Raw genomic sequence first — 115,343 nt, 5'->3', positions numbered from 1 at the left:
TCATACACGATCCGGTGTTCGTTATGCTGCTTGACGAACTGATGCAGTTTGTCGGCCAGGGTCGGTGCCTGATCGGCGAGGTAGAGAAAATGACGCAGGGCATGGTCGTCCCATTTCGGCACGCTGACCGCATAGCGGTGCCAAAGCAGGGCGAACGCCAGCACCGGCAGGGCCAGCAGAAGCCACGCCCATAGCCGGGAATAATACGTCTCAATCGATTTACGCATGCCCCGCTTTAGTTCGTCAGGGCGTTTAGTTGCTGGGCAATGTTGGCGGGGTCGAGGCCGGACTGTTGCTGGTGGTATTTCTGGTCGCCGTAGCGGCCGCTGGGGTAGCCCTGCGCCGTCAGGCTCACAAACCGGCTGGGCGCGTTGCCGTTGCTCAGGAGCTGCGCCGAAAGCTGCTGCCCCAACCCACCGATGGCGATGTGCTCTTCAACCACCAGCATCGGCTTGCCCGCCCATTGGCCAGCCAGCTCGGCGGGCAGATCGAGAGGCAGGTTCATAGCCGTAAACACGTCGAACTGTCCCGCCAGCGATTTATCCTGCAAAGCCGTCATGACGTTGGCCGTCACGGGTCCCAGCGAAACGATGGTGCCTTTCGACTCGGTGCTGTGTACGACGTGTTTGAACGTGCCGCTGATCTCGGCTCCATCGGGCGTCTTCGGGCCAACGCCCAGCCGTAGGTAAGCCGGTCCGGCTTCGGCCACGATCTGATCGAGCATCGACGGCACTTCGTCGGCAAACGCAGGAATGTACGTTTTCACGTTCTGCAAGCCGCTCAGGCAGGCCAGGTCTTCGATGGCGTGGTGGGTGCTGCCCATGATGCCATAGCCGTAGCCTCCGCCGTTACCGACGATGAAGACGGGCATGTTGTGCAGGCAGGCATCGTTGCGAAACTGCTCCAGACAACGATACACGGCAAAGGGCGCAATGCTGTAGCAAAACACCTTGTAGCCCCGATACGCCAGTCCGGCTGCCATCCCGACCATGTTCTGTTCGGCCACACCCGCGTTGATGAAGCGGGGACCCAACGCGCTGGCAACGCTTTCGAGGGCATTATACCCCAGGTCGCCGGTCAGGAATACGATTTTTTCATCTTCCCGCCCGATTCGTTCAATGGCGGCTGCAAATTCATTACGCATAGCGCGATGCTGTTAGTTGATATTGACTAGCACTACGATAGAATACTAGCTCACTTCTGAAGCCATATCGTGTAGCCCAGCGGGTCGTCTGATGATCCCCAGCCAAAGGCGAGGGCTAAATGACCCCAGAGTACCAGTAACCCAATTACGGGAGCAAACACAAGTAGTAATAACACCTTGACTGGAAGCCAGAGCACTGACTCGGTCAGGGTCGACACGTTACCGAAATACAGTACAATGCTTTTGTTAACGATGGCATTGATGTCGGTTCCCCGATTCTGAACGCGAACACTGGCGAACTGGTTAAATAACGCTTCCAGCGTAGATGGCGTGTACCGGTGGTAATCATATGGCTTGTAATGGAAACGAGCCGACCAGGGTATGGTAATAATACCCGTGCCGCCAGGCTTCAGTACCCGATACATGTCGGCAATCAGGTCGTGCGGTTCTGGTACATGTTCCAGTACCTCCGTGCAGATCAGATGATCGACGGATGCAGCGGCAAAGGGAATATTTTTTCCGTCATAAGTCACGATTTTGCTATTGGTATAGTCCCATTTCTGTGCATCAGCGACGTCGATACCAATGTATCGCGCCTTGTTAGTGTCGACCAGGTGTTCAAACGGACAGTTTCCACAGCCGATATCAATGACGGTTCCGCTGTACTGCGGCATGGCGCGCTGTAGCGTAGAAAAAATTGTGTTGAACTGAAAGTCAAGTACCCGACGCAGGAAAAAGAGTGCTTTACTTTTTAAGCCGTCGGGGGCAACATGGGAGGGTGGTCTGAAGCGTTCTGTGGTGGACATTACGGTTGTGCAAACAAGAGATCATTTGTTGCTTCTTTGCTGCACCAATGTATTGATTTCTGCCGATGTTGTATACACCTGTCTCCCTTTCCGTACCATCGTTCGAATGAATTTGGGACGTTTCTTCGTTTCCTCGAAGATCTTGCTGATGTACTCGCCCAGGAAGGAGAGGCCAAGCAGGTTGATTCCACCAAAAAACAAGGTAAGTACGATGATCGTGGGTATGCCGTGCGGAATGTCGGGGTTTAGAATGCGACCGATGATCTGCGCTAAGGCGGCTATGAACGACAACCCAGTTAGCACAAAACCGCTATAGGTCATCAGTTCGAGCGGGGCGAAGCTGAACGAGAAAATGGCTTTTTTCGCCCACCAGATGTTCTTCGTCCAGTTGTTGGTCGAGACGCCGAACATTCGCTCGGGCCGGACGTAGTCGACGCCGGTTTGCCGGAAACCAACCCAGGCCCGCAGCCCCCGCAGAAACTGTTCAGTTTCGGGCAGGTTCACCAGTTCGCGCACTACCTTCCGATCGATCATCGAAAAATCGCCCGCGTCGACCGGGATGTTGATGTACGCCGTTTTGCGGAACAGGCGGTAAAACTGCTTGTAAAAGAAGTGGACGTGCGGAGCCATTTCCCGCTGTACGCGTACGCCGTAGGTGACGTCGAAACCCTGCTGCCACTTTTCGTAGAACTTCGGAATGATTTCGGGCGGGTCCTGCAAGTCGCCGTCCATCAGCACCACAGCGTCGCCGGTCGAAATTTCCATGCCGCTCAAAAAAGCCGACTGCGAGCCGAAGTTGCGCGAGTGCTTGATGGCGATTACGTTGGGGTCTTTGGCGCAGATTTCGTTCAGCACCTCGTCGGTATTGTCGGGCGAGTTGTCATTGACGAAGATGATTTCGTACCGCACCTTCATCTCGTTGAAGGTTTTCACCAGCCGCTCGTACATGTACGGAATGGCCTGCGCATCCTTGTAACAGGCGATGATGGGCGAGATGACGGGGTTGAGCGTGGGCGTCTGGAACGCGGGAATGACGCGCTCGGTATACTGGTGCGATGTTTGCCAGTTGGCGGTTTGCCGCAGGCCATCGCTCAGCGACGTGGTGGCTTTCCAGCCCAGATCGGCTTCGGCCGCTGCCGGGTCGCCGTACCAGTCGGCGAGGTCCCAGGCGCGGTTGCCCATGCTGCCCCAAACCGGCTCCTTCGTAACGCCGAACGCTTGCCGGGCCGCTTCGACCAGTTCGCGCATGGTCGTTTTCTGGCCCGTTGCAATGTTGTATGACCGCCCCCGAATCGCGGGGTTGACGCGCAGCGCGGCCTGCACAAACGCCCCAACGCAATCGTCGACGTACACAAAATCGCGGCTGATATCGGGCGAAACCAGCGGGGGCAGGCTGTGCTGACGGGCTTCTTCCACCAGCCGGGGAATCAGCCGGTCGGGTTCTTCCCAGCCGCCGTAGATGGAATACAGCCGCAGGTTGAGCGTATTCAGCCCACGCAGCCGGGCGTAATATTCAAGGGTATAAGCCGCCGACACTTTCGAGACGGCGTAATGGCTGTTGGGCTCAACGGGGTCGGTTTCTTTGGGCGCCGTGCAGTTGAAACCATATTCCGAACTACTACCCGCGTGGATATACACCATGCTCTCGGTGCAGTTTTCCAGGATATTGACCGTGCCGAGCACGTTGGTCTCGTAGGTCAGCCCAACGTTTTTCTGCTTACTGTAAGCGCCATAGGCGGCCAGGTTAAATACCGTCCGGGGATGAATTTTGCCGAACACATCCTTGATCGACGTATCAGACAGAATATCGCAGTGAATAATGTTTTCGGCGGGTACGTCGAGCAGCTTAAGCCGCCAGGCTTTGGTAGCGTCGTGCGTGAGCGCGAAAACGTCCTTGCGAACGCGGAACAGTTGTTCGAACAGGTTGGCGCCTATAAAGCCGCTGGCCCCGAAAATGACGATGGGGCCGTTAAGTTGACCGATCGAGTCAGCGAGCGTAGTCGTTTGATTCATTCAGGAAGTTGTAGGATGGTAGAAAGCATGGCAAGCGGCCCGACAAGTCGGGTCAGCTCCCGCACATCAGAAATACCGTTCTCTGACGTCGGCCTGGGCCTGGTCGTACTGCTCCGCTTTCATGGGCAGGTAGTGCCATTCCAGCCGGTTTTCCATGTATGATACACCACGGCCTTTCACGGTTTTGGCTACGATCAGTTTGGGCTTGCCGTTGGGGCGGGCCGTCAGCTCATCGATGACCGCTGTCAGTTCGTCAATGTTGTGGCCGTCAGCTTCCATCACGTCGAAGCCCATCGCCGACCACACTGCTACATCGGCCGTGTCGCCCAGCACATTAGCTGTGGCGTTGAACCCCTGTAGTCCATTTTTGTCGACCAGAATGATCAGGTTATCGAGCTGATTCTGAATCGCGAAGTAAGCGGCCTCCCAGGTGGTACCTTCGTTGGTTTCCCCGTCAGACATAAGCACGAACACCCGCGAATCGTCGCCCAGCATCTTACCCGCCTGGGCAATACCAGTGCCAATGGGCAGGCCGTGCCCGAGCGATCCCGTGGCAAACGGAATGCCTTTGTGCTTGTTGGGGGCCGGATGGGCGGGCAGGGTGGTGTCGTTCTGATAAAACGTAGCCAGATCGTCGTCGGTCAGTTCGCCGAGGTGATGCAGGCAAATGTACAGGGCCGCAGCCGCGTGTCCTTTCGATAGCAGAAACGTATCCTGAGGCCGCTTCCGCAGGATCAGCGTAGCTATCATAAGGTCGACGCAGCTTAGCGAGCAGCCTATGTGACCGGCATGTGCCCGGTTATACATTTCCAGAATGTTCAGCCGGAGCTGACCCTGTAATTGGCGGGTTTCGGTCAGTGCTTCTGTAGCTTGCATAGTTGTAATGTATTGATGGTCAGTCGCCATAGCGATATGTAGACCCTTTGAAATCAAATATAGTAATTCTCGCTCCGGTCCGTCCGTTGACCAGTACGATCCGGTCAGGTTCGGCTGGGTCAATGCGCTGAATATAAGTCGCCGATGGCGGTAAGTAAACGTTCATCAGCTGCGCGTCGAGCAGCGACAGGGGGGTGTAGGTTTTGTCGATGGCCTGCGAATAGATGACCCGTTTTTTGTTCGGATACAGGATCGTGTCGCCCGGCTGGTAGGTGCTGATAAGTTGCTGAGCCGCCTGCCAATACGGGTTGGCGATGCGGGGTCGGTCGAAGTAGGTGTACTTGGGTGCTTCGTCGGCGTAGATCGAGCCCAGCAATTTTCCGATATGCACCAGCTGAAGCACCAGCACGGCGGCAATTGGAGCAGCCAGCCACCACCGGGCCGACGCCAGTTGCTGCACGCCCATCGCCACCAGGATGCAAACGTACGGAAACGAAAAACCGGAGTACCGCTGCGTGATGCCGAAGGTGTGGCCCGAGCGCCAGGCCATAAACAGCAGAAACAGGGTAGGCACGAAGGCAAGCAGCAGCAGCAGCGTAATCAGGGGTCGCTGCGCCCGGTCGAAGCGGTCGTACACGTACCGGCCAATCAGGTAAACGAAGGGTACGGCTCCCGACAGTACCAGCAGCCGCTCCGGTACAACGCTGTAGATCGGCAGACCCGCCAGCAGCAGCACCGGTATGACCGCATAAGCCCAGACCGGCACGACCCGCGCCGACCAGTACCGATGCAGCACCGCCGTAGCACCCAGCCCCAGGGTCAGGGCGAGGGCCGAATTACGAATACCCGTCATGGCCTGCCCGATGCCATTGGTGGGCATGAACAGGTCAGCAAAAATAGGGATGCCCCTCACCGAAATATTGGCAAACGTAGCGGGCAGGATCAGGCCAAACGGGCTACCCGTCGGGTTGGTCAGGGCAATGTTTCGGTAGAACTGCGCCTGGTAATTCAGCGTGAAAAACGTGTACTGCCCACCGCCGAACAAAAACCAGAGCGACACGATGCCCAGCCCCAGCCCGGCCGTCAGGCCCAGCGATAGCCACGCCCGCCCATTGCGCAGAAACAGCAGCGCGTACAGCCCGTGGCACAGAAACACGGTCACGGTCAGGTAGTGCGAGAATACCGACGTGACAAAAACGAGTCCGTAGGCGACGTACAGACCCACCGGCCCCGCCGATGCCGACGCCAGTGACGGCTGGCGGACGCGTTCCATGATGAGCAGAAACAGGTGCGTAGCCAGCAGCGTCAGGAAAAACGTCATCGGGTAGTTCCGGGCGATGTGACTGTAAGCCACGAAAAACGGTTCGATCGTCGCGATAAAGGCACTGAGCAGGGCCAGCGCATTCACCCGCGCTTCACCCAGAAACCGGAAGTGTCGCCTGACGAAAAAAAACAGCAGCCCGATCAGCAGCGTGCTGAAGATAACCGACGGCATCCGGAGGGAGGTGTCGCTCATGCCGAACACCTTCAGCCAGGCCCAGACAACGGCGTAATAGGCGGGGCTGTTGCCGATGTCGCTGCGCGTATCGGCTTCCATGAAATCATTGAATGTCTTGGGCTTCCAGAACTCAGCGGGGGTGAAGTACGGCTTGTCGAACACGTCGCGCTGATTGAAGCCTTCCATGACAATACCCTGGCTGACGAGCAGCGTTGCTTTTTCGTCAAAGTAGATGCCGTACGTGCCAACCCGGTACAATCGTAAACCGAGCGCCAACACCAGAAGCAAACCAAGTAACAGGTAAGTAAAGCGGGATGATAAGGCAATCATTGGCCAAAACTACGGCAAATTCAGCGGACCTACATTTTCAGGATGGTGAATTCTACCCGCCGGTTCAGTTTCCGCTTCTCTTCGGTCTCGTTGCTGGCGACGGGTCGGCTGGGGCCCCAGGCCTTGGTTTGAATGCGCGTATCGGGTACGCCTTTGGCAATCAGGTAGTCTTTGACGGTCTGTACGCGGTCGGCGGAGAGTTTCATGTTGGGTTCCCACTCGCCCTGATTGTCGGAGTGGCCCTCGACAAGAATTTCCATTGTCGAATACTTATTCAGCATATCCACGACCCGGTCGAGTTCGGCGTCGGCACCCACCATCAAATCGAAGTGGCCCTGCTCGAACAGAATCTCGCGCATCGTAATCACCTGCCCCGGCTCGATTTTGAGCAGATACAGGTTACGCTTGATGTCGCGGAAGCGCTTGTCTTTGCTCAGGTCGAGAATATCTGTCGGGGCAAAATAACCTTCCTTGATAGCCTTGAGCGTGTACCGGTTCTGAGTCGGTAAAATCAGCCGGTACTCACCCGTTTCGGGGTCATAATCGACTTTAGTGATCTCTTTCCGTTCGCCAAACATATCCGAAACGACCTGCGCGGCTACGGGCTTTTTCGTCTGGGCGTCGAGCACCTGCCCCGACACGATGGCCACAGGATTAGGCTTGATCGTCGGGAAGAGTTTGAGCCGGAAAATGTCGTCTTCCCCCATCGAGTTCGAGCGGGAACTCAGGTACGCGAAATCCCCGGCGGCCGGGATGGTGAAATAACCGTCCCATTCGGGCGTGTTGATGCCCGGTCCCAGATTTTCGGGTTCGCTCCAGTTGGTCCACGACTCGTCGAGCCGACGCGACACGTAGATATCGCCGTTGCCGTAGCCCGGATGCCCCCGCGAGGTGAAATAGAGTGTTTTATTGTCCGACGCCAGAAAGGGGGCGCTTTCGGTATCGGCGGTATTGATCGTGTTGCCCATATGAACCGGCTCGCTCCAGGTCTTGTCGGGCAGCAGGTGGGTGGCGTACAGGTCGCGGTCGCCACGGGTATCGCGTCGACGCACCGACAGAATCAGTGTTCGTTCGTCGGGAGCAACGGCGAGTTCGGTTTCGACGGAGTTGTCGGTTTCGCGTTCGGGCAGGTTGTAGTTGTTTTTAATCGTCAACCCGGCCGGAAACGACCAGCCCGCTTTCGTACGAATCGATTTGGAAATGCCGTAGGTGGTGCTGCCGTTGGGCTGGTAGATATTCAGGAGATAGGCGGTCTTGCCGTCGGCCGAAATACCACTGATCGCGTTGTCGCTGGCGTTGTTGATAGGTGGGCCAATATTAACGGCATCGCTCCAGCCAGCCGGTGTACCGTTGCTGCCCGACGACAGGGTCGAGTACCAGACATCCTGCCGGTCGGGCGAGCCGATGTTGGCTTTGTTGTAGTTGCGGGTAAAGTATAAGGTCCGACCGTCGGGCGAAATCACCGGGGCTACTTCCTGACCCGCCGAGTTGACCCCCTTGCCCAGATTCTCCTTGACAATGTCTTTGGGCGTGTCTTTCGCCAGCCGAATGCCAATTGTTGGGGGATTGGCCGAAGCCGACAGCCCGATAGCGTCGATCTGATTGACACCCCGAATGGCTCCGCTGTTGATGCTTACTTTCACCCTGGCAACCGTCAGTCCGTTGCCGGGTAGCGCCACAAGCAGGAGCGGGTCGGGGCGGGGTTGCGGCTTGGGGTTGGTATACACCGTGTGGTCGGTGCCGGTTTCGTCGGTAACGACGACGCGTACAATGGCACCGGGATTGACGTTTTCGGCGACGATGACCTGCCGGGCGAGGGCAGGCTTGGGAAAACCAACCTGAATCCAGTCTTCAGCGGGGTTTTCGGCCTGCTGCGGTGCCCATGCCGTCGGGCTTTCGCCCAACTGCGGGAGTTTGCTGGGGAACCCCAACGCCTGCGACGCTTTGTACTGCTCGCCGTATTGCTCACCCCGCTTCTCCGATGAAACGCCCACTACGCTGCCCGCCCACTGTACCGGCGCGTCGGTTGCCGCCTGCGCGTACACACCGGCAGTCGGGGTAAGGATACCGAACGAAATAATGGTGAGAAGGCGTAGAGCGCGGCTACTAGGCATCAGGACTGGCAATGAAATGGGCAAACGGCGGTGGTGGACTGGATGCTCGTTTAGGCTGCCTTTGCTTACTAACGGTCGAACAATAGGCCGTAAGTCGCCACTGAACAGACTGGCAAAGTATGTATGTCCGGTACCGGCCAACAGGCAGATGATTTATTACTTGGGCGGTGTGTACCGAACGGGTTGCAGGTTCGTATCAAGTACATACATACGGCCTTTGCCGTCAATGAAGTAATCACCGGGTTCGACGGCCGAGCGTTTCTTGGAGGAGCTGGATGTACTCTTCGTATCGGTCGAGGTATTTTCTTTCGTTTGTGGCATAGCAGGTAACGATGAAGGCAAACATTGTATCAGAGTCCGGTCTTTTAGCAACGTGAAAACAGGTAAAATAGTGGCGACCCCGGTAAAAAGAAACGGCTTCGATCTGGCCTTCCTTTCCAGGGATTACTTTCATACTTACGTTACCTCTCAGGAGCTGATCGATATCGGAAAAGACCAGATCGTGGTGCCGTTTGGCTGGATTGATCTGGAGGTCTTTCTGATAGTTTTCCACCAGATGGTCGGCAAAAACGGTCTGATAATATAATTCGGCCCGCCCCAACGGTGTTTTGATCGTCGTATTTTTTTTGACAAGGAGTTTCTTCATAGGCTTTTACGACTGCCTTAGTTGGTGAAGACCCGATACCCCCAGGGTTGCAGTGTCATCGAACTATATGGGCGCAGTTCGAGCGATTGGTGGCTGAATACATCGGTGTACATGCCTTCGTAGCCTTCGCCCATGAGCCGAAACGTCTGGGGCTTGTCGCTCAGGTTGACGACCACTGTGACCCAGTCGTTGTCGCGCTGCCGGTGAAACGCATACACCGCGTCGTCATGATCGGTCGTGATTTTCTGCGCCCGGCCCCCGCCAGCCCGTTCCAGAGCGCCCGGTTGCGGTGTTTGAGCGTCAGCAGTGCCTTGAGAAAAGGCGCTTTCTCGTAGGTGCCCCAGCTGATACTGTCTTTCTCGAAAAAGGCCAGCCGCTTGTCCAGGTTCGATTCCATACCGTTGTAAACCAGGGGCATGCCTTCCAGCGTACTGCTTAGCACGACCATAGCGTCGGCGGCCGGGCCAAACGATTCGGTCAGTGTGCCGTTCCAGCTGTTCTCGTCGTGATTCTGCGTAAACAGCATCTGATAATACCAGGCCGGGAATCGCTTCTGGTTGGCGCTCCGCAGCGAGTCAAGGCTGGAGGTGTGACGGGCTCCTTTGGCGATAGCCTTCATCATGGTGTGCATGCTCCAGCCGTAGTTCATGTTGAAGCATTTGTCGAACTGTTTCGGCTCGTCTTCCCACTCCGACAACATAAACACCGTCTTGATCGAGTCGAGTTTGGGCCGTAACTGCGCCCAGAAGTCGACCGGTACGAACCCGGCGACGTCGCAGCGGTAACCGTCGACATCAAACTCGCGAACCCAGTATTGCATGGCGTCGATCATGCCGCTGCGCAGGGCCGGGTTGTCGTAGTTCAGGTCGATCACGTCGGTCCAGTCAGTGGGTTTGCCCGTGTTGGGGTCGATGGGGGCAATCATCTGCCCGTTGACGAGCGTGTACCAGTCGGGGTGTTCGCGAATCCAGACGTGATCACGGCCGGTATGGTTGGCCACCCAGTCGAGGATAACGTGCATACCCAGCGCGTGCGCCCGGTTGACGAGGGCTTTCAGATCAGCCGCCGTACCGTAATTCTGGTTGATGGCTTTGTAGTCGGCAATGGCATAGGGGCTGCCCAGCGTGCCTTTTTTCGCCGTCTGGCTGATGGGGTAGATGGGCATCAGCCACAGAATATCGACGCCCATTTCTTTCAGGCGGGGCAGCTGTTTTTCCACGGCCTTAAACGTGCCTTCAGCCGAAAACTGCCGGATATTTACTTCGTAGATCGTCGCGTTCTTCGCCCACTCCGGAGCTGGTGGACCGGCTAGTACGGCCGTATCGGTAGGGGTGTTTGCCAGCGTTGCGTTGTGCTCGGTGGATTTCTGGTCCCCGCAACCCGCTAGCAATAGACTGATACTGAGTAGCGTGAGGATATAAGTTCGGATCATACCGGATCTGGATCGTACAAGTCGAGTAGATAAAAAAATCAGGCGGGTACCGTCGTGCTGACGTGTTTCAGTTCCCGGATAGCGGCTTCTGGGTCAGCGGCTTTGAAGACCGAACTGCCTGCCACCAGTGTGTCGGCACCGGCCCGCAGCAGGTCGGCCGCGTTGGCCAGGCTCACTCCGCCGTCGACCTCGATCCGGGCCGACGAGCCATTCGCCAGCAGCAACTGCTTCAGTTGCGCCACTTTCCGAATCGTGTGCGGGATAAACGATTGCCCGCCGAAACCGGGGTTGACCGACATAATCAGCACAACGTCGATCTCGGCCAGCACGTCTTTCAGCAGTTCAACGGGCGTGTGCGGGTTCAGGGCTACCCCAGCTTCGCAGCCCAGCTCGCGGATGTGCGCCAGCGTACGGTGCAGGTGGGGGCAGGCTTCGTAATGTACCTGAATGACGGCGGCCCCACCTTTGGCAAAATCAGCGAGGTAACGGTCGGGCTGGGTAATCATCAGGTGAACGTCCAGCGGTTTTTTGCACAGGTTGTGGGCGACTTCCAGCAGTGGAAAGCCAAACGAGATATTCGGAACAAACTCCCCGTCCATCACATCGAAATGCAGATAATCGGCCTCGCTGCGGTTAATCATGTCCATTTCCCGATCGAGGTGGGCAAAATTGGCAGCGAGGAGGGAGGGGGCAATAGCGGGAAGCGACATAGCAGTTCTGAACCAACCGACCCTGAAAACCAGCCGCCATAAAATCATTCGGTAAAAGGGAATGGTTCTGGCTGTAATCGGTTGGATCGTACTAATTTTTATTCGGTAAAACTAGCTAATTTTTTCACTCGGTCACCGAAATACGGTCAATATTGCCAGTAAGATCCTACCCTTGTTTTTCGTCGTAGCGTACTGCGTTTTTACCCGGTATCCGACTTATTTTGTACCATGAATCCTCAACAGCGTATTAATGAACTGACCGATAAACTGATCTGGTACAATCAGCAGTATTACCAGAACAGCATTTCGGAAGTCGACGATTTTACCTTCGATCAGCAACTTCAGGAGTTAACCCTTCTCGAAAAACAATACCCCGAACTACGCCGGCCCGACAGCCCCACGCAGCGCGTCGGCGGTACGATTAGCAAGGAATTTGCCACGGTGTACCACCGCTTCCCGATGCTGTCGCTCGGCAACACCTACTCCGAAACAGACCTGATCGAGTTCGACAACCGGGTACGGAAAGGGCTGCGCGACGAACCCTACGAGTATATCTGCGAACTGAAATTCGACGGCGTCGCGCTGAGCATGACCTACGAAAACGGGGTGCTGGTACAGGGCGCAACGCGTGGCGACGGCGTTCGCGGTGACGATATCACGGCCAACATCCGCACGATCCGCACGATGCCGCTGACCGTACGCGCCCAGGACGATCTGCCCGCGCTGTTTGAGGTGCGGGGCGAAGGATTTCTGCCGCTGGCCGAATTTGAGCGGATAAACAAAGAGCGCGAAGACATTGGCGAACCACTGCTGGCTAACCCGCGCAATGCCGCGTCGGGAACGTTTAAGCAGCAGGATTCGGGGGCGGTCGCCAAACGCCGGCTCGACTGCTACCTGTACTCGTTTTTGTCGGAACCCAACCCCGACGGAACCGAGCGGTTTCAGACCCACGAAGAAAGTCTGGTGGGGCTGGCGCACTGGGGCTTTAACGTGTCGCCGACCTGGCGGAAGTGCGCTACGATCAGCGAGGTGATGGCCTACATCAACGAGTGGGAAACCCGGCGCTTCGACCTGCCGCTGGGCACCGACGGTATCGTGATCAAAGTCAACCGCTACGATCAGCAGCGCGAGCTGGGCTACACGGCCAAAAGTCCGCGCTGGGCCATTGCGTTCAAGTACAAAGCGATGGCCGCGAGCACCACGCTCAACGCCATCAACTACCAGGTGGGCCGAACCGGTGCCGTGACGCCTGTGGCCATGCTGACGCCGGTGCTGCTGGCGGGGACCGTCGTAAAACGGGCATCGCTGCACAATGCCAACGAGATTCAGCGGCTGGGCGTCGAACTGCACGACACGGTGTTTGTCGAGAAAGGCGGGGAGATCATTCCCAAAGTCACGGGTGTTGACCTGACGAAACGACACGGGCAGACCGAACCGATCATCTACCCAACCCATTGCCCCGCCTGCGACACCCCGCTGATCCGGCGCGAAGGGGAAGCGCATTTCTATTGCCCAAACGAAAAAGGGTGCCCTCCGCAGCGGCAGGCCCGATTTGAGCACTTTATTCAGCGCCGGGCCATGAATATCGAAAGCCTGGGCGAAGGCAAGATTCAGCTGCTCATCGACCGCAATCTGGTGCAGACCCCCGCCGATCTCTACGACCTGACGAACGAGCAATTGCTGGGGCTGGAGAAAGCGTACCCGGCCGACGATACCGGCAAGGTGCGGGTGGTGAAGTTTGGGCAGAAAACTGTCGATAATATTCTGACGGCCATCGAACGGTCGAAAACCCAGCCATTCGCCAATGTCGTTTTTGCGCTCGGTATCCGCTACGTGGGCAACACCACCGCCGAGCGCCTGACCGATTATTTCGGCTCGATGGACGCGCTGATGGCGGCTTCGCTCGAAACGCTGTCTGGCGTGCCCGACGTCGGGCCGCGCATCGCGCAGAGCGTAGCTGAGTGGTTCGGCGAGGCCGATAACCAACACTATGTACAGCGGCTGAAGGCCGCCGGGTTGCAGATGGTGGGCGAGCGCAAAGTGGTCGAAGCGGTGAGCGATACCCTGACGGGAAAGACGTTTCTCTACAGTGGTACCTTCACCAACTACACCCGCGAAGAAATCGAAACGCAGATTGCGGCCCACGGCGGCCGGTTGTTGAGTGGCGTTTCGAAGAAGCTGAATTACCTGATCGTAGGTGAAAATGCCGGACCGTCGAAAGTTGCCAAAGCCCAGCAGTTGAACGTACCGATGATCGGCGAAGACGAATTCACGGCCATGCTGGGCGAGTAAACGCCCGAACCAACGCTTTCCCAATCAATTCCCGTAACTTTGTCATAACATTTCGGCTTGCAGCAACATGAATACTCGTTTTCACGGCGTCGGCGTCGCCATCGTAACGCCGTTTACCGCCGACCACGCCATTGATTTTGATGGCTTCGGGCGCGTCGTTCGTCACATTTCCGAGGGGGGCGTTCGCTATATCGTTCTTCAGGGTACCACCGGTGAGTCGCCCACGGTGACGAAAGCCGAGAAGAAACAGCTGCTGCAATACCTGAAAGAAAACAATCCGAAAAACCTGCCTATCGTTTACGGCGTTGGTGGCAACGTGACGAGCGAGGTTGTGGCGGGTATGAGCGACATCGATTTCGAAGGCGTCGACGCCATTCTGTCGGTGTGTCCGTACTATAACAAGCCGGGAAAACGGGGCGTTATCGAGCATTTTACCCGTATCGCCGATGCCTGTCCGGTGCCGGTTATTCTGTACAACATCCCGTTCCGTACCGGCATCAACATGTCGGCCGAAACGATCTGCGAACTGGCGCAGCATCCCAACATTATCGGGGTGAAAGAAGCGTCCTGCGTGATCGAGCAGTGCATGGAAATCGCCCGCGACAAACCCGACGATTTTCTGCTTATCTCCGGCGACGATGTGCAGGCGGTGCCCATCATCAGCATCGGGGGCGTGGGCGTAATGTCGGTGATAGCCAATGCATTCCCTGCTAAGTTCTCGGCTATGATCGACGCGGCTCTGGCCGGCGATTTTGCCTTTGCCCAGAAAGAACTAAGTCAGTTTCTGCGCATCGACCCGCTGCTGTACGAAGAAGGAAACCCCGTTGGCGTAAAGAGTCTGATGCACACGATGGGTCTGATTTCAAACGAAGTTCGGCTACCGCTTATGAAAGCTTCCGACGATCTGGCCGAGCGTCAGCGTGTTGTCCTGCAACGCGACGGGCTGCTCGAACTGGTCGCTCAGTAAGCAGAACGATACCAAACGAAACGAGCCCGATTTCTGAAGAAATCGGGCTCGTTTCGTTGTGGAGCAGATACGACTAACGCGTTCCACCACCACCGCCACCGAACATCTTGGACACCAGCCAGATGACAACGGCAATACCAACGACGACAAGGATTACCCCTGTCCAGACACCAGTTTTGAAAATGTCGCCAATAGCTGCACAACTGGTCATCATAACCAGCAGCAGGGTGAAGATGGCTGCGGTAGGAGCGAAGCGAAGAATCGATTTCATAAAGCCAGAGCGTTAAAATCAGTGAGTGAATGGCCACCAGTGTGATGGGATGCATTCTAAACCGACTCTCCTTTGCTTTGTTTGCCCCTGAAGCTATGTAGCGGGCCGTATGAGGACTTTTTGCCGGGATTTCCCCGCTTTTTTAATCCAAAATAAATACAAACGCCGTACCCCGCCAGCCTATAAAGGCGTGAACGTGAATAGTATGGTGGTTGAGTACGAACCGGCGGGTTTCAGAAACGCACTACCGCCAACGGTGCGGTAGCGAATCGGTAACGCGGTACTCAACAGCGACGTAGCCACCCCCGACGCCAGCGTTTGGTTGGTGGTCGTTAGCAATAACTCCGGCCGCGCCCCCAGCCCCGCCGACTGCATGCCGATCGCTGAGGCCGGAATTGAGTACGACTGGTAGCGAAGGTCGTCGAGTGCGCGTACCTGTAACGACCACGTCAGGCCCAGCGACAGGTTCAGTTGCAGCGTGTTGTGGTTGACCGTTACGCCATTCGTGAAGCCATCGACGCTCGACACCGTCAGCGACGGATTCCCCAGAACGGTAATGCCGATCAGCGACGCGGCATAGGCGGACTCGTCGGGCGGGGCGGGCTGGGCGATTCCCGCCGGGGCAACCGGCAGCAGAAACAGGGCGAATAAAACGGTGCGCCAGTTCATTTAAGGACGGTTTCGAGTTCGGCCACTTTCAGCGCCTGCCCCGGTCCGCTATCCAGCACGGCCACGATCAGGTATTTCCCCGCCGACAGATTAGCCGGTACGCTGGCTGCCACCTGAAACGAATCGTCGGGCATGGTATTGACGGGTATGGCCTCCGTCTTTACTTCTTCCATCGTCGTCATGTTCAGGTATTCCAGGCGCAACTGGCTTTCCAGCAACGCCTTACCCGTGTTATGTACCTTTACATTGACCTGATACGGCCGTGCCGACTGCCCGACCGTCATGCCCACGATCGCAATATCGGGCTCGGTATGTCCGTCGGGCAACACATACACATGAACGCCGATCTGAGCTTTGATGACAAACTGCGAGGCCCCTTTCTGACGGGCCACTTCCTGCTCATTTGATTGCGTCAGAAACAGCATCCCGTTCCTGATGCCGGTTGCTTTATCGGCCCGGTTCGCCGTCAGCGACACCAGAACATCCCGCTGCTCGCCGGGTGCCAGCTCGATTACGTCCGGTATGACTTTGACCAGCGGGCAACCAGACGTTGGCAGCGTACCTGGCGGGTAGTACACTTTCTCGCCCAACGAATCGCGTCGCCAGTCGGCGCAGGTGGCCTGTAGCACCAGCCGGGTATCCATCGGGTTCGTTAGTCGCAGCGTACGCGTCTGCTCGTCGCCAGTGGTCTGGTTAAAATAAAGTTTGGCTGGCGATGCCTGAAAACCAATCTGTGCCTGACAGAACAAGGGTTCTATCAGGCACAGTATCAGCAGCAGCCGCCACCCCGTCGATCGGGAAAACTGAGTCATGCCGTCGGTGTTAGCGGGCGGTGATGGAATAGGTCAGCGTGGCTGTATAAGCACCGCCTTTAACGAAGAAAGCCGCATTATTGGCCGCCGTCGAATACTTCACGTCGTAGACTTTGGCCATCGCGCCGGGCGCATTGGAAATTAGTACCTGGTCGGCAGCCGACAGGTTCAGCGGGGACGTGTAAGTCGCCGTAAGCGTTGGGGCAGCCTGCACAACGATATTACTGATCGGGATGCTGCTGCCCGTGGCGGTCAGTTGCCCCTGCAAGTCGCCATCCGACTTCACCTTGATATCATACGGGCGGTTGCTGCTGGCAACCAGTTGCGCAGGGGCTGTAAAGCTGGAGCCGTTTTGAAAGTCGTTTAGTGTACCCATCGCAATCGGTACTGCCGGTACCGCGACCACCAGCGACAGAACATCAACGACTGTGACGGTGACGACGGCGTTCCCGCTGGTGAGTAATTGGGCGTGGGCTGGCGTAGCCTGTAGAGCAATGCCTGCTAACGCGATTGACAGAGCAGAAATCAGCGATTTATAGATGCGTGAATTAGTCTGTGAAGAAGGCAATCTCCTTCTTTCGAAAGAAACAACGAATACGATTTCGATCTGCTTGCAAATAATCAACTTCATTCATCACGGCGGCTTGAAGCGATTCCAGAGTTGTGAAGACTCGGTTCTTCAAGGATCGCTTCAACTGGCTCCAGACTAATTCCACCGGATTGAGTGCGGGACTGTAGGCTGGTAAACGCTCCAGATGGACCCGCCCCGGTCGGCTTTGGAGCCAGTTCCGAACGGTTTGCGACCGGTGGATGGCCGCCCCATCCCAAACAACCACCATGTTTTGACGGCGATACTGCCAGCAAAGCTTGCTCAAGAACCAACAGATATCGTCACTAGTAAAGGGCTGATCCTGCCCCGCTAGATACAAACGGCCTGTTGGCGAAATGGCAGCAATCAGGCTGAGATGTGCGCGGCCAGCCTGTTCCAGAAGCAACGGTGTTTGACCACGGGGTGCCCAGCTGTGGGCCACAAAAGGCAACAAATAGCACGCTGATTCATCCACGTATAGAATCGTACGCCCCTCAATCTGCGCTTTTTTTGAGCGCAGGCAGTCGCTCGGCTTGCCAGTTGGCCACGGCCTGCGGGTCCTGCTGGCGAGCTTGCCGAGCCGGTTTCTGCCGACTCCAGCCTACTTTCTTAAGCAGCCGTCCAATTTGAGAGGGGTCATAGCTAACACCAAAAAGCTTGTTAATCACATCATTAATACGGGGCCGGGTCCACACTTGGCCTGAAAAACCGTGTTGCTCAGCCCCCTTGGCCAGTTCTTTTGTCAGTTGGTCGAGTTGATCCGCCGTCAGCCGGGACGGGGCTCCGGTGCGTTTACCGGTCATTAGGCCTGCTTCGCCTTGCTCACGGTAGGTTTTCAGTGTTTGGCTGACCCAGCCCTGTGTCAAGCCAAAGGCCCGAGCAATATCGGCCTGTTTCCAGCCTGCCTGTTTAAGTTCGACGCACCGCCGACGCAGCGCTTCGTAATCCGCTTGTTTATAGATAGCCATCAAGAGCTAAAGCATAAACCTTTATGGACTTACTCACGCATCAATAAAAGAGGTTTTCATGCGGTATAAGATTTAATAAAATGAAATATAAAATGTACTTAAAATTGAATCTTGGTGAACAATTTTTTTGCCAGAAATACTACTAATAATTACGAAAAAATACATTGTTAGTAAGCGATAAATTGATTTTGTAGAAAACAGTTTTTGGGCGTTATCTGCTGATAATTTATGCTTAGATAAAGTTAGAAAAATAAGCTAAGTAACTGTAAATAAATGATTTGTAGACAATTGATTGGTGCAAAACTTGTAGTCTGATTTTCTCCTGTGCGTCAGCGGTATGAAGAAAAATAAGGCTGTATTATGATAAACATAAATAGGATTTTCGTATACATAGTAGTGCTATTATTTTGGTCAATTAGAAGTAATGCTCAGTCTGTATCGATCTCGATTTTGCGCGATTCTATTACCATCGTAACCGGCAGTACATTTACCAATCAACTCACGTTAACAAATACAGGTACGAAGCCGCAGGATGTGCGGTTGGCCATCGATTCGCCCGAAGCCGTGACCATGTTGGCCAGCGTACCCGATAAGCTACAACTGGCACCTGGCGAAAAGCGGCTGATCCCGATCAAAGGGCTGTTGCATCGGCAGATAATCTCGGCAAATGCACCCGTTCGTGTCCGGATGAGCGACGCTGCCGGTAATCCGATTCAGTTCGTCGCGTGTCAGCTAATCGCGAAGGGGTCCGTGACGGCGGCCGTCAGTTTATACACTCCGCAGGAAACAATGCTGCTGTATGCCGCCAATGACGCAGCTCGGTTGCCCCTGCATTTGACGCACAACCGGGCCGACGCAGAAACATACACGATCGAAATATCGGCACTGCCGCAGGGGATGGCCCCCGCTTCGTTTCCCACGACGATTGCCCTGAAACCGCGTCAGGATACCATACTGACTGTTACCGCCGTCCCGCTGCGGCAATGGTCGGCCAATACGCCCTACCAGCTGATCGTCACGGTCAGAGATCGTCAGAAGGCGATTGTTGGTAGTGTGGTCTATAAAATGGTGGTTGCCGTGGCCGATAAAGTGTATCAGGATGCGCTGCCAACGACCGGGTCTGGCTACGGAGCCAGTGTGGCGCTTACGCGGTTTAGCACCAACCAGTGGGCGCGCGAAACACGCGTCTGGGGAACAGACTCCGTTGGTAAGGCCCGGCTTGAGATGAATCTACATTATCTCGATTACGGAACCGATCACTTTCGCCAGCTGCAAAATTCGTACATCGCCCTCACGACAGCGCAGACGGCCGTTCGGCTGGGAAGTGTCTACGATTTTCACGAACTGCCGCTTTTTGGTCGTGGGTTAAAAATAAGCACCGGGCCTACCGACCGGCAATGGACATTCTGGGCGGTCAACGCCAATCATAACTGGCTCAGTAGCGACCGAAATGCCTGGCGGGGCAATGTGTACTCGGCCCGGTACGACCGACAGCTGGCGAAACTGCCGGGGGCGGCTTTGTCGCTGAGCACGAGCCATTACACGCTGGCCGATGTTCAGCGGGCGGGCTACCTTACGTTCGCGTCGTTTCGATACAACCATAGCGACCGGCATTCGATGCAAATCATGGCCGGGCAAAGCGTGGAATTTGCCCCGCATCGTGCTTCGTCGGCGCAGGTGACTGGCTGGGCGGGGCAACTGGAGTACGCGTATCAGCGGGAGAGGTTTAGCTGGCAACTGCGTTCGTACAAAAGCAGTCCGGCCTATGCTGGCCTGCAACGGGGCGCGACACTGCTGTATAGCCAGCTTTTCTGGCAACCGGCGCCCGTTACCACCGTGCTGGCCCGGCTCAATTACCTGTCGTATGACCGCGTTGCCTACACGTCGCCGACTGACTTTGCGCGGCATCGATTTGGTAATGCAGTCGCCGAAGTAAGTATGAGTCACCGTATTGGCTCGCTGACGATGAGTGCCCGACCGTACTGGTTCTCGCAGCGCGACGAAGAAAATCCAGTCAGTCAGCGCGCCGATGCATTCCGGCTTGCCCCGGTCATTGCGTACCGACGCCGATCCGATCAGTATCTTGAGTTGACGTACGACGTCGGCCGATTTTATGGTCGTACCGATCAGGGGCCGTCGGCAGGAATCCTTAGTCAGCGGGTCGTATCGTCGCTCGGCATTGGCCGGTTCAACGTGTGGGGGTACTGGCAGAAAGGGCCTTACTATCTGTTTGACCTGCGAACGACTTACCCCGGCCTGATTACGACGACGTCGCTGACGCCAACGGTTTCCTTCGCGCTGCTCAACAGGCGGCTCAGCGGGTCGGTCGGGCTGAATTACTTGTACAACGCCACCACGACAGATGCCCGGTACACCGCCGTTGGCCGGGTGCAGTACGACGCTACGCCCAATCTGTCGGTCTACCTGTCGGGTAACGGGACGCCGTATAGCGAGCAGCCGGAGTTTGCCTACAGCCAGTACCGGATGGAGATTGTGCAGCGGTTCAACCGCTTGCAGGCCAAACGGCACGGTAAACTACAGCTCGCTTTCTTTGAGGATGCCAACGGCAACGGCAGCCGCGATGCCGACGAGCGATGGATGGACAGCCTGCTCGTTCGGGTCAATGACAACACGTTGCTGACCAACGCCAGCGGCCGCGTCGTCTACCGCCACATACCACCGGGGACGTACGCTGTTTCGGCGATCAGTACCGGTCGGATCGGTGATCCAGTATTGTACCAGGAGCAACTAACCATCGTCCGGTCCGTCAGCAAAGAGGTGCCCCTGTCGAGAACGTTTCGTATTGCCGGGCGGCTGCAATGCCAGACCAGTGCATACGACCACCAGCCCTGTCAGTTCAGCCGGTTCAGCCTCGACGTCCGGCAAAATCAGCAATCGATTGCTACCGTTGCGCCCCTGCCCGACGGTACGTTTTCGGTACACCTGTCGCCGGGGACGTACACACTGCTGCTCCACGACTACGGTCGCCAGCCGCACACGACCGTCAAAGCACTTTCCCTGACGGTGAGCAACACCGGCCAGTACCCCGCCATCGACTGGACCGTTGACGGATCAACCCGGCCGGTCGAGATAAAACGGTTCTCAACCAGCAAATAACCCCGATCGTACCGCGTTGACAAACGGTACAATCGGGGTTGTCTGATCTGTTTCGACTGGTTAGTTGACCATGAATATCGCGTTGCCAAACAGCAGCTTGCCGCCGTACCAGAAGCCCCGGAACAGCGGATCATCGGCCAGGTAAACGACGTTGCCCCGACCGAAGCTCTGTACGCCCATCAGCAGCGTATTTTTCAGCTTGTTTTTGGCATTGCGACCGGCAAAACCAGCCACGTAGTTGTCGTTTTTGAGGTAGCCGACGTTCCAGCCTTCCTTCAGAAAATCGAAGTTGTAGGCGTTCTGAACGAGCGTGTAGTACCCATTGTCGAGGCCAAAGCCCAGCGGGTGCGTCGTGTCGATGTTGACCCGGTAGATGCTGCCCGGCGTTTCGTCGGAGATAGCGACGCGCTCCCGGTCGCCGTAAATCTTCAGCGAGTCGGTTGCCACGGCTTTGCGGTCTTTGGCGCTATCGGTACTGCCCGCCTTTTCTTTCAGGTCGAACCCGTCTTTACCCGCGAAAAAAGCCGCTGCCCGTTCCATCGCGATCAGCTTACCACCGGCCCGAATCCAGTCTTTCACCTGCGTCAGTACGCGGTCGTTGAGAAAGCGGCCGTAGTTGTAGTTCGTCGGCAGAACCAGCACGTCGAACTTACCCCAGTCGACGGTACCCAGGCCGTTGCCGTCCAGCATCGTGACCGGGTAGTTCAGTTCCTGATCGAAGAAGTGCCAGACCTCACCAACGGCGGGCGGCTGACTGCCTTCACCCGATACTACCGCTACGCGGGGTGCTTTCAGGCCCGTAACAAAGTCAGAACCGAAGTCTGATCCTTTGGCCACGAAGCCGGTCTGTACGGGCGTCATATCGGCTCCCGTGCGGGTGGCTTCGGCGCGGATAATGGTGTCCAGTCGCGGGCCGAACTGCTCGTTGTTGCCGCGTGTCACGATCAGCGTACCGGTCGGGTAGGTTTTGTTTTCCAGCTCAAACGCTTTCTCGGCAACCCGCACCCGCACTTTCTGTTTCAGCAGGCCCGCCAGCATCTGCACCGACGGCATCGATTGCCACCGAATTACGTAGCCGTACGGGGAACCGCTACCCGCACTTGCCGGGGTTGCTGAGGCCGCTGCCGGAGCAGTACCGGGTGTCAGGCGGGTTGTCAGACCGTACGTTTGCAGGCCGAATGCGTAGGGCAGCGACCAGGCCGTGATGTCGTAGGTCGCTGAGTCTTCCAGCGTTGAATTGGGTTCAAACAGAATCTTCAGGAGCGTCGATTTTGGCTGGTAAGCACTGATGACCAGATCGCCCGCACCCACCGATACGCTTTTCTCCGTCTTCCGGTTCATGTAATTAAACCCACCCACCGACATCGACTTCCCGGCGTAGCCGTAACTGATTTTGTTGTTATCGAGCAACTGTTGCAGGGCCTTCAACCGGCTGGGGTCGTTATTGGCTTTGACGATATAGCTTTTGTAGGAGCCAACCGGCGAATTACGGGCCTTGTCGAAAAACTGCCCAAACTCCTTTACCACATCGGCCGAGCGGTCGGCGACGGATTCGAGCGTAGCAATGCTGGATGCGACGTGGTGATCAATGCGCTGCCGCAGCGTCAGCGTGTCGCCGTCAGCCCGTTGGATGGCCAGTCCGGCCCGGCCGCTGCCGCCCTGCTCGTAGGTCATACCGATAGCCCCGTTGTAGGTTGGGTAGGTGTCGCCGTAACTGGGGTAGAACAGGTCGAAGCGTTCGCGGGTGTAGTACAGCCAGCCGTTTTTGTCGAAATAACGGCTGCAATACTGCCCGATGATTTGCTGAAACTGCCGCTGGAAGGGCGTGATGTCTTCGTGGTACGGCTTGGCCGAGGGCGCAAAATAGTACGGGCTCTCGACCCCCATTTCGTGAAAGTCACCGTGCAGGTGCGGCATCCACTGCTGGTACAGGGCCATGCGCTGCCGGGTCGTTTCCTGCGTTTGCCACGCCCAGTCGCGGTTCGGGTCAAACAGGTAGTGGGTATAGCGGCCACCAGGCCAGGGCTCGTTGTGTTCGCGGGCCGAGGGCGTCGGGTCAGGCGTTTGGCCTACCATCTGATTGTACCAGTTCACGTAGCGGTCGTGGCCGTCGGGGTTTAGACCGGGATCGAGCAGTACAACGGCATTGTTCATGACCTTCTGCGTCACCGCGTCCGACAGATTCGTCATGCGGTACAGCACGTCCATAAACGCTTCCGAACTGACGGCTTCGTTGCCGTGAACGTTGTAGCTGAGCCAGGCAATAGCGGGTGTCGAACCAGCGGTTGGCTGCCCGTCCATCATCCCGATGCGTTTGAGGTTGTTTGTGCGAATGTCGTCGAGCCGGTTCAGGTTGGCTTCCGAGGCAATAGCCACCACCACCAGCGGACGGCCTTCGTAGGTTTTTCCGTACGGAATCAACCGGACGCGTTTGGGCAGTTGCCGGGCTACCTGTTCGGCGTAAGCAACAACTTCGCGGTGGGTTGTAAAATGTTGTCCGACCTTATAGCCCAGAAATTGCTCAGGCGATTGAACGCCGGTTGTCTGTTGGGTAGGTGGCTGGCCGGTGGGTGATGATGAAGTGGTCTGAGCCTGGCAAACGGTAAACAGACCGAGCAGACTAAGCGCGAGGAAAAATTTTTTCATGAAGAGGGGAAAAGCTAACTCACTCAAAAATAGGCTTAAAACAACTGAGAACGCTTTTTTTGAAAAAATTTTGGGGGGTATAGTTGCATTATCAGAACATCGCCCTACCTTTGCACCACGATTCGCCACCACGGCAGCTGAAACAGCAACCGGGTGGGTCTTTTAACAAAGACGGCCGATTCGTCTAGCGGTTAGGACATCGCCCTTTCACGGCGGTAACACGGGTTCGATTCCCGTATCGGTCACCTAACGATCAAGCCAAAGCCCACCCTCACCGGTGGGCTTTTTGCGTTTTATGTGCCCGAAATCATAATTTTTTAACTCCAATTTGGGCGGTGTAGTATAGTCAGGCATGGGAGTTGGTAGGAGTTATGAAAATAAACTCCCTAACGTCATGACGAACGTCTATTTCTTCGCGATCCGGCCCGTCTGCTGGCTACTCTTAGTGGTCGGTTGCCTGTTCCAGCCAGATTGTCTTGCCCAACTGCGTATTGGTGCTCCGTCGAGAGATACCCTGAACACGGCGGCTGCCCTCGAAGTCAAATCTGGCCCTTACACCGATAATTCCTACAAAGGGCTATTGTTGCCCACCGTCGCGCTGACATCTTACACCGTCTGGACGCTTGCCGGAAAGCCGACCGACGGAATGATGGTGTTCAATACGGCTACCACAACCGGTACCTATGCCGTGACGCCGGGTTTGTACTACTGGTCCAATTTTCAGTGGACACGGCTCAGCCCCGTCGTCGGACCGACGGTTATCAACGCGCTCGACTGCCAGTCGACCACGGCCGCTACCGGGATTTACATTGCAACAAACAGCCTGACGACCGACAATACCAAACAGGTTTCGATCACGCCTGGGTCAGCGGGTCCTTACACCGTCGCGACAAACACCGCCAATGGGTACAGTTTTAAAACGTCGGGTACGTTCACGGCGGCTCAGGTTGGTAAGCCGCAGTCCGTGACGCTGGTAGGCGATGGGACGCCACAAACGGCGGGCGTCAGTTCGTTTACGACGACGGTTGAAAACCGGGTGTGCAGTTTCACCGTCGCAGCTTACAACTACATCGACTGTAGCGCCCCGCTTTCGGGCACCTACAAAGTCAATCAGCCGCTCGACAATACGAACAAGAAGCCAATCACGATTACGCCGAAGGTAGCTGGCACGTATGATTTTGTTGGCATCGTTTACGCACCCGATGCTGACAACACGTTTTCGATGGTCAACCGGAGCGTGACGTTTACAGCCGCGCAGGTCGGCAAGCCGCAGACGGTTGTCCTGCTGGGAACGGGAACGCCCAAAGTGGCCGGTACACACAACGGGTTGTTACAGGTGTCGTCGGACGGAGGGCAGAATTATACGCTAGCTTGTAGCTTCTCCGTTACAGTCGTGCCCTGATGACAATTGGGGCATTTTGGCACTGTAGATTTATAGCATTACCGAAACGATAGGGTGTAGAAAAATAGATACACTTTTTGTGATGGATCGGGCGTAATAAACTGATAGTCAGTAGATGGATTGGTATTTGCTAGCTATATATGAAGAATACCCTGATTGTATAAAACTGAAACTGATTATGGCATCGCTAACCGATCAAATAACGGCCTTCTTCGGCGGCAATGACTCGGCTGCTGACGAGGGACTACGCGATTTGTTCATCACTGAACTGAAGAGCGTTTATTATGTAGAGAAAAAGATCGTCGACTCATTAGGTAAGCAGGTCAGTGCCGCCACGAGCGATGAGGTGCGGGACGCATTCCTGCACCACCAGGAAGAAACCCGCACCCAGATCACCCGGCTCGAAGATATATTTCGTATTCTGAGCATTGCCGCCGGACAGCATACAAACAAAGCCGTCGATGGGTTGATTGACGATGCCCAATTTTTTGTCGATGATACGGAAAACGGTTCGCTGACGCGTGATGCCGCCCTGATCATCGCGGCTCAGAAAATCGAGCACCTCGAAATTGCCTCGTACGGGTCGCTGCTGACGCTGGCGCGTGTGCTAGGCTTCGATCAGTCGGCGGAGTTGCTGACACTGACGCTGGAAGAAGAAAAAGCGGCTGATAAAAAATTGACCGTGCTGGCGGAGTCGTTCGTCAATCAGCAGGCGAAGGAAGAGGAGACGCCCGGTAGCCATCATCAGAGCCGGGCCCCGCAGATCGACCCCGATGACCCGAATCAAAACGTCACGCTGGGCGGTACGCTGGGTATATAGCTATCATCCGCAAAAAAGAAGGTCGCACTGAACACAAGTTCAGTGCGACCTTCTTTTTTATGGAGATATGACTTAGTTGGCTGGTGTGAAGTTGGCTGACGAACAGGTCGTACCCGCGTCGTTAATCACGCAGATTTGCCCGGTTACGGTGCCGGTCGGGATCGTGATAATCAGGCTGGTACCCGATATCCGGAACGGCGCGTTCAGGGTGCCGCCGTTAACGCGTACGGCTGTTGTGCTGGCAAGGTTCTGCCCCGACACGATCAGTTCACCGCCAATTTTGGTCGATTTAGGCGTAAAGTCAGTGACCGTAACCGGGCGGATAACGGTAAATACGTCGGTTTGTGCCCCTTCGCCAGTGGCGTTGGTGACCCGGATAGAACCGCTTTGCGCGTCTGTCGGAACCAGAATCCAGTGTTCGTTATCTTCGTTGCGACCCCCTTCGGCGGCTGGGGTGCTGGAATTGAAGAAATAAAACTGGGCGTTCTGTAGATATGTACCCCGCACGACGATGCGCTCGCCGGGCCGCGCTTTCTGCGGAATGATGTCGGTAACGGTTGGTCGCTGCACGATCACGAGCGGACTGCTGGTGGTAGCCTGCCCGGCCCGGTTGACAACCGTAACCAGCCCACCGGCGATACCGGTCGGGATGCTGACCTGCACAGATGAGCCTTCCGTACGCCCGATGATGGGTACCGTCTGAGTACCGATTCGTACATCCGTAATGCGGTACACGCTGTTGCCCGTAATCGACAGGTTGGCGTTGTTGACAATACGAGCCGGGCTGAGCGACAGGTTGCTGGGCGCGACGTAGTAGACGAACGGCTGCGAAAACTGGGCTGTACCGCCAACGCTGCTAACGCCGAGGGTGTAATTTCCGGCCTGCCCCAGCGCGGGCAATGTGGTCTCCAGCAGCGACGACGACAGCACCCGGAAGGGTGCCGGTACGCTGTTGAACGTCAGCGCAGTTACGTCGCCGAGGTTGACACCCGCCAATTGAATACGGTCGCCCGCGATGCCGTCGAGGGTGCTGACAGAAGTAATGGCCGGTGGCCGGATGATTTTCAGACTGTCGGCGCTGGTCGCAACCAGTTTTTCAAAAACCGTCACCGTCACCTTACCCGACGTCGCATTGTCGGGAATGATTGTTTTGATCTGATTATCCTGAATCGTGGTCTGATCACGGTTGGTTGCGAGTCCGTTGATGCTGACGACACCATCGCTGAGATTTACGCCCTGCACGATGAGTTCGGTCCCCGGCCGGGCCTGCCGGGTCGACAGGCTCGTGATTTGCGGAGTACCCGCCACAATGAACGGCACGGTGAAGGAGCCGCCTTTCGTCTCCACAACAATAAATGTCTGGCCGCGCGGAATCCCCGACGGTACCCGCAGTGTCAGCTTCGTATCGGTACTGTCCTGAATGACGGCCGACAGCTGATTAAACCGAACCGTATTGATCTGGTTGAGGTACGCCCCCGTAAGCACGATTACTGAGTTGGGCAGCCCATTCGCCGGGTCGATTGTGGTCAGGGTAGGGGCGGGCTGGAGAATTGTGACTGGAAGCGGGTCGGACGTGCCCTGACTATTGCTCACCCGTACGGTTGTTTGCCCCGGCGCAATCAGTGGTACGGTTACCTGAATTGTATTGTCGGTAGCGTTGACAACCCGCCCGGCGCTTGTCGATCCGTCTTTGCTGGTCGAAAACGTAACGGATGGCTGGGAGCCGAACTGATTACCCGACAGGGCGATCGACTGCCCAACGAACACCGAATCCGGGGTGGCCCGCAGTAATTCGGGCGGAGCCATCTGAATGCGGCAGGCAGCGAGCAGCGCGCCGAAGAACAGGATGAATAAGCGGGGTAAACTTGATTTCATAAACAGCAACGGACGGTTTTGCCCCGCGCATGAGTAGTAAAAGTAGCCAATTTCAGTGTCCAAAAACCATTTACAGATAAAGCCTGTTAGCTTTTATACAGGATGAGTACCGGACGCAGGCTCACGACGGCGCTTACACAGACACCCGTTTAGTCCGGAAAATCAACTGCCTATCTGCCTTACATCCAATGAACTACAGAAGCCTGAAAGCCTCAAATTTAGTAAAGATCACTACGCTTGGCGAGCTGAAAGCCGCTGGTTACCAGTCGCGAAGCATCAAACAGGAACTGCGCGACAACCTGATTGAACGCATCCGGGCCAAAGAAGTCGTTTTCCCCGGGATATGGGGATATGAAGATACGGTCATTCCCGATGTGGAACGCGCTATTCTGTCGATGCACCACATTAATTTGCTGGGGTTGCGCGGGCAGGCTAAAACCCGGATCGCCCGGCAGATGATTCGCCTGCTCGACGAATACATCCCGGTAGTGGCAGGAGCCGAACTGAACGACGATCCGCTGCAACCGCTGTCGCGCTTTGCGATCGACCTGATTGCGGAAAAAGGCGATCAGACACCCATTGCCTGGATGCACCGCGACGAACGGTACACCGAAAAGCTGGCAACCCCCGATGTGTCGGTAGCCGACCTCGTGGGCGACGTCGACCCGATCAAAGCTGCCACGCTGAAACTGCCGTATTCCGACGAACGGACCATTCATTACGGTCTGATTCCGCGCTCGAACCGGTGTATTTTTGTTATCAACGAATTGCCCGACTTGCAGGCCCGGATTCAGGTGTCGCTGTTCAACATTTTGCAGGAGGGCGATATTCAGATTCGTGGATTCAAACTTCGCCTGCCGCTCGATATTCAGTTTGTGTTTACGGCTAACCCCGAGGACTATACGAACCGGGGTAGTATTGTAACCCCGCTGAAAGACCGGATCGACTCGCAGATCGTGACCCACTACCCGAAGTCAATCGAGATTGGGAAAAAGATCACCATGCAGGAAGCCATCGTGAAAAACGAGCAGAAGAGCATGGTGAAAACCAACGAACTCGTTACCGACCTGATCGAGCAGATTGCGCTGGAAGCCCGCGAAAGCGAATACGTCGACGCCAAGTCGGGCGTGTCGGCCCGGATGACGATCTCGGCCTATGAGAACCTGCTGTCATCGGCGGAACGCCGGGCGCTGCTCAACAACGAGAAGGAAACGCAGGTACGTATCGCTGACCTGTACGGCGTAGTCCCGGCCATCTGCGGCAAGGTCGAGCTGGTATACGAGGGTGAGGTGGAAGGACCGGTGATCGTGGCGCAGAACCTGATCGGTAAAGCCATCCGCAACCAGTTTTTGCAGTATTTCCCGAACCCGGAGAAAGCCAAGAAAGACAAGCGTGGCAACCCGTACCGGAAAGTAACCGACTGGTTTGGGGATAGTAACACGATGGATATCCTGAACGATCTGAGCAATCGCGATTACGAAGCCCGGCTGAAAACCATCGACGGACTGGATGATCTGGTCGATACGTTTCATCCACGACTGAGCAAAGGCGAAAAACTGTTCATGATGGAGTTCGCGCTGCACGGCCTGGCCGAACATTCGCTGGTCGGCAAGAAGGCGATGGATACGGGGCAGTCGTTTAAAGACCTGCTGGGCTCGATGTTCAACCCCGGATCAGATTTCGGTAAAGAGGACGACGAAGAAGACGAAGACGATCAGTACTAATCGGACGTTGCCTTAGTCGGTAGTCTTACACCAGTCTGAGGTACGTTCAGAGGTCTGTGAAGACACAGACTTCGGGAAAGATAAGTAGTTCCGACAGGCGATAAAACACGATAGTATTAGTTTCTGAAAAGGCTATTCATTGCCAGTTGGGCAGTGGGTAGCCTTTTTTCGTAGCTGGTCATTAACAAATGTTTAACCCGGCATTAATGCTGTTTTTAAGTAGTTATACGTCTTTTGATGCGGGTCAATAAGCAGTTACATAGGCTTGACCCGCTGTATGTTCGCTATCAACCGCCGTACTTTCCTGCAAGTTTCGCTCAGTAGTGCCTCGGTCGGGCTGCTGAGTCAGTGCCAGCCCGCCGATGTGTCGCCCTCGCTGCGCTTTGCCGTGGCTTCCGATGGGCACTATGGCGAACCTAACACACCGTCGGACACATACTACACCGACCTGCTGACCGCCCTGACCAACCGCCACCAAAGCAGCCCGCTCGATTTCGTCGTTATTAACGGCGATCTGATTCATCAGGGCAATTCGGGCCTGCTCCCCGCTACGAAAGCGTATCTCGACAAGCTGCCGGTGCCGTACTATGTCACGCGCGGCAACCACGATCAGGTCAGCGTGGCGACGTGGCAGGCGCTCTGGGGCTACCCGACCAATCACGTTGTTGAACTGCCGAAGGCGACGCTGGTACTGCTCGACACGTCCGACGAAACGGGAGCATATCTGTGTGGCGATGCGGCCTGGCTTCGTAAGGCCATGACGACCGTGCGGGCCGACCTGCCGGTGTTTCTGTTTATGCACATCCCGTTTATTCACAACGTGCAGGGTACCGACGTTTGTGGCGACATCGTGAAGGTGCTCAACGACTTTCCAACTATCCGGGCGGTGTTCCACGGCCACGATCACACCAAAGATCTGGGCATTTTCTACGGGCAGGCGGCTCTGCTGTTCGACGCGCACTTCGGCAGTAGCTGGGGCACTACCTACCGGGGTTACCGCGTCGTGGAGCAGCGGGGTAGCGATATGTCGACCTACCAGTACGATTACGTCAATCAAAAACAGATCAATAGCCTGACCTTCTGAAGGCTGTTGTTTTGCTATCAACCGTAACTATGAACGTTCGTTTTTATCTGCTCCTGCTCGGAGGCTGGCTGCTGTTTAGTGGTCGGTATGGGCTGGCGCAACCCGTCGAAACAGCACCCAAAGCCGACTCGGTGGGTGAGAAGCCCGTCCGGGCGCTGCTGTTCAGTTATTCGTACATGAATCCGGTCAGCTACCGGGGCCGCACGTTTGGGGTGCATCAGTTCGGGATGATGCCGCAACTTACCTACCAGACCCCCACGAACTGGCATTTTTACGGTGTCGGCTATATCTGGAACAACTTCGCGGAATCGAATTTTGGCAAGATTGATCTGGGTGTTGAAAAGGAGGGGCAACTGGGTAAACACCTGGCGTACACGCTGGGCTACGAACGCTGGTTTTTCCCCTCCGCCGAAGCCGACGAGGTGCAGCCGCTGACCAACTTCACCGAAGCCTACCTCACCGGCGATTGGCACGACTGGTCGCCCGCCGTTGGGATGTACTATATGTTTGGGTCGAGTCAGTTGTTGCAAACCGACCTGCAACTCAGCCGGTACGTCGGTCTGATCGAGCGTGATCGCTGGTCGCTGTTTGCTGAGCCGCTGGTGAAGGCGGTGTTTTCCAACCAGAACACGATTCTGAACGGTATTTACCAGCCGCAGTACGACCGGCGGGGCCGCGCCCTGACGCCGACCAACGTAGCCTCGCGCCCGTATGGGCTGGTCGACGCGGAGGTAAATCTGCCCATCACACTGCAACTGCCCCGCTGGTCGCTACTGGTCGATCCGCGCATTGCGCAGCCGTATAATACCCTGCCCGGCGAACGGACAAAGCCGTTTTTCTACGCCGTTGCCACGATAACCTATTCACTGCATCTGCCTGATAGTCATGGAAAAGCACGATAAACAGGTGTTTTATACGCCATCCCGTCGGCGGTGGCGTGTGTTTCGGGGCGTACTGCTGGTCGGTATGCTTGGCTTGCTTACGGTCGTTGGGCTGATTTTCTGGAGTATCGACGAGCGCGTATTTCCGAAAATGCCCCGTTTGCAGGACAACGAAACGACCTTTCGTAAGCTGGCGATCGTCGACAGCAGCCAAACCGACGGGGCCGGTAGTCTGGGCGTACCGACCAACTTCCGGCGGCATCTGCCCGCCCGGCACGCCCCCGCCAAACGCGCGGCTATCCGGGCGGGGTTTTACGTCAACTGGGATGCGCAGTCGTACCAGACCCTGCGCGACCACATCGGGCAGATAAACATGGTGATGCCCGAATGGCTGTTTGTGGGTAACAAAGCCGAACTGCAAACCGACATCGACGCGCAGGCCGATTCGCTGCTGAAGGCTCATCCCGGCGTGGCCGTGGTGCCGATGATTTCCAATTTCTACCAGGGCAACTGGCGGGGAAAAAACGTGCATCGGCTGTTGAACCACCCAGCACGTCGGCGGGCGTTCATCGCGCAGGTTGTCGCCCAGCTCGACAAACACCATTTTCAGGGCGTCAACATCGACTTCGAGGAACTGAACGAGGAAACCAACGAAACCCTGACTGATTTTGTCCGGGAAATGCACGCGGCCCTGCACCCGAAAGGCTATCTCGTCACTATCGACACGGCCCCGCTCAACGAAGATTACGACCTGCCCGAACTACGGGAATACGTCGATTATATCGTGCTGATGGCGTATGATCAACATTTCAGCACGTCGGCCCCCGGCCCGGTGGCACCGTACCAGTGGATCGAGTATGTGCTGGAAGAAACCTGCAAGCAGATTCCGTCGGAGCAGGTAATTCTGGGTGTGGCAGGCTACGGCTACGACTGGCCCGCGAAAGGGGAGGGCGTCGACATTACGTATCAGCAGGCGATGGCCCGCGCTAACCGGAAGTCGGCCACGCCCGTCCGGTTCGACAACCAGACTTACAATTTGTCGTTTCGCTATCAGGACGACGCGGGGAAGCCGCACACGGTCTGGTTCAACGACGCGGCTTCGGCCTATAACGTGCTGCGGGCTACGGAAGATTACGAAACGGCGGGGGCGGCTATCTGGCGGCTGGGGTCGGAAGACGTACGCACCTGGGATTACTACGCCCGGAACGTGTCGATGCCTGCGCTGACGCAGAAACCGATGAACTGGCAGCAGTTGCAGCAGGTTCCGGCCCTGCCCAGCGTCGATTATCAGGGTGAAGGCGATATCCTGGACGTTGACGCGACGCCCCATGCTGGGCGGCTCAAACTGGAGTACGACACCACCGACCAGCTTATCAGCGAAGAGCGTTACCTGACCCTGCCGACGTCGTACGTGGTTCGGAAGGTGGGGAAAGCCGATAAAACGATGGTGCTTTCGTTCGACGACGGTCCCGACGAAACATACACCCCGCAGATTCTGGACATTCTCGAACGCGAACACGTACCGGCGTCGTTTTTCGTGATCGGCCTGAACGCCCAGCGCAACCTGCCGCTGTTGCAGCGAATGGCCCGCTCCGGCTACGAAATTGGCAATCACACGACGCTCCACCCCGACCTCACGACGGTCAGTCCGCGCCGGTTGTTTTTTGAGTTGAACACCTGCCGACGCCTGATCGAGAGCATCACCGGCCGGTCGACGATTCTGTTCCGGCCGCCCTACAACGCCGACAGCGAACCAAATTCTGCCAGTGAACTTCGCCCAATTGCGCTGGCCGAGCAACAGCACTACTACACCATCGGCGAATCCATCGACCCGCTCGACTGGCAGGCGGGTGTGACCCCGGAGCAGATCCTGACCCGCATCAGGCAGCAGGAAAATCTGGGTAACATTATCCTGCTCCACGACGCCGGGGGCGACCGTTCGGCGACGGTGAAGGCCCTGCCCGCGATCATTCACTACTACAAACAGCACGGCTACCGCTTCGCCACCTTGAGCCAGTTGATGAATCGGCCCGATAGTGAACTGATGCCCGCTGCGCCCGTTCAACAGGCCACGCTCGTCACCGACCGGACGCTGGTGCAGCTTATCTACTACGGCCAACGGACGCTGACGTGGTTGTTTCTGATCGGTATTCTGCTGGCTATGACGCGGGTGCTGCTGCTGGCGGGGCTGGCCCTCTGGCAGAAGAAACGGCAGCGGCCCATTCAAAATCCGTATACCGATCTGGTCAGCATCATCGTACCAGCTTATAACGAGGAACTCAACGCTGTGCGGACCATCGAGAGTTTGCTGGCCAGCACATACGCCAATCTGGAGGTTGTATTCGTGGACGACGGCTCGAAAGACAAGACGTACGATGTGGTAAAAAGGCGCTTTGCCGATGATAGCCGGGTGCAGGTGCTGACCAAACCGAACGGCGGTAAAGCATCGGCCCTGAACCTGGGTGTTGGCCGGGCCAACGGGGCGGTTGTCGTTTGTATCGACGCCGACACGCAGTTGCTGCCAGATGCCGTCGGGCGGTTGGTAGCAGGCTTCACTGACCCGGCCATTGGGGCCGTCGCGGGCAATGTGCAGGTGGGCAATCAGCGCAACGCCCTGACCCGCTTTCAGGCCATTGAATACACGACGAGCCAGAACTTCGACCGCCGGGCCTATGCCGTGCTGAACTGCATTACGGTGGTGCCGGGCGCGATCGGTGCGTTTCGCCGGTCGGCGGTGCTGGCTGTGGGCGGCTTCACAACCGATACACTGGCAGAGGATTGCGATCTGACAATCAGGCTGCTGCGAAACGGCTATCGGGTCGATACCTGCAACGAAGCTATAGCCGTGACCGAAGCCCCCGAAACGCTGCCAATGCTGATCAAACAGCGGGTCCGGTGGTGTTACGGCGTGATGCAGACCGTCTGGAAACACCGAGACCTGCTATTCCGGCGGGGTAGGGCAGGCGGAGCCAACACCGCCGTGGGCTGGCTGGCATTGCCCAGTCTGCTGTTGTTTCAGTTCGGCTTCCCCCTCCTGACACTCGTCGCCGAACTGCAACTGGCGCTGTCGTTCGTAACTGGCACGTGGGGCGTTGTGCTGACGTACTTTCTGGCCTTTCTGGGCGTCGATGCCGTAGTGGCCATGCTGGCTTACCGGCTGGAAGGGCGGTCGCTGCGCTCGTTGTGGTGGTTGCTGCCGCAACGCATGGCCTGGCGATACCTGCTGTTCTGGGTGCTGATTCGGTCGTACCTCAACGCTCTTCGGGGTGAAGTGGCCTCGTGGGGTGTGCTGAAACGAACCGGGCAGGTCGTGCTGACACCCGCTCCTGCGCTGACGCCCGATCTGATCGCCATGCCAGTACAGCCCCCGACTCAGTCGGAGTGATATGACCGTCTGACTGTCACAGTACAACAGCAAATTGTCTACCATCCCTTGCAGGCTCGGAATTGCAGAAAACGGTCGTTCTATAAACCAGGCGTAACCCGTCCTGACCGACAAACAAAAAGCGGCCCCGGAATCAGTTCCGGGGCCGCTTTTTGTTATGCTGACCTTTTTTATCGCGACGATGTTGAACTCATTGGCATTGTCGATTTGCTGCCGCTCTTGCGGTTACGACGACCATTACCACCGTTCATGTTCATGTCGTTGCTACCCGACTGTCCCGACATTGACGAGCCGTCTTGTCTGCGACTCCGTTTCGTGCCCGACATTGAACCGTTTTGATTGTCCATCGAGCCGCTGCTCATCGTGCTGCCACCGGTTGTGCTCATACCCGAGCCACTGTTGCTGCTGTTGCTACCCATTGTGCCTTTGCTGGTACCGGTGCCCGAGTTAGAACCCTGGCTACTGCTACTACCGGTTGTTGTCGAACCCGTTTGCGCCTGAGCACTAAGTGCAGCTAAGCCGAGCACAAATAGACTGGTTAGAATGACCTTTTTCATTGCGTTGAGCGATTGTTGATTTGCTGGTATAACCCGCTGTGTGGCAAAACGTCTAGCAGTGCTGTCTGAAAAGGTGATTAAAAAATAGATTGTCGCGGTAAAGTGTGGCAGCGGGCGACGTGCCAGGCTGTCACTCGAGTACGACCGCCGTGCCGTTGGCCGACACCATCAGCATCGAGCCGTTACCGCCGATGGTTTCATAGTCGAGGTCGACACCGATAATGGCGTTGGCACCCAGCCGCAGCGCCTGATCGGTCATTTCTTTGAGGGCGATGCTTTTAGCCTCGCGCAGTCCCTGCTCATAGGCCCCTGACCGGCCACCGACCACATCGCGGATTCCGGCAAAGAAGTCTTTGACGATGTTGGCCCCGATGATCGCTTCGCCGTTGACGATGCCAATGTATTTCGTGATGCGTTTGCCTTCGACAGACGACGTAGTGGTTATGAGCATAGGGGAGAAGCGGTTGTTTCGGCAAGATACAGCCAACGCTCCGTTTGTGCGTACTATAATCCGGTGAGCGAACGCAAATCGATCTGGGCGGTATCGTCTTCGCCGTTATCGGTGCCGTTGTCGGGTGTCGAGTCGACGTCGGCGGGGCTGGCCTGCCGAATCTGTGCTTTCGTAATGCCCATTTTAGACGCCGTAACCCGCGCCGTAAACCGGACACTGGTCTGGCCACCCGCCGGTATCGACGCCGTGCCCCCCGATACACCGCCGTCGCTGACGCTCAGCCCATCGCCACTAGCTTCAAACTGCTGACCGTCGGGCAGGTAAGCCGTTACCCGTACGTTCGAGGCTGTAGTGCCTCCCTGATTGGTGATGGTCAGTACGTACGTTAGCAAATCGCCCGGCCTGGGAACGCGGTTATCGACCGATATACTCAACGCGAGGTCTACCTTGCCGGGGTCGGGCGTGGGCTGATTCGACTGAGTGGGCGGCAGCGGTACCTGATTCGGGTTGGCCGATGCATAAACCGGGCTATTGGCACCACCCACCCGAATGTCGACCTGAGCCGCATCGTCCTGCCCGTCGCCCGTGCCGGAGTTCGGCTGGCTGTCCGGGTCAGGCTGGTCGGCGGCCGTAATCTGGGCCGCGCTGATGTATTGCCCTGGCTGGCTGGCCTGTAGCTGGTACATAGCTGTGACAGACTCCCCGGCGAGTAGCGTACCAAGATTGCCGGTGACGATGCCATTTTCTACAGAAAGGGTGGTGCCGCCTACGTATTGCACGTTGTCGGGCAAGCGGTGTTGCCAGACAACGCCCGTTGCCGTCGACGGCCCATCGTTTGTCACTGTCAGTCGATACGTTATCGTTTGGCCGACGCCCGCTGTCCGATTGTCGACGCGCAGACTCATACTCAGATCAGAACCAGTGCTAGCTGACGCCTGAAACTCATACGCCCCCATATCGATCCGGCTTTCTGCTACCCGCTTATTTCCCGCTAAGTCAGTCGCCGAAACGGTCGCCATTGTGCTGTTTGGATCGCCCGTGTTGATCGACGGACTACCTGCTTTCAACCGAAAATTACCGTTTACTGGATCGACAAACAGCGGATCGACGTCGATATTAGTGGACCCATACGCAAGTGCCTGAACGTTGGAATAGGTGATGTCGAGTGGCGGGTAAACCGTACTGCCGCTGCCATCGTCGCGGTACCCGAAACCGCCGTTCTTCACAATGCTGTTTTTGATCGCATAGCGCCCTTTCGTGTCGGCACCCGTATGATTGAAGATATTATCACCTGCATTACCCACCCGATTGTTAGCCAGGGTACAGTTTGTGATCGCGGCCTCTATGGTTGATCTGCCAACCCGGTATAGATATAGGCCGCCACCTAGTCCGCTGGCGGTGTTACGATCAATCAGGCAGTTGGTGAGTACTAGCTTCAGGTAAGCATCTGACGAATTACCGCAGTACAGACCGGCCCCATCGGTCGCCCGATTGCCGCTAATTGTGCAATTGCTTAAGCTAAATGTATTGTCGCCGGGTCTAAAGTAAGTGTAGTAATAGATGCCGCCACCCTGATCGGTCGCTGTGTTGTTTAAAAACGTGCAGTTGATGTATGTAGGACTACATAGTCCCGGTAATCCCCCATTATACGCTCCACCGCCTGACGAAGCGGTATTCTGAACAAACTGACAGTTTATCAGTGTCGGGGATGCGTTGCCATAGTTGCCGTCCGCATGCATACCACCCCCGTAGGACCGGGCGGTATTACCAATGACCAGACAGTTGCTTATTTTGGGCTCGCTCTTGTTATTCTGCCCACGCCCGTCGCAGTAGATACCTGCTCCGCTGCTGGGATCGGATAAAGTGCTGCCATTCGCATTTCCACCTGTTATAACAAACCCATCAAGAACGGTCTCCGCCGTTGCGTTTTTCAACACTACGACGCGGTAGCTATTGTCTCTAGTATCATTGGTAATGCCGACGTCTCCAGACAGTGTCGTGCTAAGTGGCTGAGTGAGCACCCGGTTACTGAAATCTGTTTCATTCCCGGCGAAGCCACCGTACACTTTTACACCAGGTGGAATAACAAATGAAGAAGAGCGATCACCCGTGGTAAAAGACGGGAAGTAACTGCCGCCAGCTACCCAGAACGAGGTGCCCGGTGCTGCTTCAGACAAAGCTGCACGCATCGTATAGCCGTTCAGGGCATTACCCCACGAGTTACCCGACACATTATCGCCCGAACCTGCGATGGTAACTCTGACGATACCCGTTACCGAATTGGGGACGTATTCGATGATACCCATATCGATTCGATTATTGTAAAAGCGGGATTTACCCTCATAATCGGTAGCCGATATAGACGATGCCGTACTGTTCGGATTCCCAGCGTCGATGGCTGGGCTAGCTTTTAGTAAGCGGAAATCGTTTGTGTAGTAATTGAAGAATTGAGGGTCCTGGCTAATGTTGCCCGTACCGGAATAGCCGTCTTCGATATCGCTGTACGTAACAAGATGATTGGCTGACTCGCTGTAGAATGACGGTCGCGAATTGGTCCACAAAATAGAGTTGACGATGCTTGGCTGGCAATTGCCGTTGAACCCTCTGCCATGCAGAACGCTACCTCCGTAGTTGTATTTGAATACGCAGTTTGCTATGACGGGTGATGAAAGCCCCTGCGACCCATCGCTTGTGATGGCACTGCCCTGCGCGGCCCGGTTACTCGCTAGGATGCAGTTAGTAAGTTGCGGGCTACAAATACCCTGAAATCCATCATTGTACATCCCCCCTCCATTGCCATTGTTAGACGAGTTGCCCTCTATCGAGCAGTTGACGAACCGGCTGGAGCATACCCCATATCGCCCATTGTTGTACACACCCCCGCCGTTCGAATCGGCATTGTTACCTCGTATTTCACAGTTAGAAAAAACAGGTTCACTACGCCCGCCATTACTACCGTCATTGTAAACACCAGCACCGACATTGTTAAAATCTGATGTGCCGTTTGCCCGACCGTAAATAATACTAACGCCGTCTAATCGGGTGTCTGCGTTTGCATTGCGAAATGTAACCACATGATAGCTGTTCTGCTCATCATTGCCCGCAACCAGATAGCCCGAAAAAATAGTACTGTAAGGACGGGTTGCTTTACGGTTACTCAACGTGGTTTCAGTTCCGGTAAAGCCACCGTATACCTGAACGCCTGATGGAATGAAGAAACTAAGGGTTCGATCTGTGCCAATCGTTGGCTTGTAACTACCGCCTGCGATCCAGAACTGAGTTCCCGCTGAGGCCGATGCCAGCCGCGGCTGTAATTGCGTGCCGGATAGGGCGTCGCTCCAGGAGCCGCCGGATTGGTTGCCGGAGCCGGTTGGCGTAACGTAAACAATGGATTGAGCGACGGCCGAGGAGAGAAAGAAGCAAACGAATAAAGCAGTAAAGAGTTGGCGCATAGATGGATGAACAGGTGCTAATAGGTTGGTAAAAATAGGAACCTGCCCCGTGTCGACGCAACACCGTCTACGAAAAACACGCGGCTTCGTTTAACCAGTTTCTAATCTGATCTCAGTATACCAGATTCTGTCATTCTGATCGCCAAACGGGATATAACCCGTTGAACAGTCGATAGTTTTCTGCAAAAATTGAGCATAACCGGTCGCCAGATTAAAACAATTTTAATCTGTATTACTTAAGTAGAACGAACATGTCAGTATGCATCGACAACCGATTCATTTACCCTGGCCAAAAACGCTTTCACCGTGAAAAACTCGTTCTACTCTATTGCATCGGCCTGCATGATCGCGGCCACGCTGACTGCCTGTGAAGACCATATGAATAGTCCGAATGCGGTTTTTCCGGAGCGCATCAATTTTGTGGCCGAACGGCAGTACCCGGAAGGTATCGCGTACTCATCGCAACTGGACCGATTCCTGATTTCGTCCATTCCGCAGGGGAAAGTGGGTACCGTCTCAACTGATGGGCGCTACGAAGACCTGCTGACCGACCCCGGACTGATTGCTGTTATCGGTATAAAAGTGGCGGGTGGCCGGGTATTCGTCTGTAACAGCGATCAGGGGCGGTCGGATCGGAGCAGTGCGGCTACCACACGGCAGAAAGCCGAACTGGTGGTGTTTAATCTGAACACCCGGCAGGTTGAGCGACGCACGGATCTGGCGGCTTTGATTCCAGCGGCCGAGCCAAACTTTGCCAACGACGTAACGATTGCGCCAAATGGCACGGCCTACGTAACCGACTCGTTTTCGCCCGTCATTTACCGGGTTACAGCAACGGGTGATGCCAGTGTACTGGTGCGCGACAACACCCGGTTCGCCAGCTCGACGTTTGGTCTGAACGGCATCGTTTATCACCCGAACGGCTACCTGATCGTTGCTAATACGGGGCAGGGTAAGCTTTACAAGGTAGATTTGGCGAATGGAAACGCGGTAACGGAAGTAAGCCTGCCAGCGTCATTGCCCGGTGATGGCCTGACCTTGCTGAACAACGATTTATACGTCGTGACGGGCGGCAACCGAGTGGCACAGGTGCGTAGCACGGACAACTGGCAAAGCGCGACTATTCTGAAATACGACGCCGACGTGTACACCGGGGCAACGACCAGCGTAGCTGTAAACAACCAGATTTATACACTCAACGCCCGCATCGGCGAAACCGGCACCGCCCGCGATTTCAGTATTCAGCGGTTCCGCCCGTAGTACAAGCCATAAATCATTGAGTGGGTAATGCGGAAGATGGAGTAACGTGCGTTACTCCATCTTCCGCATTACTCTGACCAGCTCGCGGGTGATAAGTTCGTAGCCCTTGTCGGAAGGGTGCAGGCCGTCGTAGGTGCGGGCGATAGCGCCGGGCGGGTAGGGGTAGTCGTCGGTGGCGGGGTTGAACGGGATGCTGGTGTAGGCCGGGTACCTATAATCGACGTACTGACCAGTGGCCGGGTCCTTTAAGTGTTTGTAGTTCACCAGCTTCTCCACCCGCAGACTACGCAGGTGGTACAGATCAACAACCGGAATTTTATCGGCGCGGCCGATGGAGTCGACGGCCATTGCAAACGATTCCAGCGTCTGCCTGCTTTTGGGCTTGTAAGAGCCATACGCGTTGTTCTTCGGGTTGTTAATCTGCACGAAATCGGTGCGGGGCATGGGCGTTATCAGCAGTAAATGCGCCTGCGGATTGAGTTGGCGGAGCTTGTCGAGGATGATGCGAAACGAGCCGTACACGGTGCCTGTGCCGGTATTTTGCTGGTAGTCGGTGAAGCGGCCGAGGGGTTTGCTGTGCCACCAGTCATTGGTGCCGAGAAAGACCGAATAAATGTCGGCTTTGGTTAGTCCCAGCGAGTCGATTTGCTGCGCGATGCGAACCGCTGTCCAGCCGTTGTGCCCCTGATTGACGAAGTTGATGTACGGCAGCTTCTCCACCACACGGGTCATGTAGCCCTTCGTGATGCGATTACCAGTTTGCTCGGGGTGGTCGTTGAGGTAGGTGATTGAATCGCCGAGCGCTACCCACGTCATCGGTTGCGGAGGGCGAAAGCTGAACGCGCCAATGAGCAGGGGCAGCAGGAACAACTGCCGGGTTAGTCTGAGTGTCATAGGTTTGGGCAACACATTACAGTTCCAGTTCAACAATCGTGTCGATGGCGCCAGCGGCCGGAGCAACGGGCATCGTCAGGACAACCCCTTCCGCCGACTGACTGACCTTGACCGGGCGCTTATCAGCAAACAGACGGGCGGATTTGATCTTGCCGGTCATCGCTGGCAACGACAGTTGACGATCCTGCCAGTCGAGAATGTGGACGTATACTTTGTTGCCTTTCGCGGTGCTGACGCCCCAGTCGCGGGCGGCTACGGGACCGCCCCGTGTACCGTAGATCGTTTCGCCGTTCTGTTGCATCCATTGGCCCATTTCGCCCAGCGTTTTGACAAATTCTGGCTGAATCCGGCCGTCGGGCATGGGGCCGACGTTGAGCAGGAAGTTGGCGTTGTGCCCGGCTGCTTTCACCAGGTACTGCACCAGGTCTTTCGTGCTCTTGTACTTGCGGTCGTTGATGTTGAAGCCCCACGCGCCGTTCATCGTCTCGCAGGTTTCCAGTGGTAGCTTGCTTATTTCTGAATTCTCGCTGAACCCCGTCTGATTCTGTCCCGGCAGGTCTTTCTCGAACATCTGAAAATCTTCGCCCGGAAACGGCGCGACGTGGTGATTGTTACCGATCAGCGTGGCTGGTTGTAGCTTGTGAATCAGCGAGTAGGTGCGGTCGAGGTGCCAGTCGAGTTTGGTTTTGCGCGGGTCGGTTTTGTCGCCGACTTGTTGATCCCACCAGCCGTCGAACCAGATACCGCCGATGGGGCCGTAATTGGTCAATAGTTCGGTGAGTTGCGTATCCATGTAGGCGAGGTACTTGTTGAAGTCGCCGGAATCAGGCCGGCCGAGGTTTTGGCCAGTGCGTCCGCGCGGGTAGTAGTCGGGGTTGTGCCAGTCGAGGTGCGAATGGTAAAAAAACAGCTTGATACCCTGCGCCCGGCATTCGTCGGCGAGGGCTTTCAGCACGTCTTTTTTGTAGGGCGTCCGGTCGACGATGTCGTAGTCCGACACTTTCGAGTCGTACATGGCAAAGCCGTCGTGGTGCTTGCTCGTGATGGTGATGTACTTCATCCCCGCATTCTTCGCCATCGACACCCACGCTTTGGCATCGAAGGCAATCGGGTTGAAAAAGGCAGGCAGCTTTTCGTAGTCAGCCACCGGAATCTGCCGGTCGTTCATCACCCATTCGCCCGACGACAGCAGGCTGTATACGCCCCAGTGAATGAACAGCCCAAATTTGTCGTCCTGAAACGCTTTGCGGGCGGCTACGTTGTCGGCGGTGGGCTGGTAGCCGGTTTGTGCCCCGGCCGACGACAACAGCAGGCTAAACAGCAACAGAGAAAGGATACGCATGAAGTGGTGAGGTTTGCGACTATAAAGAGACTCTGGGGCTGTTTTTTTACCGTTCCCAAAAACGCACTGCCGTTGCCTAAGTAGCCGCAGGTGGCTGACTGAAAGACACTGATATTTGTCGGCACTCACTTAATTCCTCATCATGCACACACCAAAAACAACCCGCCTGCTCACATGGGCGCTGATCGTAGCCGTACCGTTCTGGTTTGGCAGTTGTAGTAAGAGCGGCAGCGATTCGGTCACGCCCGCATCGTCGATCGAAGGAACCTGGGTATATACCGGTGTTAAAATCAACCCGGCTGTAGACCCGTTCAAGACAGGTCAAAAAACGAACGACCTGCTGGCCCTGTACACACAAGTGCTGGGTACTGATTTTCAGACGTGCCTGACAACAACAAAAGTCACGTTTGCCAGCGGTGGCAAAATAAGTGGCACCCCCGGATCAAAATGCACGGCCGCTAGCAGCTCTCAGGTGCCCGACCCGGAGACAGGCGGCACCTGGAAGTACGACGGTTCCAAACTCACGATTACGAGTGCCGACGGGAAAAGCTCGGAAGTCTACGATGCCGTTGTTAGTGGGAATACGCTGAAAATAATGCAGGTCGACAGCAGTACAGACTGGGATGGCGACGGCAAAAATGATACGGAAACGTTAACGCTGGAGATGGCCCGCTCCTAGCGGATACCACCGGATAGTATAGGGATACCCTGTGTGGGGTATCCCTTTTTTTATGCGCTTTCCAGGCAGTCGTGCAGCGTGCTGATGTACTGCTCCAGATAGTCGGGCAGGGCTTTGCTCTTGTATTGCAGGATGTAGCGCGGGTGGTCGAGCGTAACGATGCGGTCGAAAAAGCCCTGCTGCTCGTTGAGTCGTTTCAGGTAGGTTTCGTTTTTCCGGCCCAGGCACACCGCCACGCGCCGGTCGGCTCCGAAGGTAAGCTGCGTCTGAACCGTTTCCGTAATCGCGGGCCACAGGGCGGCCGTCGTCTGTTTGTCGTCGTAAAAATTGTAGTTGACTACGCCCCCACCGGGTCTGGCTTTCGTCAGTGCCAGTGGAAACAGCGACGTCAGGAAAAAGCGCCCATAGAACTCCGCTGCCCCACCAAAGGCCTCCACGACCTGATACACAAACCGACTCGACAGTTCAGGGGTGTCTCGCAACTCATTGTCGATGCCGCAGTACCGGCGTAGGTTTTGGGGCGTGGTAAACGAAATTCCCGTTACGCCCGCCCCGAACCGGCCGGGGTTGATTCCCAGCACAAACACGCGCGGCCGATTGTCGGCGTAAAATTTGGCGTAGAACTGCTCCACGATAGGCCGGACGCTGGGCTGCTCGTAGGGGTTCATCACGCCTATGCCGGGCGGCAGGGTGGTGGGGGCTGTCAGCGAGTGATAGTAAGCAATGGCTTTATCGGCGAAGGTAGTCATGAACGAATGTGTTAGCGGACGACTGCCCATAAGTGCATTGTAATGGCTGGCAATAGGTAAATCGCCGTCACGGGTTGGCCTTCGTACGAACCGGGTAGCCACTGCACATCCTTGAATGCCAGCGCAGCCCATTGCTGAGCATTCTGCCGAAACTCCCTGTCGGGGTGCGACGCAATGATCCGGTAGCGTGCTCCAACGGGCGAAACGGTGGCTGCGATCTGGTAGGATAACTCCGTTATACCCTCGCGGTGGAGGTGCATAGGTGGCCTTGACTCACGCGACAGAATCGCTGAAATCTGGTGTGTACTGGCCAGATAAATGGGGGGCGGAGTCAGGCGAACGGTCGTTCCTTTGCCTTCCAGTTGTATGATCCCCATAGTATCGGCCGTGGCTGTGGTTCGGTTGTTGGTTATCACCTGCGCGGTCGAGTAGTTATAGATCAGCTCCGGTTGACCCGTGCGGTTGTAAAACGTCCAGGTACCGATCCGGCGACTGTTGGCGTAGCTGCCTTCTTCCAGCAAGACGTCTCCATCGCGTAAATATTTGCGGTACGTTCCATCGCGCAGAGTGTCGTTATCGGCCCGCACTTCGTACTGTTCCAGCAGGTATTTGCTTTTGACTTTTACGGTTTTAAGCGACTGACCATGAGCGAACGTAAAGCAACATACTGCGATGATTGTGAGGAGGAGCTTCATAACACGTTGAGTAGCGTTTGGCCAATCAATGATAGTAAATCAGGACTGATTCCCCAATCTGTAGGCGCTGGGAATCAGTTTGCACTGGCGGGTAGTTTGCAAACAAGCCGACGGCGGGGGCTGTTGTTTGCCAGTATGCTTCACTAAATCCGACGGCTATGGCTCAACCCGATTCCGAACCTTTTACCGCTTTTGATACGACCCAGCTTATCGCGCCCGGTGCCGAGCTGACCTGCGTATCCAGTCAGTTTGAATTCACTGAAGGCCCGGCCCCCGACGCTGATGGAAACGTTTTTTTCTCCGACCAGCCCAATGATAAAATATGGCGCTACGGCACGGATGGTTCATTGTCGGTTTTTCTGGACAAAACGGGCCGTTCCAACGGAATGTACTTCGATCCGGCCGGAAACCTTGTCACCTGCGCCGACGAGAAAAACGAAATCTGGTCGATCAGCCCCGATAAAGAAGTAACGATTCTGATGACCGACCACGAAGGTGCGCGGCTCAACGGCCCCAACGATTTGTGGATTGATGCCAAGGGAAATATCTACTTCACCGACCCGTATTACGAGCGCAAGTACTGGTGGCATGGTGGCCCGGACGTGTTCGGCGAATACCTCTATCTGCTGCCAAAAGGCTCGTCGCAACCCGAACAGGTCGATACGGATTTCGACAAACCCAACGGCATCATTGGCACACCCGACGGCCAGACGCTGTACGTCGCCGATATCGACGCCGATAAAACCTACCGCTACGATATCCGCCCCAACGCGAGTCTGGTCAACCGGCAACTGTTTGTTGAGCAGGGGTCCGACGGGATGATTCTGGATGAGCGCGGTAACCTGTACCTCACGGGGGCGACGGCGTAACGGTTTACAGCCCCGCAGGAGAAAAAATCGCGCAGATTCCGGTTGATGAAGACTGGACGGGCAACATCTGTTTCGCGGGTGCCGACCGAAAAACGCTGTTCATCACCGCATCGAAATCCATTTATACGCTGGAAATGCAGGTAGCGGGCGCAGCACGGGCGTAACATTATCATTAAAACGGGGTTAAAGAAATAGGCCGCTGTGCTTCCGAGAAGTTGCAGCGGCCCATTTCTTTACTCAACAAATGCACCAGCGAACGATTGCAATAGTAGGAGGTGGAGCGAGTGGCACGGCTACGTTTATCCACTTGGTTTTGAAACTGATACTGGCCCCCGAACCCGAACCGGTGGCGTTTGCGCTCATTGAAAAGAGCGACGAAATCGGGCCGGGACTAGCCTACGACACTGGCCAGAAAGGGCATCTACTTAACACCTCGGCGGGGCTGATGGGCATCTTCGCCGAAGAAACCGATCACTTCGTCGACTGGATGGCCGAACACCGTGGTATTATCGAACGCGAGTACCCCGATACGGCTATCGACGCCAGCAGTTACCCACCCCGCGAGCTGTACGGCATCTACCTGAGAGATGTATTTGAGGAATATGTCGATCTGGCCCGGCAACACGGCATGCCGGTCGATGTGTACCACGAACTGGCCGTCGACGCAACGCTCACGGAGGATGGCGCCACGATTACGCTGAAATCGGGTCAGACAATCGACGCCGACGTGCTGGTGCTGGCAACGGGAACGCCGAAATCCAACAATTTCAAGCCGCTCGAAGCATCGCCTAACTACCTCGACTCGCCCTGGCCCGCCAGCCGGATACTTCAGACGATTACCGACAAAGACGCGTCGGTCTGCGTGCTGGGAGCCAGCCTGACAGCCATTGACGCGGTGATTACGCTGGTTAACAACGGGCACCGGGGGCCGATCAAGCTGTACTCGAAAGACGGGCTCTTACCCCGTGTGCAGTCGCCGGAAGAAAAGCCGTTTGAGCGGCAGGTGCTGACAATGGCAAATGTCCGTAAACTAATCCGCGAAGAGCAGCGGACGCTGCGGGCCAGCGATCTGTTCCGGCTGTTTCGCGCCGAAGTAGAACGCATATTGGGGCCGCAGGACTGGAAACGCTTCAAACGCATCGGTAAAAATCAGCTCGACCTGCTGACCGACGACATCCGGCAGGCGGAAGACTACGCCAGTGTTTTTCAGAACATTCTGTACTCGACCCGCCACATCTCGTTCGATATCTGGCAACTGCTGCCGCAGGACGAGCGTATTCGGTTTATGAAATGGCTCAAGCCGTATTCTGATATCAACCGCCACGCCATGCCGCTCCAGAACGGCAAGAAACTCCGCGATCTGCTGGCATCCGGGCAGGTGACGGTAACGGCCTATTCCGACAAAGTGGAGTGGGACGATGCCAACCGGCGATACACCCTGACGACCGAAAAAGGCTATACCGACACCGTCGATTACGTTATCAACGCAACCGGACCTGCTACGAAGGCCGAAAAAGTGCAGGTGCCGATTCTGCAAAAACTACTGGAGAAAGAACAGCTGCTCCCCTGTGAGGCCGGTGGTTTTCAAGCCGATGTCAACACCATGCAGCTTTATGTTCCGGGCGTGGAAGATGCACCTGCCTATGGCATCGGACACGTACTGGTCGGCGAACTGTTCGATACCAACGCTGTCTGGTTCAACGTCGAACGTGTCGACCCGCTTACGCACGCGATTATTAAACGCTTACAACATGAACGTACTGAACGAGTTACTGGCTAACGTTGTCCCCCTCTACGGGTTTATTATTCTGGGGTATGTTGCGAGTCGGTGGTTCGGTCTGAAGAGTAAGCCTATCTCAAGTCTGTTGCTCTACGTCCTGATTCCGCTGGTTATTTTCAACAATATCCTGAAAGCGGAACCGGCACAACTGGCCACCGCCTTATCGATCATTTTTCTGCTGGCCGCGCTGATGAACCTCCCTGCCGAACTGGTGAAACGGTGGTTAAAGCCCGACGTCAACCCCGATCTGCTGCGCTGCTCGTTTTCGTACTTCAACATTGGCTGGTTCGGTATTCCGGTCGTGATGGCCCTGTTTGGCGAGGAGAAGATGCCGCTCATCATCAGTGCGTACATGGGTAACGTGCTGTACGGCGACACGGTGGGTTATTATCTGGTGTCGCGCAGTAAGGACATGGGCGTTGGCGATTCGATCAAAAACGTGCTGAAAATTCCGGCTATTTACGCCCTGATTGTGGCTATCATCGCTAACCTGTACGGGTTTAAAATGCCCGAATCATTGGAGCCGGTGATGAAAGGAGCCAGCTGGACACTTTCCGCCCTGGGTATGATTATAATCGGCGTTACGCTCACGGCCGTCGACATCAAAAAAGTTGACTACAAGCAGTTCAGCAAGCTGATGGCCGTTCGCTATATAGCAGCTGCGTTAATTCTGGGAGTACTGGTCTGGCTCGAATCCCTGCTGATCGGTCAACTCGAAAGCGATGAACAGAAACTGATGCTGTTGATGGCGTCGTTTCCGATTGCCGCCAACCTCGTTGTATTCGCCACCTTCATCGACGCCGAAACCGAAGATGCATCCATTCTCGTAACGTTTTCCTCGCTTATCTCACTGGTTCTGGTACCGGTTGCCTGTCTGCTGCTGTTTGGTCAATAGCAATTTAGACTACTGCTTGTCGAACCATCGATAACACACCAGCGCAAGCTCCGCGATGATACGTTCGGCGTCGGGCGTCGGTACGCCTTGAACCAGTACGGTAAGCGCGAAGGGTTTGGGTGCGTACACGATACCGGCGTCGCCCCGGATGTAGGCGAGCGTGCCGGTTTTATGCGCGACGAAAATGGTTTTGGGTAATAGCCGGGAAATGGTCAGCGTGTCTTCGTTCTGTTTCAGGATGTCGAGCATCTGATCGCAGAGCGCGGGTGTAGCCAATTGGTGCCGGTAAGTTTGGCTGAGCAGTCGGTTCATATCCCGCGCCGTAACATAGTTGTCGCGGCCCTGCCGGGTGGCCAGCGTGTCCATCATCACCCGGTTCAGGTGCGTGCCGGTTAGACCCAGAGCCTTGATCCGGGCGTTGATGGCGTCCATGCCCAATTCGTTGATGAAAATATTTGTGGCCGTGTTGTCGCTGTACACCATCATCAGCCGCAGCAGGTCGGCGTAGCTGATCCGGCTTCGGTGCGAATAGTTTTTTAGCACGCCATCGCCCCCTGTTTTTTCAGAATCGGTCAGGATGTGAATCTCCGACAGATCGAGCGTCCCGGCTTTCGCCCGTTCCATCGCTTCCACCATAATCGGTAGTTTAATCACACTTGCCGACGGCACTGATTTATCTGCATTCACAAATACCGCCACGTTGCTATCCGTCAGCGACTGCACCGCCAGACTAACCGTTGCCGACACGGGCAGCGTGCGCAGATACGTCGTAATCGAATCGTTGAGCGAGGGCCGAGTTTGTGAAAATCCGCTGGTTAGCGTCATGGCCAAAAGAAAAGTCGGAACCGTAGTTCCGACTTTCTGTAACGTCTTGGTAAGGTATAACAGGTAATACATTGGGTAAGTGAGGTACCGTGTACTGTAAACCGAAAACCAGTCTATCCCTTGATATTCTTCCGGCGGTTGCGCTGGAAATCCTCGAACATCATATTGCCCAGACCCTGCAAGCCACTGTAGTATGCCCGGCCGTTGTTGACTTTCGTAAACTCCTGCACAAACTGCTTCAGATACGGGTCTGACGTAATCATAAACGTCGTAATCGGAATCTCCAGCCGACGCGCCTGAGCCGCCAGCGTCAGCGTTTTGCTGACCACTTTCCGGTCGAGGCCGAACGAGTTCTTGTAGTACTTAATTCCTTCTTTCAGGCAGGTCGGTTTCCCGTCCGTGATCATGAAAATCTGCTTGTTCTTGTTTTTCCGCCGACGCAGCAGGTCCATCGCCAGTTCCAGCCCGGCCACCGTGTTGGTGTGGTACGGCCCGACTTCGAGGTAGGGGAGGTCTTTGGCCTGAATCTGCCAGGCATCGTTGCCAAACACCACAATGTCGAGCGTGTCTTTCGGGTATTTGACCTTGATAAGCTCCGTCAGGGCCAGCGCGACTTTCTTGGCGGGCGTAATTCGGTCTTCGCCGTACAGAATCATCGAGTGGCTAATGTCGATCATCAGTACCGTTGAGGTCTGCGTTTTTTGCTCTTTCTCCGTTACTTCGAGGTCACGCTCCATCAACCGGAATTCATCGACACCGCTGTTGATCTGTGCGTTCTTGATGGATTCGGTCATCGAAATCTGCTCCAGCGTGTCACCGAACTGATACGTCCGTAGGTCACTGCTCAGTTCATCGCCCGAACCGGTGTACGGCGTGTTGTGGTTACCGCCCGACTTCGACCGTTCGAGCTTACCGAAGATTTCCTCCAGTGCGCTCCGACGAATGGTCTGCTCGGTTTTTGGCGTCATCTGAATCTTGCCTTCCTCGTTCTTCTCGGTCAGGTAGCCCTTTTCCTTGAGGTCATCGAAGAAGTTGCCGATACCGTATTTGTCGTCGGTCAGGCTATACTGCCGGTCGAGCTGACTCATCCACGACATCGCCTGTTCAACGTCGCCGGAGGTGAGTAGCAGCAGTTGTTGGAATATGTTGAGCAACTTGTCGAAGTCGCTGCCGCCCTGCTGTTCGGGTGGTACGTAATCTGAAAATTGAAAGCCTTTCATGTATCAATGAGTGAATTTCGAATGAGTGATTGAGCGAATGCTTTGGTTGGCGTAGGTATGGAAAGAACAGCGCGTTTTTCGGATTTGTTCGGGTGGCTTACAGGGGAAGCGTAATTGAGAAATCGGGTAGTACGTCTTCACCCAACAACGTAACAGAATCACCCTGCTTAATCTCTATAGACCCGTTTTTGCGATAGATGAACAACTGCTGCCCCGCCCGGTCGATGAGCCATCCCAGCCGAACACCATTGTCGCGATACTCCTCCATTTTAGTCCTCAATTCCTTTAAATCGTCGCTTTTTGATCGAATTTCGATGACGAAATCCGGGCAGACCGGTGCAAAACCCTGCCGTTCTTTCTCGGTAAGCGCATCCCATCGTTCTTTGCCAATCCACGATACATCCGGCGACCGAACGGCCGAATTAGGTAGTGTGAAGCCTGTAGAAGAGTCGAAAATGTACCCCGATTTGGTACGTCGATTCCAATTCCAAAGCTCGCCCGATAAATTGGCATTGTAACGTCCTGTGTCTGATCCGGTGGGTGGCATGAATATGATATTTCCACTAGCATCGCGTTCCATTCGGGTCGTTTCGTTGGCCTGGCAAAGAGCAAAGAAAAACTCGTCGTCGAACCGGCGGTCGTGCGGTGGGTGCAGTGTGCGAAGTTCCTGGTCCATTGGCAGCAAAGCAGTTTTACCAAAGATAACCAGAGAACGGTACAGTTTGGTATGACAGACCTGCTAGCTTGCAGGAAAAGCGGTTCGCGAACCAGCCAGTTGTTCTACAAATTAATCCCTGCTATGCCCTATCATCTCCTGCTTGTTGCCTACCTCTTTCTGACGAATCCCGCTCCTAAACCGCCCAAAACATACCCCGTCGGGCAAATCAAAACGCGGTTGGGGGAGGTGCTTTTCTGGCTCTACGATGAAACACCCCGCCATAAAGCCAGCTTCGTCAAACTGGCCAACGCTGCTTATTGGGACACGCTGACGTTCAACCGGGTGATTCCCAATTTTGTCGCGCAGGGTGGTTGTCCCGATACGCCCGCTGGGTTCGCCGATTCGCCCTATCTGCTCGAACCAGAGTTTGTGCCCACGGCCCGGCACGTTTACGGAGCCGTCGGGGCCGGGCGCGACAATAACCCCGGCAAGTTGTCGGCCGGGTGTCAGCTCTATATCGTGCAGAACAAAGACGGACTGGCCCGGCTAGACGATAACTACACCGTTTTTGGGCAGGTATTTAAGGGAATGAACGTAATCGACGCGATCTGCAACACGAAACGCGACTCAACCGATACGCCGTTGGTTCCCATCAAACTTGACGTAAACGTGTTGAACCTGACCGCGCCGGAATTGAAAAAACTGGGTTATACAGGTAAACTGAACTGACCGGTGATTATTGATCGGCTTTGAGAAAAAGCGATGTGTTAGATAGTACCGTCAGCAGCACATCAGGCTGGCAAAAGCCAATGCGTTTGATAAAACGTCGTTTATCGAACGAACTAATCTGACGGGTCTTTATAATCGAGTCATGCAGAAGCCGATTCGTTGTATTTCTTGGAATCAGGACATCCAGAAGCGTTGATTTCTGAATTTGGCTAGAAATAGGTACGACAGTGAGCAGATTCCCTACACTGATATAACCAGTGTTCTCCAGAATCAGCGCTGGCCTAACTTTCTGGTATTCGTGCCCAACGCTGGGGTCAAAGTCTACCAACCATATATCACCCTGCTTATACATCCGTCAGCGACAAGTAATGGCGGACTTCCTGAACACTCAGAAAATCAGCTGCGGAGTCAGCAGCAGCAGCTGCTTCGATGTCAGTATCGGTTGCCCACTGCTGTGGCAGTAATTCTCTGCGTAATGCGTTTAAAATAAATGTCTCAACGTCGCCGGGAATATCCTGCAACGCATATTCAAGTTCATCGGGAATCGTTAGCGAGATTACAGTCATAAATGCTGGATAGTATATTAACGAATCTACAACATATAGTGCTGTCAGTCAACTACAACTGCGCCAGCAGATACAGGACCGCCATTCGCACGGCCACCCCGTTTTCGACCTGATCGAGGATAATGCTGTGGGCGGAATCGGCCGCGTCCGACGTTAGTTCAACGCCCCGGTTGATTGGGCCGGGGTGCATCAGTACGATGGGCCGGTCCAACTCGTCGAGCATCTGTTTCGAGATGCCGTAATACAACGAATATTCCCGCAGCGAGGGGAAGTATTTGATCTGTTGCCGCTCCAGCTGAATCCGCAGGACGTTGGCCACGTCGCACCAGGCGAGGGCTTCGCGCACGTCATGTCCAACGCGGATACCCAGTGCATTCATGTGTTTGGGGATCAGTGTTTTGGGTCCGCACACCATGACCTCTGCACCCTGCTTTTGCAGGCAGAAAATGTTCGACAGGGCCACCCGCGAGTGGGTGATGTCGCCGATGATGGCGATACGCTTTCCAGCTACGTCGCCGAGTTTTTCGCGGATGGAGAAGGAGTCGAGCAGGGCCTGCGTCGGGTGCTCGTGCGTGCCATCGCCCGCGTTGACGACGTTGGCTTTGATGTGCTGCGTGAGGTAGTGGGGCGCACCGGGACTGCTGTGCCGCATTACCACCATATCGACTTTCATGGCCAGAATATTATTGACCGTGTCGAGCAGCGTTTCCCCTTTTTTTACCGAACTGCCCGAAGCAGAAAAATTTACTACATCGGCCGACAATCGCTTCTCCGCCAGCTCAAACGACAGCCTTGTCCGGGTTGAATTCTCGAAAAAGACGTTGGCAATCGTGATGTCTCGCAGAGATGGTACTTTCTTGATCGGGCGGTTTATGACCTCTTTAAACTGACTGGCCGTTTCGAGAATGAGTTGAATATCAGCTTCAGTAAGATCTTTGATGCCCACCAGATGGCGGACGCTGAGGGCAGTACGATGGGTCGGTTGGGCCATGCGAGCAGTCGGGGAGTAAGCGCGACAAAGATAATGCGTCCGCTTGTAAACCGGTCAAATGGAATACCATCGACGACTGTACGAGCCACGGATCAAAAGCGAACCTTGAGCGAAAACTGGTTCAATTCGGCAAGTGCTCATCGACCAGGAATTTCATGCTGCCAGCGGAAGGGTACGGAATTGGGCTAATCGAACCGCGTAGTTCAGGCAGGCTTGAATATCAGCTTGTTCAAGGGCGGGGTAGTCGGCAAGAATTTCCTCCCAAGTCATCCTACTGGCCAGTAATTCCAGTATAGTCGTTACCAGCAACCGGGAACCCCGTATGGTTGGTTTGCCATGACAGATAGCGGGATCAATCGTTATGCGGTCAATCATGTGTGAACTAGTTACAAGCCAGGTAAAGATAACAGGCAGACAGATTTGGCCCTACTTCACTGCGGTAAACACCATCTTCGGCTGCTGCATAGCCCGGTTCAACAAGGCTATCTCCAGGTCGAGTATGTGCTTCTCCGCATCGACGTTGATCTTGTCGGGGTCGTCCGTTGGCTTGTGATAGTCTGGGTGGCCGCCCGTGTGAAAGAACAGCACCGGAATCTGCTTAGCGTAAAAAGCTGCGTTGTCGGAACCTCCATTGCCCGCCCGGTCGGTGAAAAACTTGATGGGGCTTGTCACGCCCTGAAATACAGTCGGCCAGGCATCACTCGTGCCGTAGCCACCGATGCCAACGCCCCGGTCGGGATTGTACCGGCCAATCATATCCATGCAAACCATGAAGTTCAGATTAGCGAGTGGTAACGTCGGGTTGTTCAGGAAGTAGCGGGATCCCTGCAAGCCTAATTCCTCCGCGCCGAATGCCATAAACAGCAGGTTGTACGGTTCTTTCACGTTGTTGTTTGCGTAGTAGCGCGCCAGTTCCAGCAGACCGGCAACACCTGATGCGTTATCGTCGGCCCCGTTATGAATTTTGCCCTGTGGCAGCGAATCCAGCGAACTACCCTGCCGACCCATACCCAGATGGTCGTAGTGAGCCCCAATGACAATAGTATAAGGTGCACCGTTGTCGAGAAAGCCGATCACATTCTCTGCCGGGCGCAGACTGTCGGGAACCACAACCCGCCGAACCTTAGCCACGAACGGTTGTCTGAATCCGTTTGTGCCGAGTGGATTCAGGCCATATCGGCGGAACTGATTATCGATGTAACGGGCCGCTCTGGCATTCTCCGGACTACCAGTACCACGTCCGTTCATGGCGTCCGATGCCAGAAAACGAACGTGCCGACGAATGCGTTTGGCAGCGGGTTGCTGCGCCAGTGCGACAGCAGGAAGCAACAACAGGAAAAGCAAAACGCGCATGCTGTATAAATCTGGGCAAGCCACAAAAATACAGGAACCGGCTACGAAACCGGTTCCTGTATCGGGTCAATATGAACCGGCTACCGTTAGCCAATGGGTCGCCCGCCCGTTGCGCCGTAGACCATCCCCGTGATGTAGCTCGCTTCCTGCGACGCCAGCAGCACATAGATCGGAGACAGCTCGACGGGTTGTGCGGCCCGGCCCAGATATGAATCTTCACCAAACGTTTTTACTTTATCGTCGGGCATTGTCGATGGAATCAGCGGTGTCCAGACCGGGCCCGGCGCTACGACGTTGACCCGGATACCTTTATCGATCACTTCTTTCGCCAGCCCTTTCGAGAAATTAACGATAGCTGCTTTGGTGCTGGCATACGCCAAAATCGACGGTTCGGGCATATACGCCTGTATCGACGCCGTATTAATGATTGACCCACCTTCGGGCATGACCGGTACGGCTGCTTTACATAAGTAGAACATAGCAAAGACGTTAGTCCGGTAGGTGCGCTCAAATTCGTCGTTGGGAATGTCCAGGAAGGAATCGTGCGCCATCTGAAACGCAGCGTTGATAACCAGAATGTCCAGCCCGCCCAGTTCGTCGATTGTCTGCTTTACGAGTTGCTTGCAGTGGGCTTCTTCCTGAATGTCGCCCGCGATGGCGATGCCTTTCTGCCCCGCTTCCTGCACCAGCCGAATCGTTTCCTGCGCGTCCTTGTCCTCGCTGAGGTACGAGATTACCACGTCGGCACCTTCTTTGGCAAAGGCAATCGCTACGGCCCGGCCGATACCGCTGTCGCCACCTGTTATGAGTGCTTTACGCCCGGCTAGCCGACCGCTGCCTTTGTACGACGTTTCGCCGTGATCGGCTTTGGGCGTCATTTTGGCTTCAGTACCGGGGTGATTTTGATCGTCCTGCGGGTAGGGAGGAGCGGGGTATTGGTGTCGCGGGTCCTGCATAGTAGTCATAGCGTTGAGTTTGATTTCCCTAACTCAACCCCGAATACCCTATGCTTGTTGATTATTTCTGCCCGTCAGCGCGCCCAGTCCGTAGCGCACAACAGATCAACTCGATTTTCGTATCTTGCGTAAGAAGCAGACTGACAAACCGATGGACACATACGTGGTCGATATCATCAATCCCAAAGCGCTGAGGCTGCTGGAGGATTTAGCCGATATGAAACTGATTGATTTGAAAAAGACAGAATCACCGGCTAATCAGGTTCCTGTCAATCAATTGTCGGATGAGGAAATAGCCCTTGCTCGTGAGCGCGTGATGCGGGGAAGCCCTGGTATTGATTTAGACGGACTGTTGGCTCACCTGCGTGAATCACGTCAGGATCGCAAACTACCTTTTCGAGACGAAGAATGAGGGTACTGGATTCTAATTTGATTATTTATGCTGCCAGTGATATGTACGCCTTTCTAAGGCCTCTCCTGATGCATAAAGACAGTTACGTTTCAGGTATTACAAAACTGGAAGTTCTCGGCTACAGACACTTGACAGCAGACGACAAATTGTATTTGGAGGGCGTGTTTGCAACAACCAGCTCGATCCCAGTATCGGATGAGGTGATTGATTTAGCAATCAGTCTGAGACAAAGCCGGAAAATGTCATTAGGCGATTCTATAATAGCAGCAACGGCTTTGTTGAATGGCTGTGAGCTGTACACTAACAATACTGCTGACTTCGTGCACATACCCGGCCTGATCGTGGTGAATCCGCTGGCCAGTTAATCAACGGGCTGTGTTTACCCCGCTAGTTCAATGACCTGACCATCCTGGCAGCGGAGGACGCGGGCAGGGTACTTGTTGAGCAGTTCGTAGTTGTGGGTGGCCATCAGCACAGCCGTACCTGAGCTGTTGATGGTCTGGAACACCCTCATGATCTGATCTGAAACAGCGGGGTCGAGATTCCCCGTCGGTTCGTCGGCAATCAGGATCTGTGGTTCGTTGAGCATAGCGCGGGCAATAACGACGCGCTGCTGTTCACCCCCGACATCTGATGCGGCATCTTTTTCTGAGCCGTGCCCAGCCCAACCTGCATCAGTACATCGGCAATGCGGTTGTTGATGTCATTTTTGTTGGTCCAGCCGGTCGCTTTCAATACGAAACGAAGGTTGTCTTCAATCGATCGGTCGGTGAATAGCTGAAAATCCTGAAAGACAATACCGATTTTCCGGCGCAACATCGGTACGTCGCGCGGCTTGAGCGATTCAAGAGAAAAGCCCGCTATGTGCCCCTTGCCGTTACGTAGAAACAGATCGGCGTACAGCGTTTTCAACAATGACGACTTTCCGCTGCCTGTCCGGCCGATGAGGTAGGCAAAATCGCCCTTCTGAATCTGAAACGTAACATCGCCCAGCACTAGCCGGTCGCCCTGATAAATATCGGCGTGATCGAAACTCAGTACAGGATCGGTGGAGAACATAGCGTTGATGAATAGACAGGATTACAGGATTGACGGGATTTCGTTTGTAGTATCAACAGCAGCTGTCGCTTTGGCTGGTGAAAAACAAAATCCTGTCAATCCTGTAATCCTGTCCGGGGAAATTACTTCTTTACAGACAGGTTTGCCTTTTCGTGATCGGCCATGAACTTCGCCAGACCGCTGTCGGTCAGGGGGTGGTTCAGCAGGGCTTTGATGGCGCTCAGCGGACCCGTCATCACGTCGGCACCGATTTCAGCGCAACGGATGATGTGCATTGGGCCGCGTACCGATGCGGCCAGTACTTCTGTCTCGAAGCCGTAGTTACCGAAGATGGTCATGATCTGGGCGATCAGCTCCATACCGTCGGTCGAGATATCGTCCAGACGACCAACGAAAGGCGATACAAACGATGCACCGGCTTTGGCTGCTACCAGGGCCTGACCTGCCGAGAAAATCAGCGTACAGTTGGTGCGGATACCTTTTTCCGAGAAGTATTTGATGGCTTTGATACCTTCGGCTGTCATCGGAATTTTTACTACGATGTTCTCATCCAGTTCAGCGAGTTCGTCGCCTTCCTTGATCATCTCTTCGTATTTGACCGAAATCACCTCGGCGCTTACGTCGCCTTTAACGATTTCGCAAATCTCTTTGTAATGCCGCATTACGGCGTCTTTGCCTGTAATGCCCTCTTTCGCCATCAGCGACGGGTTGGTGGTTACGCCGTCGAGAATACCCATTTCCTGGGCTTCGCGGATGTCGGCCAGATTGGCCGTGTCAATGAAAAATTTCATGGTAAGGAGTGTTTGTCAGTACCGACACTAAACAGAATCAGCAGATTCCGTTGGCAAAAGTAAAGAAGATTCCCGCTATGGTCGGAAGAATACACAAACTTAATCAGTTCATCCGGTGCGTACCGTCTTGCAGACTGCATACGTAGATCAGCGTGTCTTTCCCGGTGCGCTCTTTGTACTCGTGCCGAATATGGGCCTCAAAGCGCTCAATGGCCGATACCTGCACCAGATTGATTGTGCAGCCGCCGAAGCCACCACCCATCATCCGCGATCCCAGCACCCCCGGCTGATTCCGGGCAATGTCGACCAGAATATCGAGTTCGGGGCAGCTTACTTCGTACTTTTCGCTCAATCCGGCGTGCGAACCGTACATCAACTGACCAAACGTATCGAGGTCGTCGGCTTCCAGCGCCTGCACCGCATCGACCACGCGGGCGTTCTCCTGAACCACGTACGAGCACCGTTTGTAGATCAGCGGATTAGCGTCGCGCAGGTGCGTGTCGAGCATCGTCATCGTCACATCGCGCAGACTGTGAATGTCGGGGTAGAAGGTTTTCAGGAAGCGCACGCCCGATTCGCATTCGGCCCGGCGCGTGTTGTACTCCGACGTTACCAGTGAATGCTTCACCTGCGAGTCGCACAGTACGATGCGGATGTCGTCGGTGGAGAGGGGGGCGTACTCGTATTGCAGCGAGCGGCAGTCGAGTTTGATCACGTGGTTGGCCTGTCCCATCATGCTGGCAAACATATCCATGATGCCCACTTTCGCGCCGACGAACTCGTTTTCGGCCCGCTGCGACATACGCAGCAGCGTCATCCGGTCGATACCCAGCTCGTAAAGTTCATTGAGCCCGAAGCCCACCGCGTTTTCCAGCGCGGCCGACGACGACAGGCCCGACCCGATCGGAATGGTGCCGCTAAAGACACAGTTGAACCCGCCAACTGTGTGCCCAGCCAAACGGAGTTGTGCAACAACGCCCAGCAGGTAATCCATCCAGGAATTGGTCAGTGTAAGTTCAGACAGGGCCACTTCATAGGTCTGGTTCAGGTCGTGCGCTACCGCGTGAATCCGGTCGTCGGAGCGGGGGGCGATTGCCAGATAGATTGCCTTGTCGATGGCGGCTGGCAGAACGAAACCCTCGTTGTAATCGGTATGCTCGCCAATCAGATTGACACGGCCGGGGGAACAGATAACCAGTGGAGACTGATCGGTGGGGAATGACTGGTGGTAGGCGTCAGTCAGTTGGGTAAGCAGGTCCATAAGATGCAATGGTTACGCGCAGTCGTGCGACTAGTTACGTAACCAAAGACGGGTCGGAGACTGCGTTACCGCCCAAAAGGGCAAAAAAAAATGGCAAATCGAATGTCTCACCGCTACGACCACCTACCCTTGCTTCGGTCAAGACCTGGGGGATTCAGCAGGAGCTGGTAGCACCGATTTGCCGATGCAAAGTTAAGCGAATGTTGCGCGAACGACCAAATTTCGCCCTTACCTTTGGTGAAATTTAAAGAGCGAAAGAGCGAAAGAATGAAAGAGCGACAGGCCATTGTCCGCTCAATCCATCGCTCTTTCACTCTTTCATTCTTTCGCTCTTTGGTTAATAATGAAGAAGTTACTTGGTGTATTGAGTCTCGTTTCGGCACTGACTTTCGGCTGCACATCGTCGGATGATTTTGTTGAACAGGGACGTAAATTAATGCGTGACGGCAAATTTCGGGACGCCTTGCAGGTGCTGAATCAGGCTGTCGAAGCCGATGATGACAACGCGGAAGCGTTCAACACGCGGGGCGTCGCTTATTTCGAATTGAAGGAATATGCCAACGCTGCCCTCGACTACGATCAGGCCATTAAGCTGAACCCCGATTCGTACCGGCCTTACTACAACCGGGCATTGATGCGGGTCGCGCAGAATAACCTGACGGGTGCCCTGAAAGATTACTCCGACGCTATTCGGCTGGCCCCCGATACGAGTCAGCGGATGGCATCAGAAATTTACCTGAACCGGGGGCAGTTGTTTGCTACGCAGGACCAGATTCAGCCCGCCATCACCGACTTTTCGCAGGCTATCAAACTTGACTCTAAAAGCGCACTGGCTTATTATAATCGGGGTAATCTGTACTTTCAGCAAAAGAACCTGGCTGGGGCCGTCGCTGATTTTCAGCAGGCCGTCGTTGCCGACCCGAAATTTGGCAAAGCGTTCTACGGGTTGGGTATTGCGCAGATTGTGCAGAATCAGCGCGAAAGCGGATGTCTGAGCCTGAAGCAAGCCCAGCAACTTGGCTACGCCGACGCTGCCAACGCCGTAGCGCAGTATTGTTCGAATTAGTTTAAGGTTTAAAGTCTAACGTTAAAGGTTGATCGTAGCATCGGGCTTTAACGTTAGACTTTAAACCTTAAACATTAAACCTGTTACAAACTCGCCATGCGCAAAACCATCTCCCTCGTATTCGGGCTGCTGTTCGTGTTGTTTGCTGCCCTGCAATACAACGATCCTGACCCGGAAGTGTGGATACCGATCTACGGACTGGCGGCTTTGGCCTGCTTCATGACCTGGTCGGGGCTGGCGCGCTGGTGGTTTCTGGCCGGGATGGCGGTGCTGTTTGCCGTTGCAGCCATGTACCAGTGGCCGCCCCAATTTGAAGGCTTTCTGTTCAACGAGATGGGTATGCGCAGTCTGAATATCGAACTGGCCCGCGAAGCCGGTGGATTGGCGATCTGTTCGCTGGTGATGATTGTACTGGCGTTTCTGACCCGCTCTTTGCCCATCACCCGCCGATGAAACTGATCGAATGTCCGCGTGATGCGATGCAGGGGCTGGCGCATTTCGTGCCGACAGCATTAAAGATTCAGTACCTCAACGCGCTGCTGCGGGTGGGTTTCGATACGCTTGATTTTGGCAGTTTCGTATCGCCCCGCGCCGTGCCGCAGCTGCGCGATACCGCCGAGGTGCTGGCCGGGCTCGACCTGTCGGTGACGAAGACAAAGCTATTGGCCATTGTTGCCAATCAGCGCGGGGCCGACGAGGCAATGAGCCATCCCCAGATTCAGTACCTGGGCTTCCCGCTCTCGGTGTCGGAGACATTCCAGCAGCGCAATACCAACAGATCAATCGCGCAGGCTCTCGACGACGTGCGCTATATGCAGACGCATTGTCAGTCGACCGGGCGCGAACTGGTCGTGTATTTGTCGATGGGGTTTGGCAACCCGTATGGCGATCCCTATAGCCCTGAGCAGGTGGGTGCGTTGGTGGCTGAATTGGCCGATCTGGGCGTTTCGATCATTGCTCCGTCCGACACGGTCGGTAGTTCGACCCCCGACGATATAGACGCTCTGTTTCGGCACCTGATTACGACTTTTCCGCAAATTGAATTTGGCGCGCATCTGCACACCGAGCCGGGTCAGGCCGCCAACAAAGTACGGGCAGCGCTGCGGGCGGGTGTGCAGCGGATCGACGGGGCCTTACGCGGCTTCGGGGGTGTCCGATGGCAGCTGACCACCTGACGGGCAATCTGCCCACGGAAGAAATTATTCAGACGTTAACCGACGAAGGCATCAGTCTGCCCCTGAATCAGGATGCGTTCGCAGAAGCCATGCAGCTATCGACGGGGGTGTTTTTAGGATAGAGAAAAAAGCGGGGAAATGTGAAAGGCAGCTGATCGCTGCCTTTCACATTTCCCCGCTTTTCCCGTACTCACATAAACATGGTCTGAATTTCTTCCTTGACGGCTTTCAGCGCGATTGTGGTCGGCATCTTGTCTTTCTGGATGATACGCTCAAAAATCCGCTTCGACAGTTCGAGTGGGGGAGAGTCGGGCCGGATGTCGCCCGACGCCTGGTTGATGAGTGTAATTACTTCGTTCATCGCCGTCTGAATCTGGTCCCACACATCCTGACTCATGTACACCTGCTGGGATAGGTTGTGGTTGTACTCGTCCCGAATTTCCTGCAACAGTCGCTGCTGTAGTTCGAGCGCCGACGATGAACTGTTACCCAGCCGCAGCAGCAGATTGTTGGGGCTGATACGCTCCAGAAACAGCACCATTCGTTCGTAGGCCTGCAAGCGCACCGGTACCACGGCATCGGTGTAACGGGTTTTGGTATCGTGACGGTAGCGATCGGCTTCGCGTTCGAGCAGTAGCCTGACCGTTACGTACATCCCATACAGTACCAGCGCGGCCGGAATAATCAGCTTTAAAAAGTCACTCAGAAGTTCCATGTAAAGACAATGAATGCGTAAACGAAAAATGATAAATTTGTCCAGCGACTGCCATGCCCAACTTTGTGGCCGACAGTCGATTTTCTTTACTACCTACTCGTCATGCTCGACAAACCCGTAACCGTTCAGGAAACGGCCCGCCAGCAAATTCACGACACCTTACGCGCCAACAAAATTCCGGCGGAATACGGCCTGCGGGTCGGTATTCGCGGAGGGGTTGCGGGGCGTCCTGGCTGCTGGGTTTCGATTTGCCCGGTCCGACTGACGAGGTCTATAACGTTGAAGGAGTGCGCGTCATTATTGATCGCAAACATTTACTGTACGTACTGGGGGTTGAGATCGGGTATGAGCCGGGTGGATTTACCGTTGAAAAAGGTACGTCGGTGGCTAACTGAACGGTGTTGATGGAGGTGTGAAACCAGTTTTTCGCCGATTTTGGCATGATTTTTTATCCATTGACTGCAATACCTTCCCTTTTGAAGGCCTGTGAAGCGAATTGAGCAACATATCTTTCTGGTACTGGCTATTCTGGCATTTGCGCTGTCGGTACTCTGCTACTGGTTTTTGGAGCAGAATGCCCCCGGCGCGGCCGATGAGCAGTATCTGAGTGCGGTGCAGCAGCGGGTGAAAGACGAAATGCGGGTTAGTTCCGACGAACTACAGCAGATGACCACCCGCCTACAGCAGGTACCTGCGCTAACATTCCGTAACCTGAGCAGCCAAAGCCGGTTTCCATACTACATTTTTCAAAAGAAGCGGGGACAGGCAGGTCCGCCCAGTTTGCTGTACTGGTCTGACAATCAGTTTATTCCTGACTACAATCGAATCGCCACGATTACATACCCCCGGCTGGTTTCGTTTGATGGGGGGCGATACATCGTCAGCAGGCAACGGGTTATTCGTAATGCCGACACGCTAAACGTGTTTTCGCTGGTGAATGTGTACCGGCAGTACCGCACCGACAACAGCTACCTGCATTCCGGCTATAACCCCGATTTGTTTGCCACTGATCCGACGGCCATCACCGACGATCGCAGCAAGCCGTATCAGGTCATTTACGACAACACGCCGATCTTTCTGTTCTCGGTTGTACCACCCAAGGTTCTCGCTTATCAGAACCAAACGACGCCCGTCAATACGATTATTCTGGCCGCGCTGAGCGTAATTTTTCTGGGGCTGTACGTATTCCAGATTATGATACAGCTTCAGCAGGCGCGTCGGTACGGCTGGGGCTTTCTCTGGCTGGCGACTTACCTGCTCGTGCTGCGGGCGCTGATGCTGTATTTCGGGGTACCATTTCTGTTCGTCGAATCGGATTTGTTTAACTCCCGGTTCTACAAATCATCGGCGCTGGTGCCGTCGCTGGGCGATTTGTTACTCAACTCGATTGTGGTGCTGATGCTGGCCCTGTATTGGGTCAATAACTATTATCGCTCCTGGCAGTACAGCCGATTGCTGCAACTGCCCGACCGGGCGCGGCAGGGGCTGTCGATCGTGCTGGTTATACTGGGGTATGCGGTGTTTACAGTTTGCTACGCCGAAATCAACAACATTTACGAGAAGTCGCAGTTCACGCTCGACATTACGCTCAGCATTCAGTTTACAGTCCTGAAAGTGGCGTGTCTGCTGATCTTCATTTCAATCTCGACAATCTATTTTCTGCTGACGCATCTGCTGGCCAGCCTGTTTGTTCGGTTCAACCGGGTGGGGTGGGGCGGTCTGCTGTGGCTGATTATCGGTACGGGCCTATCGTTTGTGTGGGTCTACGTGGCGGGGCTGCCCATGGAGCCGGTCCTATTTCTGAACGGTATTTACTGGCTATTACTGTACCGGTATCAGTTCCCACGGTCGTTGTACATGTTTCGGTACAAGACCTCGATTTATCTGTTTCTGGCTGCGTTCGTTTCGGCGGCTGCTACCGCTTACGTCGTTTACCAACAGGAGTTACACAAGCAACTGACGCAGAAACAGGCGTTTGGGCGTCGGATTTTGGCTGAGAACGATGAACTGGGCGAATTCCTGATGAGTAAAGCCCAGAAGGCCATTGCCACCGATACCGACATTGCCCAGACCCTGCGCAACGACACGCTGAAGTTTCAGCGGCAGCAGATACAGGCCCGGGTAAAAGGCGTGTATCTGGACCGGTACTTCGATAAGTATACCATTGACGTGATGTCGTTTCGGGCCAATGGGCAACCTACCGATGTGCTGCCCGGCGCTACCCGACTGACGGCCCTGAACAACCTGTACCGCCAGCCTACCTACCAGACCGCTTACCCGGGTATCTACCTGCTCAACAAAGCAACGCAGCAGTCTTTTAAACAGTACGTCTGTTTTATTCCGATTCGGGGCACCGCCGATTCGGTTCGTACCGCCGATACGCTGGGGTATGTCGTGATCGATTTTCGGTTGCAGAACGAACGGCCGGAGAGCCCGTACCCGGAGCAACTTGTCGATACGCGCTTTATTCAGCAGCCCGACATGCCGGAATACAGCTACGCGATTTACAGCGGTCCGGGGCCGGGTGGCAAACCACTGCCCAAACTGCTGTACAGCGCGGGCAGCTATAACTACGAGCGCCGAATGCCCCTGTCGATGCTGACAGATCCGGCCCTGTTCCAGACGGGCATCGTCGTCAACGAGGGGCGTCACGTCGGTTTGTGGGGGAAAGGTGGGCAGTTGGTCGTGGTGTCTTCGGTTGGGTATCCACTTAAGAATGCGTTCTCCAATTTCTCGTTCCTGTACCTGCTGCTGGTACTGACCGTCATCGTCGTCATTATCCTGTACGCGGTTCACTACAGCCGGTCGCGGTTCAGCATCAACTATTCGACCCGGATTCAGATTCTGTTGAACCTGGCGTTTTTCCTGCCGCTCGTATTGGTTATCGTCATTATTCTGACGGTCATCAGTAACAACTACATCACCAACCAGGAAAACACCTACGTTACTAATACGCGCAACGTGGCTGCCAATCTGGTTACGGCGCTTGACGAGGCCAAAACCGAACGGCGAAGCAAAGCATCGGTCGAGGAAGAGCTGGGCAAACTGGCCCGTGACGCTGGTATAGACCTGAATCTGTATGATCCGCAGGGACGCCTGTACAGTTCGACCCGCCCACTGATCTACGAAAGTGGCTACCTCTCAAAGCAGATAAACCCGGAGGCATACGTTCACCTAGTCGAAGAAAAAGAGAATCAGGTGCTGCTCAGCGAATCACTAGGCCGGAAGCAGTACAGCACCGCCTACGCCAGTATCAAGTCGTTCGATGGGCGGCTATTGGGTATTCTGGGCGTACCTTATTTCTACGCCCAGCCCGAACTCGATCAGCAGTTGATCGAGGTGATTTCGTCGGCGCTGAGCATCTTCACGATCCTGTTTCTGTTCTTCCTGATCCTGTCGTATTTCGCATCAATCCTACTGACCAAACCGCTGAAAATTCTGACGGGAAAGATCAGCAAAACAAACCTCGACCAGCTAAACGAAACCCTGCCCTGGCGCTCCGACGACGAGATCGGTATGCTGATCCGGGAGTATAATCGGATGCTGGAGAAACTTCAGGAAAACAAGCTGGCACTGGCGCAGACCGAGAAGCAGTCGGCGTGGCAGGAGATGGCGAAGCAAGTGGCCCACGAGATCAAAAATCCGCTGACGCCTATGAAGTTAACGCTTCAGCATTTGCAGCGGACACTACCCGGCATGCAACCCGCCACTGCCACTGCCCGCCCAGCCAACGATGCGACTACGCGCCGGGTGATGCAACGCACGTTCGACTCGCTGCTCGATCAGATTGATAACCTGAGCGACATTGCGACCTCGTTTTCTGACTTCGCCAAGATGCCGATGCCGAAGAACGAGACGTTCGAAGTAACGTCGGTTATCAACAAAGCGGCTGACCTGTACGCCGACGATCAGCGGATTAGTCTGAGCCGGCAGATTGCCAATGGGCCACTGATGGTAATCGGGGATCGGCAACTTATTGGGCGAATCCTGACGAACCTGCTCATCAACGCAATTCAATCGGTACCCGCCGACCGCAAGCCTACGATTGAGTTGCGGGTGTACACACACGAAGAGTCCGTACGTATCGAGCTACACGACAACGGTGCCGGTATCCCCGAAGCTATTCAGGCTAAGGTATTTCTGCCGAACTTCAGTACCAAACGGGGCGGTTCCGGGCTTGGTCTCGCCATTGCCAAGCGGGGTGTCGAACACGCCGGTGGAAACATCTGGTTTGAAACAACAGAAGGGGTTGGCACTTCCTTCTTTATATCGTTGCCGATAGCAGAAGTGCCAACCCCTATTGCAAGGCCCGTTTGATTAACGGGTCAGTTCCAGCTGTTTAACTTTTGGCTCGTTCATAACCTGTACTTCGTCGATCTGAACGTGTTTCCAGTTTTCGCCCGACCGAATCCGGTTGAGTTGTGTATGGGTGATGCCAAATTGCTTGGCGATCATCTTCAGCCGGTTCTTGTCGTTTCGCAGCAGTTTTTTGATGATCTTGACTTTGCTCTCCGTCAATTTATAATTGCTCGTCGCCCGCTTCACCGTTCGGTCTTTAAGGTTCGGGTTCTGCCGGTTGTGCTCGATCATGTCTTCTTTCGTCACCCATTTCAGGTTCTGGTAGAAGTTGTTTTGCTTATCGAAATCAAGATGGATAACGAAGGTGTTGTCTGCGTTTTTCGCATCGCAGAAATGCTCGGCCACTAGTTTGTGAACGTAGCGATTCAGCGTCTTGCCCTCAGCGCGTATGTTCAACGACTTATAGCCCTGAATGGTCGACCCTTTTATAATGGTGCCGGTCACTGCTTGCTTTTCGTCACCGGCTTTGCTGCGCGCGCCGGCCTGAAAGCTGCGTAGCCGCCCATAGTTTGATACCTGATAACGAGGTGGGTTTTCTACTTCATCGAAAGCGATGGGTACCCACTTTTCATTCCAGAAGTTCTGGTTTCTCCGGTCACTCATAGTATGACTACCTGAAAATGTTCAACAATGCACGTTAATGATTTTACTTGAGATTAAGTTTTTTGTTTACATTTTTAATATAAAACCTAAACAGAAATAATGACCGCCGTACTGTAATTAGTCTAAGATATACGGATATAGTACAATAAAATGACTTTAGTATACTTTATGCAGCACTCAGTGTCATATTCAGGGTCAAAAATAACATATCTCGTTTAAGTGAATATAAACAAAAATAATTTTCGATTAGTAGTCGAGAACCCGTGGAAGAAACGCCCTGTTTAAGACAGAAAGATAAGGGAGTCCAATTTAGACTACAGCAGATAGATGAATGTGAATCATAGAAAAACGGTTGTGATCGGCGCAACGGAGAACGTAGGCCGGTATGCAAATCAGGCTGCCCGAAGTTTGCTACGGCATGGGCATGAAGTCGAACTGGTGGGGCTCCGGCCGGGCACGATAGAGGGGCGCTCGATTCAGACCGGGCAACCTGCGCTGAATGATGTCGATACGGTGACGTTGTACGTTGGTACGCGCAATCAGGCCAATCTGTATGAGTATGTAAAGGCGCTGAAGCCTCGCCGGGTTATTTTTAACCCCGGCACGGAGAACCCGGAATTTGAGAAGGAATTGCAGCAGGTGGGCATAGAGCCGATCGAAGCCTGCACGTTGGTTATGCTGTCAATTGGGAATTATTGAGTGCCTGAGTGATAGAATGATTGAATGGGCTGGCGCAAACTCTCTTGGTTGCACCAGCCCATTCAATCATTCTATCACTCAGGCATTCTACCATTTAATTAGCGCCGACCCCCAGGTGAAGCCGCTACCGAAGGCAGCGAGGCAAATCAGATCGCCGGGCTTGACACGACCTTGCTCGAAGGCTTCGGTAAGGGCAATGGGGATCGATGCGGCTGTCGTGTTACCGTACTGCTGAATGTTGTTGAATACTTTGTCTTCGGGCAGGCCCATTTGCTGCCGGACGTATTCAGAGATACGAATATTGGCCTGATGCGGTACGAGCAGGTCAACGTCGCTGGCCTGGTACCCGTTGGCCGACAAGCCTTCGTTGATAACCTCCATGAACCGGACAACGGCGTGTTTGAAAACAGCATTGCCATTCATAACAACGCTGCTATCGGGTGAGCCGGCCGTTTCAGCGTTGATGAAGTGACCTTCGCGACTGCTACCGGGGTCTTTCAGGTATAGATCTTCCGCATACCGGCCGTCGGCGTGGAGGTGGGTCGACAGAATACGGTGGTCGGGGTCGGTGGTGGCCTGCACTACAGCGGCACCCGCACCATCGCCGAAGATTACGGCAACATTACGCCCCTCCGTCGTTTTGTCCATCAGCGTCGACTGAATCTCGGACCCCACAACGAGGGCCGTCTTGTACATGCCCGTTTTGATGAACTGATCGGCGATGGAAAGCGCATAGACAAAGCCGGAGCATTGCTGCCGGACATCGATAACGGCGCAGCCTTCCAGTCCCAGTTCGCGCTGCATCAGAAATGCCGAACCGGGGAAATAGTAATCCGGGGAGAGGGTGGCGTAAACGATCAGGTCGACGGCACTGGCGTCCAGACTGGCCCGCTCAAGCGCCATTCGTGACGCGGCCGTGGCCATACTGGCGTTGGTATCTTTGCCGTAGGTGAAAAAGCGTCGTTGCTTGATGCCGGTGCGTTCCTGAATCCAGGCATCCGACGTTTCCATGTATTGGGTCAGGTCATTATTAGTCACCACGTTGTCGGGGACGTAGAAACCCAGCCCGGTAATCCGCGAATAAGTCGTTGTCATTTGTCGATAAAACTACCGACAAAAGTACAAAAACGAGATTGAATTGACAGGATTACAGTCTGGCGGTCTGGCTGTAATCCTGTCGGTAAAAAATCAGGCGGGGCGGAGTTCGATGGAATAGTCTTCCATGATGAGGTTCGCCAGTAGCTGACGGCAGGCTGCATCGACTGTCTCGCGGGCTCCGCTCTCCGAGTCGGCATCAACTTCCAGCCGCACGTGCTTGCCAATCCGTACGTTGTCGATGGAGTCCATCTGAAGATTGTGCAGACCCAGTTTAACGGCTTTACCCTGCGGATCAAGAATCTCGGCGCGGGTCATAATGTCAATTTCAGCGATGTATTTCATGTGGTGAAAAGCGAAAGAGCGAAAGAATGAAAGAGCGATTGTACTGGCGGTAGCCTTTTCGCTCCGCTTCGACGGTCCGATTTCATTCTTTCGCTCTTTCGCCATTGGAAAAAAGTGAAACGGCTATGTAAAGAATAATGACGAGCGGAAGTGCTGCGAACTGCAAAAATAGCAACAGGAGCAGCGATGTCAGTAAGAAAAGGTATTTCGTTTGGTTGGCTGCCCAGCTAAACGACTTGAATTTCAGGGCGAGCAGCGGGATTTCGGTGACCATCAGCAGCGAAAACGCCACCAACGCGCCCATGACGATATCGTTTTTCCAAAGTGCATCGTACTGCGGCTGGTAACGCTCCATCAGTGGGAAAGCCGCAATCAGCAAGGTGTTGGCAGGTGTGGGCACCCCAATGAACTGATCGCTCTGCCGGGTGTCGATGTTGAACTTCGCCAGCCGAAGCGCCGACAGTACCGCAATCAGAAAGGCGCTGTACGAGATGATGTCCAGGTTCTGAAACCACATCAGCTGGAAAACGATGATGGATGGCAGAACCCCAAACGTAACGACGTCGGCCAGCGAGTCGAGTTCTTTGCCGAACGGGCCGGACACGTTGACCATCCGGGCTACGAACCCATCGCCAAAATCGAGGACACCCGCCAGCAGAATCAGCCACGCGGCCGTGTCGAGGTGGCCGCGTATCGCCATCACGATACCGATACAACCGCATAGCAGGTTGCCGCAGGTCATGGCGTTGGGCAGGTGGCGGAGCAGCTTCATGGGCGTACGAAGGGGTTTGACCGCTTTTCCTTCCCGATGGTTGTCGGCTCGTTATGGCCGGGGTACACCACGTAATCGTCGGGAAGGGTGTAAAGCTCCGTACGGATGCTGTTGACCAGGTCGGCGTGGTTGCAATAGGGCAAATCCGTCCGGCCGACGCTGCCGCTGAACAGCACATCGCCCCCTACCACGTAGCGCTCCGCGTGGTTGATGTAGGCAACGTGGCCGGGGGCGTGGCCCGGAACAAACACCACATCGAGCACCGTATTTCCGAATTTGATCTGATCGCCTTCCTTGATGTGTTCGTCAATTTCAGACGGCTCGTAGCCCCGCAATCCGTAGACAGCGCAGCGGGTCGGCACGTCGTTGAAAATCACCTGATCCAGCTCGTGCAGGTAGGCTTTGACGTTGTATTTACGTTTGACGTAGGCGACACCGAAGACGTGGTCGAGGTGCGCGTGAGTCAGCAGCAGATAACGAACGGTCAGCTTATGCTCGTCGATAAACCGGCTCAACGCTTCTTTTTCTGCCTGTTCGTAGCAACCGGGATCAATGATAACGGCATCGCGCGTGGCATCGTCGGCGATGACGTATGTGTTCTCACTAAACGGCGAAAATTCAAACGCTTGAATCATTGGCAGGAGAGTACGGTTGTCACTTTTCAGTTTACGGTGCACCTTACCAAAGGCAGACGCTGATAGGACGGTGAATACTGTAAACCGTGAACCAGATACCGTAAACTGACTTTACAAAAGTAGAAACACGGTTGGTTTTTTGCGCAGGTCGGGTACGTTCGATTTCCATTCCCGAATGCTCATCGTGCGGACAAAGGCGTCGGGGGCCGTCAGGTTACAGGCTACGCACAGCCGCGTATTTTGCTGACAGTTGGCCAGAATATCCGCAAACAGCGCGTCGTTGCGGTAGGGCGTTTCCATGAAAATCTGGGTTTGCTGCCGCTGCTGCGCTTCTTTCTCCAGATGCCGGATCGCCCGACCCCGGTCTTGCTTGTCGATGGGTAGATAACCGTGGAAAATAAACGATTGACCGCTCATCCCCGATGCCATCAGAGCCAGCAGAATCGACGATGGACCAACCAGCGGCTCAACTTTCCAACCCAGGCTGTGGGCGAAGCCAACCACCACCGAGCCAGGGTCGGCTACACCGGGGCAACCGGCCTCCGACAGTACGCCCGCGTTGCGTTTCCGCTCCATGAGTTCCTGAATCTGTCGGCGGGTGTCGGCAGGCGGGGTGTCTTTGTCCAGGTCGAAAAACGTCGTTTGGTCGATTACCCGGCTGGTTTTCAGTCCGCTGATGAAGCGACGCGCCGACCGGACGTTTTCCACAAAATAAGCGTCGGTACTTTCGATCACGTCGCGGATAACCGGGGGCAGCACCAGATTGGCCGTATCGTCGGTCAGTAGCGTCGGAATCAGGTATAGAGTAGGCATTTTTTTAAAGTTGTAGAGTTGGATGGTTGGATAGTTGTAGAGTTATAAGGTCGTGAAGTTGCTATCGCCGGTGATGGATGTGCCAGTCCCTGCGGGGAACCGCAACTTTACAACTCTACGACTATAAAACTTTACAACTCACCTGTTACAAATCTCATCAGCATGGCCACAAATTCGTCGGGCTTTTCGGCCTGTACCCAGTGGCCGGCTTCTTCGATGGTGGCGACGGTGGCATGCGGAAACATCAGCTGAATCGCTGGAATATCGTCGTCGGTGATGTAAGGCGATCGGCCACCACGGATAAATAGGGTAGGCGCGATAACGACAGTCGTGTTGGTGAGGTCGTCGCCGATGCCGTGCAATTCACGTTCAATCAGCGGCAGGTTGATTCGCCACGCAAATTTTCCCCCCTCAGTGCGGTACAGGTTTTTGAGTAGAAACTGTCGCACCGGCAGCGACGGCTCGTACTGACTCATAACCCTGTCGGCATCGTTACGGCTCTTCAGCGTAGAAAGGTCGATGGCGTTGAAACCACGAATAATCTCGGCGTGGTGGATAGGGTAAAACTTGGGCGCTATATCGACAACGACCAGCTTGCTGAACGTGCCGGGGTACAGCATGGCGTACTGCATCACCGTTTTGCCACCCATCGAGTGGCCCACCAGTATGGCGTCGCTCAGGCTGTGGTCGGTCAGGAATTCGCGCAGGTCGTCGGCCATGCTCACGTAGTCGTGCTCGGCCGCGTGGGGCGACTGCCCGTGGTTGCGCTGGTCGACAAGAAAGACGCGGTAGCCCATCTCAGCAATAGTCTTGCTGTTTGTCAGCCAGTTATCCGACGAGCCGAACAGGCCGTGCAGAATAACGATAGCCGGGCCCGTTTCCCCGACCTGACGAAAGTATAATTTCATACGTAAACGAAATGTGGCCCAAAGCTAGCCGGAGTAGCCGGGAATTGGAAATTAACGGGGGAAACGGACCGGACGCTGTTTCCCCGGCCTCCCTGCTACTGCACGTAGATGACGCGTTCGCGCTGCGGTACCAGCGTACCGAACGGGTGCAGATCGAAGCCATTTTCGGAGGCTACCCGTTCGAACTCATCCGTATCGTCGGGCAAGACAGCAACCAGCAAACCACCCGACGTTTGCGGGTCGGCCAGTACGTAGCGCTGCGTTTCGGTCAGGTCGGCGATTTTATGCCCGTAGCTGGCCCAGTTGCGGCCCGTACCGCCGGGAAAGCTTTTCTGCGCCAGATATTCGTCGACCACCGGCAGTTTCGGCACGGCGTCGTAGTCGATCTCGGCGCTAAGGCCCGACCCTTCGGCCATTTCAGTCAGGTGGCCCAGCAGGCCGAAACCTGTTACGTCGGTCAGGGCTTTTACGTAGGGCAGCTTGCCCAGCACGGCACCAAGGCTGTTGAGCTGCGCCATTTGAGCGGGTGCCAGATCGGCGTGTTCGGGCTTGAGAATGCCTTTTTTCTGCGCTGTGGTCAAAATTCCGACGCCCAGTGGCTTGGTCAGGTATAGCCGACAGCCCGCCGTCGCGGTGTTGTTTTGTTTCAGATCCTCGATGCGGACACGACCCGTAACGGCCAGCCCGAAAATAGGTTCGGGCGAGTCGATGCTGTGCCCGCCAGCCAGTGGAATACCCGCTTCCCGGCACACTGCCCGTGCCCCTTCGATCACCTGCCCGGCTACTTCGGGGGCAAGCTTGTCGATAGGCCAGCCCAGAATTGCGATAGCCATGATTGGTTGTCCACCCATCGCGTACACGTCGCTAATCGCGTTGGCCGAAGCGATACGCCCAAAATCGAAGGCATCGTCGACGATCGGCATGAAAAAATCGGTCGTGCTGATAACCGCTTCACCATTGCCGAGGTCCAGCACAGCGGCATCGTCGCGCGAGTCGTTGCCAACGAGCAAATCAGGAAAAAGCGGCTGATCGGCGGACTGTTGGCGACCCGTTGTGCGGTTGTGTAAAATCGTGTCGAGCAGTTGGGGCGAAATTTTACAGCCGCAGCCGGCCCCGTGACTGTATTGAGTGAGTTTGATGGTACTGGTGTCTGTTGAGAGCATGAGGAATCAGTCAGAACCGATTTACGCGAGATGTATAAATCAAATGTATGTTTGAGTACACGCGCGGTGCGCGAATGGTTCGGAGTGGAAGGAGATGCGCGACCCGTACAGTCTGCTTAACAAAAACTTAACACTGGAAATAGAACAGAAGAATACTGTTTTTGGCCTATTCCGTGAATCTGGTTTGGTATGCATGCATAATAGTACTTTTGGAAGAAGTGGGGCGTTGGTGCCGCCAAAATTTATGGCATATTTGCGGCCAAAAGTGGAGTACTCAACCGGAGAGTTTTTTCTCAACAGTACAAACTAAAACCAACCAATTTTTATGTCTAAACAACTACTGCAATTCAGGTTAGCTTTTTTGCTGATCAGCAGTATGCTTTTGATCGTGTTCGGCGTGAGCACAGTCAGAGCGCAGGGGGTAACTACCTCCTCGATCAGTGGCGTAGTTACTGACTCAAAAGGTGAACCATTGCCAGGTGCAACCGTTGTCGCTGTCCATACACCCTCAGGGACTAATTACGGAACCACGACTAACACACAGGGACAGTACAACTTCCCCGCTGTTCGTATTGGTGGTCCGTACACCCTGACGATCAGCTACGTAGGCTACACTGAAAAGAAGGTGGAAAATCTGACCGCCAACCTGGGGGCTGCTGCTAATGCGGACGTTATACTGGCTGAAGAAGGAAAGCAACTGACCGAAGTTGTCGTGTCGGGGGCTCGCAGTTCAGTTATCAACTCCAATCGCACAGGAGCAGCTACGGGTATCTCAAATACGCAGATTACTACGTTGCCTACGTTGAACCGCTCTTTCGCTGATTTCACTCGTCTGGACGCACGTGCTAACGGATTAAGTTTCGCTGGCCGGAATAGCGGTTATAACAACTTCACGGTAGATGGTGCCATCTTCAACAACGCGTTTGGCTTGTCATCGACGGTAGGCGGTCAGGCCGGTGCCCAACCGATTTCTATTGACGCTATCGACCAGATTCAGGTGACCATTGCTCCTTATGACGTGCGACAGGGTGCCTTTACTGGAGCTGGTATCAATGCAGTGACCCGTAGCGGCTCAAACAAAGTGCAGGGCTCGGTATACTACTATGTTCGGGATCAGAGCTTCGTCGGTAAGAAAATTGCTGGGCAGGAGCAACCGATCAACAATTTCAGTCTGAACAACATTGGTTTCCGGTTGGGTGGACCAATCATCAAAAATAAACTGTTCCTTTTCGTCAACTACGAGCGTGAACGCCGGAATGACGGAGTACCAGGTAACTGGGTAGCTGCCCGGTCGGGCTTAACTGGTGATAACGTGTCGCGGTCATCGGCGGCCGACCTGGACCGGCTCTCTACGTTTATTCAGCAGCAGTATGGTTTCAATCCTGGTCCATACGAGAACTATACGTTGCCATCGAACAGCGATAAAGGAACTGCTCGCTTAGACTGGAACATCTCGCAGAATCATAAGCTGAACATAAAATACAATTTCCTGACATCGTACGCAGACATCACCCCATCGTCTTCCGGTGCGCTGCCTCAGGGGCGTGGTCCGAACGTGAACGCGCTGCCGTATCTGTCGTCGTTCTACCGGATCAACAACAACCTTCAATCAGTTATCGGCGAGTTGAACAGCACCTTTGGTTCGAAGTTCGCCAATACGTTGCAGGCGGGTTACTCCGCGTTCCGGGATTTTCGGGAAAGCCCATACCTGCCCAGCACATTTCCGCTTGTCGACATCGGAAATGGTTCGGGAACTCAGCTGACATCGTTCGGCTATGAGCCATTCTCTGCGTTCAACATCTTGAATTCGAACGTATTCCAGATTTCTGACAACTTCACGATTTTCGCCGGGAAGCACACATTTACACTGGGTACCTACAACGAATTCTACAGCTTCCGAAACGGTTTCGCGCCTAACTACTACGGGAACTACCAGTTTGCCAGTGTCGACGCGTTTATCAGCAATGCGACGCAGACGCCCATTGCCGGCGGCACTACCATTGCTAATCCGACTCGCTTCCAGATTCAGTACTCGGCTCTGCCAGATGGAAGTTTCCCCTACGCTGATATCAAAGCAGCTCAGTACAGTGCCTATGTTCAGGATGAATACCAAGCTCGCCGGAATCTGAAATTTACGATTGGTCTACGCGCCGATGTTCCAACGATTCCAACCGAAATTCAGCAGAATACAAACCTGCTGGCATTGACTGGCTTTCGTGATGGCGTACGCCTAAATACAGCTGAGTTTCCGAAGGCATCGCTGCTGTTCTCTCCACGCGTTGGTTTCAACTGGGATGTTAACGATGACCGTATCACGCAGATTCGTGGTGGTGCCGGTGTCTTCACGGGCCGCGTACCGTACGTCTGGATCTCGAACCAAGCTAGTAACAACGGTGTGTTGTTCGGTTCATCGCAGATCAATAACCCCCCCGCAACCGGTGATAATGCTCGTCCATTCAGCCCTGACGTGAACCGGTATCGTCCAGCTGGTGCTGCGGCCAATACATCGTATAACATTGCTATCGCCGATCCTAATTTCAAGTTTCCGCAGGTATTCCGGGCAAACTTAGGTATTGACCGTAACCTTGGTAAAGGCTTCATTCTAACGTTGGAAGGTATCTTTACGAAGGATATAAACGCGGTATACCATCAGAACGTAAACCTGCCCAACTCAACCCAGAACCTGCGTGGCCCAGACGGTGGTGACAACCGGCCTATCTATTACACCAACAACACTGCTGGATTGCCCTCTGTAGCCTACAACCGGATCTACGGTCAGAATGCTACAACCGGTGCCGCTCTATCGGGAACGGCAGTTAGCGCGTCTAGTCCGATCATTACGGACGCTATCCTGATGCGTAATACGAATCAGGGCTATTCGTACAACCTGACAGCTGAAATTTCTAAGCAGTTCGCCAATGGTTTCTACGCGAAAGCGGCTTACTCGTACACTGATTCACGTTCGGTAAACGATGGTGGTTCTATTGCGCAGTCGATCTGGCGTGACCGCTCTATTTCGGGCGATCCTAACGCAAACGTGCTTTCTTACTCTAGCTTCTTGCAGCCACACCGGGTCATTGGTGTTGCTGCCTACCGCTTTGAGTACGCTAATAAGCACGCTGCTACCACCGTTTCGCTGTTCTACAATGGTGCTTCGGGTAACCGGTACTCCTACGTGTATGCTGGCGATTTGAACGGAGATGCCCAGAACTCGAACGATCTCATATTCGTGCCACGTACACAGGACGACATTCGCCTGCGTGATGTTACGGCAACTACTGGTGGTGTTACGACTGTTACGTATTCGGCTGCCGATCAGTGGAGAGATCTGAACAATTACATTGATCAGGACCCTTATTTGAGCAAGCGTCGTGGTCAGTATACCGAGCGCAACGGAGCCATGACCCCTTTTATAAGCCGTCTCGATCTGAAAATTCTTCAGGAGTTTGGTCTTAATATTGGCAAAACCCGCCACGCGTTCCAGGTATCGCTTGACGTCTTCAACGTCGGTAACCTGATTAACTCCAACTGGGGTAACGCACAAACGGCTGTCACGGCTTCGCCAATCTCGTTTGTCGGTTACGATAACGGCACCGGTGGTACAGGACGTCCAGTATTCCAGTTTCCTTATCTGGATGCAACGAACCGGGTCGCTCGTACAAATACCTTCCAGGTTGGCTCGGCTATCGCCAACCGCTGGCAGGCACAACTTGGCCTGCGTTACATCTTCAACTAAGCGCAGTACAGATTTATATGCAAAACGCCCGGCTAGCAATAGCCGGGCGTTTTTGTTTGTGATGATATCAGAAATAGACTTCGTGTCAGTGAGGGGCCTCGGTGCGTAGCGCGTCGACACCCGCCTGATAGCCCTGCACGATCATCCGGCCGATGTCGTCGGAGGTGAATTTCATCAGGTTCAGTGAGAGCGGCTCGGTAGGGCGGATGACGCTGATGTGCAGTGGCCGACCGTGAAACTGCTCGCGCTCGGCAAATCGCTCGGCCCAGGCAATGTCGTTGTTCACCAGCTGATTGACCGTGATGTCTTTCACCCGGTCCATCAGGTTCAGCAGGTTGCGGTAGTTAAACTTCTCGTTGTAAACCTTCTTGGCGTGGCAGGCGACGCAGGCAATGTCAGTAGCTCCGTCTTCGATAGCTACACGCAGCGGAGCCACTTCGCGCAATCCCCCGTCGAGAAAAGCCCGGCGATGGTCGCCCCCGATCTGTACGGCGGGCATCAGGATGGGTAGTGCACTGCTGGCAAACACATATTCCAGAAAATTAGGGTCGGTTGCGTCGGCGTAGCGCATATCGCCGTCGATAATATCAACCGTCCCCACTTTCAGGCTGACCGGGCCGGTTTTCAAGGCGTTCAGATCGACGTGCTGCCGGATGAGGTTTTGAATGGGTGAATTGTCGAGCAGGCCATCGAATCGGCTCATCAGCGTGCTGTAGCCCATACGAAAACGCGAACGCAGCACGGCCACATCGTCGGGGCGGGTGATGTTGCGAATCCAGAACTCGATCAGGTATTTGCCCGCTTTCACCCAGTCGACACTACCCGTTTCGGCCTGCTGTTTGGCGGCTGAGTTGGCCAGAAACGTAGCGTTTAGGCAGCCGACAGAAATGCCGTACAGCTTATCGGGAACGAAGCCACTTTCAAAAAGCGCCATTACCGCTCCCACCTGAAAAGCGCCTTTGAGTGATCCACCACCCAGCACGAGTGCGCTGACGGGCGGACGCGACGGCGGGGGAACCTGATCGGGATGGGGTGACGGCGGGACCGGATTATCGATCATACTGGAAACCTGCGACAAATGATACCGGGGTAAGTTGGGCGTTTTCACTGAATATACAAAAGAAACTTACTCGCTGGCAGTCAGCCCCAAACCGCCTATTTCTGTCGCAATAGAACAGGGTCTGCGCTTTCGGTGTTATACTTGCCTACGATTTCCCGCCATCCGGTACTCCGGCCCACCAGGCCAGAAACCCCACTGACTGACTTATACTCCTACAATGGCCCTTACTGTCGCCGATATTCAGGATCCGATTGCTGCTGAAATGACTTTGTTCGAGCAGAAGTTTCGGAACCAAATGAAAAGCGACGTCCGCCTGCTCGACCACATCATGAGTTATATCGTGAAGCGGAAAGGCAAGCAGCTGCGGCCGATGTTCGTTTTTCTGATGGCGGGCGTCTGCGGCACCATCGCTGAAGCAACGTATCGGGGAGCATCGCTGATCGAACTGCTGCACACGGCGACGCTGGTTCACGATGATGTAGTCGACGATTCGAACTATCGGCGTGGCTTTTTCTCCATTAACGCGCTCTGGAAAAACAAAATTGCGGTGCTGGTCGGCGACTATCTGCTGTCGCGCGGACTACTGCTTTCGGTCGATAACGGCGATTTTGAGTTGCTACAACTTGTCTCGACGGCAGTACGTGAAATCAGCGAGGGCGAACTGCTACAAATCGAGAAAGCGCGTCGGCTCGACATCACGGAGCCGGTTTACTACGAAATCATCCGGCAGAAAACTGCGTCGTTGATTGCCGCTTGTTGTGCGGTGGGGGCCCGGTCGGTCGGGTCGTCGGCCGAGCAGGTTGAGCAGGCGCGGTTGTTCGGCGAAAAAGTAGGCATCGCTTTCCAGATCAAAGACGATTTGTTCGATTATGGCACGGCGGAAGTCGGTAAGCCACTCGGTATCGACATCAAGGAGAAAAAAATGACCCTGCCGCTCATTTACGCCCTCAACAATGCGGGTTTCTTCGACCGGCGACGAATCATTAATCTGGTTAAGAACGAAAGCGAAAACCCCCGAAAGGTCGACGAGGTAATTACGTTTGTCAAGCAGTCGGGCGGTATTGAATACGCAACGGAGGCTATGAATCAGTACGTGACTGAGGCCCAGCAATTGCTCAATGCCTTCCCCGATTCGCGCTACCGGCAGTCGCTTCACCAGCTGGTGCAATACACGATCGACCGGAGTAAATAGACGGTTTTCAGTACACGGTATTCGGTTTACGGCACGCAAAAGCTCCGTCGGGTGGGCACTTGCCTATGTCAGCCACTGTGAACCGTACACTGTAAACGGAATACCGCTTTCTTCCCCCGTTAACAAATTGATACGTATCCCGCAGGCACTGTCTGTGTTTGTATCTTTGCGGCCTGTTGCCCAACCTCATTAACCAGCGTGTATGCGTTTACTCACGTCTTTTCTGTTAACGGCAGTACTGGCCGTACCAGCTGTCGCTCAAACCAAGAAAGCCGCTTCCCAGCGTCAGAATGCCGTGTCGGCGTCTGTTCCAGCCCTCAACAAACCCAAATTGGTCGTCGGCATCGTGATCGACCAGATGCGCTACGATTATCTGTCGCGCTACTACAACCAGTTCGGTAAGGGCGGTTTCCGTCGGCTGATGGATCAGGGATTCAACGCCCGCAACAACCATTACCACTACGCAGCTACTTACACTGGTCCCGGCCACACGGCTATTTACACAGGCTCAGCCCCAGCGCTCAACGGTATCGTTGGTAATGATTTCTACGATCGTAACGCAGGCCGAATCGTTTACTGCGCCGAAGACACGACCGTCAGTACAGTTGGTAACACGGGTTCGGCGGGCCGAATGTCGCCCCAGAATATGCTGGTTACGACCATTGGCGATCAGCTAAAGCTCGCTACCGACGGGAAAGCCCGTGTAGTTGGCATTGCGTTGAAAGACCGGGGTGCTATTCTGCCAGCGGGCCACGCAGCCAACGGCGCGTTCTGGTTCGACTCCAAAGACGGTAATTTTATCTCCAGCACGTTCTACGGTCCGCAGCTACCGCAGTGGGTTCAGGAATTTAACGACCGAAAACTGGCCGAACAATACATCCGGCAGAAGTGGGAGCCGCTCCTGCCGATGGCGAAATACACTGAAAGTACGATCGACGATAAACCGTATGAATCGTTGATGACGGGAGAAACGAAATCGGTATTTCCGCACGGATTCGTGGTGCAGGCGGGTAGCCCCAAATACGAAGGCTTGCGGACCAGCCCCTTCGGCGACGAACTGACGAAGCAGTTTGCGCTGGCTGCGCTGAAAGGTGAGCAGCTGGGTAAGCACGACGTAACCGATATGCTATGCGTCAGTTTCTCTACCCCCGACTACATTGGCCATGCCTTCGGTACGCACGCCATCGAAACGGAAGACAATTACATTCGGCTCGACAAACAACTGGCCGAACTGTTTGCCGAGCTTGATGCATCGCTGGGTGCTGGCAGCTGGACTGCATTTCTGTCAGCTGACCACGGTGCCGCCGATGTGCCGGGCTTTTTGCAGGAATACCGTATTCCGAACGGGGTGCGCGGTGGCGGTGAGGTCAGTACAGTAATTCGTGAAACGCTGGAGAAGGCGTATGGCCCTGGCAAATGGATGCTCACATACCTGAACCAGCAGGTTTATCTAAATCAGCCGTTGTTCGCTGAGAAGAAAATTCCGATGCAGCAGGTGTATGAATTGCTACAGCCCGCACTCATCAAACTCAACGGGATTGCCAACGTTATAAATCTGCACAACCTGGGGGCCGAAGCAATTCCCGAAATTCAGCTAAACATGTTCCGCAACGTGTACTACCCTAATCGGAGCGGTGATTTCTATGTATTGCAGCAGCCGGGCTGGATCGAAGGTCGCAACCGGGGTACGACCCACGGCACGACGTACGCCTACGACACTCATGTGCCCTTTCTACTCTACGGCTGGGGGGTGAAACCCGGCCATACGTTCCGCCGGACGCACATTCACGACATTGCCCCGACGATCACTGCCATCCTGAACGTGCTGGAACCCAGCGGTAACATCGGCACACCAGTGGAAGAGGGGATTTTGAAATAAAGAGCGAAAGAGCGGTCGTCTAGGACAATCGCTCTTTCGCTCTTTACAAAAAGATTACTTCCTTAAACCCAAACACCCGTTCCCGGCCGTATTCGTTGATGATGAGCCGTCCGGCTTCATCGACGCCGGTTATAGTGCCGCTGAAGCGCTCTTCGTTCGCTTCGTACGGTGCTTCCTGCTGATAGCGATAGAGCGTTTGTAGGTACGCGGCACGAATTGCGTCGCGTTGCCCTGTTCGCAGTTGCAGGTAACGCGCTTCCAGTTTTTCACAAAGCTGGCCAAGTAGCCCCGGCAAGTCGTAACCGTCGGGCAGAGCCGCTTCCTGCTGAAGGGAAGTGGCTGTCGAATAACCAAACTGAGTCTGATTGATATTCAGGCCCATGCCAATGATCGACGTTGCCAGCTGATAGCCCTGCACGCCGTTTTCAATCAGAATACCGCCCATCTTGCGCGTGCCTACGTAAATATCGTTTGGCCATTTGATGCGCAGTTCCGACGCCCGTTCGCCGAGGAGCGGATGTAAGGTGTCATAGATACCGAGCGAAACAGCCATGTTGAGCCAGAACTGTTCGGTGGCCCGCAGGAAAGTCGGGTGTAAAATAAGCGAGCAGGTAAGGTTCTGTCCGGTCTGCGCTTCCCACTGATTACCACGCTGCCCCCGGCCAGCGGTTTGCTGATCGGTAATGACCAGTGTTCCTTCGGCGGGGTCGCTGTGGGCAATCAAACCGGCGGCTTCATCGTTGGTAGACTGACAGCTTGGCAGGTAATGGACTATTTGCCCGGTGAAAATCGTTTTGGGATAGATTTTGTACAAAACTTTGTTTAGATTTAAAGAGGAATGGGTCGAACCATGGTGCGGCAGACGTGTTTAACGTCTATCGGTAATGCACCCGCTGAATGACCCGATTTGCAATGTTAAACCGAAAGCATGATAAGTACCCCTGAAAATATGTTCAGTGCCGAAGAAATGCGCGATTTCGTCGTGCGCGGCATGCAGGAAAAGAAAGGCCAGGATATTGTGGTGATGGACCTGCGAAACGTGAAGAATGCCATTTGTGATTACTTCATTTTGTGTTCCGGTAATTCCGACACGCAGATTGACGCTATCTCGACCTCAGTTGAGGAAGAGGTCTACAAACTCAGCAAGCAGGACCCCTGGCACAAGGAAGGGAAGCTGAATCGTGAGTGGATTCTGCTCGATTACGTAGACGTGGTAGCGCACGTATTCAAAAAAGATCGCCGGGAGTTCTACGATCTTGAACAGTTGTGGGGAGACGCTGAAATTCAGCGAATTGCGGAAGATACGCAAGTGGCTGCCTGAGGGTAATGCCAGCGTTGTTTTCAGCCGCTCCCAAGTACGATCAACCGCTTGTCCCAACTAGCATAGCCGGGAAACATTAGCCGCTCACGCGGTGTTACTTTTTTAAATCCGCTCGTACAGCCTGAGGAAATGTCAGAAAACAACAATAAGAATTCAATGTTGCCACGCGGAGGAAGTCGTAAGCCCAATTTTCAGGGTTGGATTGTCGCTCTGCTGATTGCCGCCATTCTGGGTATTACGTTTTTTAACAAGAGTTCTGCCGTGCGCGAGATTTCGCAGAAACGGTTTGAACGGATGGTAAAAGATAAAGAGGTCGCTGATGTCGTTGTCGTTAACGACCGCATCGCCGAAGTATCGCTGACCCAGCAAGCCGCGCAAAGCCCCAAGTACCGGACTATGTTTGCCGACAAGCCGTACTTCGGAACGAACCACGGTCCACACTTCCAGTTCCAGATCGCATCTGCCGAGTCGTTCAAGAAGGACCTCGATCAGATGCAACAGGGAGTGCCAGACAATGAGAAGGTCGACTACAAGTTTGAGAGTCGAAATGACATAGGCAGTATGATAAGCACCTGGGGTTTCCTGATCGTGATGATTCTGGCGATGTACTTTCTGCTCGGCCGGATGTCAGGTGCTGGTGGTCCTGGTGGTCAGATATTTAACATCGGCAAATCGAAAGCTGCCCTGTTTGATGCTGACAATAAGGTACGGATTACGTTTAACGACGTAGCCGGACTAGACGAAGCAAAGGAAGAGATCAAAGAGATCGTCGATTACCTGAAGAATCCTACCAAGTTCACCAAACTTGGTGCGAAGATTCCAAAAGGCGCATTGCTCATTGGCCCTCCGGGTACTGGTAAAACGCTGCTGGCGAAAGCTGTAGCGGGTGAAGCGGGTGTGCCGTTTTTCTCACTGTCGGGATCCGACTTTGTCGAGATGTTCGTCGGTGTGGGTGCGGCCCGTGTGCGTGACCTGTTCAAGCAGGCCAAAGAAAAAGCGCCCTGTATCATTTTTATTGACGAGATCGACGCCGTTGGCCGGTCGCGTGGACGCGGTGCAATGCCGGGTGCAAACGACGAGCGGGAAAATACGCTGAACTCGCTGCTGGTAGAGATGGACGGTTTTGCGACCGACTCAGGTATCATCATCCTGGCGGCAACTAACCGCCCCGACGTACTCGATCCAGCCTTGCAACGTCCCGGCCGTTTCGACCGTCAGATCAGTATCGACAAGCCAGACATCATCGGTCGTGAAGCGATCTTCCGGGTTCACCTGAAGCCAATCACGCTCGCTGCCGACGTCGATCCGAAAGAATTGGCCGCGCAAACGCCTGGTTTCGCCGGTGCTGAAATCGCCAACGTATGTAATGAAGCTGCCCTGATTGCCGCTCGTAGCGACAAAGATGCGGTTGACATGAAGGACTTTCAGGACGCGATGGACCGGGTAATTGGTGGTCTGGAGAAGAAGAACAAGATCATCTCACCAGAAGAGAAGGAGATCGTCGCGTACCACGAAGCGGGTCACGCTGTAACGGGCTGGTTCCTCGAATTCGCCGATCCGCTTGTGAAAGTGACGATTGTCCCACGTGGTGTGGCCGCACTGGGCTACGCGCAGTACCTGCCGCGTGAGCAGTATCTGTACCGCACCGAGCAGCTCATGGACGAGATGTGCATGGCATTGGGCGGCCGGGCGGCTGAAGACATAATCTTTGGCAAGGTATCGACGGGTGCGCTGAGCGATCTGGAACGCATTACGAAGCTGGCATACAGCATGGTAACGATGTACGGCATGAACGACAAGATTGGTAACGTGTCATTCTACGACTCCAAGCAATCGGATTATGCGTTCAACAAGCCATACTCGGAAGAAACGGCGAAGCACATCGACGAAGAAGTTCGCAAGATTGTTGACATCGCCTACAACCGGACGAAAGATCTGTTGACCGACAAGCGCGAAGCACTGGAAATAATCGCCAAAGAACTGTTGTCCAAGGAGATTCTGTACCAGAATGACTTGGTGCGGTTGATTGGTAAGCGACCATTTGAGCGCGAAACGGTTTACCAGGCGTACAAGAACCGGGGTGTTGCTGAAGAGGTGAAAGAGGAGATTGGCCGTGAAGCTAAGCCCGAAGAAACCGAACCGCAGGAAACGACACTGCCGATCTAAACGCAGCTGATATATTACAGAAATGGCCCATCCGCTTTCGTAGATGGGCCATTTCTGTTTTTAGTCGGTCGCTATCAGCGCTTACCTAGTTCGATCACCTGCATATCCTGCGTCTTTTGATCGTTCAGAGTAAAGCGTACTGCCGTTCGGACAATATGAAAGCCTGTTTTCCCGGCCGCACCGGGATTAACATACAGCATGTTGTCCATCGTTGGGTCGCGAAGGACTTTCAAAATATGCGAGTGGCCGCACACCAGAATATTGGGCGGATTCAGCTTGAGATTCGGGCGCACAATCGGGTTGTAGCGGGGTGGGGCACCCGCAATGTGCGTCATCCAGATGTCGAGTCCTTCAAGCGTAAACCGCAGGTGCGACGGCAGGTAATCATCTTCGACATCGACATTACCGCAAACGATCCGCACCGGTTTGAATGCCTGTAGCTTCTTCAGCACATCTAAATCGCCCACGTCGCCGGCATGCCAGATTTCGTCGCAGTTATCAAAGTAGCGAAATAGCTGGTCGTCCAGGTAAGAGTGGGTGTCGGAAAGTAAGCCAATACGGGTCATAGGGGAGGTTAGGTGTTGAGAATTTGGTCTTTCATGTCGGTGCGAATGCGCTTCTTATCAATTTTACCGACGCTGGTTTTTGGTATCTCCGCAACAAACAAAATACGGTCGGGCAGGTACCACTTGTTGAGGTGATCCGCTTCGATGCGATCGCGGAGCATTTGCCGGATGCTGTCGGCGGTCAGATCAGTGCCGGGTTTCAGTACAACGAGCGCGTGCGGTCGCTCGCCCCACCGCTCATCGGGCAGACCCACAACGGCGGTTTCGGCAACCCCATCAATCTGCGACAACAGATTCTCAATGTCAAGCGACGACACCCATTCGCCCCCGGTTTTGACCACGTCTTTGGTACGATCGGCAATTATCAGCCAGTTGTCGGGCGTCACGCTGGCAACGTCGCCGGTGTGGAGCCAGCCGCCTTTCCAGAGATCGGCCCCGCGTTCGGGGTCTTCGTAATAGCCCTGTGTCATCCAATAGCCCCGCGCCACGACTTCGCCCAGCGAATGCCCGTCGTGGGGTACGAAATTACCATCGTCGTCCATGAGCCGGATATCGACAAAGGGCGCAACCCGCCCCGCCCGTGTGCGGTAATCGACCTGCTCATCGATAGGAAGTGGCCGCTCGGTATCGTTGAGCTGGGTCAGGGCCATGATCGGTGCCGTCTCCGACATGCCGTACCCCTGATACACCTGAATGCCCAGTTCAAGGGCGGCTTTGGCCAGCCCCTTCGTCAGTGCTGACCCACCGATAATTACTTTCCAGCGCGACAGATCGACCTGTTTCGCAACGGGGCTGTTGACCAGCATCGTCAGAATCGTCGGAACGCAGTGAGAAAGCGTTACGCCTTCGGACAGAAGCAGTTTCAGCAACACTTCGGGTTCGTACCGGCCCGGATAGACCTGTTTGGCCGATAGCAGCGTCGCCAGAAACGGAAAGCCCCACGCGTGGACGTGGAACATGGGCGTGATGGGCATATATACGTCGGCAGTAGACGAGAATGGCACCGCCTGGTAACCGCAGACAAACGTGCTCAGGCCCATCGTGTGCATGAATAACTGCCGGTGCGAGAAGTAAACGCCTTTCGGATTACCCGTTGTGCCAGTCGTGTAGAACGTCGTTGCCCAGGTGTTCTCGTCAAAATCCGGAAAATCGTATTCGTCGGATTCGTCGCGCAGGGCGGCTTCGTATTCGCAGCTAAACCCGGCCGGTACCTGACCCACGGCGTTCAGGTCGGTATATACCTTATCGTACAGAATGACATACTTCTCAACCGTTGTCAGTTGATCTTTTATGGCTGTCAGAATCGGCAGAAAATCTTCGTGAATCAGCACGACTTTGTCCTGCGCGTGATTCATCGTGTACAGAATCTGCGCGGGCGACAGCCGGACGTTGACCGTGTGCAGTACGGCTCCCATGCTCGTTACACCGAAAAAACACTCCAGATACCGGTGGCTGTCCCAATCCAGTACCGCGACCGTATCGCCCGGCGCTATGCCCAGTCCCGTCAGCATATTGGCCAGCCGCCGAACCCGCTTGTTGAACTCGACGTAGTTCATGCGAAACAGATCGCGATAGATGATTTCGCGCTGCGGTTCATACCGGAGCGACTGCGCCAATATGGATTTAATCAGCAGCGGTGGTTCAACGGCTTCGGGTGTACGGGGGATTAGTTTAGTCGTAACCATGGGTATAAAAGTCGGATGTGAAAATCCGAAGATAGGATTGACTCCTGGAAAGGTAACGGATTTTGCTGAAAAGACGCTTAGGGCATGTAGAATACCTCGCGCAGGGGGACGCTGACGGGTGAGTTATCGTCATTCGTATCCATCAGGTCGGCCATATAGGCCCACCAGCGTTTCACGATTTCGGTTTGGCCCAGCGCCTGCGATGATTCACCCGAAATTGTTTGACTGGCAAACAGCATGTCAGTGGATTCGTCCAGAAAAATACGGTAGTCGCTGATGCCGCTGTCGTGTAGGAGCGTCAGCAGCTCAGGCCATATCTCGGCGTGGCGTCGCTGGTACTCAGCCTGGCAACCGGGGCGGAGTTTCATGCGGAAAGCTACTACAGGCATAAAAGCGTGGGTTTTGGCGGTCAACAGCCGTTAATAAACAGCTATTTCTCGCCAAAACCCACGCTTTTACTTGATCTGTCGGTTCGTTGCCCTTAGTTGACCCGCACGGTATCGCGTTTTGGTTTGCCAAACGGTATCGACACGCCGAACGAACGAGGGCTCGATGGGGAGCTGTCCGCTTCCGGCGACCTTCCTTATTGAGCGGCTCAGCGGCCGCGCTGGGGTTGGGTGTTGACTGCATCAGCGTGCCGGGTGCCGACAGGGGTGAGTCGATTCCCGGCGGCACAACGGGCTGCGTATTGGTCGTTGCGGGCAACCGTCGGGTTGTCGAGTCGCTCGTTTGAGCATAGGCCGACGTGGCGGCACAAAATAGAACGGAAGCAAGCAGCAGACGCATGGTATAGAATCAGCTAAACGGATGTGAGTTTATAACCACTGTGCCGCGATAGTGTTGCGAAGTTGCGTGGTCGGGCTACACATTCGCTACAACTGCTTACACGATACGTAATAGTCGGCGTCGACAGTGAGTGTTTTGACGTTGGGGCTGTTTGCCGTTTGCCACCGCGCCGTAGGTTTCAGCAGTTGGTAGGGGCCGTTTTCATTGGCGCAGATACGCACCGGCATCGCGAAACCCGGTACCGTGTTGGCCCAGCGGTATTGAAATCCGCCCGGTGTAAGCCGGTATTCCAGCACCGGGACTTGTGTTGTCCGCAGGTATTGGTCGAAAACGGGTTTCAGGTTAATGCCCGACTCCTTTATCATGTAGTTCTCGATCTGCGCGGCCGTCACGGTCTGGTGATAGAACGTCTTGTTCATGCCCCGCAGGATTTGTCGCCATTTCTCGTCGTTGCCCACAAGCTGCCGGATGGTGTGGAGCATGTTGCCGCCCTTGTAGTACATATCGCCCGACCCCGACCGGTTGACGTTGTAGGTGCCGATGATAGGCCGGTCGTTGCGGATGAGGGCGCGGCAACCCACCACGTACTGCGCTCCGGCGGGTTTGCCGAAATAATATTCCGTGAACAGACTTTCCGAATAGTTGGTAAAACTTTCGTGAATCCACATATCAGCGACGTCGCGGTACGTGATGTTATTGGCGAACCACTCGTGCCCCGATTCGTGAACGATGATGAAATCCCAGAGCAGGCCCAGCCCCGTCTGCGACAGATCGCGGCCCCGGTAGCCGTTGCGGAAGCCGTTTCCGTAGGTCACAGAACTTTGGTGTTCCATGCCCAGATACGGTGCTTCAACCAGCTTATAGCCATCCTCGTAGAACGGATACGGGCCGAACCAGTACTCGAACGCTTTCAACATACGCGGCACCTCGCGAAACTGCTTGCGGGCTGAATCGCCATGGGTGGGTAGCGCGTAGTAATCGACCGTGAGCGGGCCTTTTTCGCCGTTGTACACCTCCGACCAGTGCTCATAATGGGCGATGTTGAGGTTGACACCGTAGTTGTTGATCGGGTTCTGTACGTACCAGTCGAAGGTGCGGGTATGGTCGCTGTTGGTCGTGACCTTACGGAGCCGCCCGTTCGAGATGTCCATGAGGTCTTCCGGTACGGTCACGCTGATGGCCATTGAGTCGGGCTCGTCGTAAAGGTGGTCTTTACAGGGCCACCACGAACTCGCGCCCAGCCCCTGATTGGCCGTGGCAATAAACCAGCCGCCTTTTTTATCCCGCGACCAGACGAAGCCACCATCCCAGGGTGGTAGCTTGGCGACGTGCGGTTTCCCCGCGTATCGTACAATCACGCTTTCCTGCTGACCAGTCTGCTGTGGTTTGGTAAGCGTGATGAAATACGCGTTGCCATCCTGCCGAAAGGGGAGCGACTTACCATCCTGCTCGACGCTGACCATTCGCATCGGACGCTGTAGATCGATCTGCATCCGCTGCATGGGTTTCAGCACTTTGTACCGAATTTCATTGGTGCCGCTCAGGGTACTGTCGGTCGGGTCGACGCGGACGCTGAGGTGGTAAAACTGAAGATCCCACCAGGCCCGTTCGGGCGTAACAGACCCGCGCAGCGTATCGTCGTGGGTAAATTCATACCGCTGTGCCTGCGCATGGGTCAGGCTGAGGAGGCAGACGGTAAGCAGAACAAAAAACGATTTCATAGCTAGTGTACGGGGGTTAGGAAGGTTGTCTGAGACAGCAGGGATGCTGTCTCAGACAACTAGAAGATCAGCGTGCACCCGGCGGGCAGTACTGTTTCAGGTAATTGGTGTAGAGCGTCCGCAGGTGCTGATTGGTGCCGGGGCCTTCCGATATGCCGTGCGATCGGTTGGGGTAGGGCATCACCTGAAACTGCTTGTTGTACTTCACCAGTTCGTTGATCAGCACTTCGGCATTGTCGTAATGCACGTTGTCGTCGCCCGTACCGTGGATGTAGAGCAGGTTACCGCGCAGGTTTTTGGCGTAGGTGATGGGCGAACCGGCAACGAAATCGTCCAAGTTTTCCTGCGGCAGGCCCATATATCGCTCCTGATAGATGTTGTCGTAGAACAACTGATTACCCACGGCGGCAATGGAAATACCGGTTTTGTAGATATCGGGGTATTGAAACAGCAGGTGCAGCGTCGTTGAGCCGCCACCGCTCCAGCCCCAGACCGCCACCCGGCTACTGTCCAGATACGGATGCTGGCTCAGCAGCTTACGCGCACCCATCGCCTGATCGCGGATGTTAAGCCGACCAATTTGCCGGTAAATCGACTTGCGCCAGGCGGTCCCTTTCAGGTTGGGTGTGCCCCGGTTGTCGAGCGCGACATATACGTAGCCATCCTTCGCCATGTCGCCGTTGTACAGCCGGTTGGTGCCGACCGAAAACCCATCGTCGACGGTGCTACCCGCCGGTTCGCCGTAGACGTAGAAAACGACCGGGTATTTTTTCGTACTGTCGAAATCGGCGGGGCGGGCCATCCAGCCGTCGAGCGTAACGTTGTCGTCGGTGGTGAGCTGAAAAAACCGCACGTTCGACTTGTTGATTGGTTTGCTGTTAGCCGCGATGCTGTTTTGTGCGTTGACGGGCGTATGCGCGGGCAGGCTTATCCACTCGCGGGTGGGGGGCGTCTGATAATTGCTGAAGCCGTGCAGGGCTAGTTTGCCGCCGGGCGAGAGCGTGTACGTATGCGTTCCGGCCAGGCCCATCGGCGTTACGCGGGTCGCTTTGCCTTTGCCGTCAAGCCCCGTGCGATACAGATACCGCTGCGTTGGCTGATCGGGTGACGCTACGAAATACACCTGCTTGCCTGCTTCATCGACCAGTTCGAGCGACGCGATGTCGTAGTTGCCGGGCGTGAGCAGTGTTTCCTGTTTGCCGTCGGCACTGATGCGGTAGATGTGCCGCCAGCCGTCTTTCTCCGACACCCACAGAAACGACTTACCACCGTCGAGCCACTCCCAGCCGCTGGGGTCGCCCTCATTCCAGCGCGCTTTCGAGTCGATCCAGGTTGTGTTGGTTTCGGTGTGAATGGCGTTGGCCGCGCCCGTAGCGGGGTTGCAGACGAATACTTTACTTTGATTCTGCTTGCGGTTCAGCTGTTCCAGAATCAGCGTGCTGCCAGTCGGGAACCATTCCATCCGGGTCAGGTAATGCTGCCGCGAATCGCCGGGGATGGCGAGCCAGCGCGTCGGGCCACCCGTTACCGAGACTACGCCGGCGCGGGTAGGCGAGGGGTCCTGCCCAACCTTCGGGTACTCGACCGGCACGACGTGCGAGTAAGCCGAGTCGGTGGTGTTGAGCATCAGATAATCCCGGATCTTGCTGGCGTCGACCTGCCAGTACGCAATCTGCTTGCTGTCGGGGCTCCACCGGAAGCCGTCGCGGCAACCGAATTCTTCTTCGTACACCCAGTCGAATGTACCGTTGATCAGCCGGTCGGTACCGTCGGTCGTCAGGGGCGTTACGCGGCCGGTCGCAACGTCTTCGGCATACAGGTTATGGCCACTGACATAGGCTACTAGCTTACCATCGGGCGACAGTTTGGCAAACATCAGCGACTGAGCGGGCCGGTCTTTACCGATCTGCCGCAGCTGCCCCGTTTTGCGGTCGAGCAGGTAGTAGTCGCCCCGTGTGTTGTAGCGCCAGACGCGGGCGGTGTTGGTATAGACCAGCACCGCATTCGTATCCGCTGATAGCGCAAAGTCAGTGATTTGAAGGGGCTGATCGGTGCCTGGCTGCTTGAGTTGGCTACTGCTCAGAAACGGTGTTTTCAGACCCGTACGCATATTGTTGCGCGAGATCATGCCGGGTTCGGCGGTCAGCAGCGTGTTGCCATCGGGTGTCCAGTGGGGTTGTCGGCCCGGCACCTGCGCCTGTGTTGTCAGAGCGGCAAGCAGCAGCGAAGCAGTTAGTAAACGAGTGGAGTGAACGGGGTTAGTCACAAACAAAGTGGGTTCATGATGAAGAATTGACAAAAATAGGTGCTTTTCAGCGGTCAATCGGTAGAATAGTGATGAGAGGTGGTACGGTTTTGGTGAAGTCAGCGCGAGTTTTCATGCGGTTAGTCTATACTTGTAGACACAGTGTGTACTTCGCACTACCCGTAACTGACGCATGGATTTGTACAAAGACGAAAAACGATTTATCCCCTTAATTTCTGACTACGGCTTTAAAGTGACGTTTGGCAACGAGTCGGACACCCGCTTTCTGCGGAAGGCCCTTCAAGCGCTTATAAACTCGCCCAATGCCATACAGGAAGCAACGTTTGTGCAGAATGAGATTCAGGGCATAACCCGCGACAGCCGAAGTGGCATATACGATCTATTTTGCACCGATGAGGTCGGGAATCAGTTCATTGTAGAGATGCAACTGGGCAGATACCCGGAGTTTATTCAACGCATGAAATTCTATGCCCTGTACCGACTCAACACGTTGATTCAAAAAGGTGAGTATTCGTTTGATAAACTACCCCGTATTTATTGCATTGGTATCTTGGCGGCTACGACTCTGCACCACGTGTCTAACTACCATAACGTAGCAGTTTTGAAAAACGCCAACAACCAACTGATTGACGACCAGATAACGTATATTACGCTGGAGTTAAGTAAATTTAGCAGAGAGCTTTCCGCGATCAGCAGCGATCTGGATAAACTCGCCTACACAATGAAGACACTTCACGAAATTACCGATACAACGCAGTTTCCGCCGTTTTGGGACGAGGAATGGTTACGCCTTGCCATTGATGAACTGGACAAGCGATCACTCTCGCCAGAACAGCGGCTACAGTATGAAATGACTATTTCGGCCAATGCGCAGGTCGTGCAGGCTGAAAAGCGCAAGATTGCGGAAGCAAGAGAATCGGTAAAGACAGAAACAGTGCGAAATGCCCTGCGGAAGGGGCTCGATACAACCCTGATCGCTGAGATCGCGGGTGTGTCAGTCGATTTTGTCAATGCGGTTCGGAAACAACTACTGAGCGAGTAAACCTGAACCGGTTTTGCCCGGAAGCGGTTAAAAAGGAGTCTGTCATTGCGTTTGCTGGCAGGCTCCTTTTTCATTATGTCGTTAGTGTTTGCAGCCCTGAATTCGGGGAGTAATGCCAATTGTTATTACGTCGGTAACGACGAACAGGCCGTACTTATTGACGCGGGCTTGTCCTGTTCGCAAACTGAGTTCAGGATGCAGCGGCTGGGGCTGGACCCGCGCCGAATTCAGGCTATTTTCGTATCCCATGAGCACACCGACCACGTACGGGGTGTGGCCCGGCTGGCGAAAAAATACGGTCTGCCCGTTTATGTTACCCCCAAAACGGGGCGGCAGCTATCGGGTTTAGATCAGAAGCTGGCCGTGCTGTCGCTTTGTGATGACGCGCTGATTCAGGTTGGGGATTTGCAGGTACACGCCTTCACCAAATACCACGACGCCGTCGACCCGCTTAGCTTCGTCGTTAGTCAGGCGGGTGTCAACGTCGGGGTATTTACCGACATCGGCACACCCTGCGATCGGCTGACGTATCACTTTGCCCGTTGTCAGGCGGCTTTTCTGGAAGCGAACTACGACGAGCAGATGCTGGAATACGGCTCGTATCCGCACTACCTGAAACAGCGAATCCGGGGTGGGCACGGTCACCTGTCGAATCAGCAGGCCCTCGACCTGTTCCTAGCCCACCGCTCGTCTGACCTGTCGCACCTGGTACTGGCGCACCTGTCGGCGCAGAACAACTCCCCGCAGGTAGCCCACGACCTGTTTCGCCCGCATATGGGTACTACCCGCCTGACCGTCGCATCGCGCCTTAGCGAAACACCTTTATTTTCTATTTAAAGAGGGTTTTTAAACACAGAGGCACAGAGACTTCACAGAGCAATCAGAGAATTATTTTCTCGATTTTCTCCGTGAAGTCTCTGTGCCTCTGTGTTTAAAAACCCTCTCAAACCTCCATGGACTATGTCTCCACAGTCCACTTTCGCGCCAGCCTGTTCATGCGCAGCCATTCGGTGCAAGCGGTCCGTGAAGACACGGGCCGAGGTAGATAAACTCTGTTTTCTCCGTGGAAACCTCCGGGCCTCTGTGTTTAGAAAAAATTTTCAGCGCAGTTAAAATATCCACTCACCCTACCGCGACTATACTGTATAGCGGCAAACAAATGGGTGCGCACCTGATACCGACGAGTTGGTTTGTTGGCCGCTGTTGAACCATAAAACAGACATCATCATGAAAATTTGGCGAATAGCAGCCCTGGCGTTGGTAGCCGGACTAGCCCTGTTCCTGATAACGGTATTGCTCAAAATGCTCATTATAGCCGTAGCGGTGGGTTTGCTGGTGCGGGTCGTTGGCTTCCGGTTGGCGAGTCAGGTATTTGGCCGGGTCGAGCGGGGTGGATGGCAAATGAATCAGCCCATTGCTATTGATAGTCCGGTCTACCGAACCCCCGCGCGGCAGATGGCGTACGACCGGGTCATTCAGATCGGCTAAGTTGGCCGACACGTTTTAACACAGGTAAACACAAAACAGAACAACACAATCATGTATAACAAGCAAGGATTTCAATCAGAACATAAAGGCGGTTGCGGCCAAATGGGGCGCGGGCGGTTTGGCGGTCAGTGGGGCCGTGGTAAGTTTGGTAAATTCTGGGGTGGACGGATGGGTATGTTCGGTCAGCCGCCAATCAACATCGAAGAAACCGATGCCGCTTTCACCATCTCGCTCTATGCCGCCGGTCTCGACAAATCGAAGGTGACGATGGCCGTGAAAAACGACGTGCTGACTATCGCCTATCCGGGTGCTGAGTCTGACAATCAGGAACCAACCGATACAGGCTACACTTATCAGGAGTTCAGTCCACGCGGCTTCGAGCGGCAGTTTCAGCTCAACGGCAAAGTGTTGATCGACCAGATTTCGGCGACGTATACCGATGGCGTACTGAAAGCGACATTGCCCAAGAACCCCGAAACCAACAAACCAGCCCAGACAATCACGGTCGGGTAAGTGGTTGTAAACCAGAGTCGGATGTCTGGTTTACATAAAAGCCAGTTCACGGTCGTGGACTGGCTTTTTGTGCGTATGCATTCTGGCACGAAAAACGCAACTGATTGGGTAAAATAGTACTTTCGCCGACGGTTCGTTCTGACGGTAACCGGTACTTTTCGCCTATGGATCAGCAAGCGGCTATCGACTTCATCACACAAGCAGACATTTCCAAAGTCAAGTATGCCTTTGCCGACGTCGACGGGGTGCTGCGGGGTAAGATTATCAGCAAGCAGAAATTCCTCGACGGGCTAACTGATGGCTACGGCTTCTGCGACGTAGTCTGGGGCTGGGACTGCACCGATACGCCCTACGACAACGGCGCACTGACGGGTTGGCAGTCGGGCTATCCCGATGCCCCCGTCCGGATCGACCTGAGTACGTTGCGGCAGGTGCCGTGGGAGAACGGTATTCCGCTTTTTCTGGCCGATTTCAGTCAGCCCGGCAACACGCCCGACTGGGTGGCCTGCCCGCGTAGCCTGCTCAAACGCATAGCCGCGCAGTGCCGCGAGATGGGCTACCACGCCGAATACGCGCAGGAGTTCGAGTGGTTCAACTTTCGCGAAACACCCCAGAGTTTGCAACAGAAAGGGTTTCGGCAGCTGGAACCGCTGACGCCGGGGATGTTTGGCTATTCGATGCTGCGCCCGTCGCTGGAAAACGCCTTCAATAACGACCTGTTCGACGGCCTGACCCAATTCGACGTCGCGCTGGAGGGGCTGCACACCGAAACCGGGCCGGGTGTTTACGAAGCAGCCATCCTGCACGACGAGGTGGTGCGGGCGGCTGATAAAGCGACGCTGTTTAAAACGGCAGTGAAAGAAATCGCGTACCGGCACGGCATCGTCGCGACGTTTATGGCCAAATGGAACGCCGACCTGCCCGGTTGCAGCGGCCATATTCACCAAAGCCTGTGGACGCCCGACGGATCGAAAAACCTGTTTTTTGACGCCAGTCAGCCCGACCGGATTAGTCCGCTGATGCGGCAGTTCATTGCCGGGCAACTGCACTGCCTGCCCCACATCACGCCCATGTTTGCCCCGACTGTGAACAGCTACAAACGGCTGGTGGAAGGCGCGTGGGCACCGACGACCGTTACGTGGTCGCTCGACAACCGGACAACGGCCCTGCGCGTGCTGAATCGGAGCGAAGCCTATACCCGCGTCGAACACCGCGTATCGGGTGCCGACACCAATCCGTATCTGGCGATTGCGGCTGCGTTGGCGTCGGGCCTGTACGGCATCCGGCATCAGTTGTCACTCGACATCGATCCGTCGACGGGGAACGGCTACGCCGATACGCGCAACGGGGTGTTGCCAACTAATCTGGCCGACGCGACCCGGAAAATGGCCCAATCGCCGGTTGCCGCCGAACTATTCGGCCCCGAATTTGTCGACTACTTTACCCGTACCCGCGACTGGGAAGCCCGGCAATATGCCCGGCAGGTCAGTGACTGGGAGTTGAAACGGTATTTTGAAATTATCTGAGTATGCGTTTAGTTGATTATCCCACAATCATCCGGGCGGCCTGGGCGGGTTTCGACGCGACGGTGCCCATTCTGTCGATCACCGACATCAGTGCGAAAGTATCGACCAACCACGTCTTCAAAGTAACCTTCGACGATGGCAACTCGATCATTGCCAAGCTGTCGTATTTTGGGTCGTATGAGCAGTTTGTGGAAGACCATCGCATCATTCACGCGCTGTCGAACAACCTGCTGTACCCGTTTGAGAACGTGCTGGCCAAGTCGCTCCTGCGCGATGGGCAGGTGTACACCTACCGGCACAAAGACGGGTTTGTCGACGCGTGGGTGGTGTTTTACAACCCCATCCGTAGCGTATCGAAGCTGCCCCGGCGGCTGAACGAGCAGCAGATTCGGCGGCTGGGTCGCGAGATTGCCTTATTCCACAAGGCCTGTTCGCGGGTCAGTACCGTGCTGCCCAAATCCTCGAAAACGATGCGGTCCGACATCTGGGATCTGCTCGATTTCCTCGACTCCGACACGGGGCAGTTCGAGCACCGGATGCACATTGACGAACTTCGGCGGCAGTGCGACATTTTCCTGCAAAACCGGCAACGGCTCGTGGCCGGAACGGTCGAAACGATGCCCGTTTTTGTCGACTGGAACATCGGTAATTTCTCCGTTACCGACGATCTCGAACTGTATTCACGCTGGGATTACGACTGGTTTAGGATCAGTTACCGGGTGCTCGACTTTTACTTTTTCAGCCGCGTAACATCGAATGTTGGCGACCGGACGGTGTTCAGTTACCACATCGGCCCGCTGATGGAAGACCGGTTCATCATGTTTTTGCAGGAGTACCACAAAGCCTACCCACTGACGGAGAACGAGATTCGGTTTCTACCCGAAGCGTACCGGTTTTTCCTGCTCAACTACGTCATCAAGTACGGCCGCTACTTTTTCCACCGCACTTACGCCATCAAACTGCAACGTGAAGCCTACGAACTGCACTTCCCGTCGATCGACACCTTCGACGTCGACAAGCTGCTCCGGGCATTGAATTTATGAGTTTAAGGTTTATGGTTTGATGTTTAAGGTTGTTCTGAAAGCCTGCATATCTAACCTTAAACTTTAGACATTAAACCTTGAACCAAATGGACCTGTCTTCCTTTAAAGCCGTTGCCGATAAGTATAAATTCATCTTTTTCGATGCCTTTGGCGTGTTGAAAAATGCCGAGGGGATTTTGCCCGGTATTCAGGATACGTTCGACTGGATGCGCGACAGCGGTAAAGAGTTTTTTGTCCTGACCAATGACGCGTCGCGGAGTCCGCAGGCATTGGCGGAGTCGTACTACCGGCAGGGATTTTACGCCATCACGCCCGAACGGATTATCTCGTCGGGGATGCTGGCCCGCGATTATCTCGACCTAAAAGTACATCACGGTACGGTGGCGTACCTGGGTACGGCCAATTCGGCCCACTACCTCGAAACGGTCGATCTGAAAACGCTGCCGATCAGTGAAGTTGATCTGAAAGATGTGGCCGATATCAACGCGCTCGTCCTGCTCGATGATGAGGGTTTCGACTGGAACACCGACATCACCAAAACGGTCAATCTGCTTCGTAAACGCAATATTCCCGTTATCGTGGCCAATACCGACGCGACTTACCCGACCTCGAAAACGCGCATTTCCATTGCCATCGGGGCTGTAGCACGTATGATCGAAGGCATTGTCGGGAAGCAGTTTATTAACTTCGGCAAGCCCGACGCGCAACTCTTTATGTTTGCCTACGAACGGGTGCAGGAGCAAACTACGGGAATCGGCCGCAGCGATATTCTGATGGTGGGCGACACGCTGAAAACCGACATCCTGGGCGGCAACAAATTCGGCCTCGACACCGTCCTCGTCCTGACCGGAAACACCCAATCCGACGACGCCGATATTCTCATTCGAAGCACGGGCATCATCCCGACCTACGTGTGCGACTCGATCGTGGGTTGAGTTTTGGTAGGTGACAAAATTCACGTATATTCAAGACATAATTCACTCGAACATGGCAGGTATACAGTCATCGCCTATTTCTTCCTCCCGCGTTGCATCGTTTGCGCTAGTGCAATCGTCGCGTCAGGGAATCCTGCGGGCACAGGTCGATGAAGTGGCTGCGCTGGTTGGGCTGACCGACAAAGAGATGGCATTCGCCCTTAACATGACGCCCCGCAATCTGCACCGGCTTCGCGACGATCAGCGGTTCGATACCAATGCGTCGGAGCGATTGATTCTATTAAAGAATCTGCTGCTGCACGCATTGGATACGTTTGACGGGCGTAAACCGACCGTGTTGAACTGGTTGCGTACCCCGATTCGTGAACTGGCTAATCAGGCACCCGTACAACTGCTGGATACCATAACGGGCTTTGGATTGGTCGATGACGTACTCGGTCGGCTTGACTACGGCCTGCCAGCCTGATCCGTCGATGCCTACACTGTACCGTATCATCCGGGATAAGTTTCGCCACGAATCACTGTCGACGGTTGGAAGTCGGTTGTATGGCGGCCGCTGGAATCCTAAAGGCACTGGTGTTCTCTATACCACATCGACGCCCGAACTGGGACTTATTGAAACGCTGGCGCATGCCCCCGCCGTTCGGTACGAAGAGCTACCCACGTACTGGGTGTTTACGCTGCACGTTCCCGACGATATCCGCTACTATCAACGCAGTGAACTACCCGATTTCTGGCAGGACGATACCTATGAACGAACCCAGCAGTGGCTGAACGACTGGCTCACAGAACCCGATGTGCTGGGTGTTGCGCTGCCGTCGGTGCTGGTACCCCTCTCGTTCAACGTCATGCTACACCCGGCACATCCGCTTTTCGCGCAGATAGACGTCGTGGCGCAGGAGATACAGCCTCTTGACCGTCGTCTTTGGCGAGACCAATAAAAAAACGCACATGTATTGACTACATGTGCGTTTTTTTATTGAGTCGATGTGGGTTAACTGTACGACCCTTTGCCGTTGTCGGGTTTGTCCATACCCCGGTTCTGGTGGGTCATCGGTACGTTTTCGGCGGGTTCGTCGCCGTTCATGTACTCATCTTCCAGAGCCTGATTAGCGACGTCGCCGGTGGGTAGGTCTTCGTCGGGGAGTTCGCTGCTGACGCCACTGTCACCCTCTACCGATTGATTTTCAAGACCGTTGGGTGAAATGGCCTGTTTTGCCCGGATGATGTCGTCTTTGTCTTCGCTTTCCATGATCATTGAGTTTGTGGGTAATTGATTGCTTATTTTCGGGTTGTCAGCACGGTTGGACCGGCGGGGTATTCAACCTCCGCATTGTCCTCGGCCGAGATAAACACCACGTCCGGATTTGCTACGGCCGTGGCTGCCAATTTTGCTTCCAAGGCTTTGCCTGACGGGGTGAGCTGGCCCAGCTTACGAACGGTCCGGTCGTTCGATTCCATCCAGACCAGATATGTGGTCTTTGGCGGATCGAGGTTTTTCGACGGGGCCAGATTCGCTACGTCGACGTTGACAACGTAGTTGGCGTTTTTGTCTTTCTTGACCCGAATTGTACCGGTTGCCGCTGGTGCAATTGTCGAGTTCAGAAATGTCATCTTCGGTGTACAGGCCTGCAAGGAAATGACGGCAAGCAATAGCACGAGTAGTGTACGGAATGGCTTCATGGAACAAGTTGTTTTGGTACCAGATAAACCGATGAAGTTACAGGAGTGTTTACCGAAGCTGATTAGCGGGTGTAGCCTACCGGGCCTGAGAGGACGGCTGAGTCGCCGGACTGTCGGGTTGGTTGTCGAACAGAACGACCGTGTGCGGAAACGGCATATCGATACCCGCCCTGTCGAGGGCCAGTTTGATGCCCGTAACAACCTGATCGCTGATTTTGAGCACGTTGGCCTGTGTCGATTCGGTCCAGTAGAAAACGGTCAGGTTTACGGATGACCCGGCCAGTTCCGTCACGTACACCCAGGGGGCGGGGTCAATCAGTACACCGTCGATACCCGCCAGCACGTCGTGGATGACCTGCCGGGCGTCTTCAATTGAATCGGTATAACCGATACCAACGACGAATTTTGTCCGGCGCTTGTTGTAGGCGGTTCTGACGAGTACCGAACTGGTATACACATCGCCGTTGGGCAGAATGGCCCGTTCGCCGTCGTAGGTTTTCAGCCGGGTCGAGCGCATGTTGATTTCCTCAACCGTACCCTCAAAGTCTTTCACCCGAATCTGATCGCCGACTTTGAACGGGCGTCGCCAGAGCAGCAGCAGTCCAGCGAAGAAATTTTGCAGGATATCTTTGAATGCGAAGCCGATAGCTACCGATGTGATGCCAAGTCCGGCAATAATATCGCCCGGTTTGAACGAGGGGAATATGACCACGCAGGCCGCCAGAAATCCAAAGATAGTAATGAGCGTACTGGCGATACGGCTGATTAAGTTGGCCAGCATATCATCAATTGAGTGCGTCTGAACGGCTACCTTGTTGATGATTTTCCGGACGCCTTTCCCCAGCAGCCAGAACACCAGAAAAACGACTACGCCAACGATCAGATAGGGCAGTCGTTCGACGCTGTCTTTGAGAAATCCTCTGACGGTACGCCAGAACAGTACGATACCGTCGTTAATGGTAAATGGCGGGGTATTGACTTTATCGGGCTGGCCATACAGCCACAGCGTCTGTAGACGAACAGCATCCATGGTAACTAATCGGTTGGGTTAGTAGTACTTGCAGGTGGTTGCCCTGTATAAGCTATCAAACCGACTATTTGTTATGGACGTGTTCAGCGGGTGCGGGGGTACCTAGCGCATACTTACATTGTCCCGCAGAATCTGTACGTAGCCTTTTAGTACCTGTGGGGCGGCATTCCGGTCCAGCACCGCGTAGCGCACCGTCGCCTGGTAGTAGTATAAGCCGCTGGGCAATTCGGTGCCATCACTCGCCCGACCGTCCCAGTTGAGCGTGGCCGTCGTCGTCTCATACACCTTCGTACCGTAGCGGTTGAACACCACAAAACTTACACTTTCTACCGCCCGCGCGCAGCGCAGCGGCTGGAAGGTGTCATTCTTGCCGTCGCCGTTGGGGGTGAACACGTTGGGCAGCGCAAAGTACGGACAGGCATCGTTGCACACCTTGTTGGACGGTACGCTTTCCTGCCCCCGCGCATTCACCGCTGTCACGTAGTAGCAACCCGCCACCGTCGTTAGACTGCTGTGTTCGAAGGTAATCGTTGGCGCGTTGACGCTGGTCAGCAGCGCGGGCGTATCCTGACTGTAGCGGCCGTAGTAAATCTTGTAGCTGACCACGTTGACGTCGCAGTTAATGCCGCTCGTCTGCCGCCAGCGCAGCTTGTTGGTGAAGCTGGTCTGCCCGCACTGACTTTCGGGCGTCAGGCTGGCGCAGTTCAGGCTGTCCAGGCCCAGACTCACCGGGCAGGGCTTTGTCGTGTCGGTAGGCATGGCGCAACTGATCTGACTGTAATTCTCCAGCGTTCCAAACACGGCCAGCCGGGCGTCGGTGTAGCGGCCCCTGGTTATTACCCGGTAGCAGTAACTGCTATCCGCCGTCAGTACCCGGCTCGTGTTGCCGTCCCGCGCCACCAAATCGTTACCCGTGTCGGTAAATGTGTACGTGTTGGGGCCTTGCACGGGTACTTCGGCAATGATGTTAAACGGTCCATTGGGTCCTGATCGACTGCGCAGGATAGTGTGAGTTAAGTTGTCGTTGCTCCAGGGCGTGTTTGTCTGCCAGCTTAGCACTACCTGCCGGTTGGCCGGATTCGTACTCAGCCGCACACTTGAAGCCGCGTCGGCTAGCCCCAGCGAGGTTAGTTGCCGGGTAGTGGGGTCGGTGTAGAAAAACTCGATTTGGTAACGATACGCGTTGGCCGTTGTGTTGAGCGCGCTGGTCGAACTGCCCTGATCGACGTAAACTGTGTCGATCACGTTGCGATCCAGATTAGTGTTGACCGTGCCGATGGTGACGAAGTTAGTGCCCGTTAGGCCCGTCGCTCGTTGGATGCGGTACTCGTAAGGCGCCCCCAGATCACCGGCTTTCAGATCGAGCGGGCGTGCCCAGCGCAGGGTAATCCGGCCTCTGGTCTCGTTGGTGGAATCGACGGTGACCTGCGTAAGTACGGGTGTCAGGCGGGGTAGTTCCAGACATACTTGCTGGGAGGGTAGACCCAGCCCGCCGTTGTTAACGTCGCCGGGGTTACGGGCAACGATGATGTAGGAGTAGGTGACTCCGCGCCGGAGGGCAGTGGTGTCGGTGAAGCTGGTGGCGGCGTAGGGCACCCGACCCACTTCCACAAAGCCCAACCCGGCGGGTGGTCCGGTTACGCATTGTTGCGGGTTAAAAGGTGAACAGGAACCTTCGCGCCGGTAGACAATGAGTTTAGTCGTATCGGGTCCCAGTCCAGCATCGACAATACGGCCGCAGCCGTAGGCCGACCAGTTGATCTGGATAGATCGACCTCCCGCCAGTGCACTCGCGCGGCCGGTGATATTGCGGACGGCGGGAGCAATAACGCGGACACTCAACGTAGCAAAAGACACCAGGGAAACGGTGCCGCGCGGAACAACGTCATTGACTTTGAGCGTGATGTCATACGGTTGGTTGCGAACCTGATTGCAGTTCGTTTGCCAATAAAACGTAGCTGTGCCGGGCTGGGCCAGCGGTATCCCGCCGTTGATGAGCCGGGCATATTCAGGGCTGATACTCAATCCAGCGGGTAGGGGCAGGCCGTCGGCGGTCAGGTTCAGCGGCCCTCCGAACGCCGTGATGTTGACCCGCTGACCGTCGGGGTCGGTGGCGGTGATGGGCTGCTGAATCAGGGTGCCCGCTTCCACGCAGAGCGACGCTCCCGCAATCAGCGGCCGTTTGTTTGGCTGATCGACTACTACGATCTGCATATCGCGGGTGACTTCGCCGATGAGTACACCGTTGCGCCATTCCTCCACTATGAAGGCGAAGTTGAATTGCCCGGCGCGGTTGGGTGCATCCCAGCAGAGTTGGCCGGTTCGAGCGTCGATGGTGAAGCTAGGCGTACCGCCCGATTCGCTGGTGGTGCTGTAGACGGTTGGGTCCTGATACACCGGAATGAAGCGGCTCCGGCAACCACCCAGGCTTTCACGTGGCCGACTCAGCCGGTATGCCAGGCTGTCGCCGTCGACATCGTAGGCGGCTGGGTTGTGGCAAAACCGCTGCCCCACGCGGGCCGAGTCGAGGGGTGGGTTAAGTAGAACCGGCGTCGAGTTCAGGCCCAGGTTGGGCGCAATCAGAATCGTCGTTGAAACGGAGAAGCTGATATTGAGCGATTGATCCGGTGGTGGTAGATTTATCGTCAGGTTATTTCTATTGACGATAAATGTGCTGATCGTATAAGTACCCGGCCCGGGAAACGTATGGGTGGTTCGATAGATGTTGATCGATGACGTACGACCGTTCAGGAAGCGAATCGGTGCCAGACGACTGACTTTTTCAGTTGAATTATCACCGAAGCAGAAATCTACTTCGGTCGTAGTAGCAGCGGCCTCTCGTCCACGTTGCTCATCGAAATAAGCCGTCAGGGTTATCTCGTACGTAAGTGAGGTGGCCGACAGGCGTCGGGTGGTAATTTCCCCCGCTCGTACGTGTGTTGCCCGACTCTCGTTTGGCAGCAGAATAAACCCGATAAAAAGAACCGTAAGGACGTAGGTACAGAGCAGGCGCATATTCTTAACGCTGTTTTAACACCAACGACGGGTTGGGTTAGATCAGCGTCATATATACACTATACGGTAGGTATTTTAATGCTCTGCGAGTGACGAGTCTAGATGTAGTTTTGACTGGCAGTCAGCAATCAAATTGTCTGGGTGTACACAGCGAGTCAGAAACCGTTTTTTACAACAGCAGGCCTGCTAGTGTGGCCGACATATAAGAGGCTAACGTGCCGCAGATCAGGGCTTTGAAGCCAAGCTTTGCCAGATCGCTTCGGCGCTTGGGCGCCAGCTCACCGATACCGCCAACCTGAATGGCGATGGAGCTGAAATTGGCAAAACCACACAGGGCAAAGCTGGTGATGGCCACCGTTTTGGGATCGAGGGTGGCCTTGAGTTTGGTTAGTTCCAGGTAGGCCACAAACTCGTTGACAACCATCTTGGTGCCCATCAACGACCCGGCCGTTTCGACATCTTTGCTCGGTACACCCATCGCCCAGGCGAAGATGGAAAACAGCTTGCCCAGCAGGAAATTCAGGCTCAGTATCGGGAAGCCGACCAGACTGCCAAACTTGCCGAGCAGCAGATCGACCAGCGCGATCAGTGCGATGAAGCCAATCAGCATGGCAACAACGTTCAGACCAATTTTCAGCCCTTCGCTGGCACCGGCGGCAATCGCGTCGAGCAGGTTGGCGTGAGTTTTCGAAATTTCCAGTTTTACCGTTCCCTGCGTTTCGGATACCTGCGTTTCAGGATATACGATCTTACTGATAACCAGCGCGCCGGGAGCTGCCATCAAGCTCGCTGCCAGCAGATATTCAGCCGGAATACCAAATGAAATATAGATGGCCATAACGCCACCGGCGATACAGGCGAAGCTACCGGTCATCGACGCCATCAGTTCCGAGTTGGTCATCGTGTTGATGTACGGCTTGACCATGATCTGCGCTTCAACCTGCCCCACAAACGCACTCGACACGTTAGACAGCGCTTCGGCACCACTGACTCCCATCAGCCATTTCATCACGCGCGCCAGTACGGCTACTACGCGCTGCATGACGCCCAAATGGTAGAAGATGTTGACCAGTACGGCTACGAAAATGATGGTCGGGATGATCTTGAAAAAGAAAATGGTTTCCTGACCAAAAGCCCGGTTCAGCATCGCCCGGCTTACCAGCGGACCAAACACAAAGTCGCCCCCTTTGTCGGCCAGATCGAGAAGCTTCTTGACGTAGTTGCCGATGATGCTGAACAGGTTTTTACCAGCAGCCGTTTTCAGAATGAATACCGCCAGCCCCGCCTGTAGCCCCAGCCCGACGCCCACCGTTCGGAGATTGATTGCTTTGCGATTATTCGACATTGCGAAGGCAATGCCCAGTATTAGAACGATGCCAATCAGGCCAGTAAAACGCTCCATTCAGTTCGTACAGGTTGCGATTAAGGCAGCGAATATACAACAAAAAGGGCTTGCCATGCCCGAGACAAGTCAAGGTAGTATGCCTGCATACGATAGGGCCGCACCATCGTCTTGACAGTGCGGCCCGAATCGGTCCGTGTGTGGGAAGTTGCCGACTAAATATTGGCAATGGCCCGTTCGGCGTTTTCCTGATATTCGTCTTCAATCTGCGCCACATCGGCGGGCTTTTGCTCCGAATCGAACAGCCGGGCGCTCATCGACTCCTTCTCGGTAACGTCAAAGAACAGTTCGTGAATATTGATCGGTTCTCCGCCTTCCGGCACCTGACATTTCTCGAAATTACCATCTTCCAGCAATTCATACGCGTTGACATTGTCGCGCAGGTTATCCTGCAAAATCAGGATGGCGAGTTGCTTGACCCGCTCATCGGCCAGGAAAAACAACGATTCGATGCGCCGGTCGAAACTACGGACCATCACGTCGGCGCTACCGCCGTAGACCTTTGGGTCGCCGTTGTTGTGGAAGTAATAGATGCGTGTGTGTTCCAGAAAATCGCCAACAATCGACCGGACCGTGATATTCTCGCTGAGCCCGGCCCGTTGCGGACGCAGGCAGCAGATACTCCGCACGATCAGTCGAACCGGTACACCAGCCTGCGATGCTTTGTACAGTTCATCGATCACCTGCTTGTCTTCCAAGGAGTTGACTTTGATGCAGATGCCGCTTGGCAGACCCCGTTGCGCGTGTTCAGCTTCGGCCTGAATCAGCCGGATCAGTTGATCGCGCATGTCGCGCGGAGCCGTGATCAGGTAGTTGTATTCGTTGGGCAGCGAGTGGCCGGTGATAACGTTGAAGAACTCCGAAATGTCGTGCGTGTACGTCTCGTTGGTCGTCAGCAGGCCAATGTCGGTGTACAGTTTGGAGGTGTCTTCGTTGTAGTTACCCGTTGCCATGTGGGCGTAGCGAACCACCCGGCTGCCCTCGTTCCGAACCACCAGCAATAGCTTGGTGTGGGTTTTATAGCGGCTGATGCCGTAGATAACGAAGCAACCCGCTTTTTGCAGCCGCTGCGCTTCGCGGATGTTGTTTTCTTCGTCGAACCGGGCTTTTACTTCAAACAGTACCGACACGTGCTTGCCGTTCTCGGCAGCTTTCAACAGAGCCTCGGTGATGCGCGAGCGTTTCGCCAGCCGGTAAACCGTTATTTTTATCGCCAGCACATTCGGGTCTTCGGCAGCCTGCTCCAGCAGTTGCAGTACGGGCTCGAAGTTGTTGTAGGGGTGGTGCAGGAGAATATCGCGCTGCCGGATCGTTTCGAAGATATCGTCGCTTTTATCGCGATTCACACCCAGCGGCTGCACCGGCGGGCGCGGACTCGGCATATCGTCTTTGAACTCAGGATTACCGATTATCTGCCACAGCGCCGTGAAGTCGAGCAGGGTTTCCGATTCAAAGACGTTCAACTCGTCGATTTCCCACCGCTTTTTCAGCAGATTCATCATCCAGGACGATCCTACGTTACCGTTGCAGTCGGTTTGTACCTCAACCCGCGTCACGCGGCCCAGACGCCGGTTCTTGATCTTCTGCCGTACTTCGTCGATGAAGTCAATTTCGTCGTCGTCGTTTTCTTCGAGGGTAAAATCGCCGTTTCTGGTGATGCGAAACAAGTTGATCGATTCTATTTCGACGTTGCGGTACAGTTTTTTAATGTTGTACCGCACAACCTCTTCGATTGGAAGAAACAGCACCGTGTCGTCGCGTTCAAACGACAGGAAGCGGGGCAGGTTGGCCGGAATCTGCACAAACGACAGCCGCTGACGGCTTTCTTCGTCTTCGGGGCGCAGGCTTTGCAGATTGGCCGTTTCGTTGTTGTGGGTCACGACGCCGAAAATCAGCACTTTCGCCAGCAGCACCGGGAATGTGTGCGTGTAGTCGTACAGCATCGGCGTCAGGGTCGGGTACACGACCTTGTCAAAATAATCCGTTGCCACCGCCTGCTCGTCGGCCGTCAGGTTCTCGAAATCGCTGAGTTGCAGCCCGTTTTCAGGAAACAAGGGTAACAGCTCTTCGTTGAAAACCTGCTGCTGGTCGCGTACAAACTGCTGAGTAGCAGAGAGCAGCGTCTTGCGAAACGGTACTTCCCGCAGGCCCGAGTAATCGATACGCTGCTTGTGATAGTCCAGATAATTGTAAAGGCTACCCACGCGAATCATGAAAAACTCGTCGAGGTTCGAGGCCGAAATCGCCAGAAACTTTAGCCGTTCCATGAGCGTCCGGTTGCGGAGCGGAGCCTGTCGGCTACGGGCCTGATCGAGCACCCGCTCATTGAATTTCAGCCAGCTCAAATCACGACTCAGGTAGTTACTCTGATCGATTACGCTGGTAACTTTTTCACTTACTTTCACGAGTTTGTCTTTATCAGCCGGGGGCGTTGCCGCTGCCGGTTCGGAGGAACGGTGGGTCAGTCGGGAAACCAGGCTACCCAGCATTGTTTTGTTGAGGTGTTGTGAATAGCGCATAAGGGAAGGATTTTTAAAGTAGCAACAAAAAGGCGGACTGTTAAGCCCGCCCATTGTTACTATTAGGTTAAATGTCGATTCGAGCGTACTTGGCGTTTCGTTCGATGAACTCACGCCGGGGGCAACTTCGTCGCCCATCAGGGTTGAGAACACATGGTCGGCATCGGCTGCGGATTCAACCGTGACGACTTTCAGGGTGCGGGTATCGGGGTTCATTGTGGTGCTCCAGAGCTGCTCGGCGTTCATCTCACCAAGTCCTTTATACCGCTGTACGCTCACGTTTTCTTCCCGGCCACCGCCCGCCAGTTCTTTTACGGCTGCTTCGCGCTGTGCTTCGTTCCAGCAATACCGCTCTTCCTTGCCTTTCTTGATCAGATACAGCGGGGGCTGCGCGATATAGATGTAGCCATTGTCGATGAGCGTCTTCATGTTCCGGTAGAACAGCGTCAGGATCAGCGTACGGATGTGACTACCGTCGACGTCGGCATCGGTCATGATGATGATTTTGTGGTACCGCAGCCGGTCCAGATTCATCACCGTTTCGTCGTCTTTCTTCTCCAGCCGGATACCCAGTGCGGTCCAGATGTTTTTGATCTCTTCGTTTTCGTAGATCTTGTGTTCGAGCGCCTTTTCGACGTTCAGAATCTTACCGCGCAGCGGCAAAATGGCCTGAAATGCCCGGTTACGACCCTGCTTGGCTGTACCACCCGCCGAGTCACCCTCTACCAGATATAGTTCGCACTTCTCCGGGTCGGTGTCCGAGCAGTCGGCCAGTTTGCCCGGCAGGCCCGCGCCACCCATGAAGTCTTTGCGCTCACTCATGATGCGCTTGTAGGCCTGATCGGCCGCGATACGAGCCTGCGCCGACACGAGCACTTTCTTGACGATGCCCTGCGCTGTTTTGGGGTTTTCCTCCAGCCACGTTTCCAGCAGGTCGGCCATTGCCTGACTGACGGCACTGACCACTTCCTGGTTGCCCAGCTTGGTTTTGGTCTGCCCTTCAAACTGGGGCTCCTGTACCTTTACCGAGATTACGGCGGTCAGCCCTTTCCGGAAATCTTCTCCGCTGAACGTTACCTTACCGGCGTTCTTGGGCAGCACACCGGGGTTTTTATCGGCGTAGTTTTTCAGAACCCGCGTCAGTGCCGAGCGGAAGCCCTGCACGTGCGTACCGCCTTCGTGTGTATTGATGTTGTTAACGTACGACAACACGTTCTCGCCGGCTTCGTAGTTGTACACCAGCGCAACCTGTACGGGCGTTGAACCTTTATCCGACTCCATGTATACGGGCTTCATGCTGTCGAGGGCGGGGCGGGTCTGATCGAGGTATTCGACAAACTCAACCAGACCACCTTCCGAGAAAAAGTCATCCTGCCGCGTGGGGTTACCGTTCTCGTCGAGTTCGCGCAGGTCGTTGAGGAAAATGTGGATGCCTTTGTTCAGGAACGACAGCTCGCGCAGGCGACCCGCTACCGTTTCGTACTTGTACTCCGTTTCGGTGAAGATGCTGCCGTCGGGCTTGAAATGCGTCCGGGTGCCGGTATCGTCTGCATCGCCGATAACGCGCACATCGTACTGCGGAATCCCGATTTTGTATTCCTGTTCAAAGATTTTGCCTTCGCGGTGTACTTCCACCCGTACGTCGGTCGAGAGGGCATTGACGCAGGATACGCCCACGCCGTGCAGACCGCCGGATACCTTGTATGTGTCTTTGTCGAACTTACCACCCGCGTGCAGCACCGTCATCGCAATTTCCAGCGACGACTTGCCCATTTTGGTGTTGATCCCCGTCGGAATGCCCCGGCCGTTGTCCTGAACGGTGATCGAGTTGTCGGGGTTGATGGTTACGGTAATTTTGTCGCAGAAACCCGCCAGGGCTTCGTCAATCGAATTGTCGACTACCTCCCAGATGAGGTGGTGAAGCCCCCGGATACCCACATCGCCAATGTACATCGCCGGTCGTTTGCGAACGGCTTCCAGCCCCTCAAGAACGGTGATGCTGTCAGCGCCATACTCCTTTACCGGTCCATCCGCTACGGGTGCTTCTGCTTCAATCAATTCGTTGGTCATATTGGCTCCAGATAATGTCAGAAAATCGGTGGTATCAGACAAAAAATCGCAGGATTTATTAGCTGATTACAGATGGTAAAAATACAAAAAATATGATGAATTTCCTAGCCTGTTTTCTGGGAATAATGGAAAGTAATGGGTATGTTTTAGTTGTTATATACGTTGTTGTTTTAGATTGATAATGGCCTTTTATGCCCGGATTACCGCTTTATCGATGAATTTAACCGACACAGAAAATTACCGCTACAGCGCTGACGCTGAGGTATTGCGCATTCCCGAAAAAATAGTATTGAGTTTGAGCTGGTTTAAAAAAAAACAGCCGGATTTTGCAAAATCCGGCTGTGCGTATAAATGGCTTGTATGGCGGCTTAATCTTCGGGATACGGGATATAAACGAATCCGGCAAAATCGCCGTGTATGACGAACAGGCAGGCGTATTCGTCGGCCTTTTTGTAATTCTCTTTCCAGAGTTCGATCGAGTCTTCGCCGATCAGTTCGCGCTGGATAAATTCATCCAGAAACGATGCTCTGTAGTTCCATTTGTTGCCCATCTCATCGACGCCGATGAGCAGTTGCCCAACCGGCACTTCCCGCCGTGACGCGACGAAGATCGGGAACTCTGAAAAGCCGCGTTTCCGAATCTGGTACGACGCTTCTTTCAACGTGTCGGCCACCGTAACGAAGTCCGACGAGATGATGCCCATAAGCTCTTTGTTGACGTCGTACGAATTGGCGTCGTCGAGCAGGGTGTTTTCGTTGCTATGATTTATCATCAGGTTCAAGGTTTGTTGTTCAGTGTTTAACGTTTTGCGATGGCCAACCTTGAACGTTGAACCACAAACGGTAAACCGAAAAACTAAAAGCGCGCTGCCAGCAGCAAGTCCAGGGCTTTGAAGCGCATGTTGAACTTCTGGGCGATGTACAGGTTTGTCAGCGTGCCTTTATGAGCATAAACACCTTTCATAAACCAGCGGTTCGCGTAGAGCATCTGCTCGATACCGCCCGTCGTACCCGTTTCGAGCAGGAAGGGTAAAAAGATGTTGCTCAGCGCCATACTGGCGGTGTAGGCCACGCGGGCGGCAATGTTCGGTACGCAGTAGTGAATGACGTCGTGCTGCCGGAAGGTCGGTGTTTTGTGCGTTGTCATCCGCGACGTTTCGAAGTTGCCGCCCTGATCGATGGATACGTCGATGATAACCGAGCCTGGCTTCATCCGGCTGACCATATCTTCGGTGACGACCACCGGACTCAGGCCATCATCGGCCCGCATCGCTCCAATAACGACGTCGGCCCGTTGAATGGCTTCCGTCAGCGTATCGGAGTCGATGATGGATGTATACACGTGCTGTCCGACGGCGTATTTGAGTCGCTGAAGTTTATACAGCTGCTTGTCGAATACCTTCACGTCTGACCCCATGCCCAATGCCGTGCGGAGTGCGTATTCGGTTACGGTACCGGCTCCGAGCATCACTACTTTTGTCGGCGGGATACCCGTAATACCACCCAGAATAATGCCCCGACCATTGTCAGCATTGCTCAGGTATTCACCCGCAATCAGCATGACCGTGCTGCCCGCAATTTCGCTCATGGAGCGGATCACCGTCATATTCCCGGCTTTGTCTTCCACGAATTCATAGCCGATCATGGTGAGGTTTTTCTCGTTGATTCGCTTGAAATAATCGCGGTCCTGCGCGGGCAGATTGAGCGCCGAGATAATCGTGCTGCCGTGCTTGACGAATTCAAACTCAGCTTCAACCAGCGGCTCGACTTTCAGAATCAGGCTGGCTTCGTACACTTCTTTGGGCGAATACGCGATGCGGGCACCGGCTTCGCTGTATTCGTTATCCGCGAAGTGCGCTTTTGCACCAGCCCCCTGCTCAACGATCACGTCGTGGCCGTGCCGCACCAGGATGGCTACGGCTTCAGGCGTCAGCGCAATGCGGCTTTCCTGAAGCGAAACCTCTTTTGGCAGGCCGATGAGCAGGCTGTTTTGCCCTTGTTTGACAGCCAACGGTGATTCTTTCGGGTAGAGGGCCGTTTGCTTGGCCAATTCCTCAAATCCAGTCAATGCGGTGGTTCGTTTAAGCGTATGGGGTGTACCGATACGGTGGTGGGGAGTGGATAGCTAGGTAGATATGGCCCGGTCATTCGTTTACCAAATCAGCCTCGATCGTGCGTTGCTCGTCGGGGCCGGAGGTGATACGGACCTGAAAATAGCTGGCTGGCCAAAGCGATTGGACGCGTTCGGGCCATTCGATGAAACAAAAATTGCCGGAGTCGAAATACTCTTCGATACCGATGTCGAGGGCTTCGGCTTCGTTGCGGAGTCGGTAACAGTCGAAATGGTAAATGGAGTGGCCTTCGTGGGTAGTGTACTCGTTGACGATCGAAAATGTTGGGCTCTGCACGGGGTTCAGCACGCCAAGCGCCCGGCACAATGCTTTGATCAACGTGGTCTTGCCCGCTCCCATGTCGCCCTCAAAGAGCCATATCGGCTGTACCCGCCCTTCGGCCAGCAAACGGTGGGCTACCGAGTCGATCTCGTTGAGGTGTTGGCATTCAAGCGTCATAGGCAAGCTGAATAAGCCTGCGAAGATACAAAAAACCCGGCAGTCGGCTGAGTGTCGTATACGCCTAGTTTTCTGCACACAACCGATCGCCGGGCTTCTGTGGACATGAAATACAACACGACTATGAATCCGTCGTGTTGTTGATAAAATGCTGTGGAATGAGCTTAAATCCGGGTTTCGGGCACGGATTTCTTCACCGCCCTATTGCTGTATGGGCGTGGCACGAAAAAGCCCGGCTGTGTTTCTGCACAGCCGGGCTTTTTACGTATCGGTTTTAACGGGTTACGACAGTTTCAGGTCGTCGGTAACACGCTGTACTTTGGCTTTCAGTTGCGCGTACGTTTCGTCGAAAGCTTCCTTGCTGGCGAGGGGCTCGCGTACACTGACGTAGAACTTAATCTTCGGCTCCGTACCCGATGGCCGGGCCGAGATTTTGGTACCGTCTTCGGTAAAGAATTGCAGCACGTTCGACGATTCGATACCCATCTTGCCCGCTTCGATCGCGGTCGAGTTTCCAGCGGCATCCGTTCGCGACAGGGCTTTATAGTCGTCGATCCGCACAACGGGCGAACCAGCGATTTCTTTGGGCGGATTGGCGCGGAAATCGGCCATCATCTGCTGAATTTCCTCCGCTCCACTTTTGCCTTTCTTCGTCAGCGATACCAGACTTTCGTAGTAAAAACCATTCTCCTGATACATCGCCATCAGCATATCGAACAGACTTTGTCCTTTGTCTTTGGCGTAGGCGGTCAGTTCGGCAATCATGGCGCAGGAGGCAATGGCATCTTTGTCGCGCACGAAATCGCCGATCAGATAGCCGTAGCTTTCTTCGCCACCGGCGATAAACTGCTCCTTGCCTTCCAGCTCGCGAATGACCTCGGCGATGTACTTGAAACCGGTCAGCGTGTTGTAGCAGCTAACGTTGTAGCGCTTACACATCTCGTCGATCAGGTCGGTCGTAACAATCGTCTTGGCAATAAACTCCTTGCCCGTCAGCTTGCCGGCATCTTTCCACGCATTGAGCAGGTAGTAGATAATCAGGCTGGCCATCTGATTACCGTTCAGCAACTCAAACTCGCCGTGGTGATTCCGTGCTCCCGCGCCCACGCGATCGGCGTCGGGGTCGGTTGCCATGACGAGGTCGGCGTTCAGTTCGTTGGCCAGGTCGAGTGCCAGTTGCATAGCCGCCCGCTCTTCCGGGTTGGGCGATTTTACGGTCGGGAAGTTGCCGTCTGGCGTAGCCTGTTGCTCAACGATGTGAACATTGGTGAAGCCCAGTGCATCGAGGGCGCGGGGAACCAGCGTAATGCCGGTACCGTGAATAGGCGTGTAAACGATGTTCAGATCGGCCTGCCGCTTGATAATGTCAGGGTTGACCGCGTTCGACTTGATACGCTCGATATACGGCGCGTCGATTTCTTCGTCGATCAGGTGAATGCGCTCGGGTACACCCTCGAACTTGATGCTGTCGATCGACGTGATTTTGTTAACCTCGGCAATGATGTTCTTATCGTGCGGAGCTACCACCTGACCGCCATCGCCCCAGTACACTTTATAGCCATTGTACTCCGGCGGGTTGTGCGACGCCGTCACGACGATACCGCTCTGGCAGCCCAGTTGCCGGATGGCAAACGACAGTTCCGGCGTAGGACGCAGGGCACTGAACAGGTACACCTTGATACCGTTGGCCGAAAAAATATCGGCGACCAGCCGGGCAAATTCGGGGCTCATCCGGCGGCTGTCGTGCGCAATAGCCACGCTGATGTCGTCCTGACCGGGAAAGTTGCCCGCGTCGGCGCACCGATTGATGTAATTACACAGCCCCTGCGTAGCCGCGCCCACCGTGTACCGATTCATCCGGTTCGACCCGACGCCAAGCACACCCCGCAGACCGCCGGTGCCAAATTCGAGATCGCGGTAGAACGAATCGGTTAGCTCGGTCGTGTTGCCCGCGTCGACCAGTTGTTTGATAGCCGATTTTGTATCAGCGTCGTAATTGCCGTCGAGCCATTTGTCAACGCGCTCCTGTGTTGACGGGTCTAATGTTGTGGTCATAGATGAAACAGACTGGAATGATTGTTAAACTGGATTGAGCTAGGTTAGCAACGTATTAGTAAGGGCGTGAATAAGTCAAAAAGCCGCCCGCTGTCAGGTCTTCGTCGAGTTCTTCCCAATGGATACCATAGCCATCTGCCATAAACTCGAATTGATTTCGTTGAGCGGAGGTTGCCTTTTGCAAACGGGGAAACCACGCCAGTGGACTGCC

100 protein-coding genes, 1 tRNA gene and 5 pseudogenes (2 of these 106 cut by a window edge) are annotated in these 115,343 nt (G+C 54.8%); 40 read left to right on the top strand and 66 right to left on the bottom strand.

Going from position 1 to position 115,343, the window contains the following annotated elements; all coding sequences use genetic code 11:
- The 8 genes from HH216_RS23155 to HH216_RS23120 form a co-directional block, all read right to left on the bottom strand.
- Positions 1-227, bottom strand: partial view of a hypothetical protein gene (locus HH216_RS23155; protein ID WP_169553016.1) — the 5' end (the start) only. 1,510 nt of this gene lie to the left of the window's left edge; 227 of the gene's 1,737 nt are visible here — the first part of the coding sequence; its start codon is at positions 225-227; the stop codon falls past the left edge of the window.
- Positions 228-235: 8 nt separating this feature from the next.
- The gene (locus HH216_RS23150; RefSeq protein WP_169553015.1) at positions 236-1,144 is read right to left on the bottom strand and encodes a transketolase family protein; all 909 of its coding nucleotides are present in this window, start codon (positions 1,142-1,144) and stop codon (positions 236-238) included.
- A gap of 50 nt (positions 1,145-1,194) precedes the next feature.
- Entirely contained in the window at positions 1,195-1,950 is a 756-nt protein-coding gene (locus HH216_RS23145; RefSeq protein WP_169553014.1) for a class I SAM-dependent methyltransferase, read from the bottom strand.
- A 21-nt stretch (positions 1,951-1,971) separates the two neighbouring features.
- Positions 1,972-3,963 carry an NAD-dependent epimerase/dehydratase family protein gene (locus HH216_RS23140; RefSeq protein ID WP_169553013.1) on the bottom strand — a complete coding sequence of 664 codons (1,992 nt, stop codon included), beginning with the start codon at positions 3,961-3,963 and terminating at the stop codon, positions 1,972-1,974.
- A gap of 66 nt (positions 3,964-4,029) precedes the next feature.
- A complete protein-coding gene (locus HH216_RS23135; RefSeq protein WP_169553012.1) occupies positions 4,030-4,839 on the bottom strand; it encodes a transketolase in 810 nt (269 codons plus the stop codon).
- Between the two features lie 19 nt (positions 4,840-4,858).
- The gene (locus HH216_RS23130) at positions 4,859-6,667 is read right to left on the bottom strand and encodes a glycosyltransferase family 39 protein (RefSeq protein ID WP_169553011.1); all 1,809 of its coding nucleotides are present in this window, start codon (positions 6,665-6,667) and stop codon (positions 4,859-4,861) included.
- A gap of 29 nt (positions 6,668-6,696) precedes the next feature.
- On the bottom strand, positions 6,697-8,781 hold the full coding sequence (locus HH216_RS23125; protein ID WP_169553010.1) for an OmpA family protein: 2,085 nt from the start codon (positions 8,779-8,781) through the stop codon (positions 6,697-6,699).
- Positions 8,782-8,937: 156 nt separating this feature from the next.
- Complete coding sequence (locus HH216_RS23120) at positions 8,938-9,102, bottom strand: hypothetical protein (protein ID WP_169553009.1); 165 nt, start codon at positions 9,100-9,102, stop codon at positions 8,938-8,940.
- Positions 9,103-9,154: 52 nt separating this feature from the next.
- On the opposite strand from HH216_RS23120, the gene HH216_RS23115 reads away from it, so the two are divergent.
- Positions 9,155-9,367: a hypothetical protein gene (locus HH216_RS23115; RefSeq protein ID WP_169553008.1), complete on the top strand. Its 213-nt coding sequence runs from the start codon at positions 9,155-9,157 to the stop codon at positions 9,365-9,367.
- 77 nt (positions 9,368-9,444) lie between these two features.
- Here HH216_RS23115 and HH216_RS26790 read toward each other — a convergent pair whose 3' ends face one another.
- Genes HH216_RS26790 through rpe form a run of 3 tightly spaced genes read right to left on the bottom strand, consistent with a single transcriptional unit; the run spans position 9,445 to position 11,569 of the window.
- Positions 9,445-9,645 (bottom strand): alpha-glucosidase C-terminal domain-containing protein, encoded by a 201-nt coding sequence (locus tag HH216_RS26790; protein ID WP_332871436.1) that lies wholly within the window; start codon positions 9,643-9,645, stop codon positions 9,445-9,447.
- Positions 9,588-10,859 carry an alpha-amylase family glycosyl hydrolase gene (locus HH216_RS23110; protein ID WP_332871435.1) on the bottom strand — a complete coding sequence of 424 codons (1,272 nt, stop codon included), beginning with the start codon at positions 10,857-10,859 and terminating at the stop codon, positions 9,588-9,590. Before HH216_RS23110 ends, HH216_RS26790 begins: the two co-directional genes overlap by 58 nt.
- Positions 10,860-10,897: 38 nt before the next feature.
- Positions 10,898-11,569: a ribulose-phosphate 3-epimerase gene (rpe, locus tag HH216_RS23105; protein WP_169553007.1), complete on the bottom strand. Its 672-nt coding sequence runs from the start codon at positions 11,567-11,569 to the stop codon at positions 10,898-10,900.
- A gap of 228 nt (positions 11,570-11,797) precedes the next feature.
- Here rpe and ligA point away from each other — a divergent pair, with 228 nt between their 5' ends.
- Complete coding sequence (gene ligA / locus HH216_RS23100; RefSeq protein ID WP_169553006.1) at positions 11,798-13,861, top strand: NAD-dependent DNA ligase LigA; 2,064 nt, start codon at positions 11,798-11,800, stop codon at positions 13,859-13,861.
- Positions 13,862-13,928: 67 nt separating this feature from the next.
- Positions 13,929-14,828, top strand: coding sequence for a 4-hydroxy-tetrahydrodipicolinate synthase (gene dapA / locus HH216_RS23095; RefSeq protein ID WP_169553005.1), 900 nt, complete (start codon positions 13,929-13,931; stop codon positions 14,826-14,828).
- A 73-nt stretch (positions 14,829-14,901) separates the two neighbouring features.
- Here the strand turns inward: dapA and HH216_RS23090 are convergent, their stop codons facing one another.
- The 6 genes from HH216_RS23090 to HH216_RS26315 all read right to left on the bottom strand — a co-directional run bounded on the left by HH216_RS23090 (position 14,902) and on the right by HH216_RS26315 (position 18,137).
- Positions 14,902-15,099, bottom strand: a complete 198-nt coding sequence (locus HH216_RS23090) for a hypothetical protein (protein WP_169553004.1) — start codon at positions 15,097-15,099, stop codon at positions 14,902-14,904.
- A gap of 180 nt (positions 15,100-15,279) precedes the next feature.
- Positions 15,280-15,768 (bottom strand): hypothetical protein, encoded by a 489-nt coding sequence (locus HH216_RS23085; RefSeq protein ID WP_169553003.1) that lies wholly within the window; start codon positions 15,766-15,768, stop codon positions 15,280-15,282.
- Positions 15,765-16,580: a fimbrial biogenesis chaperone gene (locus HH216_RS23080; RefSeq protein WP_169553002.1), complete on the bottom strand. Its 816-nt coding sequence runs from the start codon at positions 16,578-16,580 to the stop codon at positions 15,765-15,767. The genes HH216_RS23085 and HH216_RS23080 overlap by 4 nt, the downstream gene beginning before the upstream one ends.
- Positions 16,581-16,590: 10 nt before the next feature.
- Positions 16,591-17,148 (bottom strand): hypothetical protein, encoded by a 558-nt coding sequence (locus HH216_RS23075; protein WP_169553001.1) that lies wholly within the window; start codon positions 17,146-17,148, stop codon positions 16,591-16,593.
- The gene (locus HH216_RS26320) at positions 17,129-17,644 is read right to left on the bottom strand and encodes an IS630 family transposase (protein WP_254448426.1); all 516 of its coding nucleotides are present in this window, start codon (positions 17,642-17,644) and stop codon (positions 17,129-17,131) included. The genes HH216_RS23075 and HH216_RS26320 overlap by 20 nt, the downstream gene beginning before the upstream one ends.
- A gap of 19 nt (positions 17,645-17,663) precedes the next feature.
- Positions 17,664-18,137, bottom strand: a complete 474-nt coding sequence (locus tag HH216_RS26315) for a helix-turn-helix domain-containing protein (RefSeq protein ID WP_254448425.1) — start codon at positions 18,135-18,137, stop codon at positions 17,664-17,666.
- Positions 18,138-18,587: 450 nt separating this feature from the next.
- Here HH216_RS26315 and HH216_RS23065 point away from each other — a divergent pair, with 450 nt between their 5' ends.
- On the top strand, positions 18,588-21,254 hold the full coding sequence (locus HH216_RS23065) for a COG1470 family protein (protein ID WP_169553000.1): 2,667 nt from the start codon (positions 18,588-18,590) through the stop codon (positions 21,252-21,254).
- A 60-nt stretch (positions 21,255-21,314) separates the two neighbouring features.
- On the opposite strand, the gene HH216_RS23060 is transcribed toward HH216_RS23065, so the two are convergent.
- The gene (locus HH216_RS23060) at positions 21,315-23,900 is read right to left on the bottom strand and encodes a M14 family metallopeptidase (RefSeq protein WP_169552999.1); all 2,586 of its coding nucleotides are present in this window, start codon (positions 23,898-23,900) and stop codon (positions 21,315-21,317) included.
- A gap of 173 nt (positions 23,901-24,073) precedes the next feature.
- Between HH216_RS23060 and HH216_RS23055 the strand changes: the two genes are divergently transcribed.
- From HH216_RS23055 to HH216_RS23045, 3 genes are all read left to right on the top strand, one after another.
- Positions 24,074-24,145, top strand: a tRNA-Glu gene (locus tag HH216_RS23055).
- A 149-nt stretch (positions 24,146-24,294) separates the two neighbouring features.
- Entirely contained in the window at positions 24,295-25,302 is a 1,008-nt protein-coding gene (locus HH216_RS23050) for a hypothetical protein (protein WP_169552998.1), read from the top strand.
- A gap of 178 nt (positions 25,303-25,480) precedes the next feature.
- Positions 25,481-26,122: a YciE/YciF ferroxidase family protein gene (locus HH216_RS23045; protein ID WP_169552997.1), complete on the top strand. Its 642-nt coding sequence runs from the start codon at positions 25,481-25,483 to the stop codon at positions 26,120-26,122.
- Positions 26,123-26,194: 72 nt separating this feature from the next.
- Here the strand turns inward: HH216_RS23045 and HH216_RS23040 are convergent, their stop codons facing one another.
- Positions 26,195-27,997, bottom strand: a complete 1,803-nt coding sequence (locus HH216_RS23040; protein WP_169552996.1) for a cell shape determination protein CcmA — start codon at positions 27,995-27,997, stop codon at positions 26,195-26,197.
- Between the two features lie 188 nt (positions 27,998-28,185).
- Here HH216_RS23040 and HH216_RS23035 point away from each other — a divergent pair, with 188 nt between their 5' ends.
- The 4 genes from HH216_RS23035 to HH216_RS23020 all read left to right on the top strand — a co-directional run bounded on the left by HH216_RS23035 (position 28,186) and on the right by HH216_RS23020 (position 35,071).
- Positions 28,186-29,721, top strand: coding sequence for a magnesium chelatase (locus HH216_RS23035; protein WP_169552995.1), 1,536 nt, complete (start codon positions 28,186-28,188; stop codon positions 29,719-29,721).
- A 277-nt stretch (positions 29,722-29,998) separates the two neighbouring features.
- Positions 29,999-30,805, top strand: a complete 807-nt coding sequence (locus tag HH216_RS23030) for a metallophosphoesterase family protein (RefSeq protein WP_169552994.1) — start codon at positions 29,999-30,001, stop codon at positions 30,803-30,805.
- A 29-nt stretch (positions 30,806-30,834) separates the two neighbouring features.
- The gene (locus tag HH216_RS23025) at positions 30,835-31,707 is read left to right on the top strand and encodes a hypothetical protein (protein WP_169552993.1); all 873 of its coding nucleotides are present in this window, start codon (positions 30,835-30,837) and stop codon (positions 31,705-31,707) included.
- Entirely contained in the window at positions 31,691-35,071 is a 3,381-nt protein-coding gene (locus HH216_RS23020) for a glycosyltransferase (RefSeq protein WP_169552992.1), read from the top strand. The genes HH216_RS23025 and HH216_RS23020 overlap by 17 nt, the downstream gene beginning before the upstream one ends.
- Before the next feature lie 170 nt (positions 35,072-35,241).
- Here the strand turns inward: HH216_RS23020 and HH216_RS23015 are convergent, their stop codons facing one another.
- The 3 genes from HH216_RS23015 to HH216_RS23005 all read right to left on the bottom strand — a co-directional run bounded on the left by HH216_RS23015 (position 35,242) and on the right by HH216_RS23005 (position 39,531).
- Positions 35,242-35,628 (bottom strand): hypothetical protein, encoded by a 387-nt coding sequence (locus HH216_RS23015; protein WP_169552991.1) that lies wholly within the window; start codon positions 35,626-35,628, stop codon positions 35,242-35,244.
- Between the two features lie 130 nt (positions 35,629-35,758).
- Positions 35,759-36,079 (bottom strand): heavy metal-binding domain-containing protein, encoded by a 321-nt coding sequence (locus tag HH216_RS23010; protein WP_169552990.1) that lies wholly within the window; start codon positions 36,077-36,079, stop codon positions 35,759-35,761.
- A gap of 53 nt (positions 36,080-36,132) precedes the next feature.
- Positions 36,133-39,531, bottom strand: coding sequence for a choice-of-anchor Q domain-containing protein (locus tag HH216_RS23005; RefSeq protein WP_169552989.1), 3,399 nt, complete (start codon positions 39,529-39,531; stop codon positions 36,133-36,135).
- Between the two features lie 342 nt (positions 39,532-39,873).
- Between HH216_RS23005 and HH216_RS23000 the strand changes: the two genes are divergently transcribed.
- Positions 39,874-40,791: a glutaminyl-peptide cyclotransferase gene (locus tag HH216_RS23000; protein WP_169553494.1), complete on the top strand. Its 918-nt coding sequence runs from the start codon at positions 39,874-39,876 to the stop codon at positions 40,789-40,791.
- A gap of 51 nt (positions 40,792-40,842) precedes the next feature.
- Here HH216_RS23000 and HH216_RS22995 read toward each other — a convergent pair whose 3' ends face one another.
- Positions 40,843-41,685 (bottom strand): SGNH/GDSL hydrolase family protein, encoded by an 843-nt coding sequence (locus tag HH216_RS22995; RefSeq protein WP_169552988.1) that lies wholly within the window; start codon positions 41,683-41,685, stop codon positions 40,843-40,845.
- A 16-nt stretch (positions 41,686-41,701) separates the two neighbouring features.
- Positions 41,702-43,027, bottom strand: a complete 1,326-nt coding sequence (locus HH216_RS22990) for an alpha-L-fucosidase (RefSeq protein WP_169552987.1) — start codon at positions 43,025-43,027, stop codon at positions 41,702-41,704.
- Positions 43,028-43,169: 142 nt separating this feature from the next.
- Here HH216_RS22990 and HH216_RS22985 point away from each other — a divergent pair, with 142 nt between their 5' ends.
- Entirely contained in the window at positions 43,170-43,706 is a 537-nt protein-coding gene (locus HH216_RS22985) for a lipocalin-like domain-containing protein (RefSeq protein WP_169552986.1), read from the top strand.
- A 50-nt stretch (positions 43,707-43,756) separates the two neighbouring features.
- Here the strand turns inward: HH216_RS22985 and HH216_RS22980 are convergent, their stop codons facing one another.
- Both HH216_RS22980 and HH216_RS22975 read right to left on the bottom strand, forming a co-directional pair.
- Entirely contained in the window at positions 43,757-44,455 is a 699-nt protein-coding gene (locus HH216_RS22980; RefSeq protein ID WP_169552985.1) for a uracil-DNA glycosylase family protein, read from the bottom strand.
- 11 nt (positions 44,456-44,466) lie between these two features.
- Positions 44,467-45,150 (bottom strand): toxin-antitoxin system YwqK family antitoxin, encoded by a 684-nt coding sequence (locus tag HH216_RS22975; protein ID WP_169552984.1) that lies wholly within the window; start codon positions 45,148-45,150, stop codon positions 44,467-44,469.
- 158 nt (positions 45,151-45,308) lie between these two features.
- Between HH216_RS22975 and HH216_RS22970 the strand changes: the two are divergent.
- The 3 genes and pseudogenes from HH216_RS22970 (at position 45,309) to HH216_RS22960 (ending at position 48,694) form a co-directional block, all read left to right on the top strand.
- A pseudogene (locus tag HH216_RS22970) lies at positions 45,309-46,183 on the top strand (SMP-30/gluconolactonase/LRE family protein).
- Positions 46,184-46,332: 149 nt separating this feature from the next.
- Entirely contained in the window at positions 46,333-47,799 is a 1,467-nt protein-coding gene (locus tag HH216_RS22965) for an FAD/NAD(P)-binding protein (RefSeq protein ID WP_254448575.1), read from the top strand.
- Positions 47,771-48,694 (top strand): AEC family transporter, encoded by a 924-nt coding sequence (locus tag HH216_RS22960; RefSeq protein WP_169552982.1) that lies wholly within the window; start codon positions 47,771-47,773, stop codon positions 48,692-48,694. Before HH216_RS22965 ends, HH216_RS22960 begins: the two co-directional genes overlap by 29 nt.
- 9 nt (positions 48,695-48,703) lie before the next feature.
- Here HH216_RS22960 and HH216_RS22955 read toward each other — a convergent pair whose 3' ends face one another.
- From HH216_RS22955 to HH216_RS22945, 3 genes are all read right to left on the bottom strand, one after another.
- The gene (locus tag HH216_RS22955) at positions 48,704-49,519 is read right to left on the bottom strand and encodes a serine hydrolase (protein ID WP_169552981.1); all 816 of its coding nucleotides are present in this window, start codon (positions 49,517-49,519) and stop codon (positions 48,704-48,706) included.
- A gap of 113 nt (positions 49,520-49,632) precedes the next feature.
- Positions 49,633-50,739 carry a vWA domain-containing protein gene (locus tag HH216_RS22950; protein WP_169552980.1) on the bottom strand — a complete coding sequence of 369 codons (1,107 nt, stop codon included), beginning with the start codon at positions 50,737-50,739 and terminating at the stop codon, positions 49,633-49,635.
- A gap of 97 nt (positions 50,740-50,836) precedes the next feature.
- Entirely contained in the window at positions 50,837-51,415 is a 579-nt protein-coding gene (locus HH216_RS22945) for a Uma2 family endonuclease (protein WP_169552979.1), read from the bottom strand.
- Positions 51,416-51,538: 123 nt separating this feature from the next.
- On the opposite strand from HH216_RS22945, the gene HH216_RS22940 reads away from it, so the two are divergent.
- On the top strand, positions 51,539-52,126 hold the full coding sequence (locus tag HH216_RS22940; protein ID WP_169552978.1) for a peptidylprolyl isomerase: 588 nt from the start codon (positions 51,539-51,541) through the stop codon (positions 52,124-52,126).
- Positions 52,127-52,133: 7 nt separating this feature from the next.
- Here HH216_RS22940 and HH216_RS26975 read toward each other — a convergent pair whose 3' ends face one another.
- The 6 genes from HH216_RS26975 to HH216_RS22910 form a co-directional block, all read right to left on the bottom strand.
- Positions 52,134-52,478 carry a type II toxin-antitoxin system PemK/MazF family toxin gene (locus HH216_RS26975; protein ID WP_169552977.1) on the bottom strand — a complete coding sequence of 115 codons (345 nt, stop codon included), beginning with the start codon at positions 52,476-52,478 and terminating at the stop codon, positions 52,134-52,136.
- Positions 52,471-52,692, bottom strand: a complete 222-nt coding sequence (locus HH216_RS22930) for a hypothetical protein (RefSeq protein ID WP_169552976.1) — start codon at positions 52,690-52,692, stop codon at positions 52,471-52,473. Before HH216_RS22930 ends, HH216_RS26975 begins: the two co-directional genes overlap by 8 nt.
- Positions 52,693-52,744: 52 nt before the next feature.
- Positions 52,745-53,683 (bottom strand): aspartate carbamoyltransferase catalytic subunit, encoded by a 939-nt coding sequence (locus HH216_RS22925; protein ID WP_169552975.1) that lies wholly within the window; start codon positions 53,681-53,683, stop codon positions 52,745-52,747.
- Between the two features lie 153 nt (positions 53,684-53,836).
- Positions 53,837-54,058, bottom strand: coding sequence for a DUF433 domain-containing protein (locus HH216_RS22920; RefSeq protein WP_169552974.1), 222 nt, complete (start codon positions 54,056-54,058; stop codon positions 53,837-53,839).
- A gap of 51 nt (positions 54,059-54,109) precedes the next feature.
- Positions 54,110-55,036 carry a M20/M25/M40 family metallo-hydrolase gene (locus HH216_RS22915; RefSeq protein ID WP_169552973.1) on the bottom strand — a complete coding sequence of 309 codons (927 nt, stop codon included), beginning with the start codon at positions 55,034-55,036 and terminating at the stop codon, positions 54,110-54,112.
- An 86-nt stretch (positions 55,037-55,122) separates the two neighbouring features.
- Positions 55,123-56,001 (bottom strand): SDR family oxidoreductase, encoded by an 879-nt coding sequence (locus tag HH216_RS22910; protein WP_169552972.1) that lies wholly within the window; start codon positions 55,999-56,001, stop codon positions 55,123-55,125.
- Between the two features lie 142 nt (positions 56,002-56,143).
- On the opposite strand from HH216_RS22910, the gene HH216_RS22905 reads away from it, so the two are divergent.
- Positions 56,144-56,404: a hypothetical protein gene (locus HH216_RS22905; protein WP_169552971.1), complete on the top strand. Its 261-nt coding sequence runs from the start codon at positions 56,144-56,146 to the stop codon at positions 56,402-56,404.
- Positions 56,401-56,769: a type II toxin-antitoxin system VapC family toxin gene (locus tag HH216_RS22900; protein ID WP_169552970.1), complete on the top strand. Its 369-nt coding sequence runs from the start codon at positions 56,401-56,403 to the stop codon at positions 56,767-56,769. The genes HH216_RS22905 and HH216_RS22900 overlap by 4 nt, the downstream gene beginning before the upstream one ends.
- 14 nt (positions 56,770-56,783) lie before the next feature.
- Here the strand turns inward: HH216_RS22900 and HH216_RS22895 are convergent.
- From HH216_RS22895 to HH216_RS22885, 3 genes and pseudogenes are all read right to left on the bottom strand, one after another.
- Positions 56,784-57,463 (bottom strand): annotated as a pseudogene (locus tag HH216_RS22895) (cell division ATP-binding protein FtsE).
- A 122-nt stretch (positions 57,464-57,585) separates the two neighbouring features.
- The gene (gene fsa, locus HH216_RS22890; protein ID WP_169552969.1) at positions 57,586-58,254 is read right to left on the bottom strand and encodes a fructose-6-phosphate aldolase; all 669 of its coding nucleotides are present in this window, start codon (positions 58,252-58,254) and stop codon (positions 57,586-57,588) included.
- Between the two features lie 103 nt (positions 58,255-58,357).
- Positions 58,358-59,515, bottom strand: coding sequence for a galactokinase (locus HH216_RS22885; RefSeq protein ID WP_169552968.1), 1,158 nt, complete (start codon positions 59,513-59,515; stop codon positions 58,358-58,360).
- Between the two features lie 343 nt (positions 59,516-59,858).
- Between HH216_RS22885 and HH216_RS22880 the strand changes: the two genes are divergently transcribed.
- The 3 genes and pseudogenes from HH216_RS22880 to HH216_RS22870 all read left to right on the top strand — a co-directional run bounded on the left by HH216_RS22880 (position 59,859) and on the right by HH216_RS22870 (position 61,878).
- Positions 59,859-60,581, top strand: a complete 723-nt coding sequence (locus tag HH216_RS22880; protein WP_254448574.1) for a tetratricopeptide repeat protein — start codon at positions 59,859-59,861, stop codon at positions 60,579-60,581.
- 96 nt (positions 60,582-60,677) lie between these two features.
- Positions 60,678-61,034, top strand: coding sequence for a transmembrane 220 family protein (locus tag HH216_RS22875; RefSeq protein WP_169552967.1), 357 nt, complete (start codon positions 60,678-60,680; stop codon positions 61,032-61,034).
- A pseudogene (locus tag HH216_RS22870) lies at positions 61,031-61,878 on the top strand (hydroxymethylglutaryl-CoA lyase). The gene HH216_RS22875 and the pseudogene HH216_RS22870 overlap by 4 nt, the downstream one beginning before the upstream one ends.
- A gap of 68 nt (positions 61,879-61,946) precedes the next feature.
- On the opposite strand, the gene HH216_RS22865 reads toward HH216_RS22870, so the two are convergent.
- Complete coding sequence (locus HH216_RS22865; RefSeq protein WP_169552966.1) at positions 61,947-62,471, bottom strand: DUF7935 family protein; 525 nt, start codon at positions 62,469-62,471, stop codon at positions 61,947-61,949.
- A 102-nt stretch (positions 62,472-62,573) separates the two neighbouring features.
- Here HH216_RS22865 and HH216_RS26310 point away from each other — a divergent pair.
- A pseudogene (locus HH216_RS26310) lies at positions 62,574-62,866 on the top strand (HesB/IscA family protein).
- A 91-nt stretch (positions 62,867-62,957) separates the two neighbouring features.
- A complete protein-coding gene (locus tag HH216_RS22860; protein WP_169552965.1) occupies positions 62,958-66,788 on the top strand; it encodes a sensor histidine kinase in 3,831 nt (1,276 codons plus the stop codon).
- Here the strand turns inward: HH216_RS22860 and HH216_RS22855 are convergent, their stop codons facing one another.
- Positions 66,789-67,433, bottom strand: coding sequence for an NUMOD4 domain-containing protein (locus tag HH216_RS22855; protein WP_169552964.1), 645 nt, complete (start codon positions 67,431-67,433; stop codon positions 66,789-66,791).
- A gap of 327 nt (positions 67,434-67,760) precedes the next feature.
- Here HH216_RS22855 and HH216_RS22850 point away from each other — a divergent pair, with 327 nt between their 5' ends.
- On the top strand, positions 67,761-68,132 hold the full coding sequence (locus HH216_RS22850; protein WP_169552963.1) for a CoA-binding protein: 372 nt from the start codon (positions 67,761-67,763) through the stop codon (positions 68,130-68,132).
- A gap of 87 nt (positions 68,133-68,219) precedes the next feature.
- On the opposite strand, the gene HH216_RS22845 is transcribed toward HH216_RS22850, so the two are convergent.
- From HH216_RS22845 to selD, 7 genes are all read right to left on the bottom strand, one after another.
- Complete coding sequence (locus HH216_RS22845) at positions 68,220-69,227, bottom strand: 3-oxoacyl-ACP synthase III family protein (RefSeq protein ID WP_169552962.1); 1,008 nt, start codon at positions 69,225-69,227, stop codon at positions 68,220-68,222.
- Positions 69,228-69,320: 93 nt separating this feature from the next.
- Positions 69,321-69,572, bottom strand: coding sequence for a phosphoribosylformylglycinamidine synthase subunit PurS (purS, locus tag HH216_RS22840; RefSeq protein WP_169552961.1), 252 nt, complete (start codon positions 69,570-69,572; stop codon positions 69,321-69,323).
- Positions 69,573-69,654: 82 nt separating this feature from the next.
- The gene (gene pssA / locus HH216_RS22835) at positions 69,655-70,344 is read right to left on the bottom strand and encodes a CDP-diacylglycerol--serine O-phosphatidyltransferase (protein ID WP_169552960.1); all 690 of its coding nucleotides are present in this window, start codon (positions 70,342-70,344) and stop codon (positions 69,655-69,657) included.
- The gene (locus HH216_RS22830) at positions 70,341-70,979 is read right to left on the bottom strand and encodes an MBL fold metallo-hydrolase (RefSeq protein ID WP_169552959.1); all 639 of its coding nucleotides are present in this window, start codon (positions 70,977-70,979) and stop codon (positions 70,341-70,343) included. The genes pssA and HH216_RS22830 overlap by 4 nt, the downstream gene beginning before the upstream one ends.
- A 111-nt stretch (positions 70,980-71,090) precedes the next feature.
- Positions 71,091-71,792, bottom strand: a complete 702-nt coding sequence (locus HH216_RS22825) for an SAM-dependent methyltransferase (RefSeq protein WP_169552958.1) — start codon at positions 71,790-71,792, stop codon at positions 71,091-71,093.
- Positions 71,793-71,923: 131 nt separating this feature from the next.
- A complete protein-coding gene (locus HH216_RS22820; RefSeq protein ID WP_169552957.1) occupies positions 71,924-72,700 on the bottom strand; it encodes an alpha/beta fold hydrolase in 777 nt (258 codons plus the stop codon).
- A 95-nt stretch (positions 72,701-72,795) separates the two neighbouring features.
- A complete protein-coding gene (selD, locus tag HH216_RS22815; RefSeq protein ID WP_169552956.1) occupies positions 72,796-73,863 on the bottom strand; it encodes a selenide, water dikinase SelD in 1,068 nt (355 codons plus the stop codon).
- 325 nt (positions 73,864-74,188) lie between these two features.
- Here selD and HH216_RS22810 point away from each other — a divergent pair, with 325 nt between their 5' ends.
- Entirely contained in the window at positions 74,189-77,599 is a 3,411-nt protein-coding gene (locus HH216_RS22810) for a TonB-dependent receptor (RefSeq protein ID WP_254448573.1), read from the top strand.
- 85 nt (positions 77,600-77,684) lie between these two features.
- Here HH216_RS22810 and HH216_RS22805 read toward each other — a convergent pair whose 3' ends face one another.
- Entirely contained in the window at positions 77,685-78,659 is a 975-nt protein-coding gene (locus HH216_RS22805) for a patatin-like phospholipase family protein (protein ID WP_169552955.1), read from the bottom strand.
- A gap of 217 nt (positions 78,660-78,876) precedes the next feature.
- Between HH216_RS22805 and HH216_RS22800 the strand changes: the two genes are divergently transcribed.
- Both HH216_RS22800 and pafA read left to right on the top strand, forming a co-directional pair.
- Positions 78,877-79,851, top strand: a complete 975-nt coding sequence (locus tag HH216_RS22800; protein WP_169552954.1) for a polyprenyl synthetase family protein — start codon at positions 78,877-78,879, stop codon at positions 79,849-79,851.
- A gap of 202 nt (positions 79,852-80,053) precedes the next feature.
- The gene (pafA, locus tag HH216_RS22795; protein ID WP_169552953.1) at positions 80,054-81,730 is read left to right on the top strand and encodes an alkaline phosphatase PafA; all 1,677 of its coding nucleotides are present in this window, start codon (positions 80,054-80,056) and stop codon (positions 81,728-81,730) included.
- Positions 81,731-81,773: 43 nt separating this feature from the next.
- Here the strand turns inward: pafA and HH216_RS22790 are convergent, their stop codons facing one another.
- The gene (locus HH216_RS22790) at positions 81,774-82,544 is read right to left on the bottom strand and encodes a biotin--[acetyl-CoA-carboxylase] ligase (RefSeq protein ID WP_169552952.1); all 771 of its coding nucleotides are present in this window, start codon (positions 82,542-82,544) and stop codon (positions 81,774-81,776) included.
- A gap of 114 nt (positions 82,545-82,658) precedes the next feature.
- Here HH216_RS22790 and rsfS point away from each other — a divergent pair, with 114 nt between their 5' ends.
- Together rsfS and ftsH are read left to right on the top strand one after the other, a co-directional pair.
- Positions 82,659-83,051 (top strand): ribosome silencing factor, encoded by a 393-nt coding sequence (rsfS, locus tag HH216_RS22785; protein WP_169552951.1) that lies wholly within the window; start codon positions 82,659-82,661, stop codon positions 83,049-83,051.
- A 129-nt stretch (positions 83,052-83,180) separates the two neighbouring features.
- Entirely contained in the window at positions 83,181-85,217 is a 2,037-nt protein-coding gene (ftsH, locus tag HH216_RS22780; protein WP_169552950.1) for an ATP-dependent zinc metalloprotease FtsH, read from the top strand.
- Between the two features lie 74 nt (positions 85,218-85,291).
- Here the strand turns inward: ftsH and HH216_RS22775 are convergent, their stop codons facing one another.
- From HH216_RS22775 to rhaM, 3 genes are all read right to left on the bottom strand, one after another.
- Complete coding sequence (locus HH216_RS22775) at positions 85,292-85,783, bottom strand: metallophosphoesterase family protein (RefSeq protein WP_169552949.1); 492 nt, start codon at positions 85,781-85,783, stop codon at positions 85,292-85,294.
- 8 nt (positions 85,784-85,791) lie between these two features.
- Positions 85,792-87,468 (bottom strand): fatty acid--CoA ligase, encoded by a 1,677-nt coding sequence (locus tag HH216_RS22770; protein WP_169552948.1) that lies wholly within the window; start codon positions 87,466-87,468, stop codon positions 85,792-85,794.
- Between the two features lie 77 nt (positions 87,469-87,545).
- The gene (gene rhaM, locus HH216_RS22765) at positions 87,546-87,857 is read right to left on the bottom strand and encodes an L-rhamnose mutarotase (RefSeq protein ID WP_169552947.1); all 312 of its coding nucleotides are present in this window, start codon (positions 87,855-87,857) and stop codon (positions 87,546-87,548) included.
- A gap of 197 nt (positions 87,858-88,054) precedes the next feature.
- Here rhaM and HH216_RS22760 point away from each other — a divergent pair, with 197 nt between their 5' ends.
- Complete coding sequence (locus HH216_RS22760) at positions 88,055-88,201, top strand: hypothetical protein (RefSeq protein WP_169552946.1); 147 nt, start codon at positions 88,055-88,057, stop codon at positions 88,199-88,201.
- A 139-nt stretch (positions 88,202-88,340) separates the two neighbouring features.
- Here the strand turns inward: HH216_RS22760 and HH216_RS22755 are convergent, their stop codons facing one another.
- On the bottom strand, positions 88,341-89,975 hold the full coding sequence (locus HH216_RS22755) for a M1 family metallopeptidase (RefSeq protein WP_169552945.1): 1,635 nt from the start codon (positions 89,973-89,975) through the stop codon (positions 88,341-88,343).
- 67 nt (positions 89,976-90,042) lie between these two features.
- Positions 90,043-92,103, bottom strand: coding sequence for a S9 family peptidase (locus HH216_RS22750; RefSeq protein ID WP_169553491.1), 2,061 nt, complete (start codon positions 92,101-92,103; stop codon positions 90,043-90,045).
- A gap of 310 nt (positions 92,104-92,413) precedes the next feature.
- On the opposite strand from HH216_RS22750, the gene HH216_RS22745 reads away from it, so the two are divergent.
- The 9 genes from HH216_RS22745 to HH216_RS22705 all read left to right on the top strand — a co-directional run bounded on the left by HH216_RS22745 (position 92,414) and on the right by HH216_RS22705 (position 99,729).
- Entirely contained in the window at positions 92,414-93,283 is an 870-nt protein-coding gene (locus HH216_RS22745) for an Rpn family recombination-promoting nuclease/putative transposase (protein ID WP_169552944.1), read from the top strand.
- A gap of 75 nt (positions 93,284-93,358) precedes the next feature.
- A complete protein-coding gene (locus tag HH216_RS22740) occupies positions 93,359-94,120 on the top strand; it encodes an MBL fold metallo-hydrolase (RefSeq protein WP_169552943.1) in 762 nt (253 codons plus the stop codon).
- Positions 94,121-94,510: 390 nt separating this feature from the next.
- Positions 94,511-94,771 carry a hypothetical protein gene (locus HH216_RS22735; RefSeq protein WP_254448572.1) on the top strand — a complete coding sequence of 87 codons (261 nt, stop codon included), beginning with the start codon at positions 94,511-94,513 and terminating at the stop codon, positions 94,769-94,771.
- Positions 94,772-94,822: 51 nt separating this feature from the next.
- Entirely contained in the window at positions 94,823-95,284 is a 462-nt protein-coding gene (locus HH216_RS22730; protein WP_169552942.1) for an Hsp20/alpha crystallin family protein, read from the top strand.
- Positions 95,285-95,448: 164 nt separating this feature from the next.
- Positions 95,449-96,810: a glutamine synthetase family protein gene (locus HH216_RS22725; RefSeq protein WP_169552941.1), complete on the top strand. Its 1,362-nt coding sequence runs from the start codon at positions 95,449-95,451 to the stop codon at positions 96,808-96,810.
- Positions 96,811-96,812: 2 nt separating this feature from the next.
- Positions 96,813-97,853, top strand: a complete 1,041-nt coding sequence (locus HH216_RS22720) for an aminoglycoside phosphotransferase/kinase family protein (RefSeq protein ID WP_169552940.1) — start codon at positions 96,813-96,815, stop codon at positions 97,851-97,853.
- Positions 97,854-97,939: 86 nt separating this feature from the next.
- The gene (locus tag HH216_RS22715) at positions 97,940-98,788 is read left to right on the top strand and encodes an HAD-IIA family hydrolase (protein ID WP_169552939.1); all 849 of its coding nucleotides are present in this window, start codon (positions 97,940-97,942) and stop codon (positions 98,786-98,788) included.
- A gap of 52 nt (positions 98,789-98,840) precedes the next feature.
- A complete protein-coding gene (locus tag HH216_RS22710; RefSeq protein WP_169552938.1) occupies positions 98,841-99,254 on the top strand; it encodes an antitoxin Xre/MbcA/ParS toxin-binding domain-containing protein in 414 nt (137 codons plus the stop codon).
- A gap of 7 nt (positions 99,255-99,261) precedes the next feature.
- Entirely contained in the window at positions 99,262-99,729 is a 468-nt protein-coding gene (locus HH216_RS22705) for an RES family NAD+ phosphorylase (RefSeq protein WP_169552937.1), read from the top strand.
- A 53-nt stretch (positions 99,730-99,782) separates the two neighbouring features.
- Here HH216_RS22705 and HH216_RS22700 read toward each other — a convergent pair whose 3' ends face one another.
- From HH216_RS22700 to HH216_RS22645, 12 genes and pseudogenes are all read right to left on the bottom strand, one after another.
- The gene (locus HH216_RS22700) at positions 99,783-100,040 is read right to left on the bottom strand and encodes a hypothetical protein (RefSeq protein ID WP_169552936.1); all 258 of its coding nucleotides are present in this window, start codon (positions 100,038-100,040) and stop codon (positions 99,783-99,785) included.
- A 29-nt stretch (positions 100,041-100,069) separates the two neighbouring features.
- On the bottom strand, positions 100,070-100,471 hold the full coding sequence (locus tag HH216_RS22695) for a hypothetical protein (RefSeq protein ID WP_169552935.1): 402 nt from the start codon (positions 100,469-100,471) through the stop codon (positions 100,070-100,072).
- A gap of 76 nt (positions 100,472-100,547) precedes the next feature.
- Positions 100,548-101,501 carry a mechanosensitive ion channel family protein gene (locus HH216_RS22690; RefSeq protein WP_169552934.1) on the bottom strand — a complete coding sequence of 318 codons (954 nt, stop codon included), beginning with the start codon at positions 101,499-101,501 and terminating at the stop codon, positions 100,548-100,550.
- 102 nt (positions 101,502-101,603) lie between these two features.
- Entirely contained in the window at positions 101,604-104,516 is a 2,913-nt protein-coding gene (locus tag HH216_RS22685; protein ID WP_169552933.1) for a T9SS type B sorting domain-containing protein, read from the bottom strand.
- Positions 104,517-104,685: 169 nt separating this feature from the next.
- Positions 104,686-105,918 (bottom strand): NupC/NupG family nucleoside CNT transporter, encoded by a 1,233-nt coding sequence (locus HH216_RS22680; RefSeq protein WP_169552932.1) that lies wholly within the window; start codon positions 105,916-105,918, stop codon positions 104,686-104,688.
- Positions 105,919-106,073: 155 nt separating this feature from the next.
- Positions 106,074-108,437 (bottom strand): polyphosphate kinase 1, encoded by a 2,364-nt coding sequence (ppk1, locus tag HH216_RS22675; protein ID WP_169553489.1) that lies wholly within the window; start codon positions 108,435-108,437, stop codon positions 106,074-106,076.
- Positions 108,438-108,504: 67 nt separating this feature from the next.
- A pseudogene (gene gyrB, locus HH216_RS22670) lies at positions 108,505-110,507 on the bottom strand (DNA topoisomerase (ATP-hydrolyzing) subunit B).
- A 368-nt stretch (positions 110,508-110,875) separates the two neighbouring features.
- Complete coding sequence (locus tag HH216_RS22665) at positions 110,876-111,280, bottom strand: hypothetical protein (protein ID WP_169552931.1); 405 nt, start codon at positions 111,278-111,280, stop codon at positions 110,876-110,878.
- An 83-nt stretch (positions 111,281-111,363) separates the two neighbouring features.
- Complete coding sequence (locus tag HH216_RS22660; RefSeq protein WP_169552930.1) at positions 111,364-112,575, bottom strand: alanine dehydrogenase; 1,212 nt, start codon at positions 112,573-112,575, stop codon at positions 111,364-111,366.
- Between the two features lie 76 nt (positions 112,576-112,651).
- On the bottom strand, positions 112,652-113,077 hold the full coding sequence (tsaE, locus tag HH216_RS22655; protein ID WP_169552929.1) for a tRNA (adenosine(37)-N6)-threonylcarbamoyltransferase complex ATPase subunit type 1 TsaE: 426 nt from the start codon (positions 113,075-113,077) through the stop codon (positions 112,652-112,654).
- A 282-nt stretch (positions 113,078-113,359) separates the two neighbouring features.
- Positions 113,360-115,132, bottom strand: a complete 1,773-nt coding sequence (locus HH216_RS22650; protein ID WP_169552928.1) for a phospho-sugar mutase — start codon at positions 115,130-115,132, stop codon at positions 113,360-113,362.
- Positions 115,133-115,187: 55 nt separating this feature from the next.
- Positions 115,188-115,343, bottom strand: partial view of a DUF2442 domain-containing protein gene (locus HH216_RS22645; RefSeq protein WP_169552927.1) — the 3' portion only. Its footprint extends 84 nt past the window's final position; only the last 156 of its 240 coding nucleotides appear in the window; its start codon lies beyond the right edge, outside the window; it ends in the stop codon at positions 115,188-115,190.

The sequence above is a fragment of the Spirosoma rhododendri genome (assembly GCF_012849055.1).
Taxonomy (GTDB): domain Bacteria; phylum Bacteroidota; class Bacteroidia; order Cytophagales; family Spirosomataceae; genus Spirosoma; species Spirosoma rhododendri.
Note: the sequence above shows the minus strand (reverse complement) of the source record. Positions and strands in the feature narration are given on the sequence as shown.

Excerpts from the sequence above, each read along its gene's own strand:
- HH216_RS22810 (WP_254448573.1), top strand. The coding sequence starts at position 74,189 with ATGTCTAAACAACTACTGCAATTCAGGTTAGCTTTTTTGCTGATCAGC.
- ftsH (WP_169552950.1), top strand. The coding sequence starts at position 83,181 with ATGTCAGAAAACAACAATAAGAATTCAATGTTGCCACGCGGAGGAAGT.
- HH216_RS22995 (WP_169552988.1), bottom strand. The coding sequence starts at position 41,685 with ATGACACTCAGACTAACCCGGCAGTTGTTCCTGCTGCCCCTGCTCATT.
- HH216_RS22850 (WP_169552963.1), top strand. The coding sequence starts at position 67,761 with ATGAATGTGAATCATAGAAAAACGGTTGTGATCGGCGCAACGGAGAAC.
- HH216_RS22865 (WP_169552966.1), bottom strand. The coding sequence starts at position 62,471 with ATGGAACTTCTGAGTGACTTTTTAAAGCTGATTATTCCGGCCGCGCTG.
- HH216_RS23090 (WP_169553004.1), bottom strand. The coding sequence starts at position 15,099 with ATGAAATCGATTCTTCGCTTCGCTCCTACCGCAGCCATCTTCACCCTG.
- HH216_RS22955 (WP_169552981.1), bottom strand. The coding sequence starts at position 49,519 with ATGACGCTAACCAGCGGATTTTCACAAACTCGGCCCTCGCTCAACGAT.
- HH216_RS23010 (WP_169552990.1), bottom strand. The coding sequence starts at position 36,079 with ATGCTCATAACCACTACGTCGTCTGTCGAAGGCAAACGCATCACGAAA.
- HH216_RS26315 (WP_254448425.1), bottom strand. The coding sequence starts at position 18,137 with ATGGCTATCTATAAACAAGCGGATTACGAAGCGCTGCGTCGGCGGTGC.
- HH216_RS22750 (WP_169553491.1), bottom strand. The coding sequence starts at position 92,103 with ATGATCTCGCGCAACAATATGCGTACGGGTCTGAAAACACCGTTTCTG.
- HH216_RS22975 (WP_169552984.1), bottom strand. The coding sequence starts at position 45,150 with ATGAAGCTCCTCCTCACAATCATCGCAGTATGTTGCTTTACGTTCGCT.
- HH216_RS22720 (WP_169552940.1), top strand. The coding sequence starts at position 96,813 with ATGCGTTTAGTTGATTATCCCACAATCATCCGGGCGGCCTGGGCGGGT.
- HH216_RS22945 (WP_169552979.1), bottom strand. The coding sequence starts at position 51,415 with ATGGACCAGGAACTTCGCACACTGCACCCACCGCACGACCGCCGGTTC.
- HH216_RS23140 (WP_169553013.1), bottom strand. The coding sequence starts at position 3,963 with ATGAATCAAACGACTACGCTCGCTGACTCGATCGGTCAACTTAACGGC.
- HH216_RS22695 (WP_169552935.1), bottom strand. The coding sequence starts at position 100,471 with ATGAAGCCATTCCGTACACTACTCGTGCTATTGCTTGCCGTCATTTCC.
- HH216_RS22880 (WP_254448574.1), top strand. The coding sequence starts at position 59,859 with ATGAAGAAGTTACTTGGTGTATTGAGTCTCGTTTCGGCACTGACTTTC.
- purS (WP_169552961.1), bottom strand. The coding sequence starts at position 69,572 with ATGAAATACATCGCTGAAATTGACATTATGACCCGCGCCGAGATTCTT.
- HH216_RS22910 (WP_169552972.1), bottom strand. The coding sequence starts at position 56,001 with ATGACTACTATGCAGGACCCGCGACACCAATACCCCGCTCCTCCCTAC.
- HH216_RS23130 (WP_169553011.1), bottom strand. The coding sequence starts at position 6,667 with ATGATTGCCTTATCATCCCGCTTTACTTACCTGTTACTTGGTTTGCTT.
- HH216_RS22990 (WP_169552987.1), bottom strand. The coding sequence starts at position 43,027 with ATGCGTATCCTTTCTCTGTTGCTGTTTAGCCTGCTGTTGTCGTCGGCC.
- HH216_RS23110 (WP_332871435.1), bottom strand. The coding sequence starts at position 10,859 with ATGATCCGAACTTATATCCTCACGCTACTCAGTATCAGTCTATTGCTA.
- dapA (WP_169553005.1), top strand. The coding sequence starts at position 13,929 with ATGAATACTCGTTTTCACGGCGTCGGCGTCGCCATCGTAACGCCGTTT.
- HH216_RS22805 (WP_169552955.1), bottom strand. The coding sequence starts at position 78,659 with ATGATCGATAATCCGGTCCCGCCGTCACCCCATCCCGATCAGGTTCCC.
- HH216_RS22775 (WP_169552949.1), bottom strand. The coding sequence starts at position 85,783 with ATGACCCGTATTGGCTTACTTTCCGACACCCACTCTTACCTGGACGAC.
- HH216_RS22710 (WP_169552938.1), top strand. The coding sequence starts at position 98,841 with ATGGCAGGTATACAGTCATCGCCTATTTCTTCCTCCCGCGTTGCATCG.
- HH216_RS23030 (WP_169552994.1), top strand. The coding sequence starts at position 29,999 with ATGTTCGCTATCAACCGCCGTACTTTCCTGCAAGTTTCGCTCAGTAGT.
- ligA (WP_169553006.1), top strand. The coding sequence starts at position 11,798 with ATGAATCCTCAACAGCGTATTAATGAACTGACCGATAAACTGATCTGG.
- HH216_RS22900 (WP_169552970.1), top strand. The coding sequence starts at position 56,401 with ATGAGGGTACTGGATTCTAATTTGATTATTTATGCTGCCAGTGATATG.
- HH216_RS22725 (WP_169552941.1), top strand. The coding sequence starts at position 95,449 with ATGGATCAGCAAGCGGCTATCGACTTCATCACACAAGCAGACATTTCC.
- pafA (WP_169552953.1), top strand. The coding sequence starts at position 80,054 with ATGCGTTTACTCACGTCTTTTCTGTTAACGGCAGTACTGGCCGTACCA.
- ppk1 (WP_169553489.1), bottom strand. The coding sequence starts at position 108,437 with ATGCGCTATTCACAACACCTCAACAAAACAATGCTGGGTAGCCTGGTT.
- HH216_RS22690 (WP_169552934.1), bottom strand. The coding sequence starts at position 101,501 with ATGGATGCTGTTCGTCTACAGACGCTGTGGCTGTATGGCCAGCCCGAT.
- HH216_RS23125 (WP_169553010.1), bottom strand. The coding sequence starts at position 8,781 with ATGCCTAGTAGCCGCGCTCTACGCCTTCTCACCATTATTTCGTTCGGT.
- HH216_RS22830 (WP_169552959.1), bottom strand. The coding sequence starts at position 70,979 with ATGATTCAAGCGTTTGAATTTTCGCCGTTTAGTGAGAACACATACGTC.
- HH216_RS22930 (WP_169552976.1), bottom strand. The coding sequence starts at position 52,692 with ATGACTGTAATCTCGCTAACGATTCCCGATGAACTTGAATATGCGTTG.
- HH216_RS22885 (WP_169552968.1), bottom strand. The coding sequence starts at position 59,515 with ATGGACCTGCTTACCCAACTGACTGACGCCTACCACCAGTCATTCCCC.
- HH216_RS23020 (WP_169552992.1), top strand. The coding sequence starts at position 31,691 with ATGGAAAAGCACGATAAACAGGTGTTTTATACGCCATCCCGTCGGCGG.
- HH216_RS22735 (WP_254448572.1), top strand. The coding sequence starts at position 94,511 with ATGAAAATTTGGCGAATAGCAGCCCTGGCGTTGGTAGCCGGACTAGCC.
- HH216_RS22685 (WP_169552933.1), bottom strand. The coding sequence starts at position 104,516 with ATGCGCCTGCTCTGTACCTACGTCCTTACGGTTCTTTTTATCGGGTTT.
- HH216_RS22920 (WP_169552974.1), bottom strand. The coding sequence starts at position 54,058 with ATGATTGACCGCATAACGATTGATCCCGCTATCTGTCATGGCAAACCA.
- HH216_RS26975 (WP_169552977.1), bottom strand. The coding sequence starts at position 52,478 with ATGTATAAGCAGGGTGATATATGGTTGGTAGACTTTGACCCCAGCGTT.
- rpe (WP_169553007.1), bottom strand. The coding sequence starts at position 11,569 with ATGTCGCTTCCCGCTATTGCCCCCTCCCTCCTCGCTGCCAATTTTGCC.
- HH216_RS22980 (WP_169552985.1), bottom strand. The coding sequence starts at position 44,455 with ATGACTACCTTCGCCGATAAAGCCATTGCTTACTATCACTCGCTGACA.
- HH216_RS22715 (WP_169552939.1), top strand. The coding sequence starts at position 97,940 with ATGGACCTGTCTTCCTTTAAAGCCGTTGCCGATAAGTATAAATTCATC.
- HH216_RS22665 (WP_169552931.1), bottom strand. The coding sequence starts at position 111,280 with ATGATAAATCATAGCAACGAAAACACCCTGCTCGACGACGCCAATTCG.
- HH216_RS22800 (WP_169552954.1), top strand. The coding sequence starts at position 78,877 with ATGGCCCTTACTGTCGCCGATATTCAGGATCCGATTGCTGCTGAAATG.
- HH216_RS22730 (WP_169552942.1), top strand. The coding sequence starts at position 94,823 with ATGTATAACAAGCAAGGATTTCAATCAGAACATAAAGGCGGTTGCGGC.
- HH216_RS22875 (WP_169552967.1), top strand. The coding sequence starts at position 60,678 with ATGCGCAAAACCATCTCCCTCGTATTCGGGCTGCTGTTCGTGTTGTTT.
- HH216_RS22940 (WP_169552978.1), top strand. The coding sequence starts at position 51,539 with ATGCCCTATCATCTCCTGCTTGTTGCCTACCTCTTTCTGACGAATCCC.
- fsa (WP_169552969.1), bottom strand. The coding sequence starts at position 58,254 with ATGAAATTTTTCATTGACACGGCCAATCTGGCCGACATCCGCGAAGCC.
- tsaE (WP_169552929.1), bottom strand. The coding sequence starts at position 113,077 with ATGACGCTTGAATGCCAACACCTCAACGAGATCGACTCGGTAGCCCAC.
- pssA (WP_169552960.1), bottom strand. The coding sequence starts at position 70,344 with ATGAAGCTGCTCCGCCACCTGCCCAACGCCATGACCTGCGGCAACCTG.
- HH216_RS23035 (WP_169552995.1), top strand. The coding sequence starts at position 28,186 with ATGAACTACAGAAGCCTGAAAGCCTCAAATTTAGTAAAGATCACTACG.
- HH216_RS23080 (WP_169553002.1), bottom strand. The coding sequence starts at position 16,580 with ATGACTCAGTTTTCCCGATCGACGGGGTGGCGGCTGCTGCTGATACTG.
- HH216_RS22950 (WP_169552980.1), bottom strand. The coding sequence starts at position 50,739 with ATGAAAGGCTTTCAATTTTCAGATTACGTACCACCCGAACAGCAGGGC.
- HH216_RS23015 (WP_169552991.1), bottom strand. The coding sequence starts at position 35,628 with ATGAAAAAGGTCATTCTAACCAGTCTATTTGTGCTCGGCTTAGCTGCA.
- HH216_RS23045 (WP_169552997.1), top strand. The coding sequence starts at position 25,481 with ATGGCATCGCTAACCGATCAAATAACGGCCTTCTTCGGCGGCAATGAC.
- HH216_RS23040 (WP_169552996.1), bottom strand. The coding sequence starts at position 27,997 with ATGAAATCAAGTTTACCCCGCTTATTCATCCTGTTCTTCGGCGCGCTG.
- HH216_RS22745 (WP_169552944.1), top strand. The coding sequence starts at position 92,414 with ATGGATTTGTACAAAGACGAAAAACGATTTATCCCCTTAATTTCTGAC.
- HH216_RS23145 (WP_169553014.1), bottom strand. The coding sequence starts at position 1,950 with ATGTCCACCACAGAACGCTTCAGACCACCCTCCCATGTTGCCCCCGAC.
- HH216_RS22925 (WP_169552975.1), bottom strand. The coding sequence starts at position 53,683 with ATGGCCCAACCGACCCATCGTACTGCCCTCAGCGTCCGCCATCTGGTG.
- HH216_RS23120 (WP_169553009.1), bottom strand. The coding sequence starts at position 9,102 with ATGCCACAAACGAAAGAAAATACCTCGACCGATACGAAGAGTACATCC.
- HH216_RS23050 (WP_169552998.1), top strand. The coding sequence starts at position 24,295 with ATGACGAACGTCTATTTCTTCGCGATCCGGCCCGTCTGCTGGCTACTC.
- HH216_RS22915 (WP_169552973.1), bottom strand. The coding sequence starts at position 55,036 with ATGCGCGTTTTGCTTTTCCTGTTGTTGCTTCCTGCTGTCGCACTGGCG.
- HH216_RS22825 (WP_169552958.1), bottom strand. The coding sequence starts at position 71,792 with ATGCCTACTCTATACCTGATTCCGACGCTACTGACCGACGATACGGCC.
- HH216_RS22740 (WP_169552943.1), top strand. The coding sequence starts at position 93,359 with ATGTCGTTAGTGTTTGCAGCCCTGAATTCGGGGAGTAATGCCAATTGT.
- HH216_RS22960 (WP_169552982.1), top strand. The coding sequence starts at position 47,771 with ATGAACGTACTGAACGAGTTACTGGCTAACGTTGTCCCCCTCTACGGG.
- HH216_RS22985 (WP_169552986.1), top strand. The coding sequence starts at position 43,170 with ATGCACACACCAAAAACAACCCGCCTGCTCACATGGGCGCTGATCGTA.
- HH216_RS23060 (WP_169552999.1), bottom strand. The coding sequence starts at position 23,900 with ATGAAAAAATTTTTCCTCGCGCTTAGTCTGCTCGGTCTGTTTACCGTT.
- HH216_RS22650 (WP_169552928.1), bottom strand. The coding sequence starts at position 115,132 with ATGACCACAACATTAGACCCGTCAACACAGGAGCGCGTTGACAAATGG.
- HH216_RS22705 (WP_169552937.1), top strand. The coding sequence starts at position 99,262 with ATGCCTACACTGTACCGTATCATCCGGGATAAGTTTCGCCACGAATCA.
- HH216_RS22755 (WP_169552945.1), bottom strand. The coding sequence starts at position 89,975 with ATGAAATCGTTTTTTGTTCTGCTTACCGTCTGCCTCCTCAGCCTGACC.
- rsfS (WP_169552951.1), top strand. The coding sequence starts at position 82,659 with ATGATAAGTACCCCTGAAAATATGTTCAGTGCCGAAGAAATGCGCGAT.
- HH216_RS23025 (WP_169552993.1), top strand. The coding sequence starts at position 30,835 with ATGAACGTTCGTTTTTATCTGCTCCTGCTCGGAGGCTGGCTGCTGTTT.
- HH216_RS23005 (WP_169552989.1), bottom strand. The coding sequence starts at position 39,531 with ATGCGCCAACTCTTTACTGCTTTATTCGTTTGCTTCTTTCTCTCCTCG.
- rhaM (WP_169552947.1), bottom strand. The coding sequence starts at position 87,857 with ATGCCTGTAGTAGCTTTCCGCATGAAACTCCGCCCCGGTTGCCAGGCT.
- HH216_RS23135 (WP_169553012.1), bottom strand. The coding sequence starts at position 4,839 with ATGCAAGCTACAGAAGCACTGACCGAAACCCGCCAATTACAGGGTCAG.
- HH216_RS22680 (WP_169552932.1), bottom strand. The coding sequence starts at position 105,918 with ATGGAGCGTTTTACTGGCCTGATTGGCATCGTTCTAATACTGGGCATT.
- HH216_RS22820 (WP_169552957.1), bottom strand. The coding sequence starts at position 72,700 with ATGAAATTATACTTTCGTCAGGTCGGGGAAACGGGCCCGGCTATCGTT.
- HH216_RS22845 (WP_169552962.1), bottom strand. The coding sequence starts at position 69,227 with ATGACAACGACTTATTCGCGGATTACCGGGCTGGGTTTCTACGTCCCC.
- HH216_RS22905 (WP_169552971.1), top strand. The coding sequence starts at position 56,144 with ATGGACACATACGTGGTCGATATCATCAATCCCAAAGCGCTGAGGCTG.
- HH216_RS22700 (WP_169552936.1), bottom strand. The coding sequence starts at position 100,040 with ATGGAAAGCGAAGACAAAGACGACATCATCCGGGCAAAACAGGCCATT.
- HH216_RS23000 (WP_169553494.1), top strand. The coding sequence starts at position 39,874 with ATGATCGCGGCCACGCTGACTGCCTGTGAAGACCATATGAATAGTCCG.
- HH216_RS22855 (WP_169552964.1), bottom strand. The coding sequence starts at position 67,433 with ATGAGTGACCGGAGAAACCAGAACTTCTGGAATGAAAAGTGGGTACCC.
- selD (WP_169552956.1), bottom strand. The coding sequence starts at position 73,863 with ATGCTCTCAACAGACACCAGTACCATCAAACTCACTCAATACAGTCAC.
- HH216_RS22770 (WP_169552948.1), bottom strand. The coding sequence starts at position 87,468 with ATGGTTACGACTAAACTAATCCCCCGTACACCCGAAGCCGTTGAACCA.
- HH216_RS23150 (WP_169553015.1), bottom strand. The coding sequence starts at position 1,144 with ATGCGTAATGAATTTGCAGCCGCCATTGAACGAATCGGGCGGGAAGAT.
- HH216_RS23085 (WP_169553003.1), bottom strand. The coding sequence starts at position 15,768 with ATGAACTGGCGCACCGTTTTATTCGCCCTGTTTCTGCTGCCGGTTGCC.